General features: G+C 45.0%; 95 protein-coding genes (2 of these 95 only partly in view). 40 read left to right on the top strand and 55 right to left on the bottom strand.

The annotated features are described in order from the left end of the window. Together ACHKAR_RS19675 and ACHKAR_RS19670 are read right to left on the bottom strand one after the other, a co-directional pair. A protein-coding gene (locus tag ACHKAR_RS19675; protein ID WP_395419084.1) for a metallophosphoesterase crosses the window boundary here: on the bottom strand, positions 1 to 1,465 show its beginning. 2,192 nt of this gene lie to the left of the window's left edge; 1,465 of the gene's 3,657 nt are visible here — the first part of the coding sequence; it begins with the start codon at positions 1,463 to 1,465; its stop codon lies off the left edge, out of view. Further along, positions 1,462 to 2,355 (bottom strand): SdiA-regulated domain-containing protein, encoded by an 894-nt coding sequence (locus tag ACHKAR_RS19670; RefSeq protein WP_159581585.1) that lies wholly within the window; start codon positions 2,353 to 2,355, stop codon positions 1,462 to 1,464. Before ACHKAR_RS19670 ends, ACHKAR_RS19675 begins: the two co-directional genes overlap by 4 nt. 115 nt (positions 2,356 to 2,470) lie before the next feature. On the opposite strand from ACHKAR_RS19670, the gene ACHKAR_RS19665 reads away from it, so the two are divergent. After that, on the top strand, positions 2,471 to 3,697 hold the full coding sequence (locus ACHKAR_RS19665; RefSeq protein ID WP_159581583.1) for a Pycsar system effector family protein: 1,227 nt from the start codon (positions 2,471 to 2,473) through the stop codon (positions 3,695 to 3,697). A 3-nt stretch (positions 3,698 to 3,700) separates the two neighbouring features. Here ACHKAR_RS19665 and ACHKAR_RS19660 read toward each other — a convergent pair whose 3' ends face one another. The 5 genes from ACHKAR_RS19660 to nirB form a co-directional block, all read right to left on the bottom strand. After that, the gene (locus ACHKAR_RS19660; protein WP_159581581.1) at positions 3,701 to 4,969 is read right to left on the bottom strand and encodes an adenylate/guanylate cyclase domain-containing protein; all 1,269 of its coding nucleotides are present in this window, start codon (positions 4,967 to 4,969) and stop codon (positions 3,701 to 3,703) included. Positions 4,970 to 4,993: 24 nt separating this feature from the next. Continuing rightward, the gene (locus ACHKAR_RS19655; protein ID WP_395419083.1) at positions 4,994 to 5,665 is read right to left on the bottom strand and encodes a response regulator; all 672 of its coding nucleotides are present in this window, start codon (positions 5,663 to 5,665) and stop codon (positions 4,994 to 4,996) included. Then, positions 5,658 to 7,448, bottom strand: a complete 1,791-nt coding sequence (locus ACHKAR_RS19650) for a sensor histidine kinase (protein ID WP_395419082.1) — start codon at positions 7,446 to 7,448, stop codon at positions 5,658 to 5,660. The genes ACHKAR_RS19655 and ACHKAR_RS19650 overlap by 8 nt, the downstream gene beginning before the upstream one ends. A gap of 72 nt (positions 7,449 to 7,520) precedes the next feature. Beyond that, entirely contained in the window at positions 7,521 to 7,895 is a 375-nt protein-coding gene (nirD, locus tag ACHKAR_RS19645; RefSeq protein ID WP_159581577.1) for a nitrite reductase small subunit NirD, read from the bottom strand. 4 nt (positions 7,896 to 7,899) lie between these two features. Continuing rightward, positions 7,900 to 10,407, bottom strand: coding sequence for a nitrite reductase large subunit NirB (gene nirB, locus ACHKAR_RS19640; RefSeq protein WP_395419081.1), 2,508 nt, complete (start codon positions 10,405 to 10,407; stop codon positions 7,900 to 7,902). Positions 10,408 to 10,494: 87 nt separating this feature from the next. Between nirB and cobA the strand changes: the two genes are divergently transcribed. Continuing rightward, positions 10,495 to 11,247, top strand: a complete 753-nt coding sequence (gene cobA, locus ACHKAR_RS19635) for a uroporphyrinogen-III C-methyltransferase (RefSeq protein ID WP_395419080.1) — start codon at positions 10,495 to 10,497, stop codon at positions 11,245 to 11,247. Here cobA and ACHKAR_RS19630 read toward each other — a convergent pair. Beyond that, positions 11,244 to 13,712 carry a tetratricopeptide repeat protein gene (locus ACHKAR_RS19630; protein ID WP_395419079.1) on the bottom strand — a complete coding sequence of 823 codons (2,469 nt, stop codon included), beginning with the start codon at positions 13,710 to 13,712 and terminating at the stop codon, positions 11,244 to 11,246. The two genes, cobA and ACHKAR_RS19630, sit on opposite strands and share 4 nt — an antisense overlap. 72 nt (positions 13,713 to 13,784) lie before the next feature. Here ACHKAR_RS19630 and ACHKAR_RS19625 point away from each other — a divergent pair, with 72 nt between their 5' ends. Beyond that, complete coding sequence (locus tag ACHKAR_RS19625) at positions 13,785 to 14,918, top strand: aminotransferase class I/II-fold pyridoxal phosphate-dependent enzyme (RefSeq protein WP_159581569.1); 1,134 nt, start codon at positions 13,785 to 13,787, stop codon at positions 14,916 to 14,918. On the opposite strand, the gene ACHKAR_RS19620 is transcribed toward ACHKAR_RS19625, so the two are convergent. The 4 genes from ACHKAR_RS19620 to ACHKAR_RS19605 are packed head-to-tail and all read right to left on the bottom strand — an operon-like array spanning position 14,900 to position 19,003. Further along, complete coding sequence (locus ACHKAR_RS19620) at positions 14,900 to 16,009, bottom strand: nucleotide sugar dehydrogenase (protein ID WP_159581567.1); 1,110 nt, start codon at positions 16,007 to 16,009, stop codon at positions 14,900 to 14,902. The genes ACHKAR_RS19625 and ACHKAR_RS19620 overlap by 19 nt on opposite strands. Before the next feature lie 3 nt (positions 16,010 to 16,012). Next, positions 16,013 to 16,993 (bottom strand): NAD-dependent epimerase/dehydratase family protein, encoded by a 981-nt coding sequence (locus tag ACHKAR_RS19615; protein ID WP_395419078.1) that lies wholly within the window; start codon positions 16,991 to 16,993, stop codon positions 16,013 to 16,015. A 28-nt stretch (positions 16,994 to 17,021) separates the two neighbouring features. Beyond that, positions 17,022 to 18,050 (bottom strand): hypothetical protein, encoded by a 1,029-nt coding sequence (locus ACHKAR_RS19610; RefSeq protein WP_395419077.1) that lies wholly within the window; start codon positions 18,048 to 18,050, stop codon positions 17,022 to 17,024. Beyond that, positions 18,050 to 19,003 carry a hypothetical protein gene (locus tag ACHKAR_RS19605; RefSeq protein ID WP_395419076.1) on the bottom strand — a complete coding sequence of 318 codons (954 nt, stop codon included), beginning with the start codon at positions 19,001 to 19,003 and terminating at the stop codon, positions 18,050 to 18,052. Before ACHKAR_RS19605 ends, ACHKAR_RS19610 begins: the two co-directional genes overlap by 1 nt. Before the next feature lie 164 nt (positions 19,004 to 19,167). Between ACHKAR_RS19605 and ACHKAR_RS19600 the strand changes: the two genes are divergently transcribed. Continuing rightward, positions 19,168 to 20,025, top strand: a complete 858-nt coding sequence (locus tag ACHKAR_RS19600; protein ID WP_395419075.1) for a hypothetical protein — start codon at positions 19,168 to 19,170, stop codon at positions 20,023 to 20,025. Here the strand turns inward: ACHKAR_RS19600 and ACHKAR_RS19595 are convergent. From ACHKAR_RS19595 to ACHKAR_RS19550, 10 genes are read right to left on the bottom strand one after another with little or no spacing between them, the layout of a single operon-like run. Continuing rightward, positions 19,997 to 22,189, bottom strand: coding sequence for a glycosyltransferase (locus ACHKAR_RS19595; protein ID WP_395419074.1), 2,193 nt, complete (start codon positions 22,187 to 22,189; stop codon positions 19,997 to 19,999). The two genes, ACHKAR_RS19600 and ACHKAR_RS19595, sit on opposite strands and share 29 nt — an antisense overlap. Beyond that, the gene (locus tag ACHKAR_RS19590) at positions 22,155 to 22,802 is read right to left on the bottom strand and encodes a hypothetical protein (RefSeq protein ID WP_159581555.1); all 648 of its coding nucleotides are present in this window, start codon (positions 22,800 to 22,802) and stop codon (positions 22,155 to 22,157) included. The genes ACHKAR_RS19595 and ACHKAR_RS19590 overlap by 35 nt, the downstream gene beginning before the upstream one ends. Further along, positions 22,799 to 23,710 (bottom strand): SAM-dependent methyltransferase, encoded by a 912-nt coding sequence (locus ACHKAR_RS19585; RefSeq protein ID WP_159581553.1) that lies wholly within the window; start codon positions 23,708 to 23,710, stop codon positions 22,799 to 22,801. The genes ACHKAR_RS19590 and ACHKAR_RS19585 overlap by 4 nt, the downstream gene beginning before the upstream one ends. A 5-nt stretch (positions 23,711 to 23,715) precedes the next feature. Then, entirely contained in the window at positions 23,716 to 24,582 is an 867-nt protein-coding gene (locus tag ACHKAR_RS19580; protein ID WP_395419073.1) for a phytanoyl-CoA dioxygenase family protein, read from the bottom strand. Further along, complete coding sequence (locus tag ACHKAR_RS19575; RefSeq protein WP_395419072.1) at positions 24,579 to 25,625, bottom strand: phytanoyl-CoA dioxygenase family protein; 1,047 nt, start codon at positions 25,623 to 25,625, stop codon at positions 24,579 to 24,581. Before ACHKAR_RS19575 ends, ACHKAR_RS19580 begins: the two co-directional genes overlap by 4 nt. Then, on the bottom strand, positions 25,622 to 26,551 hold the full coding sequence (locus tag ACHKAR_RS19570) for a phytanoyl-CoA dioxygenase family protein (RefSeq protein WP_395419071.1): 930 nt from the start codon (positions 26,549 to 26,551) through the stop codon (positions 25,622 to 25,624). The genes ACHKAR_RS19575 and ACHKAR_RS19570 overlap by 4 nt, the downstream gene beginning before the upstream one ends. Continuing rightward, on the bottom strand, positions 26,539 to 27,513 hold the full coding sequence (locus tag ACHKAR_RS19565) for a phytanoyl-CoA dioxygenase family protein (protein ID WP_395419070.1): 975 nt from the start codon (positions 27,511 to 27,513) through the stop codon (positions 26,539 to 26,541). The genes ACHKAR_RS19570 and ACHKAR_RS19565 overlap by 13 nt, the downstream gene beginning before the upstream one ends. A gap of 1 nt (position 27,514) precedes the next feature. Next, positions 27,515 to 28,357: a phytanoyl-CoA dioxygenase family protein gene (locus tag ACHKAR_RS19560; RefSeq protein WP_395419069.1), complete on the bottom strand. Its 843-nt coding sequence runs from the start codon at positions 28,355 to 28,357 to the stop codon at positions 27,515 to 27,517. Beyond that, the gene (locus ACHKAR_RS19555) at positions 28,342 to 29,448 is read right to left on the bottom strand and encodes an ABC transporter ATP-binding protein (protein ID WP_395419068.1); all 1,107 of its coding nucleotides are present in this window, start codon (positions 29,446 to 29,448) and stop codon (positions 28,342 to 28,344) included. Before ACHKAR_RS19555 ends, ACHKAR_RS19560 begins: the two co-directional genes overlap by 16 nt. Beyond that, a complete protein-coding gene (locus ACHKAR_RS19550; protein WP_159581539.1) occupies positions 29,448 to 30,260 on the bottom strand; it encodes an ABC transporter permease in 813 nt (270 codons plus the stop codon). Before ACHKAR_RS19550 ends, ACHKAR_RS19555 begins: the two co-directional genes overlap by 1 nt. Before the next feature lie 14 nt (positions 30,261 to 30,274). Here ACHKAR_RS19550 and ACHKAR_RS19545 point away from each other — a divergent pair, with 14 nt between their 5' ends. Then, positions 30,275 to 31,126: a hypothetical protein gene (locus ACHKAR_RS19545; protein WP_159581537.1), complete on the top strand. Its 852-nt coding sequence runs from the start codon at positions 30,275 to 30,277 to the stop codon at positions 31,124 to 31,126. Here the strand turns inward: ACHKAR_RS19545 and ACHKAR_RS19540 are convergent. From ACHKAR_RS19540 to ACHKAR_RS19525, 4 genes are read right to left on the bottom strand one after another with little or no spacing between them, the layout of a single operon-like run. Then, positions 31,123 to 31,731: a GNAT family N-acetyltransferase gene (locus ACHKAR_RS19540; protein ID WP_395419067.1), complete on the bottom strand. Its 609-nt coding sequence runs from the start codon at positions 31,729 to 31,731 to the stop codon at positions 31,123 to 31,125. The two genes, ACHKAR_RS19545 and ACHKAR_RS19540, sit on opposite strands and share 4 nt — an antisense overlap. Further along, positions 31,728 to 32,378, bottom strand: coding sequence for a glycosyltransferase family 2 protein (locus tag ACHKAR_RS19535; protein WP_159581533.1), 651 nt, complete (start codon positions 32,376 to 32,378; stop codon positions 31,728 to 31,730). The genes ACHKAR_RS19540 and ACHKAR_RS19535 overlap by 4 nt, the downstream gene beginning before the upstream one ends. Next, positions 32,368 to 33,339, bottom strand: a complete 972-nt coding sequence (locus ACHKAR_RS19530) for a ketoacyl-ACP synthase III (RefSeq protein ID WP_159581531.1) — start codon at positions 33,337 to 33,339, stop codon at positions 32,368 to 32,370. Before ACHKAR_RS19530 ends, ACHKAR_RS19535 begins: the two co-directional genes overlap by 11 nt. Before the next feature lie 40 nt (positions 33,340 to 33,379). Continuing rightward, complete coding sequence (locus ACHKAR_RS19525) at positions 33,380 to 33,607, bottom strand: hypothetical protein (RefSeq protein ID WP_395419066.1); 228 nt, start codon at positions 33,605 to 33,607, stop codon at positions 33,380 to 33,382. 241 nt (positions 33,608 to 33,848) lie between these two features. Between ACHKAR_RS19525 and ACHKAR_RS19520 the strand changes: the two genes are divergently transcribed. The 4 genes from ACHKAR_RS19520 to ACHKAR_RS19505 are packed head-to-tail and all read left to right on the top strand — an operon-like array spanning position 33,849 to position 49,536. After that, positions 33,849 to 43,226 (top strand): LamG-like jellyroll fold domain-containing protein, encoded by a 9,378-nt coding sequence (locus ACHKAR_RS19520; RefSeq protein ID WP_395419065.1) that lies wholly within the window; start codon positions 33,849 to 33,851, stop codon positions 43,224 to 43,226. 33 nt (positions 43,227 to 43,259) lie between these two features. Beyond that, positions 43,260 to 47,546 (top strand): cadherin domain-containing protein, encoded by a 4,287-nt coding sequence (locus tag ACHKAR_RS19515; RefSeq protein WP_395419064.1) that lies wholly within the window; start codon positions 43,260 to 43,262, stop codon positions 47,544 to 47,546. Positions 47,547 to 47,552: 6 nt separating this feature from the next. After that, positions 47,553 to 48,458, top strand: coding sequence for a type IX secretion system membrane protein PorP/SprF (locus tag ACHKAR_RS19510; protein WP_159581523.1), 906 nt, complete (start codon positions 47,553 to 47,555; stop codon positions 48,456 to 48,458). Positions 48,459 to 48,510: 52 nt separating this feature from the next. Next, the gene (locus ACHKAR_RS19505; RefSeq protein ID WP_395419063.1) at positions 48,511 to 49,536 is read left to right on the top strand and encodes a formylglycine-generating enzyme family protein; all 1,026 of its coding nucleotides are present in this window, start codon (positions 48,511 to 48,513) and stop codon (positions 49,534 to 49,536) included. Between the two features lie 19 nt (positions 49,537 to 49,555). On the opposite strand, the gene ACHKAR_RS19500 is transcribed toward ACHKAR_RS19505, so the two are convergent. After that, on the bottom strand, positions 49,556 to 50,182 hold the full coding sequence (locus ACHKAR_RS19500) for a 2OG-Fe(II) oxygenase (RefSeq protein WP_395419062.1): 627 nt from the start codon (positions 50,180 to 50,182) through the stop codon (positions 49,556 to 49,558). A gap of 275 nt (positions 50,183 to 50,457) precedes the next feature. Here ACHKAR_RS19500 and ACHKAR_RS19495 point away from each other — a divergent pair, with 275 nt between their 5' ends. From ACHKAR_RS19495 to ACHKAR_RS19440, 12 genes are all read left to right on the top strand, one after another. After that, positions 50,458 to 51,027, top strand: coding sequence for a Crp/Fnr family transcriptional regulator (locus ACHKAR_RS19495; RefSeq protein ID WP_395419061.1), 570 nt, complete (start codon positions 50,458 to 50,460; stop codon positions 51,025 to 51,027). A 74-nt stretch (positions 51,028 to 51,101) separates the two neighbouring features. Beyond that, on the top strand, positions 51,102 to 51,671 hold the full coding sequence (locus tag ACHKAR_RS19490) for a hypothetical protein (protein ID WP_395419060.1): 570 nt from the start codon (positions 51,102 to 51,104) through the stop codon (positions 51,669 to 51,671). A gap of 699 nt (positions 51,672 to 52,370) precedes the next feature. Next, complete coding sequence (locus ACHKAR_RS19485; RefSeq protein ID WP_395419059.1) at positions 52,371 to 52,949, top strand: Crp/Fnr family transcriptional regulator; 579 nt, start codon at positions 52,371 to 52,373, stop codon at positions 52,947 to 52,949. 119 nt (positions 52,950 to 53,068) lie between these two features. Beyond that, on the top strand, positions 53,069 to 53,926 hold the full coding sequence (locus ACHKAR_RS19480; protein ID WP_395419058.1) for an SDR family oxidoreductase: 858 nt from the start codon (positions 53,069 to 53,071) through the stop codon (positions 53,924 to 53,926). A gap of 81 nt (positions 53,927 to 54,007) precedes the next feature. Then, positions 54,008 to 54,394 (top strand): nuclear transport factor 2 family protein, encoded by a 387-nt coding sequence (locus ACHKAR_RS19475; RefSeq protein WP_395419057.1) that lies wholly within the window; start codon positions 54,008 to 54,010, stop codon positions 54,392 to 54,394. A 120-nt stretch (positions 54,395 to 54,514) separates the two neighbouring features. Then, positions 54,515 to 55,681: an SDR family NAD(P)-dependent oxidoreductase gene (locus tag ACHKAR_RS19470; RefSeq protein WP_395419056.1), complete on the top strand. Its 1,167-nt coding sequence runs from the start codon at positions 54,515 to 54,517 to the stop codon at positions 55,679 to 55,681. A 19-nt stretch (positions 55,682 to 55,700) separates the two neighbouring features. Continuing rightward, positions 55,701 to 56,471, top strand: a complete 771-nt coding sequence (locus tag ACHKAR_RS19465) for a helix-turn-helix domain-containing protein (protein ID WP_395419613.1) — start codon at positions 55,701 to 55,703, stop codon at positions 56,469 to 56,471. Beyond that, entirely contained in the window at positions 56,468 to 57,280 is an 813-nt protein-coding gene (locus ACHKAR_RS19460) for a helix-turn-helix domain-containing protein (protein ID WP_395419055.1), read from the top strand. The genes ACHKAR_RS19465 and ACHKAR_RS19460 overlap by 4 nt, the downstream gene beginning before the upstream one ends. A 79-nt stretch (positions 57,281 to 57,359) precedes the next feature. Beyond that, positions 57,360 to 57,878, top strand: a complete 519-nt coding sequence (locus ACHKAR_RS19455) for a hypothetical protein (RefSeq protein ID WP_395419054.1) — start codon at positions 57,360 to 57,362, stop codon at positions 57,876 to 57,878. After that, positions 57,871 to 58,683 carry an oxidoreductase gene (locus tag ACHKAR_RS19450; RefSeq protein WP_395419053.1) on the top strand — a complete coding sequence of 271 codons (813 nt, stop codon included), beginning with the start codon at positions 57,871 to 57,873 and terminating at the stop codon, positions 58,681 to 58,683. The genes ACHKAR_RS19455 and ACHKAR_RS19450 overlap by 8 nt, the downstream gene beginning before the upstream one ends. A 207-nt stretch (positions 58,684 to 58,890) precedes the next feature. Continuing rightward, on the top strand, positions 58,891 to 59,457 hold the full coding sequence (locus tag ACHKAR_RS19445) for a Crp/Fnr family transcriptional regulator (RefSeq protein WP_395419052.1): 567 nt from the start codon (positions 58,891 to 58,893) through the stop codon (positions 59,455 to 59,457). Between the two features lie 77 nt (positions 59,458 to 59,534). After that, the gene (locus ACHKAR_RS19440) at positions 59,535 to 60,275 is read left to right on the top strand and encodes an SDR family NAD(P)-dependent oxidoreductase (RefSeq protein WP_395419051.1); all 741 of its coding nucleotides are present in this window, start codon (positions 59,535 to 59,537) and stop codon (positions 60,273 to 60,275) included. Positions 60,276 to 60,519: 244 nt separating this feature from the next. Here the strand turns inward: ACHKAR_RS19440 and ACHKAR_RS19435 are convergent, their stop codons facing one another. Further along, on the bottom strand, positions 60,520 to 61,269 hold the full coding sequence (locus tag ACHKAR_RS19435) for a hypothetical protein (RefSeq protein WP_395419050.1): 750 nt from the start codon (positions 61,267 to 61,269) through the stop codon (positions 60,520 to 60,522). 221 nt (positions 61,270 to 61,490) lie between these two features. On the opposite strand from ACHKAR_RS19435, the gene ACHKAR_RS19430 reads away from it, so the two are divergent. From ACHKAR_RS19430 to ACHKAR_RS19420, 3 genes are all read left to right on the top strand, one after another. Next, entirely contained in the window at positions 61,491 to 62,165 is a 675-nt protein-coding gene (locus ACHKAR_RS19430) for a hypothetical protein (protein WP_395419049.1), read from the top strand. 212 nt (positions 62,166 to 62,377) lie between these two features. Continuing rightward, positions 62,378 to 62,785, top strand: a complete 408-nt coding sequence (locus ACHKAR_RS19425; RefSeq protein WP_395419048.1) for a GNAT family N-acetyltransferase — start codon at positions 62,378 to 62,380, stop codon at positions 62,783 to 62,785. A gap of 166 nt (positions 62,786 to 62,951) precedes the next feature. Then, positions 62,952 to 63,332 (top strand): DUF1428 domain-containing protein, encoded by a 381-nt coding sequence (locus tag ACHKAR_RS19420; RefSeq protein WP_395419046.1) that lies wholly within the window; start codon positions 62,952 to 62,954, stop codon positions 63,330 to 63,332. A 225-nt stretch (positions 63,333 to 63,557) separates the two neighbouring features. Here ACHKAR_RS19420 and ACHKAR_RS19415 read toward each other — a convergent pair whose 3' ends face one another. The 5 genes from ACHKAR_RS19415 to ACHKAR_RS19395 form a co-directional block, all read right to left on the bottom strand. Next, positions 63,558 to 64,094 carry a DinB family protein gene (locus ACHKAR_RS19415; RefSeq protein WP_395419045.1) on the bottom strand — a complete coding sequence of 179 codons (537 nt, stop codon included), beginning with the start codon at positions 64,092 to 64,094 and terminating at the stop codon, positions 63,558 to 63,560. A 94-nt stretch (positions 64,095 to 64,188) separates the two neighbouring features. Then, a complete protein-coding gene (locus tag ACHKAR_RS19410; RefSeq protein ID WP_395419044.1) occupies positions 64,189 to 65,430 on the bottom strand; it encodes a sterol desaturase family protein in 1,242 nt (413 codons plus the stop codon). A 67-nt stretch (positions 65,431 to 65,497) separates the two neighbouring features. Then, positions 65,498 to 66,109 carry an alpha-ketoglutarate-dependent dioxygenase AlkB family protein gene (locus ACHKAR_RS19405; RefSeq protein ID WP_395419043.1) on the bottom strand — a complete coding sequence of 204 codons (612 nt, stop codon included), beginning with the start codon at positions 66,107 to 66,109 and terminating at the stop codon, positions 65,498 to 65,500. Continuing rightward, positions 66,096 to 66,347, bottom strand: coding sequence for an Ada metal-binding domain-containing protein (locus tag ACHKAR_RS19400; RefSeq protein WP_395419042.1), 252 nt, complete (start codon positions 66,345 to 66,347; stop codon positions 66,096 to 66,098). The genes ACHKAR_RS19405 and ACHKAR_RS19400 overlap by 14 nt, the downstream gene beginning before the upstream one ends. Then, positions 66,344 to 67,189 (bottom strand): methylated-DNA--[protein]-cysteine S-methyltransferase, encoded by an 846-nt coding sequence (locus ACHKAR_RS19395; RefSeq protein ID WP_395419041.1) that lies wholly within the window; start codon positions 67,187 to 67,189, stop codon positions 66,344 to 66,346. Before ACHKAR_RS19395 ends, ACHKAR_RS19400 begins: the two co-directional genes overlap by 4 nt. A 10-nt stretch (positions 67,190 to 67,199) precedes the next feature. Here ACHKAR_RS19395 and ACHKAR_RS19390 point away from each other — a divergent pair, with 10 nt between their 5' ends. The 3 genes from ACHKAR_RS19390 to ACHKAR_RS19380 all read left to right on the top strand — a co-directional run bounded on the left by ACHKAR_RS19390 (position 67,200) and on the right by ACHKAR_RS19380 (position 68,344). Further along, positions 67,200 to 67,325, top strand: coding sequence for a hypothetical protein (locus ACHKAR_RS19390; protein ID WP_395419040.1), 126 nt, complete (start codon positions 67,200 to 67,202; stop codon positions 67,323 to 67,325). 88 nt (positions 67,326 to 67,413) lie between these two features. After that, positions 67,414 to 67,632: a hypothetical protein gene (locus tag ACHKAR_RS19385; protein ID WP_395419039.1), complete on the top strand. Its 219-nt coding sequence runs from the start codon at positions 67,414 to 67,416 to the stop codon at positions 67,630 to 67,632. After that, positions 67,616 to 68,344, top strand: coding sequence for a J domain-containing protein (locus tag ACHKAR_RS19380; RefSeq protein WP_395419038.1), 729 nt, complete (start codon positions 67,616 to 67,618; stop codon positions 68,342 to 68,344). The genes ACHKAR_RS19385 and ACHKAR_RS19380 overlap by 17 nt, the downstream gene beginning before the upstream one ends. A gap of 11 nt (positions 68,345 to 68,355) precedes the next feature. Here the strand turns inward: ACHKAR_RS19380 and ACHKAR_RS19375 are convergent, their stop codons facing one another. Further along, positions 68,356 to 68,910: a GrpB family protein gene (locus tag ACHKAR_RS19375; RefSeq protein WP_395419037.1), complete on the bottom strand. Its 555-nt coding sequence runs from the start codon at positions 68,908 to 68,910 to the stop codon at positions 68,356 to 68,358. Between the two features lie 392 nt (positions 68,911 to 69,302). Here ACHKAR_RS19375 and ACHKAR_RS19370 point away from each other — a divergent pair, with 392 nt between their 5' ends. The 3 genes from ACHKAR_RS19370 to ACHKAR_RS19360 all read left to right on the top strand — a co-directional run bounded on the left by ACHKAR_RS19370 (position 69,303) and on the right by ACHKAR_RS19360 (position 73,274). Further along, positions 69,303 to 70,205, top strand: a complete 903-nt coding sequence (locus ACHKAR_RS19370; protein ID WP_395419036.1) for a DUF6268 family outer membrane beta-barrel protein — start codon at positions 69,303 to 69,305, stop codon at positions 70,203 to 70,205. Between the two features lie 140 nt (positions 70,206 to 70,345). Next, positions 70,346 to 71,725, top strand: coding sequence for a M16 family metallopeptidase (locus ACHKAR_RS19365; protein ID WP_395419035.1), 1,380 nt, complete (start codon positions 70,346 to 70,348; stop codon positions 71,723 to 71,725). Between the two features lie 10 nt (positions 71,726 to 71,735). Further along, positions 71,736 to 73,274, top strand: a complete 1,539-nt coding sequence (locus ACHKAR_RS19360; protein WP_395419034.1) for a M16 family metallopeptidase — start codon at positions 71,736 to 71,738, stop codon at positions 73,272 to 73,274. Positions 73,275 to 73,360: 86 nt separating this feature from the next. On the opposite strand, the gene ACHKAR_RS19355 is transcribed toward ACHKAR_RS19360, so the two are convergent. From ACHKAR_RS19355 to ACHKAR_RS19345, 3 genes are all read right to left on the bottom strand, one after another. Further along, on the bottom strand, positions 73,361 to 74,503 hold the full coding sequence (locus tag ACHKAR_RS19355; RefSeq protein WP_159581471.1) for a hypothetical protein: 1,143 nt from the start codon (positions 74,501 to 74,503) through the stop codon (positions 73,361 to 73,363). Between the two features lie 217 nt (positions 74,504 to 74,720). Then, entirely contained in the window at positions 74,721 to 75,722 is a 1,002-nt protein-coding gene (locus tag ACHKAR_RS19350) for a zinc-binding dehydrogenase (RefSeq protein WP_395419033.1), read from the bottom strand. Positions 75,723 to 75,840: 118 nt separating this feature from the next. Beyond that, on the bottom strand, positions 75,841 to 76,233 hold the full coding sequence (locus tag ACHKAR_RS19345) for a hypothetical protein (protein WP_395419032.1): 393 nt from the start codon (positions 76,231 to 76,233) through the stop codon (positions 75,841 to 75,843). Between the two features lie 228 nt (positions 76,234 to 76,461). Here ACHKAR_RS19345 and ACHKAR_RS19340 point away from each other — a divergent pair, with 228 nt between their 5' ends. Next, positions 76,462 to 78,186: a T9SS type A sorting domain-containing protein gene (locus tag ACHKAR_RS19340; RefSeq protein WP_159581465.1), complete on the top strand. Its 1,725-nt coding sequence runs from the start codon at positions 76,462 to 76,464 to the stop codon at positions 78,184 to 78,186. 72 nt (positions 78,187 to 78,258) lie between these two features. Here the strand turns inward: ACHKAR_RS19340 and ACHKAR_RS19335 are convergent, their stop codons facing one another. Both ACHKAR_RS19335 and ACHKAR_RS19330 read right to left on the bottom strand, forming a co-directional pair. Continuing rightward, complete coding sequence (locus ACHKAR_RS19335; RefSeq protein WP_395419031.1) at positions 78,259 to 81,120, bottom strand: M16 family metallopeptidase; 2,862 nt, start codon at positions 81,118 to 81,120, stop codon at positions 78,259 to 78,261. 287 nt (positions 81,121 to 81,407) lie between these two features. Then, positions 81,408 to 84,908, bottom strand: a complete 3,501-nt coding sequence (locus ACHKAR_RS19330; RefSeq protein ID WP_395419030.1) for a CotH kinase family protein — start codon at positions 84,906 to 84,908, stop codon at positions 81,408 to 81,410. 326 nt (positions 84,909 to 85,234) lie between these two features. On the opposite strand from ACHKAR_RS19330, the gene ACHKAR_RS19325 reads away from it, so the two are divergent. Further along, positions 85,235 to 86,431 (top strand): T9SS type A sorting domain-containing protein, encoded by a 1,197-nt coding sequence (locus ACHKAR_RS19325; protein ID WP_395419029.1) that lies wholly within the window; start codon positions 85,235 to 85,237, stop codon positions 86,429 to 86,431. A 5-nt stretch (positions 86,432 to 86,436) separates the two neighbouring features. Here the strand turns inward: ACHKAR_RS19325 and ACHKAR_RS19320 are convergent, their stop codons facing one another. The 5 genes from ACHKAR_RS19320 to ACHKAR_RS19300 all read right to left on the bottom strand — a co-directional run bounded on the left by ACHKAR_RS19320 (position 86,437) and on the right by ACHKAR_RS19300 (position 90,928). Beyond that, positions 86,437 to 87,186: a TylF/MycF/NovP-related O-methyltransferase gene (locus ACHKAR_RS19320; RefSeq protein WP_395419028.1), complete on the bottom strand. Its 750-nt coding sequence runs from the start codon at positions 87,184 to 87,186 to the stop codon at positions 86,437 to 86,439. Positions 87,187 to 87,809: 623 nt separating this feature from the next. Further along, entirely contained in the window at positions 87,810 to 88,394 is a 585-nt protein-coding gene (locus ACHKAR_RS19315; protein WP_395419027.1) for a hypothetical protein, read from the bottom strand. A 128-nt stretch (positions 88,395 to 88,522) separates the two neighbouring features. Next, a complete protein-coding gene (locus ACHKAR_RS19310; protein ID WP_395419026.1) occupies positions 88,523 to 88,975 on the bottom strand; it encodes a DUF1801 domain-containing protein in 453 nt (150 codons plus the stop codon). Further along, entirely contained in the window at positions 88,959 to 90,254 is a 1,296-nt protein-coding gene (locus tag ACHKAR_RS19305) for a PorY family sensor histidine kinase (RefSeq protein ID WP_395419025.1), read from the bottom strand. Before ACHKAR_RS19305 ends, ACHKAR_RS19310 begins: the two co-directional genes overlap by 17 nt. Further along, complete coding sequence (locus tag ACHKAR_RS19300; RefSeq protein WP_395419024.1) at positions 90,251 to 90,928, bottom strand: response regulator transcription factor; 678 nt, start codon at positions 90,926 to 90,928, stop codon at positions 90,251 to 90,253. The genes ACHKAR_RS19305 and ACHKAR_RS19300 overlap by 4 nt, the downstream gene beginning before the upstream one ends. Before the next feature lie 295 nt (positions 90,929 to 91,223). Between ACHKAR_RS19300 and ACHKAR_RS19295 the strand changes: the two genes are divergently transcribed. The 3 genes from ACHKAR_RS19295 (at position 91,224) to ACHKAR_RS19285 (ending at position 100,137) form a co-directional block, all read left to right on the top strand. Next, a complete protein-coding gene (locus ACHKAR_RS19295; RefSeq protein WP_395419023.1) occupies positions 91,224 to 93,131 on the top strand; it encodes a tetratricopeptide repeat-containing sensor histidine kinase in 1,908 nt (635 codons plus the stop codon). Between the two features lie 3 nt (positions 93,132 to 93,134). After that, positions 93,135 to 93,866 (top strand): LytR/AlgR family response regulator transcription factor, encoded by a 732-nt coding sequence (locus tag ACHKAR_RS19290; protein ID WP_395419022.1) that lies wholly within the window; start codon positions 93,135 to 93,137, stop codon positions 93,864 to 93,866. Positions 93,867 to 94,008: 142 nt separating this feature from the next. Then, positions 94,009 to 100,137, top strand: coding sequence for a cadherin domain-containing protein (locus ACHKAR_RS19285; protein ID WP_395419021.1), 6,129 nt, complete (start codon positions 94,009 to 94,011; stop codon positions 100,135 to 100,137). A 118-nt stretch (positions 100,138 to 100,255) separates the two neighbouring features. On the opposite strand, the gene ACHKAR_RS19280 is transcribed toward ACHKAR_RS19285, so the two are convergent. The 11 genes from ACHKAR_RS19280 to ACHKAR_RS19230 all read right to left on the bottom strand — a co-directional run bounded on the left by ACHKAR_RS19280 (position 100,256) and on the right by ACHKAR_RS19230 (position 108,996). Next, positions 100,256 to 100,690: a SiaC family regulatory phosphoprotein gene (locus tag ACHKAR_RS19280; RefSeq protein ID WP_395419020.1), complete on the bottom strand. Its 435-nt coding sequence runs from the start codon at positions 100,688 to 100,690 to the stop codon at positions 100,256 to 100,258. A 35-nt stretch (positions 100,691 to 100,725) separates the two neighbouring features. After that, positions 100,726 to 101,178, bottom strand: coding sequence for a hypothetical protein (locus tag ACHKAR_RS19275; RefSeq protein WP_159581433.1), 453 nt, complete (start codon positions 101,176 to 101,178; stop codon positions 100,726 to 100,728). Positions 101,179 to 101,499: 321 nt separating this feature from the next. Then, entirely contained in the window at positions 101,500 to 101,925 is a 426-nt protein-coding gene (locus tag ACHKAR_RS19270; protein ID WP_395419019.1) for a SiaC family regulatory phosphoprotein, read from the bottom strand. A gap of 334 nt (positions 101,926 to 102,259) precedes the next feature. Beyond that, positions 102,260 to 102,691 carry a SiaC family regulatory phosphoprotein gene (locus ACHKAR_RS19265; protein ID WP_159581429.1) on the bottom strand — a complete coding sequence of 144 codons (432 nt, stop codon included), beginning with the start codon at positions 102,689 to 102,691 and terminating at the stop codon, positions 102,260 to 102,262. Positions 102,692 to 102,726: 35 nt separating this feature from the next. Next, complete coding sequence (locus ACHKAR_RS19260; RefSeq protein ID WP_159581427.1) at positions 102,727 to 103,179, bottom strand: hypothetical protein; 453 nt, start codon at positions 103,177 to 103,179, stop codon at positions 102,727 to 102,729. A 275-nt stretch (positions 103,180 to 103,454) separates the two neighbouring features. Beyond that, complete coding sequence (locus tag ACHKAR_RS19255) at positions 103,455 to 103,865, bottom strand: SiaC family regulatory phosphoprotein (RefSeq protein WP_395419018.1); 411 nt, start codon at positions 103,863 to 103,865, stop codon at positions 103,455 to 103,457. 57 nt (positions 103,866 to 103,922) lie between these two features. After that, the gene (locus ACHKAR_RS19250) at positions 103,923 to 104,375 is read right to left on the bottom strand and encodes a hypothetical protein (protein ID WP_395419017.1); all 453 of its coding nucleotides are present in this window, start codon (positions 104,373 to 104,375) and stop codon (positions 103,923 to 103,925) included. Positions 104,376 to 104,564: 189 nt separating this feature from the next. Further along, entirely contained in the window at positions 104,565 to 105,206 is a 642-nt protein-coding gene (locus ACHKAR_RS19245; RefSeq protein WP_395419016.1) for a response regulator transcription factor, read from the bottom strand. Positions 105,207 to 105,213: 7 nt separating this feature from the next. After that, on the bottom strand, positions 105,214 to 106,959 hold the full coding sequence (locus ACHKAR_RS19240) for a hybrid sensor histidine kinase/response regulator (protein WP_395419015.1): 1,746 nt from the start codon (positions 106,957 to 106,959) through the stop codon (positions 105,214 to 105,216). Between the two features lie 28 nt (positions 106,960 to 106,987). After that, positions 106,988 to 107,437: a response regulator gene (locus ACHKAR_RS19235; RefSeq protein ID WP_395419014.1), complete on the bottom strand. Its 450-nt coding sequence runs from the start codon at positions 107,435 to 107,437 to the stop codon at positions 106,988 to 106,990. 14 nt (positions 107,438 to 107,451) lie between these two features. After that, positions 107,452 to 108,996, bottom strand: coding sequence for a PAS domain-containing sensor histidine kinase (locus ACHKAR_RS19230; protein WP_395419013.1), 1,545 nt, complete (start codon positions 108,994 to 108,996; stop codon positions 107,452 to 107,454). An 807-nt stretch (positions 108,997 to 109,803) separates the two neighbouring features. Here ACHKAR_RS19230 and chrA point away from each other — a divergent pair. The 5 genes from chrA to ACHKAR_RS19205 form a co-directional block, all read left to right on the top strand. Continuing rightward, positions 109,804 to 111,129: a chromate efflux transporter gene (gene chrA / locus ACHKAR_RS19225; RefSeq protein WP_395419012.1), complete on the top strand. Its 1,326-nt coding sequence runs from the start codon at positions 109,804 to 109,806 to the stop codon at positions 111,127 to 111,129. A 106-nt stretch (positions 111,130 to 111,235) separates the two neighbouring features. Further along, the gene (locus ACHKAR_RS19220) at positions 111,236 to 111,823 is read left to right on the top strand and encodes an AraC family transcriptional regulator (protein ID WP_395419011.1); all 588 of its coding nucleotides are present in this window, start codon (positions 111,236 to 111,238) and stop codon (positions 111,821 to 111,823) included. A 75-nt stretch (positions 111,824 to 111,898) separates the two neighbouring features. After that, the gene (locus tag ACHKAR_RS19215) at positions 111,899 to 112,486 is read left to right on the top strand and encodes a helix-turn-helix domain-containing protein (RefSeq protein WP_395419010.1); all 588 of its coding nucleotides are present in this window, start codon (positions 111,899 to 111,901) and stop codon (positions 112,484 to 112,486) included. Between the two features lie 71 nt (positions 112,487 to 112,557). Beyond that, a complete protein-coding gene (locus ACHKAR_RS19210; RefSeq protein ID WP_395419009.1) occupies positions 112,558 to 114,807 on the top strand; it encodes a heavy metal translocating P-type ATPase in 2,250 nt (749 codons plus the stop codon). A gap of 11 nt (positions 114,808 to 114,818) precedes the next feature. Further along, positions 114,819 to 115,343 carry the 5' portion of a 2Fe-2S iron-sulfur cluster-binding protein gene (locus tag ACHKAR_RS19205; protein WP_395419008.1) on the top strand. The gene runs 516 nt beyond the window's last position, so 525 of the gene's 1,041 nt are visible here — the first part of the coding sequence; the start codon lies at positions 114,819 to 114,821; its stop codon lies beyond the right edge, outside the window.

Raw genomic sequence — 115,343 nt, 5'->3', positions numbered from 1 at the left:
GTGGAGGTATGGCAAAGACGCCATAGGGATTAGCAGCAGAGATCTGATCCTGCACTATGTCTGCTGCCAATGTCTCATAGAGCGGAGCAGGGAGGAGTTTGGTTGTGTACTTATCAAGTGATCGGAGTACGTACTGGCGGCCGTTCTTTGCTTCCAGCCTCAAGGATTTGGTTTGGTTGCCACCTCCCAGTTTAAGAATTTCCAGCCCTCCATGTTCCTGATCAATGTTGAAAACCGGCATGGAGACTGGTGTGGACCAGAGTTGTCTGTAGTTTTCTCCCAGCCAAAATTCATGTGTATTGGATTTGATGGCATACCTGAGACTAATCGGGCGCACTACGGTGCTGTCGCTGTAATTTGCCTTAAGCATCTCATTTGATTTATGGTTTACTTTCTTTGTGTAGATAGGACTGTCATAAATCTTTTCCTGCAAATCGCCATTAAAAAACTTCAGATCAACCGACCCTCCCGCATGATAGGTGAGCTGAGCAAAGCCGCGCTTTGCACTACTAAAGAGGGAATTAGCTCCGTCAGATACATTGGAAGATTTGGATCCTGATCCGCTGGTGATGTAATGGGCAGAGTCCTTGCGGATGTACTGAAGCGAATGCTCATGGCCATTGACATATACCAGATCCTTCACCTGGGCAAATGACTTGACCATGGTATTTCGCACCAATTTGTACCGTGGGTTGGTGATATCTTGCCTGCTTCCAAATACGGATCGAAAGATGGGGTAAATGCTGCCCAAGATTGGCAGCGGAATCCATAGTTTCCGGTTTACATCTGTCAAAGGAAAAATATGCTGTTTCAATGTGTACTGGCCACCATGAGGGCCATAGCTATGCATGGGATGATGTCCGGCTACTATCACATGTTTATCCGCATTTCTTTTCAGAAGATCATCGAGCTCCTCAAGTGCCTCTGCCGTAGATTTTGACTCACAGCCATCTTCACGACCAGGCTTATCCCATGGATGAAGAAAGTACTGAGTATCCACAATCAAAAGTGTGAGGGCATTGGTAAGTGGGATCTCCACAGGCCCGGGGCAGGCATCTCTGGGGAGGAAGACGGTTGACGTGCCCATATATTCATCCACATAGCGCTGCATGTTGAGCACTTTTTTCCATCCATCTTTTCCGCCACGAGACCAGTCGTGGTTGCCAGGGAGAATGATTGAGCGACCTTTGAATGCCTTCATGATGTTGAGGGAGGCGTTGAGTTTGTTTTCCATGGTGCCACGGGCAGGGTCCTCTTTGGAAGGGAGGCCATCAGGATAAAGATTGTCACCCAGAAAGATGAGGACGTCTGTGGCTTTTGCCTCTTTGGTGATTTTTTGTAAGAAATCCAGGTTGCGATCTGGAGATGTCGGAGCCCCAGCGTCTCCGATGAGGTAGACAGAAACCTCCTGTCCCGAGGCCAGGGTACTTACCGCAATAAGCAACAGGGAGAAAAGTAATCTCATTTTTTATGTGGACTAAACTTCAGAATGTATCCTTTGTCACCTTCACCTTCAGAGCTGATGTACAAAACTCCCTGGGAAGAAAAGGAAATGCCCTCTGGCTGACTGAGCACTCTGGGTGCAATGGGATATGTGGCTTTGATGGTGCCATTTCGATCCAAAACCACCAGTAGTTTTCCGACTGAAGCGAGCAAGTAGAAGTGACCGTCCAGCGGATTATACGCAATTCCTGAGGGTTCAAATTTGATTCGATTCTTGTCATATTCAAAATCCCTATGTGCTTCAAAAAAATCATCCATTTTTTCTCTACTAATCTCGAAAAGTGGTGGTGTAACCAGTCTTTTTGTGTGAAGGTCAAATTCGTAGACCGCTTTTCCTTTGGCGTTTGTCCCTTCTATGTCCTCATCCTCTTTGCAGGCAATCATGAGTCTGCCGGTGTATGGGTTATAGCCTAACCCCTCCGTATCATTTTTTCGGCTGAGTTGGTTTTCGTGTTTTGTAGCTCTGGTGGTGCTGTGTTTGGTGTAAGTAAACTCATAAATGTCTCCATCACTTTCCAGCACGTAGATGGTGTCTCCTACAAGCTCAATCCCTTCAAAATCTCCGGGATTACTGAAAGCGATGGTGTTAGTAATCTTTCTTTTGAGAAGGTTATACTCATAAACTTTTCCGCCCTCATCCTCTACGCAAAGGAGGTGAGTGTCGTTGAGATGAGTGATTCCTGAAATCTCTGAGAGTGAATAAGGTAGGAAATATTTATCATCGGGTATCTTTAGGTTATAATAAACATTTACATCGTCCGTAATAAGAAAAAGGCTGTCTGCTTGCTCTCGAAAAGAAGCGGTGGAGCAGCTGGATTGGGCAAGTGTCAGAAATAGGAAGAGATTAATCACTAAGAATAGAATAAATAACCCCCGGGAATTGTTATTTATGGACATCTGATAAAATGCTTTAAATTAATCTGAATTTAGAAAATGTGGTATTTTGAACCCCTTAGATAAACTTGAAATGGCCGGAGAAAGATCCGAACTACTAAAGGAAGCCCAGCAATTTGCCGAAAACATTCTCAACAATGAGCTGGCACCTGAGATCAAATACCACTCAGTGGACCACACACGCGAGGTGGTGCGTGCGGCGCTGGAGATTGCCCGGAAGACTGGAGTAAGTTCTGAAGAGCTGGAGATAGTAGAACTGGCTGCTTGGTTTCATGATCTTGGCTACAAGCGAACCATTGAGAACCATGAAGAAGTAAGTGCTGAAATTGCATTGGATTTTTTATCTGAAAAAGGATACGATGATGAACGGGCGGCGAAGGTGGTGGGTTGTATCATGGCAACTAAAATGCCGCAGAATCCAAAAAATGATCTTCAGGCTATATTGTGTGATGCGGATCTGGCCCATCTGGCTGAGGAAAACTACTGTGACAAAGCAGATCTGCTGCAAGAGGAGCTTCGGCGACTGAATGGTAAGAATATTTCGGACATCGACTGGTATAGGTCCAACCAGCGATTCATTACTGAGCATGAGTTTTTTACTGGCTATGCCAAAGAGAAATTTACAGCAAGGGTGAAGAAGAACTTGAAAAAGGTGAATGAGAAATTAATGGAGATGAAAAACACAGAAGATGAAGTTTCAGCCCTGAAGGCTCAGGTGGAAAAACTGAAAGTTAAGATAAAGAAGGTAAAAGAGGTCACACCTACCCGTGGGGTGGAGACAATGTTTAGGCTTACTTCCAAAAATCACCTGGAGCTCAGTGCTATGGCAGATACCAAAGCCAACATTATGATTTCAGTGAATTCCATTATCCTGTCGGTACTGGTGTCTGTTCTTTTTAGGAAGCTTGAAGAATATCCGCACCTGATCATACCCGCTATGCTCATGACTGTGGTCTGTCTTTCTACTATCGTCTTTGCCATTCTGGCTACTTTGCCCAATGTGTCAAAGGGGACTTTCACAGAGGAGGACATACAGAATAAGCGAACAAACCTTTTGTTTTTTGGTAATTTTCATCGAATGGAGATGGGAAAGTACGAGTGGGGGATGAAGGAAATGATGAAAGATGCTGATTACCTCTACACCAGCCTGATACGGGATATCTATTTTCTGGGGGTAGTGCTTGGTAAAAAATACAGGCTTCTGAGGATCTCTTACACCATTTTCATGTTTGGGTTTGTGGTGGCAGTATTGGCATTTGGGGTGGCAGAAGTTTTCTTTAAAGCACCGTATCCCTATTAGGATTTAAAAGACTTTCACGATTTCCACTTCTTTGTCCAACCCCTTCATTTTGATCATTCCTTTGGTTTCATGCTGGTCTATGTGGTCTGAGAGCATATCAAAAAGGGCTTTGGATATCAGCACTGTACTTTCCATTTCTTTATTGAGCTGCTCTATGCGCGAGGCTATGATCACCGGAGTACCGGATATGGAGAGTTGCTTTCGCGATTCCGTACCTATGTTGCCCACCAATACTTCGCCGCAGTGCATTCCCATCCCAATGTCCAGTGTGCGGTGTTCTGGGTTTGTCTCTCGAAAAGATTTGAGGAAATCCAAAATCTTGAGGGTGGCATTCCAGGCACTTTTGTAGTGGGTGGTGTCTTTTATCGGAGCTCCAAATGTGGCCATTAGCCCATCACCCATAATCTGATTTACAATGCCATTGTTTGCATTGATTATCTCTATGACCGGCGAAAAGAATTTATTTTGGAAAGCATTGACTTCTTGAGCGGTGAGGTGCTGTACTTTTTGAGTGAAATCTCGTATGTCTAGAAACATAATGGTCACATCCAATCGGGCGGTAAAGTCTTGCTTTTCCTTGAGCACTTCCACCATCTCTTTTGATACTTGTTGGTTAAACAGTCCTTCTATCTGCTCTTTGGCTTGTATTTCCTGAAAGGTGAGTGTAAGCCTTTTTCTTAATTCACTTGCTACCAGTCCTGCGCATATACCACTCATCAGAAACATGAAGGACCGGATATAATAGATGGCCAACGGGAGGTGAAGTTTGATAGGGTAGGTTTCTGTGACCCAATAGGTATATGAGGCAATGAAAATGGATACAAGCATTCCCATACAGGCACTGAGCCAAAAATCGAGGTGGAGGGAAGAGACTATGATCAGAATAAAGAAGACAAAGACAATGGGTGAGTCTAGCAATGAAGATGTTTCTTCAATCAAAGAGGTCACGACGAGCCATAGTGAAGGGATAGAGACTTCCATAAGCACGGTATACCAAAAATAGGTTCTTGGTAATCTGCGGCCCTTTCGTTGGAGTCTCAGTACCCACTTCCTTCCGGCTGTGAACAAAGCGATCATCAGCGCGGCGGTGAGTAAGATGAACGGAAAGGAAAATGGATTGCGAAAGGTATCCCGCATCAGGTTGAAGTGGCGGATCTGCATAAAGAGCGACAAGGCTACTCCAGTCAATAAAAATCCAATAAAGACCTCTAATCGCTTGATTTCAGATTTAACAATTTCTGTATTGAGGTAACCTGGTAGTAGTTTTTTCATAAATGAATCTCATAGAACACCGGACTACAACATCTTATCCAGCCCTTCGCGTTCTACTTTTTTCAACAATTCAGTGATATTATTGACCTCCAGCTTTTTCATGATGTTGAAGCGGTGTGTCTCTATGGTGCGGACACTTTTCCCAAGGGTTTCAGCCACGTCCTTGTTGGATACTCCTTCATAAATCAATTTTAGGATTTGCTTTTCACGCTTGGTGAGCTGATAATCCTCGGAGTTTGATCCACTTGGTTCTGATCCGGTACCGGGACGAGGGCCCCCATTTCTGTAAAAATCCACAATGGTGGTGGAGATGTCTCCGCTGAAATATTTTTGTCCATTATTCACCATGTGCACGGCTTTGTTAAACTCTGCCTTGTTGGTGTCTTTCAGAAGATAGCCGTCTGCCCCGTATTCGAGCGCTTTGACGATGTACTCTGAGTCATCATGCATGGTGAGCACGATGATTTTTACCTCTTTATTGCTTTTTTTGAGCTGATGCGTCACTTCCAGTCCGGTCATGAGCGGCATGCGAATGTCCACTACGAGCACATCAGGGGCGTCAGAGTCCATTTTTTCCACGGCTTCCTGCCCGTCTGAGGCTTCCCATATTACCTGGATCTCCGGGTCGTCTTCCAATACCATTTTGATGCCGTGACGCACTATTTCGTGATCATCGGCCAGGGCTACTTTAATCATTTTTATCTAGGGATAATGTGATAAATATTTTGGTTCCTTTTCCGAGCTCGGTAGTCAGGTTAAAACTACCGCCAATATAAGAAGTTCGCTCTTTCATATTAAAAATTCCATGACCGGCTTTTTCAAAATGGCCACTGCTTCCCAGTCGGTCATAGTCAAATCCTTTGCCATCATCCTCTATGAGGATATTCAGCGAGTTGATGTTATGCGAAAAGCGCACAGTGATGTGTGTGGCTTTGGCATATTTGAGCGCATTATTCACGCTCTCCTGTATGATGCGGTACAGGTTGGTTTCAATGGTGCTTTCCAGACGGTTGATAAATCTGGTTTCATTCACAAATTCCACCTTCGCTTTGGTCACCGAGTTGATCTCATCACAAAATTTCTTGATGGCCGGCACCAACCCAAAATCGTCGAGGCTGCTTGGAGTGAGGTTAAAGGAAACACGACGCACTTCCTGAATGATGCTCTTCATCAGGCTCTTGGCGTCTTCCAGTCGCATTTTCATTGGGTTGGAGGAGGGCGCGAAAGATTCCAGCAGGAGCTTCATGGCAGAGAGCATTTGGCCCACGCCATCGTGTAGTTCTCTGGAGAGCCGCTTTCGTTCTTCTTCCTGACCTTCCAGGATCAGTACCGAGCGGTACTGCTGCTCTTTCACGGACTTTTCGATGCGTTCTCTGTTCAGCTCCCGGGAGCGGATCTTGGCTTCCTTGAACTCTGTGATGTCATGTGAGATCATTTTGATCTCTCCGGTGATGACGATGGGTATTAGAAAAGTCTCCACCCAGCAGAAGTCTCCGGGCTCAGTGATGAGCCTGATTTCTCCGGTCCAGTTTTTACTTTCCTGAAGCAGTTGCATCAGTCCTTTGATGAAATCATCTTTATATCCACTGCTTTTGAGCAATTGTTGGAAAGTTTTGGGTGGCTCGGTCTCTTCGTATTCCATCATGTGAAGAAAACGCGGAGCGAGGTAGGTAAACTCCCCCTGAGCGCTCATGCTGGCATAAAGTGAGGGGGATTCCGGTTCCAGGTTGACCGCCTCCAGGTCCTGATAGGACTTGCCCAACTCCTCGTAGAGTTTGGAGAGTTCGCGGGTCATCTTTCTCGAGGATTCCTCAGACGCCATGAGATCCTGCACAGTGGCGCGCACACTTCTGGCCAGCGGCCGGAAGATGAAAATCAATTCAATGATGATGATCAGTAGAGAAATGACGAGGAGGAAATATTCGGTTTCTTTCAGTTCCCGTACTTTTTTCTGAGCTTCCTCATCGTACTGGAAGACGATCTTGTCCATGCCTTCCAGAAAGGTAGATTCATGGGCCAGAATGGTGCTTACATAGTCCGCTCTGAGTAGGGCAGTGCTGTCGTCATGATCAGGGGGCAAGGAGAGGAGGTCTTGTGCGTTTTGGTAGATGGCTTCATAGTGTGGGGAAATGGTCTCGAACATCTCCATGATGATGCTGGAATTAGCCCCGGAGAGCCCCAGCTCCGCATCTCCAAACTGGAGGCCTTCGTGAGATTGCTTCCACAGGGCCAGGGCTTCCCGCAGTGCCATGGTATTTTGGAGCTGTTCACCTTTTTGGTGCTCTATTTTGAGGGCCAGCTTGCTGATTTTTTGACTCAGCATCCGTTGACGACCCGCCACATTGATCACATGAGCGTCATCCTGCTGACGGTTGATGGAGGTCTGTATCAGAATTTGGCTAACAACGATGCTCAGCGCGATGCAGCCAAGTGCTATGAGGTAAAAAAGTCCTAAACGTTTAAATCTGAGTTTTGCCATGTGTCAACCTGAGCCAGGTCAAGGCATAAAAGTAAGTAATTGCCCTGATTAAACGTGCCTGGATACGTAAGATTACGCAAATCCCACCAGGACTGTGCCATTTTCCACTTTTACCGGATAGGTGGCCAGCTCACACTCATTGCCATTCAGGTTGGCCCCCGTTTTCAGCGAAAAGGTCTTTTTGTGAAAGGGACAGGCCACTTTTGGTTCATCCCCTTCTGAGCCGATCATGCCCCGACTCAGGATCATCTGGTGCTTATGAGGACACAGGTTTTGTGTGGCATACCATTCCTGCCTGCGGGTAAAATTGAAAACGGCGATTTGCAGGCCTCTATAGGAGATACAAAGGCCCCCGTCTTTAGGGAAATCCTCTACCCTGCATGCCGGGTACCAGGTGGTTACCTGGGCTGGGAGTACGGTTCTGTATTCGAGTATATCTTCTGTCATGGTCTTAGTCTTTGGTTACGGTTTGCCAGTCTGCGGGCTTTTTCATTTCGCGCATGGGTACAAATTGCTGAGTAGGATCATGCTCGTCTGAATTGGAGAAATGTCTGAATTTTGCCTTCATGCCTTCATCTTCAATAGCTTCCTTCCATTCGCAATGGTAGGAGGCGATGAGCGCCTGCATGTCTTTTTCCAGCTCCTCACCAAGTCCCAGGCTGTCGTTGACTACCACTTCGCGCAGGTAGTCAATTCCCCCTTCCAGCTTATTGAGCCATACCGCCGTGCGGTTGAGTGGCTCAGCTGTACGGATGTAAAACATCAGGAACCTGTCGAGGTATTTGATGGCTGTCTTTTCATCAATATCTCCTGCCAGGAGTTTGGCGTGCTGGGGATTGGCACCACCGTTGCCACAGACGTACAGGTTGTACCCGATTTCAGTGGCTATGAGTCCGAAATCCTTGCTTTGAGCCTCAGCGCATTCTCTCCTGCAACCGGACACTCCACCTTTGAGCTTGTGAGGAGAACGCATGCCTTTGTATCGGTTTTCTACCTCTATGGCAAAAGAGACCGAGTCATGCAGTCCGTAGCGACACCAGGTAGAGCCCACGCAGCTCTTGACGGTGCGCAGTGATTTACCGTACGCATGCCCGCTTTCAAATCCGGCATCTATCAGCTCGCGCCAGATGGCCGGGAGGTCATTGAGTCGGGCACCGAACATGTCGATGCGCTGACCACCGGTGATCTTGGTGTATAGATCGTATTTTTTGGCTACCTGCCCCATGGCGATGAGCTTGTCAGGGGTAATCTCTCCACCTGCTACGCGAGGCACCACAGAGTAGCTACCTCCCTTTTGGATATTGGCCAAAAAGCGATCGTTGGTGTCTTGAATGGTGTCCTGCTTCAGGATGAGGTCATTCCAGATACTGGCCATCAGGGAAGCCACGGCCGGTTTGCAGGTCTCGCAACCATCGCCACTGCCATACTGATCCAGCAGCTCATCAAAACTTTGGATACCTTTTACTTTGATCAGGCTAAAGAGCTCCTGACGGGTATAGTCAAAGTGGGCACAGATCGTTTTTCTGACTACCTGCCCCATGGACTTGAGTGTGGCGGTAAAGATATCGCCCACCATGGGTGAGCAGGCTCCGCATCCCGTTCCGGCTTTGGTACAGGTACGTACCTGCTGCAGGTCTGTGAGCTCCTGGTCTTTGATGGCCCCCACAATGTCGCCTTTGGTGACATTTTCGCAGGAGCATATCTGAGCAGTATCTGGCAGGTCCATCATGCTGTTGCCTCCGGATTCTCCACCTCTTGCGCCAAGTATCAGGTCTTCAGGGTTAGGGGGGAGGGCCATGCCATTTTGGGTGATCTGGAGCAGCATGCCATAGGCACTGGTGTCGCCCACCATGATGCCACCCAATAATTTTTTACGATCCGGTGAGAGGTTGATTCGCTTGTAGATACCCGTGTTTTTGTCTTCGAAAACGATGGGGACACTCCCAGCGATATCACCCAGCGCGTCTCCAAAACTTCCCACTTCTACCCCGATCAGCTTGAGTTTGGTGGACATATCCGCTCCGGTAAATTGCTTTTGACCGCTTCCCAAAATCTGATCCACTGCCGTATCGGCCATGTCGTAGCCCGGGGCCACCAGTCCGTAGACCATGTCATTGAATGAAGCAGCCTCTCCGATGGCATAGATGTGCGGATCGTTGGTTTGCAGCTGATTATTTACCTTAAAACCCCCACGTTTTCCGGTTTCCAGTCCGGCCTGATCGGCCAGTTCGTCTCGGGAAACGATCCCACAGGAAATGACCAGCATATCGGTATCCAGTTGGCTGCCGTCCGCAAAGAGCAGGCCATCCAGCTTTCCATTTCCCTGGATCTCACTCGTGCTTTTGTTGAGGAGAATTTCGATACCCAGCGATTCGATTTTGCTTTTGAGCATATTCGATCCTGCCTCATCTAGCTGTCTGGGCATCAGTCGGGAGGCAAACTCTACCACCTGAGCATCCAGCTTCAGGTCCATCAACGCTTTGGCAGCTTCCAGTCCCAGCAGACCGCCACCCAGCACTGCGCCGCGTTTTACATTTTTGGCATAGGCGATGATCTGATCCAGGTCCTCGATGGTCCGGTAGACAAACACCCCTTTTTTGTCCACTCCTTTGATGGGTGGTACCATAGGTCGTGAGCCTGTGGCCAGGATGAGATAGTCATAGGCTTCTGTTTCGCCGGTGTGGGTGCGAACGATTTTTTGATCCCGGTCTATTTCCGTCACCAGCTGGCTTGTTTTCAGGCTGATGTCATTTTCTGCGTACCACCCTGCCGGAGCCATGAGTAGCTTTTCTTCGGACTGGTTGGTGAAGTATTCGCTCAGATGCACCCTGTCGTAAGCCGGGACAGATTCTTCACCATAAACAAGGAGTGAGACCTCCTGATGGCCGGCTTTGGCACGCAGCTTTTCGCAAAACTTATAACCAACCATTCCATTACCGATGACGATGACCTTTTTCATAATCGCTATTTATTTTTACGTAAAACTACGTAATATTACTTGATTTATAAAAAATAAATTACGTATTTTTACGAAAAGAATTTAAGTATGTCAAAGCTATTATTAATAGGAGCAGGGCCCGGAGATCCCGAACTAATCACCCTGAAAGCCATCAGAGGGCTTCAGGAGGCTGATGTGGTGCTATATGATGCCCTGGTGAATAAGGAACTACTGAAGCATTGTCGTCCAGACTGTGAGTTGGTTTACGTAGGAAAGAAGCCTGGCATTCATCAGTACCAGCAGATCTATATCAATGACATGATTGTAGATAATGCGAAGCGCTACGAGACAGTCGTGAGGCTGAAGGGGGGAGATCCTTTCGTGTTTGGACGTGGGCACGAAGAGCTGGAGCATGCCCGGGCGCATGGGATTGCAGTGGAAGTGATCCCGGGGATCAGCAGTGCACTGTCTGTGCCTGCACTGAGTGAAATTCCCCTGACCAAGCGGGGGGTCAATGAGAGCTTTTGGGTGATTACCGGCACTACTTCCAATCTGGAGTTATCCAGAGATGTTCATCTTGCCGCTCAGTCTTCTGCCACCATTGTCATCCTGATGGGAATGAAGCAACTGGATCAGATCATTGATATTTTTCGGGTCACCAGAGGGCCAGGGGAGGCGATTGGGATCATACAGAATGGTAGCCGACCCGACGAACGGTCAGTTTTTGGCACCATAGAGACCATCAGTCAGAAAGTGGCTGATTCGGGCATCAGTTCACCGGCCATCATTGTGATCGGGGAGGTAGTGAAGTTGGGACGGGCAACGGAAATTAAGCAGGTGCTGGAAAATATGGCCCATTAGAGTTGAAGGCTTTTTAGAAATTCTAAATTCCTTTCATTGTCATTTCCATAGTAGATGGCATTTTCCAGATACTTGATGGTATTCAGGGTGTCGCCCATGTTGAAATAGATTCGCGCGTGGTTTTCATTGAGGCTTGGGTTTTCGGGATAGTCATCAAGAGCTTTTTGGTTAGTACTTAGAGCCAGAGAGAGCTGATCTGTTCGCAGGTAGATGTACACAAGATTGAGGTAGGCCTTGAGTTTGGTTTCAGGGTGGTTAACAGCTCGTAAGTAATACATCTCAGCTGTTTCCAGATCATTAAGGAATGAAGCACAAATAGCCATTTGTAGGTAGATACTTTGATCAACGTAAGGTGAGTTTTCGGCTCGCTTAAATGCCTCCATTGCCACCTTGTATTCGGTCAATTGTAGCTGTATAACACCTATCATATACCAGTTTAAATAGTATGGTTCATGTACCGATGCTCCTTTCGTATAGAAAGAGAGGGCGGACTTCAGTAGGTTTTTACGTTTGATCTCGGGTGCGTTGACGGCCTGTCCATATAGTAGGTCTCCCGCCAACTGGTTTACTTTTACAGATAGCTGATTTTCACTGGCATCATGCAAGTAAAGTGTTTCCTTGTTTTTCCATAGAGCTGCCCTTTCAAATGATAGATATCCCATAGCTGCACAAATGAAGACTATCGGGATCGCAAGACTGTATTTTGATAGGAACTGTGTCAGAATAGAGGTAATGAACAGAAGAAAAAGAAGCGAGGGCAGGAAGACCAGACGATCACCCACAATACCTGCTACCGGAACCAGCAAATTAGAAAACGGGAATAGTGCGACCAGGAAAAGAATAAAGAATAAAGAGGAACGCCATTGTGCGCATTTCATGAAAAGGGTGATGATCCCTGTGATGATTCCTAGCCATAAGAGCACAATAGGAGGATTGAATAAATCGATGGCATTATATCCATAGTAGAATTTGAGGTTATGAGGGTAAATCATTTGCGAAATGTAATGTCCATACGTGCTGGCCATGGCCATGAACTTGTCTGAAATCTGTGTATGGTTTACCAGTGGGTTCTCAATAAAATCCAGGGATCTACCTGAGTAGGTGGTGGAAGTTTGGGGAGGTGTGCCTCCCAGATTTTGAGTTTGCTGAAGCCACCCACTTAGAATAGTCACCGATGAGTCAATATAAAAAGACAGGGCTATGAAGCAGATGAGAATGCCTAGGTAAGAGCTTTTCCATTTTTGATTGATGAGAAGCCAAAAGAGTATCACGAAGCATATAAGTAGGACAATATATGTAAGACTCGTACCAGCGTATGAATTGATGAGGACGGCCAGAAACGCACTGAATAGTAAGGATAGAAGTATCCATTTTTTTCTGAGGCGATCGAAGATCAGCGGAGTTATGTAGATCAGGGTGAAGAGGATAGCAAAAGGCTTGGTACTGGTAATCACAAGGAAAACGGAGAAGAAAAGCAGAAGAGTACCGGGTATCCAAATCCATTTTGTCCTTGTGTCGTAATCATTGAACACGAGCACGTAGCACATGGGGATAAAATACCAAGCCGAGGTGAATAAACTGGTCATCATCAGGCTGAAAAAGAGCACCCATTTGATGAGCTGCCCTGAGGTGAAAAAAAAGTAGCTGGCGAGCAGGATAATGTGCAGAGCCAGGATAAGCGAGACAAAACTTTCAAAAATGCCGAAGGCCACGACCAGTATACCTAAAGATGCCACACCAGCCTGAAGCGTGTTTTTGTTGAATTTAAAATCATTAAAATGTGCCCAATAAAAGAAGAGGGTCATGCCTGTCAGATAAATGATGACCAAAAAAAGTGATCCTGAGACATTCGCCGTAGGGGCCATAGCGAATAGGGATACGGACATGGCTGCCACCAAACTGCAAAAGAATGCGCTGCTTTTGGAGTGAAAACTGTAAAGGAGAATTGGAGTGAGCAGATAAATCCCCAATCCTGTTTTTTTGGCTAACAATGAGCATATCATACAAGCAATGGTGGCGGGTATTGACCAGTTACCTTTTAATCTCAATGACAAGAATGCCAAAAGCCCGAACAATAGGGCCAGTAGTTCGTCTCTGTTTTTGATGCTGGCCACTACTTCGGTGTGGGTGGGGTGCACAGCGAATAGCAATGCCAGAATGAAAGCGTATTGCGGATTTTTGAATAGGTGGAGGCCTAGGAGAAAGATCAACCCAACAACAAGGAGATATAGAATCAGATTGATGGAATGAGAAATGGTAGGATTGTTGCCAAGCAGGGTGGACTCCAGGTAGAATGTGAGCGATGTTAAGGGGCGATAGCCGTAGGAAATCCGCTGATCAAGTGAATAGTAGGGCGACGAAATGGACTCATATAGCCCTGATATTGAGAATTTGTCTTCCTGACTCACCACGATTTCATCATCAAGATTGTAATCAAAATGGATTGTCTGGGTATAGATGATCATTACTGCTATTAGAAGCAGAAATTGGAAAGCCCGAGAGTTTTCTTTTAGATTACGAAGCTTTATCAATGGTATATGATTTTCGAGGTTCCTTTCGTATCCGGTCCGCCGACCGATCTGCAAAATAAGTATATAAATGAAGTAGTAAGTGCGTCTGATAGTTTTTGGAAGAAAAGTCTTACAAGGAGGTGCGAAGGTTGGTTTTTCAATCACCTTGGAGGTGAGCGCTACTTTGTGGACTCCTGTACCACAGCGCTTGGGGCCTGTGCCATTCTTCTCAATCTCAGACCAGGGGACGAGATCATATTCCCCTCATTTACACACGTGTCCACAGTGGTGCCTTTTGTAATACAGGGAGCGGCTCCAGTTTTTGTAGATGTGGAGGGCAGCCATTTTTGCATTGATGCGGATAAAGTATCAGAGGCCATTACGGATCGTACGAGAGCCGTGGTGGCTGTCAATTATGGGGGATGGGCCCCCGACTATGTAAAACTGCGCGAACTTTGTAGGCAACACCAACTGAAGCTCATAGAAGACAATGCCCATGGAATGGGCGCAGTTCATCAGGGTTGTAGGCTGGGTACATTCGGCGATTATGCTGCATTTAGTTTTGAGAAACAAAAAAACATTACCTGTCATGAAGGAGGTCTACTGCTTATCAACGGAGAGGATTCGTTAGAGCAGGTAGAAAAGCTCATGAATTTGGGCACCAATAGACTGGATTTTGATCGGAACAAAACTTCTCACTACGAGTGGGTTGGACTGGGATTGAAAGCAAGCTTCACTGAGCTACAGGCCGCCATTTTACTTCCTCAACTGGAAGATCTCGAGCGAATTACTTCAGACCGAAGATCCGCTTGGCGGAGGTATCATGATCAATTGGTGCCTTATGCGGATAAGGGATTTTTTTCGGTACCTCCTGTTTTGAAAGAAGGAGACAACGCGCATTTATTTTACCTGATACTAGATGATCAATCCATCAGAGATCAGCTGCGTGCCTATCTGAACGCACAGAGTATAGAAGCACAATTCCATTACTTCCCGTTGCATCGATCTGTATTTGGTAGTAAGGTTGGCCGGTTTGTTGGTGATGATCATCACACCTCTATCGCCGGGATGCATCTCCTGAGACTACCTCTATTTACTGGAATATCGCCTGATCAGCTGGATAGGGTGGTGGCTGCTGTGATTCAGTTTTTCACCTCATAACGAAACACATTCCCGTAGGTACTCTTGAGGGTCTGAACCACTTTAGATGAACCACATACCTTGATTAATCTCCCTTCTTTGGCCAAAGCCAAGGCGATTTTGAGCTGCTGTGATTCCTGAAGAATATCTGTGCCTGGTTTGTAGGTGACGTGATCAAAGTATATTTCTTCCTGCTGACTGGTGGTTTGAAGTAACTGAGCGATTTGAAAGTCTGTATGCTGTTCATTGGCGCGTTCCGTGGCTTCACTGATCTGCAGCGTATATCCAGCCTCTCGTGCAAAATAATTAAGTGCCCGATTGTCTCTGGGGAAACATGGCCCGCCAAATCCATACCCGTAGCTGAGGTATTTATGACCCACTCGGGAGTCAGAGCCTATGGCTCCCAGTATGGCTTTTTGATCAGCACCTGATTGGCTGGCCAGGTCACCTATGGCATTGGCAAAGGCAATTTTGGCTGTTAGGAAGCAGTTGGTTGCGAGCTTGGTGATCTCAGCACTAATAAGGCTCATATGATGTGCTTGCGGATGATTTAGCGCTATCTGACTCATTATGACTTCTGTTTTCAGTGCATAGGTCATATCTGATGCTCCAAAAAGCAACATATCCGGGTGTTGGAGGTTTTTTACTATGGTGCCCTGTGCGATAAATGCCGGACTATATACGAGATGATAATTGAGTGCCTTGAGTCGCTCCTCTATGGTTTGATTAAAGCCAGGTAAAGTGGTACACCCCACCACAAGGGTCACAGGATGCTTGCGTTCACCCTGGTTCATGATAGCCTCCAGTACCCCCTTTAGAATGGAATGATCATATCCCTGGTCATTTTCAGGAGTGGGTACATAAATAAAGATCAATTCATGATCCTCTGTGAGACACTCCTTGAGGTCTGAAGAAAACCGGAGGTGTTTACTGGTTCTCAAGAGTTCGTTTACTTCAGGCTCAGGGCTGTCAAACGATTTGGTCTGAAGAGCTTCCAGGTAGCGCTGATTCTGCTCTATGGCCGTTACGGAGTAGCCTTTTTGTTCTAAAAGTAATGCCACGCACAGCCCTAGTCTCCCGGGACCTATTAATCCTATACTATTATTAGCCATTCTTTATTTTGTTTGCAAGGCCTCTTGTACCTGGTGGTTGATCCAGTGAAAGGTTTTTTCGAGGCCTTCCTGAAGAGAGGTTTCAGGTTGCCATCCCAGGTCGCTGCGTACTTTGAGGTTGTGCGAGGATCTTCCCCTTACACCCATGGGGCCTTCTATATGTTCAAATTTCAAATCCTTTCCTGAAATCTCCATGGCCATTTTGGCCAGGTTATTGATGGAAATCAACTCTTCGGAACCAATGTTGTATGGGCCATGAAAGTTCGAATCCATAAGCTTTTGGACACCATCCAGGCAGTCATCAATATACAAAAATGTACGAGTCTGGTTTCCATCACCCCAGATTTCGATGGTACCCGGGTTGGTAGCTTCGGCTACTTTTCTGCAGATGGCTGATGGCGCTTTCTCTTTACCATTATTCCAGGCACCAAACGGGCCATATACATTATGAAACCTGGCCACTTTTACATCGATACCGTAATTTTTCTGATAAGAAAAATACAAGCGTTCGCTGAATAATTTTTCCCACCCGTACTCACTATCAGGATCGGCTGGATAGGCCGAAGATTCTTCACAGTATGGATTTAAAGCATCTAGCTGATTATGTTGAGGATAGATGCAGGCAGAGGATGAATAGAAGATTTTCTTACAGTCAAAGGTTACACAGCATTTGAGAATGTTGATGTTGATCAGAGCGCTGTTGGTGATGATGTCAGCATCAGAGTCACCAGTGAATATGTACCCGGCACCCCCCATGTCTGCTGCCAGTTGATAGATTTCATCAAATGGGCCGTTTTTCATTATTTCTATGCATTTGGAGTAGTCCCTCAAGTCACCCTGAATAAACTCAAAGTTGATGCTCTCCTGATGCATGGGATTTGAAATGTCTACTGAAAGTACCTTGTGTCCCTCGTTTACCAGCTTTTTGATCAGGTGTGTCCCGATAAAACCACTTCCTCCACAAACAAGTATGTATTTACGCATGTTCAAATATCTATTTTACAACTCCTGGTTATCCAGTTATTGTGGTGTCATTCAGCGTCCTGCCCAGCAGACCCCAGTCTGGCCCATTGATTGGTAATACCACTTGCTCTCTAAGCATATGTTCGCAAGCGGCTTTGGCAGTATTCCAGTCCAGCATGGGCATTTGAATGTCAAACTTTATTTTTTGCATGGGATCCTGTAGTTCCCAGCCAGCTCGGTGGCTAATGTGAAAAATACACAGTTCAGGTGCAAGTATTTTTTGATGAATACCCTGTCCCAGGGCGGCAAAAAGGGCCAGGCTGTCGATATGAATTGAATAGGCATCCAATTCGAAATAGCCATTGATCTTTTCCCAGTCTTCGCGATGCATGAGGGTAAAGTCTCCGCAAGCCCAGGTGTCTGCACTTTCGATGGTGGTTTTTAGTCTGGACTCGGAGAACCTTTTAATGAGCGCAATACCCCACACCATTCCCAGTGTTAAAATATTGTGGTACCACCACTTACTCTGGCCATTGAAATTGGGGTAGAGCCGATTTTTCCCGAGTCTTTGTATGATGTTTTTTCTGGCAAACTTCAGCAGAACCGGGATCTCAGCACTGTAGTCAATCTCTTTCGGAATGTCACACCGGTTGCACCGATAGTAGGTACCTTTTTTTAACTTTTTTGAAGCCAAAAAATGAACCAGTTTGCTGGAAAAAAGCAGGTCCACATTGGTGCATAAAATGAATGGGGCTTTGGCACGTCTTATCCCAACGTTTTTGGCAATCATCTGAAAGAGGGGGAGATGACTGGAGGTTTTATACTGAGCGTGTATTTCGTAGGGTACGGTAATGATTCGTAGTATGATGTTACCATTGGAAGGTGGCTTTGGCAATATAGCCGAGAGTCCGGGTCGGTCGGAGGGTGGGTTCCACTCCACAATGATGATTTCAGTTGGTAAATGATACTGACTCAGCTGGTGATATAAACCGCGTAAAAACACCTCCATGCGATTGGTAAGATCCCCTCCATGATTGTCATTACGGCTGGCTGCAACAATAGATAAATACGGATTCATTAGATACTATCTTCTGGGTAGCTGATCTTCGGGTTTCCCCATTGATCGGTGGTGTCTACTATTGGAGTGCGGGTAGCGAGGTACTCGCTGATTTGGTTCTGCAAAATAGACCACATTTGATTCATTTCCTGACTGGGAGATGAAAAATTATGCCGCCTTTCATGGCTTTGGTGCAGGACGGCTATTGGTAGTTCTTGTAAGTTTATTTGGTGACTCAGTGCCTTGACCAGCCATAGGGAATCAACATGAGTACTGATGGGAGTGTGTTCTCTAAACCCCTGAATGCGATGCCAGACATCCCGATGTGCCAATGTGAAGTCACCAGATGCTGTAAAATGGTGTTTGAGCAAGAATTGCTCACTAGGTGTCAGGAGAAATGGGAGGTACGAATAGACCGCTCTCCTGGCACCAAGATAGGTAGGGAGGAGTGCAGAATATAGCCCATGAGGAATCATAAGGGGGCGATAAAAAATCCCACCTTTCACGCAGTATTCATCTGCCGTGTTTATCAGTGCAGCTTCGGTGTTGTATCTCCTGGAGACGTTGAGCCTGTCGGCTCGATAAATAGTATTGCTTTGCTTAATCCATTGATGAAAAGAGTAGAAAAACAGTTCCGGAAGTAAAATATCTGCATTGGTTATCAGAAAGTATTGTCCACGTGCCCGCCTGATCCCAATGTTTTTTGCAGGGAATTCAAGAAAGGCATCGGATGCTGACCGTACCGTAATGACCCTGGAGTTCCAATAATCGGAAGTGGGCCAGATGTCCAGTGATGAGATGCATTTTTGATTTTCTTCAGGGTGATAATTGATAAAAACCAATTCAGTCTGGATGTGATGTTTTGCTGCAAGTTGGGCATTCCATAAAAGGCTTCGCTTCAGTCGGTCAATGAAGTCATCGCCGTATCGGTCATTTCTGCCGCAAAGTATAATGCTAAGTGTAGGTTGTTTCACAAATGGTAAATAAGAAATGCTTGCATGACCAATGGAGGTATGCGGACGGATAAAGATACTTATGATTTGGGGTATCCTGTCAAACCGGAATACAGTTTTGAGTCCAGCCGGATGAATAAAATCAGGGCATGCAGTTTTTGATTTTCCTTCATTAGTTTAGCGATATGTGGAGGGGTAGCCTGTTTTTTATAGTGTTGTTGACTTGTCAGTGGGCATGTGAACCTGGTGAAAATGAACGCAAGGGAACGATCTCCGCACTTCATCTCGATCCACTGTTATTTGATCGGATGAAGGAGTCTGATCAGGTCAATGTGGTGAGAAGGCACTTATCACTTTATGCTCACAGAGCACTGGATCCTACGGCTGAGATTGCCTTTGATGAGCGATTTCCTGACTGGAGACAGCGTTTACCATCGGATCTTCTGTTGCAAATGGATACGACCATCTATCATATTTCATGCGGCCGGTTAAGCTACCTTCTCCGGGATGTTTATCGGGAGCTGGGCTTCCAATCTGCCACCTATAATTTTGGAATTGAGCATACGCCATTCACTCACGAACTTACGCTGGTGGAACTCTCCGATGGGCTTGTTTCAGTTCAGGATGCACATTATAATTCGGCACTTTTTGAAGGAGATTCTCTCGGTGATTTTTTTCAGTTTCTTCAGGCCATGGCAGGTGGGAGAACCCATGATTTTTATTTTATAAATGACACATCCTGGGCTAACTTATATTTACCTGAAGCCTACCTGGATTCAGGGTATGAATTTTGCAATCCTGCTTATGTATCCGGCCCACTTCAGCCCACTCTGAATGCTTCATGGTACAGGCGTGATTACATGGTGAACCTCCAGGTGAATCTTCAGGATAGCTGCTATGGTTTTATGACCAACCTGAACATGCAGCGGACTGATGGGTTTGATTTTGAGGATTTGTTTCTTACCAGAATCTCGAGTATTTCAGGGTACCCGGAATGGGAACAGCGGGTGGATACTATCCTTGCTTCAGCCCAAAGTGATTGATCATTTCAGTGATTATCCGCATGTGATCGGTAATCAAAGGATTACTGCGAATGCTTTCTGAGGCATTTTTCCCAAGCTTTTTACTTAATTCTACAGATTTCAAACATCTGATGGTTTGTTCGGCCATCCGAGCGATTTCCAGTTCTGGTATTAAAAGCCCGTTTTGCTCATGGCTGATGAGTTCGGCTATTCCCGCATGGGCTGTGCTGATAACCGGGAGACCGCAAGCCATGGCTTCCATGATGGCTACCGGTGTGCCTTCTTTGTCGTGGTTCAGAGGAGTGGTGATGCTGTGCTGTAGAAATACCCGGCTGTTTTTCATTTCCTCATAAACTTCCATTGGAGATCTTGCGCCCGGGAAACTCACCCTATGATCGATCTGTAGGGCCTTGGTCAGTGATATGGAGGCTTCCAGCAGCTCACCGTCACCGATCATGGTCAGATGTGCATTGGGAACCTCCTCCAACACTTGCTTAAAGGCTAATATGGTCAGATGCGGAGCCTTGGTATCTGCAAACCTTCCTACACTTAGGAGGTTAGGTTGGTTCGAAGAATGATCTACATAGGTGAAGCGGGTGAGATCGACATATGCGGGCAGGTACTTTAACTTTTGCACCGGAGCACCCATTTCATCGAGTTTTTTGATCACCTCCTGACTGCTACCTATGAGCAAATGGGCATGATTGAAGACATCTAAATAACCCGTTAGGTGCGCTTCTAATTGGTCTTTGTGGTGAACGTCGTATGCATGAAAATAGGCAGCCATGGGAACTCCAGCAGCTCTGCAAATCGGGAGCATGCTGACTGCCATGGGGCCAAAATGAGCCAGTACCAGTCTCGATCTGGTCTTGTTTAGTCTTTGCACGATGGCATCCTGTAACTGCCGCTTGCTGTTGATGGAGCTTTTGGATTTAATTAATGGTTGACCAAATTCATCAAAAACAGGTGGGTAGCCACCGTAGAGGAAGTCTACCCCATATGGCAACTGATTCTTGTATTCATGGATGTATGTTTCAGAATACTTGTTAAGATTCAAATTAGCAATAGTGATGCTACCCAGTTGGTCAGACTTCATTTGGTTGGTTTTATTGATTAGGTCTTGCTCATAATATTCACGGCGGGCTTGTTTTTCTGATTGACGTAAAACGAATCTTCTAAAGTAATAGATACCGTAATTGACGATGACGGAACCTATTTGATACAGCTTGCTTAGTCCTTTTCGGAGTTCGTGGCTCTGACCCACAGGGAAAAGGATCATATGGATCATCAGCAAGAGCACATAGGCTGAGCCATGAGTAAAGATAAGCACGACAGTCAGTCCTCCTCCTAATAGCTTGCGGTAAAATGAATCAGGTACATTTTCCACAAAACAATACCGTGATTTCTGTTTGAGCGTAAAGGCCAGCAGTACCAAGCCGGTCGATATACTAATGAACAAGTTGGAAGCGAAGAATAGTACCGATGTGAACAGAAGTAATTCTATCAACATCGTGTACCAAAGGAATCTACGAATCCGGTGGGCACTGTACTGAGTAGCCAGTGTGTGATAATTCAAAAGATCATGTGGTCGGTCTTCTACCAGATGGTTGATGAGCAAACGAATGCCCAGTGTCAGCTGCCATGATACAAGGGCAGCCATATGGAGGAAGGAAAATTCAGCATGAGTAATGAGCAGAAAGGTATGGGTGGCCAGGATTACGGGCAATACATGGGCATATAGAGCGTCCAGAATAGGAGCCACCCAGATGTTTTTTTTGAGCCTGAATGGGGGCAAGGAGTAGATAATAAAGCAGACCAGTTCGCCAGTAAACAGAACCCAGCTAAGCCTGTCCATTGGAAAGAAATACCAAGGACCGATGGCGCAGCAAGTGAGGACAGTGATTGACAGAGCCACCTTCAGTTGGCTTGTATCAATAAAGAAGTTGGGTTTTCCGGCTTTTCCGTCTGACTGTCTGTCGGAAAAATCATTGATAAGATAGCCTATGCCCGCAATACCTACAATAGTGACCAATGACAAACCCAACCAGGGTGCCATTTCTGATAAGGGGGTCTGTTTTTTGATAAATACCATATACACACAGGCCAGAAGCACGGGTGCTTTGTATCTCCACGGGTGCGAGAGCCGGAGTTTATACCAAAAGTGACCCATATACCTTTTGCTCATAAGTGGACCAGAGCGGGCAGTTATGATAGAGTTCTTCTAATTGCCTCTGTGAGAAGCGTTTACCGAGGTTTCGGTCATATTCATTTGAATTTTCATGTGAACAGCTCATCTGTTTGATTTGGAGGGGTGTGAGGGTGTAAAATCTTCCGAGAAAACAGACCACATCTTCATTCAGCGATTCCTGTTTCCACCAGTGATCGATGGTTTCTGGTCGGTAGTATGCCAGTGCTTCGTCTGCATGATGAGTGTCGTATGATCCGGGATCAGATAAGCCACCGGAGACCATGTCCCGTTTTTCATGTTTGAAATATCCCTTAGAGAGCTCCTGAAGGTCGAATTCAAATCCTTCTTCTCGCTTCTTGAATTCACCAAAGCTCAAAATCCAGGCGGGCAGCCGGCGTATGGTCAGCACTTTAATCTTATTCGCGGTGATGTCATATCCACATTTTTCGGACCTCATCCAAAAAGGTTCATGCCGGCGGTAGTCTGACCACTCTCCACCCAGAGGATCTAACTGGATGTTTTCATCCCCTACCAGCGAAATCATCCGGTGCACGGAGTAGCCTCCGGTCTTGGCCATGTGGGTCCATACAAAGTCCGGTGTGATGATCATGAACGAATGTTTTTGTAAAAAAGGTTTTGTAGAAAGTAGCGATCCTTAGCTTCCTCCATATTGAAAGCCGGCTTGTAAAGTTTTACTTCCAGAAAGTCTACTGGAAAAATGTACCCATCAAAACTTTCAATCTTATAAATGCCTGTGAGTTCCTGGAATTTGTTGGAAATTGCCAGGTTTTCGAAGGCTTCAAGTTTTATGTCTATGGTTTTCACTAGCTTCAAAACGAACCCCATTTTTCTTGCCATGTCCAGAAACTGTGTAAGGTTTGATATCTCGTAGTGGTATTGTTGATTGATTTTAGCAATCTCCCTATTGATGACCTTCTGATCTTTTCGGCTGTCTGTCACCCGGCAAAAAAGATCCTTGATGTATACTTCCCCACCTGGCTTGAGTGCATCCCAAACACTTTTGAGAAGTTCCTTCTTTTTGGTGGAGTGTCCGAATGATTCCAGAAAGTAGATCCGGTCAAATTGGCTATTACCAAAGTACTCCTGAATCCTGTGATAGTCCAGTTTGGTGAAGGTTACATTTCCGGTATTGAATTTACCTTTCAGGTTATTTGCATAGTCGATTTGTCGCTGTGAGATGCTGATGGCTTCTATCTGGGCACCACTTTTTTGAGCAAAATGAAGTGCTGGGCGGCCCACACCACATCCGGCATCCAGTACTTTCATTTCTGGAGATATTTGCATTGCTTCTAGCTCGTAGTCCAGAATCTCATCAATATCGCTTGTTCTAAACGCCTGAATAAGCTCTCCGTAAACTTCCAGAAAATCCTGATGGTGTTTGTTGTAAAACTCACCAACTCCTGCTGCATGATCTTTTGACCGGAGGTATGAATAGTATACCTCCCGAGCAATGTTTGCCGGAGAGTAGGTTTTGATGAGTTGGAAGAGATTGCTCATAGAGATTAATCAAACCAGGCCGCCAGTCTGTTCAGGACTGTAGGAGAGGGTAGGTGTTTTTTTATGTTTTGAATAAAGTTAGCCTCATTTATTTCTTCGTTTCTGAAGTCTTCGAGGTATTCAGGCTGTAGCCCATCGGGTATTTTGCCTTGCACCAGCTGGGTGATTCCGTTTAGGTAGGTGTCCTTGCTAAAATAAAACACACCTACTTTTTCATTGCTCAAACGATGGTAGTAGGTGAGACGGGCACCTTGTTCTACGAGGCGAGCTGTAGCCACTATTCGTGGCGTCCGACGGGTATTGGGGTGTGAACCGTGGAATACCTTATCTGAATAGATAATAACTTGACCTTCACTTACTTTCAGGTGTTTTACATAGGGCTTTATCGTTCGGTTCGGGATAATTCTCGGACAGGGCAAACTTCCAGATCGTCGGTTTTGGTAGAAATGATGACTTCCCGGCACCACAAAAAGACCCCCGTTCGTCTGATCTGTAGTTTGGAGCGGACACCAAATGAATGCTGTCTCGAACTGATCTTCCTCCACGATACTCCAATCCTGGTGTAAGGGCAGATAGTCTTCGCTACCCATAGGTTTTACCATATAAGTGCCTCCATAGACCGTAGCGTTTCGGATGTGACCCAGTGTTTTATGGAGGAAAACCTGCTGGAGGTGATTGTTGATGAGATCATTGGTTTGGTCGCTGTTGTTCCTGCTACTTTCGTACAGAGGCTCTTTGTCAAAGTCATGTACATGTTGGTAAAAAAAGTCTCGCTCTGCTTTGATTTCCAAAGGACTCAGGAGGTCAAGGATCACGTATCCATCTTTCTGATATTTTTGGGTCACCTGGGGGTCTTTGAAAAGGCTTTTCATTTCCACAAATTGGTCAATCGGTAACGCGCTTCACGGTAGATATTCAATGGGGTGTACATCTGAAAAAAGGTGCGAGTGTCCACGTACTGCTCCTCCGTTTCGGGTTCCTGAGAAGGCTCCTCAGCAGGCTCGTTTTGGCCAAAGTGATTTTGTAGATCCATGATATGGCCATTCGGAAGATTGCCATATTGCAGAATATCCTGCTCTACAGTTGATTGGTCTGGATATAGATGCTGGCTAACAGGCGAACTGCCCACCACTTTGCAGAGCTCAGGCAAGAGGCCGGCCCGGTACAATTCCATGAGGTCGTCATTGTTATACCGGAGAAAGAATGATTCCTCTACTTCCAGTTTAAGGAATTCCTTTGGGTTATCAGGGTTGAGGTAATAATGGTAAAGACCGGCTGATTTAGGGGTAATACCAATACCTACAGCTACCCGATGGAGATCGCTCTTATTGGGCATGGCCGCATGAATGGTTTTATTATTGAAAATAAGTGCCTCTCCTGCAGACACATTTTCAAAAGTTAAATGGGAAAAGATCAACAACTCCTTGTTCATGGATGGGGTAGGTACTGCCGGGGATGGCGATCCAATGATGTGATTTAGAAAACGATGACTCCCCTTAAGAAAGCCAAGTGTCCCGTTGGATTGGTCTATGTCATATAGGCTGATCCAGACAGTAGCTGAAGTATGATCGGTTTCATGATCTACAAAAGTCCAGTCCTGATGAGGAAGGGTGTACTTTACCTGATCGGGGGCTTTGATGAGGTATCCGCCAAGGTGAATTTTAAAATCTGTTAAATGGGCATCAAGCTGAGGGGCTACCTTCTCCCTTACAAAAGCCGTGATTAGCGCCTTCTTTTCTTCCTGCTCTTCCAACGACACGTACATGCCATAGTCACTATTGGCGATGATCTCTGATAATATGTGTTTATCAGCAAAGTGGCGAAGTTCCTCTACGAGTTCACCGTTCAATATTTGCACTTTGCAGTAGCCATTCCGGGCAAAATGATCCTCTATATCCTGATCAATAAATCTCATGATTGCTTATTTAAAAACTGTCTCAATCTTTCCTGTAGTATTTCAGAGCGGTATATTCCTCGTTCATGAAGCATGCTTTCTAAAGACTCCCAGTTGAGTTCAGGAAGATAGTAAGGTTCCGATTTTTTCAAGGTCCCATCTTTCAGGTTTCCATGCTGGTGGAGGAGCGTCTTCGTGAGAGTTTCGTTGTTGTGTACCACAAAAAAGTCATTTCCCACTTCATATTCGGTGATCTGATGCAGGTTTTGAGGATCTGAAAATTGGAAATGTAATATTGGCTCATTGGTTACCGAAAAGCTCATGCAAAAAGCATATCTCCGCTTGGGTTGATTATTTGGGAATGATCCGTGTATGGTCTTGTTGTTAAAAAAAACCACTTGTCCAGCTTTCATGGGTTCTATTTTGAGGTAAGACATTAGCTCAAGTTTGAACCGTTCTACGGGGGTTTTGGCATATGGAAAGGGGAACACTCTTTTATAGTCAAAAAGCTGGTGGCTACCCGGGATAAATGCCATGGCACCATTCTCTAGATCCACATCGTCCAGGGCTACCCAGCACATGATGGAGGCGTGTTGCTCTTCATGGGTGTAGCTCCAATCCTGATGCGCCGGTACCAGGCCACTATTGGCCTCTTTGATCATATACGAGGTGGAGTAGGGTTCCCGGTCGATTAAAATCTTGGCAGAGATTGGATGCATAAAGTCGATCAGGAAATGATGAATCTCTTTTCTGAGGCTAAGACTCTCGCTGTCCATGGCCACATTGAATCCATAACCTTTGGTGTCCGGCAGAGGGGTGCTTTCCACATGCCGTCTGATGTGGTTCAATTGTGCGTCTGACAATAAGTCAAATATGACATAACCATCCTGTTCGAATTTGGCTTGATATACAGGGTTCCTGAAAGGTTGTCTAACTACTTTTTCCATGAGATCCACTGCTTTATCCGTGCTGTGAGTGATGTTTTTTCTGTTGTTGGGTTGGTATGATGGTGTGATATGCACAATCCATTCCTTTGGAGTTGATTTTCCGCCAGATAAGTTTCTAAGGCACTGGATGGCATTGGGCTCCAGGTCGGTTTTTCACGGCTCAATACTCTATATCCTTTAGGGAGTTCATTTCTTTCGTACAGATCGTCGGCATGTTCAATGGTGTAGTCGTGGAAGAAGGCCTTGTCCACCGCCAACTTTATCAGGTCGTCCTCACCGGCTTCATTTCTCGCATAGAGATAATGCAATAGCGGAGCTGATGGGGGTGATAGTGTGAGTGCATAAGCTATGCGCGAATGCTGACTGGTGTTTGGAGTGGCCGCGTGTACGATTCTGTTGTCAAAAACAAAGGCTTCACCAGGCTGTATGTCTATGAAATCCAAATACTCGTATACCGTAAATTCATGTCCGGTGGTACCCGATTTCATGATGGTCACCGGGGTGCCTACAGGATGGGTGAATGTGGTCATACTGTTCCTGGCAAAGCCCAGGGTACTATTTTTTTGAGTAATAGGCATTAATGCTATCCAGACGGTGACAGATCGGTAATGATTGTGATCTACAAATGTCCAGTCCTGATGTGGGTATGTATAACCATTGGGGTCAGGATTTTTAATCAGGTACCCGCCCAGATGGGTTTTGTAGGGTTCAAAATACCGATCCAGTTGGTCCGAGATCAGTTGTTCTACCTGGTTTTCGATCTCCAGGCTTTTTTCAGTATCAAATTCTTCCAAAGTAACATAAAGGCCATATTGGGAGTTTTTCACCTCTTCACCTCGGATACTACTGTGATAAAGATCAAGTAGGCTTTGGGTCAGCGCTGGAGTAAGCAGGGGGATTTTCAGATAACCATGAGTGGTTAATCGCTCATCTAGTTTTTTGTCTTTGAAAATTGGATTCATTTTAGCCTCGTATTAGTGCTTGTACATCATCCTGAAGTTGAGGGTTGGCGTAGGGTCGGGTATGCAGCGTAGGTAATTCGGCGGTCTTTTCAGACCAAAATCCGGATTCAATTGTGAACTGGGTTGTGATCTTCTTAGCAATAGCCTGTTCACGGTGGGAGTCATACAGGTAGAGTAATGATTCGGCCTCCATAGGCTTTAGCACGGACTGTATGGCATAGCGTATTTGGTTACTTTGATTGGGCGTGGAAAAATGGATAGTCTTATGGTCAAAAATCACGCATTCACCTGCCTTTACCGGGAGTGGAATTCCTTTTTTGATCAGCTGATCATTATAGGTAGTGAATGAAAAGGGCATGTTGGGGCCCCTGTAGAGGTTGGTGATTTTGTGACTTCCCGGAATGAATGAAAGGCCACCATTTTGCTCATGGGTATCAATGAGTGGACACCATAGATTGAAAGCTGTGTAGATCGATTCATCTACCAGATTGAAATCCTGATGGCATTCCAGAAAACCATTGTTGGGGTATTTGATCATGAAGTTGCTGTAGAAGGTCTCATAGTCCACCAGAATATTACTCAATTTAGATTGTACCAACTGACCGATCAGGTTATTGACGGTTAGCTTGTGGTCAGCGTTATTATCAAAAATGGAAATGTAATAGCTCAGCTTTTCGGCAAATCCGATCACTGGTCTTGGCTGATGAAGTACTTCATCAGCAAATTTGACCAGGTGCTGCACCTCCTGATCCTCCAATAGTGGAAGCTTCACAAAGCCTGATTCCTCAAAGGAGTGTTGGATGTCTGCATTTAAAAATACTGGCGGTTTTATAGCTGCTTCCATTGAAAATTCGTTCTGATTTTCCCACTGAATAGATGTGATTGCGTATCTGATTCTGATTGAGACACACCCAGAAAAAAGAGATTTCTGAGCTGAAATACACGGCTTTCTATTTGGATGTAGAAAGATACGGTATATGTACCGGCATTAAGGAAACCTGATTCGACGAATGTGCTCAATTTTACGTTCTGTGGTTTTTTTTCGTGTATCCAACCTGCGGATGTGCTTGTGGATATAGAAAAAATAGGCAAGCCCGAATGGTCCTGTATGTGCATGGTCACGTTGAAAACTGAGAGGGGTTTCAGTATTTGAAATTCTGCTGCGAACCAGATCTCATTGGTGTTTGTAAGCCTTTGCTCCCCTTGTTCATTGGTGATGCTCAGCTGGCTAAAGGCCAGACTTGCGTGCTGCCATGGCAGTATCTTGTTTGGGTCGCTCCCCATGAGTTGATCTCTGAGGTACCTGTCCAAAACCTGAGGGCTATCAGACTGTTCTCTCACTTCCCCTTTCTTGAGCCAAATGAATCTGTTACAGTATCGTTCCAGCTCTGTGATGTTGTGGCTCACCAGCACGATGATTTTTCCTTTCTGGGAGAGGTTGATGATTGTTTCGAAGCATTTCTGCTGAAATTTGGTATCGCCTACGGCCAGGATCTCATCAAAGAGGTAGATATCTGCTTCCAGGGTGAGGGCTATCCCGAATGCCAGTCGCATATACATACCATCGCTATAGTGTTTTACCGGGTGGTTCATCCAGGGAGCGAGCTCCGTAAATTGGTTGAGCTCACCGATTCTGTTCTTTAGGTCTGGGCGACTGAGTCCAAGAAGTTCTCCTTTGAGGTAGTAATTTTCCTCCCCGGTGAGGTCTGGTTGTATGCCACTGCCTATTTCCAGTAGGCTGGAAAGCTGACCCACGTAGCGGACATCTCCAGCAGTAGGTGCCACAATACCTGATATGATTTTTAATAAAGTTGACTTACCGGAACCATTTTCACCAAGGATGCCCACAATATCTCCTGACAGTAGCTTGAAGCTGATGTTATTCAATACTTCCGAACGGTTGTAAGACTTAGATAAATGGTTTACCTCCAACATTAGATGTGATCTACTATTTTTTTATCAAAATTCTTAAACAAAACAATCCCGGGGAGCAACAGTACACCAATACATAAGGTGGGCGAAATAAGAGCCTCCAGAGGGAAAGGATCTCCGAATAGTACCCACCGATAGGTCATGGTTATGCCAGTCATAGGATTGGCATAGATGATTGTGGAGAGCAATTTGGGCGTGTTTTCGATGGTGTAGAAAATAGGAGTTAGCCAAATTCCAAAATTAACCAGATATGGGACGAGGTGCAGCAGATCCCTTTTTTTTACCGAAAGCTGACTAATCCAAATTGGGATAATCATGCTGATCAGTAGGTTTATGAGTACGATACAAGGAAGTAAAAGGATGTTCCAGGTGATTCCTGATTGGATGGCCAGGTAAGTAAGTAGAAGGACCAGGCCAAAGCCTAATTCTATGAGGCTCACGAAGCTTTTCGCTAGCAATAAAATGAACTTAGGGAAGGCGATTTTTCTAATTAACTCTTGCTCACTGAGTAGTACTCCGGAGGATTGGTGCAGGTTTTGGCTAAACATGTGCCAGGGAAGAATACCGGAGAGTACATAAAGTGCGTAAGGGTATTTGTCAAACTGAAAGTCGAAGACATATCTGAAGAAAATGGAATAGATGATCAGTGCTGTTAAGGGCTGTATGAATGCCCAAGTCCAGCCAAGTACGGATTGGGAATATTTGATTTTCAGGTCACGTCTTACCAGCGACCTTATGATATGTCGGTGTTTATAAATTTGTTTGAAGTATTCACGCGTTGTGTAATTTAGGGCAGTGATGCGTGTGGTATTCATATCATTTGTTCTTAATGTCTCTTAGCCTTATCCATATACTCAATCCCTTCGACAGCCAAAGCACTGATCAACAGCGCATTCAGGAGGTGACATTTCAGAGTATTGCCAATGCCCTGACTCACGGTACAGGGCATCTGAAAGTGAGGGTTTGTGCGACCCGATATTCTGAAGATGTGAGCCCTCTCCCCAAATATATGACCGAACTCCCCAATCTATCCCGATCGGTGTTGGATTTTGGCGATTTTAATCCAAAGAGGCGTTATCCGTTGATAGCAGATATCCTGGCTGAGGCTGTAAAACTCAATGGGGACTACTACATTTATACCAATATGGATATTGCACTACAGCCTTCGTTTTATGATTTCGTGAGCGAGCAGATTCGTAAGGGGAATGATGCGGTGATTATCAACAGGCGGAGAATACCGTGGGGATATGCCAATAAGGAGGTGTCGGAAATGTATTTATTAAAGGGTAAAAAGCATCCGGGATTCGACTGCTTTGTGTTCTCCAAGGCCATTGCTGAACAACTCATTCTAGGGCATATTTGTGTCGGAATTCCCTTTATTGGGGTAGCTCTTGCGCACAACCTTTTCGCTTTTGCAAATCGCCTGGCATTTTATGACCATGCACGGCTTACCTTTCACCTGGGTATGGAGGTGATGCCGCCTCGTCAGCCAGATTATTATTGGCATAACAGGAGGGAGTTTTTTAACAATGTAAAGCCCGCACTCTGGCCACATTTTGATGTGAGCAGTTTCCCCTATGGCAGGGACTGGCTCCCTATCAGGCTCGTTCGCTGGGGACTCAATCCATCACTCTTTATTTGGATGAATACTAAATTGCTTTTGCGCAAAATTTTGCTCTAGACAGATGGCGAGAGAGATTGTCGGATAAAGATACCCTGGGAAACCCCAGGTTGATCAAATCCCAAGAGGGTATAGGCGTTTTTGAAACGATCAAAGGCCTTTTGATTGTGAATGGCCTTGTCAAAACGGCTTTTGGAGATGCTCATTTTCAAAAAACCTCCACCTAAGGAATGATCTATCGTAAAGCCGAGGTGCTTGTTATAATCAATGGCCTGCTGATTCACGGCAGACACTTTAGCTGAAATCTCACGGATGCCCATCAGATTGATCCCAAAATCTAGCAAAGGTAATGAGGCGGCAAAGGGAGCAGGTGAGCCCCAGAAAGAAGGTTCGCCTATGAAGAGTCCACTTTCAGCTACCGAATCTTCGAAATTTATATTTTGAAGCTGAATAAGCCCAATGGCTTGATCGTGGACATGTATGATGAAGAAATAGTTGACACTATTGTTTATCGTACTGAACCAGTTATGTTGCATTTCGGGAGTGATTTCTCCCTGATACTCCATTCGTGACCGGATAGCATCACTCGTTCTCCAACGGCGGACCATCTCCAGGTCATTTATGCGCAATCTCCTTAATTCGACCATTTCCCCTGATATCTTCATCTGTTTTGCAGCATCTGGTTGAAAAGTGCAATTCTTTGGGTAAATGAATAGCGAGATGGGTGTTGGCTTTTTTGATGTACCAACGGTACAAACTCACAGATGGAGGCGTGAGCAAGTAAATCATGGTCCAGAAAATGTGAGAAACCAGCTTCGAAGCACCGATTCAAAGTGCGCCTGTGAATGAGTCTTGTAGAAGAGCCGGTGACCTTGGTGCGGTATTTCAAGGACATGATCTTACTCACGACCCATGATCCGATTTTGGGAACCAGACCACCCCCTCTGTAGCTTGCATAAATCAGGTCTGCCTCCTCCCTGATAGCATGCTGCAATAAGTAGGGTAAATCCACAAGACGCACCGGTAAATCATCGTCCAGGGTAAATACATAGGGCGATGAGGTCACCTTCAATCCTTCTATCGTGGCGTGGTGCTGTCCCTGATTAGTTGGGGTGCTGATAATTTCAATATTTGGTTTAAAAGACTCCAAAGCGCTGAGTGTGGCATCGGTGCTGGCATCATTTACCACAATGATTTTTGAGAAAATTTCTCTATGCTTCAATACCTGACGTAGGCTGTGGGCAATAAATTCAGTTGAATTGTAGGTGGGGATCACCAGGTCTGGTCGCTGTATATGTAGGTCAGATTTCACAGATACTAAAATAATCAATCGAGGGGAGGTTGACCACTGCAGTGCCCCATGATAGTCCGGTACCAAAACCACAGAGCATGATCCGGTTTTCTTTCTCCTGCAGACAGGAGATAGTACTCATGGTGATGGGGATGGTGGCAGAACTCATATTACCAAATCGATCCAAAGTCATGGGACATTTATCTGATGGGATGTTGAGTTTGTTTCGAATGGAATCGTTGATGATTTTGCTGGCCTGATGGAAGAAATAATAATCAATGGAGGTACTTGCCTCATTCTGAAATAGTTGAATTCCAGGAACCACTGATTTCAGACCGAAATTCAGGATTTGATGGCCATCTAACTTTAAATAACCCGAACCTTCAAAGGCTCTAACTGAATTGTCTATGGGTCGCATTGAGATTGCCTCTCGATTGCTTCCATTATTCCCAATTTTAAAATCCCACTCCACGTTGTGCTGTTTAGTCACCAAAGTAGCAGATACGCCATCTGAAAACAGAGGAACCGTACCGGAATCTTTGTCATGAATCAGTCTTGATGACAGATCTCCACAAATAAGCAGGCCATGATTCCGGGAATCCCTACTTAGGAGCCTTTCCATAATATGCAGGCCATGGACAAATCCTGAGCAGCCCATGTTCAGTTCCAATGAAAGGGTGTCATTTGTCAGTCCTAGTTTTGTCTGGACATCTATAACGGTATTAGGTACTTGTTGATCGCCGGTTTGGGTGATGAGTAAGATGATTCCGACATCCTGGCGATTGACTCCAGAACCTGAGAGGACGTCTTCAGCCGCCATCACTGCAAAGTCGGAAAGCTTATGGTGCGCTGATGCAATATGTCGTTTGTCTATTCCGATTACCTCGATGAGGCGTTGTCTCAGTGAAGGGGGAATCCAGTCAATATCGTGATTGTAGGCTACTAAACGGGGTATTTGTGTGCTTATTCCGGTGATTTTCATCTTGTTGTATTACCAGAGTGAAGACGACCAGAGGCTGTCATTATTTTGTCAGTGGCATGCATTGCTCATACAGGTCGGATAAGGTTGTATTGTTCCGAAGGTGCTCCACTTCTATCAGGACTCCAAAAGATTTTTCAACCTCGGTGATGATGATCAGCGAGACCAAAGATGACCAGGAGCTGTGATTTTTGTAATCGGTATTCTCATCGATTTTATCATCAATTAGCTCTCTCTGAAATACCTGAACAAACTCTTTTAATTGACTCATAGACCGGGCAAATATATGGAAGTGATTGGACAATCTTAGTGTTGTTGAACTTGCTCCCGGAGTTGTCAGCACGAGTAAATAGTATTATCCATGAGCAGGAGGGGAATCGATTGCTTGGTTTTTGACTTTTTCGTCGGCAATTAGGTGGGCTTCAACGAAAATAATGGCTCTTAGGTCTAAAATAGGATTACTTTACTCTGTCAATGATTCGACTAATGCTAACCAATCAATGCTATATAAAGTGAATAAAATTTACTTGTTTCTCGCCTCAATGGGCTGCGTGCTTTTTTCTCATGCTCAGATCTGCCCTCAGAATAATGCCAATGTTGATTTGGGTACTCCAAGCCTCACTACCAGCGCTCACACCATTAACACTGGTGATGTAGAGTCGATTACGGTGGTGAAGGGAGCCGTCTACCTTTTTGATAAATCCAGCACATCATTTAGTTCGCATATGGCGCTCTATTCTTCGCTTGGTGGTTCTATTTATCAGGAGAAGTGGAAACAAACTGGTAATACCAAGTCATGGCAGTCTGATTATGATGGAGAGCTTTGGTTTACCATCACTGATCAGAATGTTGGCAATTCACCTACAGGGTATGCTTACAGTTGTGGATACAATGCTACCAGTGCGGTCTTGAATGTACGACAGACAACTAATAATATTAACATCACCGAGCATCCTACGAATGTCAAGGCCAACTGCGGTGATCCGGCGATATTTTCTACCAATGCGAACATCAGCGGGACTTCCAATGCCACTTTCCAGTACCAGTGGCAAGTAAGCACCAATAATGGTAGCTCTTTTTCCAATATGGCTGGTGCCACAAGTGCCACCCTGAATATAGCTGAGGTCGAGAGCACAATGTTTGGCAACCAATATCGTTGCGTGATTAAAGTAGGTGCCGAGTCAGCCAACACAAATGCTGGGATTTTATTGGAACGAGGCATTGATCCTCCTTCGGGCATAGAAGCCACTCAGGATCGTTGCGATGCCCAAATAGACATCACTTGGGAATGGTATCAGGTGAATCCATCCAAGTTTAAGATTCAGGTGAGTACCAATAATTCAACATTTACTGATCTGGTGGAGCTGGCGGGAGCCAAGAGGAAATATCAGCATACTGGCATCACCAAAGGCACTCGATATTACTATAAAATCAGCTCATACAATGAGGATTGTGGAACCTACGGTTCTTCATCAGACTCGGAATACGGTCTGTCACCTGTAGATCCGGCAGCACCAACAGGTTCTTCTGTGCAGGAAGTGAGTGTAGATGGAGGTAAGGGTGTAAGGGTCACGTGGACTGATAACTCTGCTGATGAAACGGGCTTCATCATTACCCGAACCAATTCAGATGGGACCAATTTGGTAGAATACAAATACGTCTCCAACGAGACGGAAATGAACCAGACGGGAGCTGTCAGAACCTATACAGACAAACGTATAGATAACTGTCAGCCTTATACTTATAGGGTATACGCTTATAATCCATGTAATGCCACAGGGGTAATTGCCGTAGACGGATCAGGAAGCGCTGCTTCGCATGACATAGTGGTTGAAACCACGATTTATGATATTCTATATCCTAGTGCGCTCGTTACTTCCAAAGGGTATTACTCAGATCGAATTTCTCTGAAATGGGGGATCAATATGAACTCCAACCATTCATTTGCTGATAGATTTAAGATTTACTCAAGAGAGTTGGGAGATGCAGTAGTTCCTGAGTTGGTATCTATAGTGGATAGTGATTTGCGCCAGTTCAATGATGACAGGGCGGATGCCGGGGTGCTTTATGAGTATTTCATTGTGGCTACGGGTGATTGCGGAGATGGTGAAATCAAAAGCTTTGATATTACCACGATCAATAGTTACCCTAACCTTCCAGCGGATTTGTCTGGACGAGGAGTGGGATACTCTATTGGCTTCAGAAGTCCGAGTGGGGTAGTAAATGGTAATATTTCTTACCAAGGTGGTGTTGCTGTTCCGAATGTGAAGGTAGTAGTAGAGCGGGAGGAGGGAAACTCAGGGTCAGCCCTCGATTTTGATGGTGTGAACGATTATATGGAGGTTCCATACACCACATTTTTGAATTTTGAGGGAGCCATTACTGTCTCTATGTGGTTAAAGCCTGATCAGGTGGCTGTTTCGGACAGAACAATCCTTCATAAGAATGGGACCATCAAGTTGACCCAAAGTGGTGAAGCTCTCAAAGTGGACATAGGGACTGTGAATGTTACAGTGGACACGGTCTTCGAGGCTAACCAGTTCAAGAATGTTACGGTGACTTTTGATGAAGCCGAGCTTATCGTCTATGTCAATGGTAAAGAATATTACAAAGGAAGTCATTCATATGACCTCACTGCAAATACCAATAATGTATTCATCGGAACGAACGCCTCAAAAACCAATTATTTCTCTGGTATTATTGACGAGACCCGGTTACATACGGTTTCTCAGGATAGCCTGACCATATTAAAAGATTACGGAAGGTTGATCAAGCCTAATAAAGCAGGACTGGCCGCTTATTGGCGATTCAATGAAGGCGTAGGTCCCTATGCTTTTGATTTGTCAAACACAGGGGGAGTGTATCACGTGAACGATGGAAATATATCTGGAGCCACATGGTCTGTGGATGTGCCCGATGGCCGACAGCTCGGCATGGCGGGATTCACGGACGCCAATGGTAACTACACTGTCACGGGTATTTCCTATTCAGGAACAGGGGAGAATTTTACAGTCACCCCTAAAATAACGCTTGGAGGCGCGGTACACGAATTTACCCCTTCCCAAAAGGTGTTGTTCATTGGCGAAGGTGTTTCTGTGCAAAATCAGATTGACTTTAAAGACATTAGTTCCTTTCAGGTTACCGGATATGTTCGTTATCAATTTGGTGATAACACTGTGGGGGCCGAAGGGGTGCGCTTTCTGATAGATGGTGAGACATACGTCCAGAATGGAAGTGGATTTGTAGAAAGTGATGCCAATGGATACTTTAATATTCAGGTGCCTATTGGTCTACATAGCATCCAGGCCCAGAAAGCCTTTCATACCTTCAATAATGAAGGAAACTGGCCCACCTCTACGGCCAAATATGATTTTCAGGCTCCCGTATCGAATGTGCTGATTTATGACCTCACTACCAGAAAAGTGAGAGGTCGTGTAGTGGGAGGTAAAGTGGAAGGAGAAAAGCCAGTTGGCTTTGGAAAATCTGTTAATAACATCGGGGCTTCGCTCTTCAAACTAGAAGAAGCTACAGGCAAACCTATAGAGGCGACCGTCACCCCAGATGCTAACACAGGAGAATATGAGGTAGATGTGCCTCCATTGAAGTACACAGTATATAACCCTAATAAATCAGATGGTTCTGGTTTGCAAAGAGGTATTCACATTGCATCCAATAACAGTGCAACCTTATATTTTGAGCAGGCCATCCTGGCGGAGGATTTGACCATTGATCTTAGAGCGGCCGACACAGAAAAGTATGTCATTGACTCTACACTCAATGGTTCAGATGAGTGGGTAGTAGATTCTGCAGCCTACCACTCCATCAATAATTTCATCTACCGTTCAGAGCCTCAGGTGGGTGTTTACGATGGTTCAGAAGAGGTAGATCAGGAATTTGAAGGTGAGGAGTTTTACGTTCATACCAATAAGGATAATACCAAAGACACTATAGATGTAAGGGCAGGTATGCCTTATCCGGTGCTTATTCAATCTAAGGATTATAGCTTGCGCATTGAAGTCAGTGAAATATACGAGCGGAATGATCTTGGCCCTGTGGTGAAAGATACTGTGCCGGTTTCAGATGCAGCGCTCGAATTGTTCAACTATTGGGGAAAAGGATATTATAGAGATAGCGATGATGATGTAGCTTACTATAGCCCGGTCAGCGCATCGCCTGGTACTTTGGAGGCAATCACTTTATCTGATGCAGATGGTGATACCACTTATACTTTCAAAACGGCTAACCCAGAGTTTAATAACAATGCTTCTTTCGATTCGCAGAGTTTCACCAAGTCCATTCAGGTGACCGTGAAAACCAAAGGAAATGAACCGGTGTATTGGCCAGGAGGCTCAGATGTTAACATTGTTCAGAATGGATACATTCTTGGATCTGCACCTATTGCTGGTACCAGTTTTGTTACCCAGGGACCAGATGTAGTAGATTTTGTGTTAAGAGACCCACCTGGGGACGGCAGTTTTACCATGCTTGAGCAGGGTAAGTCGGTAAGCAAAACTTCTTCATTCACTTCCTCTGCGGGGCAGTCGGTGAACCTTGAGTTGGGGATTGGGGTATCTGTGACGACCTGGGTAGGTTTTGGCGCAGGAACCATCAATGAATCTGAAGCAGATGCTACCACTGGTTTGGATGTAAGCTACAAGTTGAGCAACACAGGAGAGCGTGTGACCACCTATACGGCCACAGAGGCTTTTCAAACCTCTGAAGATTATACCGGCCCTGATTTTGATTTATTTGTCGGTAAGTCCGAGAACGTAAGATTTGGAGTTTCGCAAACCTTGTCACTTGTTCCGGTTTCGGACTGCGGCACACCAAATGTGAGCTGTACGGGATCAGTAATTACGGCAAAAGATGGCACAGAGTATAAACTCGGATCTTATTTGGCGACATTCATGAACCCAACAGGAGAGGCCACCTTGTTTGCCTATACCGCCCTCCACATCGAAGGTACTTTAGTACCTAACCTCAAAATGCTCCGTAACAATGTGCTTTTAAATAACAGTAAATATGTGAGTGCGTTGGATGGTGCAGATCCTAATTTCGGGAAGAATAATGACGACCCTGTATTTCCGAACCCAAGTACAGCAACGCCTTCTATCACTGAGCCAGAGGATCTTTCAGGTCCTAGCTATACATTCACCAGGGTAGATGATGAGGAACTGGATTCTGTGAGATGGCTGAATCAGCAAATTAAGCTTTGGGAGAAACAACTCGAGCTTAATGAGAAGGAAAAGGTTGAGCTTGTTCAGGCCAATCGTCCGGTGAGAAATATTAGTTACAGTGGAGGTTCTGCATTGACATTTGAACAGACCTCATCTGAGACTTCCACTACTTCATTCGAATATGAGTTTGCTGAATCCATCAGCGCCGGTACTTCGCTGGACTTCTCACTATTTGGGGTGAGTATGGAACTGGATATGAAAACTTCAGTAAACCTGGAACAGGGTGGAGTAGAGTCTGATAGTGAGGAGAACAGTACTACATTTTCCTATACGATTTCAGATGAGAGCCCCACGGATTACTTTAATGTGAAAGTGCATGAATCTACCCTTAAAAATGGCCCCGTATTTCAGATTGCAGATGGTGGTGTGACTACCTGCCCTCATGAAGACGAGGTGAAAACGAAATATTATCAGCCTGGTACTCAGATCAGTGCCCGCACGTTTCAGCAGGACAAGCCTCGAATAGAAGTGGATGTGCCTATCATGTATAATGTTCCGGCTGATGAGAAGGCCAATTATACCCTGACATTGTTTAACGATAGCGAGAACACCCAGACTATGTATTACTCCTTGTCGGTGGTGGAGTCTTCAAACCCTAATGGGTTGAAAATAACTATGGATGGAACCAACCTGAGTAAGGGCCGTGAGATACTTGTTCCGGGTGGATCAGCCATTCAGAAGATTCTTGAAATAGAGAAAGGGCCATTTGAATACGATTATCCCAATGTACAGGTCATACTGTCCAGTAGTTGTCAATACGACCCTACCGGTGTTTACAAGTTGATAGGGGATACTGTATCTATTTCTGCATATTTCTTACCCCAGTGTACCACTCCGGAGATACTTACTCCTAAGGATAACTGGGTGGTGAATTCCAACCTTATGGATACCCTTACGGTAATGATTGGTGGGTTTAATATCAACTACAGTGGATTCCGTAGTGTCAACTTGGAGTACAAGCAGTCTGCACAGTCCACATGGTCTGTTTTGGAGACATTCTATCGCGATACCACAGGTCTTAATGATCCCAATGCTATTCAGATTCCAAGAAACAATCCTGTGATTGAATACGATTGGTTTCTTAAAGACATCAACGACGGATCCTACGATTTACGCGCTGTAACTAAATGTGATGTGGCAGCTTCCGGGTCTGTGGTCTTTGGTGAATCTGAGATATTCAGTGGTTTGATCGATAGGGTAAACCCTCATCCTTTTGGAGCTCCACAGCCGAGTGACGGAATTTTGTCTCCTGGTGAGCAGATCATGATTCAGTTCAATGAGCCTATTAATAGTGGGTTGCTTCGGCCTACTAACTTTGAAATCAAAGGCGTGCTGAATGGAGGAGAAGTCAGGCATAGTGCCAGTATGCACTTTGCCGGTGATGCCAATCATTATATGGAAATCCCGGCAGGTATAGACCTTAAGAGAAAGTCGTTTACAGTGGATTTCTATTTGGCTCGTAAATCCCTTGGTGAGCAGATCATCCTGTCCCAGGGTAACGCTTCAAGTGATGCCCTGGAAATTGGTTTTACGGCGAATGACAAGGTTTATTTTAAACTAGCCAATAAGATTGAAGTATCTACGGCTTCTATCACCGATCAAAACTGGAGACACTACGCATTGGTCTACGACCATAAGAACGGTACAGCCTCCATTACACTGAATGGAGATACTGACGGTGATGACATAAATAATGACTTTGGTGCAGACTATACCGATGAAGGCAAGGTCTATGTGGCTCAAGCGAAATATGACAAAACCAAACCTTTGGATGCCAAAGTGCATGAACTGCGCATCTGGAACAGAGCTCTGTCAGAAAGTAAGGTGAGTATCATCGCTACCAAGCGTCTTGAGCGAAATGAGTTTGGATTGATTGGTAACTGGAGGATGGAAGAAGCCGAAGGTAGTCAGGCCAATGATCACATTAGGTTTAAGAATGCACTCATCTCTGGTAATTGGTCCATAGAACCAATAGGATTTGCTTATGACCTGGGTGCTGACAGCTACCTTACCAGTAAATCCCTTGCCTTTACGGCAGAGAATGATTTCACCATAGAGTTCTGGTTTAAGCGTGCTGCTACTACTGATAGTGTGACGCTTTTGAGCACGGGTATAGGAGATGCAAGAGATGCCAACAGAGTGGGCTGGGCGATTGGTACTGATGCCTCAGGTAAACTCCTCATTTCAAACAATGGAGAGAAACATCAGGTAGGCTCTGTGAGCTATATGGACAACACCTGGCACCATTTTGCGCTTTCAGTCAATCGCATCACGAGCCCCAATGTATACATTGATGGCGCTCAGATCGCCTCTATTGATGATCAAAACTGGATAGGTTTTGGTGGTTCAAAAGTATGGATAGGAGCACGTGGGTGGTTCGATGGAGCAGTGGAGCAGACCGATCAGTATTTTGAAGGCGCTTTTGATGACATCAGAGTATGGTCTAAGGCCAAGACAGCTGAGCAAGTGGAGCTGCAGCGGATGTATAAATTGTCAGGTGCGGAAGGTTCTCTGGTCACTTATTTCCCTTTTGAGACTTTCGTAGATGACTCGGGAGTTCTTGTGAAGAGTGTCTCTCTAGACAACGAAGTAGCGGGTGCCAAGGTAGATGATGTGATTGCCCTGCAGGGTACTGGTGGGGAAGTTGAAAATACGCCAACCATCAACCTGCCAAGGCCTGTTAGTTATGTGAACTTCTCTTATTCCGCCAATGGTGATAAGATTATACTTTCTCCTACCGATCCTGATAGTCTGCTGGAAGGTGTTATTCTGGATATCACAGTTAAAAACATTCGTGATCTCAATGGTAACGTCATGAACAGCCCAGCCAGTTGGACGGCTTACTACAATAAGAACAGTGTGCTTTGGGTGGACAATGACAAGTCTTTTGATTTGGAATTAGGCTCCACACTCACCTTTAAAGCTTCAGTTTCTAATATCGGTGGGTCAGTAGAGAACTTCAGAATTACGAATGTGCCTGATTGGCTCACTGTTTCTCCTTCATCAGGGACTCTGAGTCCGTTGACGACCAAAGAGATTACTTTATCGGTAGATGAAGGAATTAACCTGGGTGATTATTCTCAGGATATCTACCTCACTACGGACTATGGATACGATGAACGATTAATGGTTAATTTGAATGTCTACCAACCGGCACCGGATACTTGGGAAGTAGACCCCGCTGAGTACGAATACTCTATGAGTTTGGTGGGTAAGGTGAAGGTAAATGGTAAATTCTCACAGGATGGAGATGATCAGGTAGCTGCTTTTGTTGACAATGTATGTAGGGGAGTGGCCACACTCAGGTATGTAGAAGCTTATGATCAGTATTTTGTCTTCCTCAATATTTACTCAAACCGAGTAAGCAATGAGAATGTGGAACTGAGAATATGGGATGCTTCAGATGGAATAGTTTACACCAAGGTTGATCCTGCCGTAGCATTTATCTCGGAGACACGCTTGGGAAGTGCATCATCTCCCGTAGTGATAGAAACCACAGGCCTTGTACAGGTGAGACAGGATTTGGTAAGGGGTTGGCAGTGGCTTTCGTTTAATACAAATTCTGCCCAAATGGCCAATGTGAATAATTTCCTCGCCAATATCACTGCTTCCACCGGTGACATGGTGAAGACTCAGGGGGCTTTTGATCAGTATGATGAGGCCAATGGATGGATCGGTACCATTAGCAACAGTGGCGGGATTCGAAACAATACCATGTACAAGTTCAAACTGGCCAATGCAAGTGTACTTGAATTTAGTGGAGCAGAAATAAACCCTGAGTCTGAGGTCATTCAGGTGAAGGAGGGTTGGAACTGGATCAGCTATATCTCTCAAAGAACTCTTGAGATCAATACCGCATTGTCGAATTATACGGCTAGTGTAGGTGATGAGATCAAAAGCCAGCGTGGGTTTGCAGTTTATGAGGGGCCTATGATAGGATGGATCGGGTCACTCACTCACCTGACTAAGGGCAACGGATTCATGCTGAAGTCTTCCACTCAGACCACATTCACTTATCCGAGTGTGCCATTAACTGCACGATTGGCGGCAGAGCCCGTTTCGGAAAGTGATATGCATTCAGTAGGCATGAGCTTTGATCAGTACCCAAGCAATATGTCAATCGTGGCCACGGCCAATATGAATTTTGACGAAGGCAACCAGATGATGGTATATGATGAGACCGAACTCGTAGGGTATGCCTATCCGAAGTATATAGAGCAGCAGCAACTGTTATTCATCACGGTGTTTGGAGAGCAGCCGAGCGGAGCCTTGAGTTTCGAAGATTCGTTTGGGCGCCTTTATACTCCTGAGGATGGACGCACACTGGAATTTAGAGCGGATGCTTCCCACGGTACAGTTGGGTCACCATTAAGGTTGATGACCAATACTACAGAAGTATTGGAGGTCATTAATTCCACGGTCAGACTTTATCCAAACCCATTTCGGGAATCTATTTTATTGGAGATTACTTCCGATATGAAAGACCTGAGCTATGAGTTGGTAGATCTGTCAGGTAGACTACTACAGAAAGGCAATATACCTACCCACCAAAAGTCCATTCGGTTTGGAGAGACTCTTGAAAGTGGCGCTTACTTCCTCAAAATCTATCGGGCTGAGGAGCTTGTCAAGACCGAGAAAATAGTTAAATATTAAAAATCACTGCCCTTTAGGGAAATCTCTAGAATAATGAAGAATATTATATTAATGATTTTGGTCTTGTCCGGAGCCATGAGCTACGGACAGGCACCAGGCTCCTGGACAGTGGATCCAAATGACTTCACCTATGACATGGCCATCACGGCCAGACTAGAGGTGAATGGCAGGGTTTCCACCAGCAGTAATGACGTGGTGGCTGCATTTATAGACGGTGTAGTCGTCGGTGTGGGTAGCCCGGATGTGAATGTTCCATCCACAGGTGAGGTAGTCATTTTCCTTACAGTTTATAGCAATTCTGCATCAGGGAAGACCGTCACTTTTCAGATCTACGATGATCAGAATAATGAAGTGCTGAATGCGGTGAATAGTCTGGCTTTTGAAAACAATGCGCAAACGGGCTCCAATACTGTACCATATGTGATCTCCGACAACTACGCACCCACGGCTATTTCGCTTTCGGCTTCATCGATCAGTGAAAATCTCACAGCCGGATCAGTAGTGGGCGTGCTGAGTACCACAGATGCCAATCACAGTACCGGGTTTACCTACCAATTGGTGACAGGTGAGGGAGATACGGGCAATTCATTTTTTACCATTACCGGCAATGAGTTGAAGACCGCAGAGATACTGAATTTTGAAGTAAAAAATGAGTATTCTGTTCGAGTCCAAACCACCGATCCCAAGGGTGCTACCTTTGAAAGAGCTTTTGTCATTACAGTATTGGACGTAAACGACGGGCCTACGGACATCATTCTTTCTGCGAGTACCCTGGCAGAAAATAATGAAACTTTTGCTCAGGTGGGCCTCTTGACGACTACAGATGAAGACGCAGGGGATTCATTTGTATATACCCTTACGGGATCTGCCGACGACAGCAATTTCGAAATTCGGGATGGAAACAGATTGGTACTGGGTGTTGTCGCCAATTTTGAAGTAAAAGCGAGCTATTCTTTGACCATTACAGTTACCGATCAGGCCGGTGCGGGGTTGACCTATCAGGAGAGTTTTGTGGTGAATATTTCCGATGTGAATGAAGCACCCACTGATATTACCCTCTCCAATAATGAGCTGGATGAAAACAGTCCGACAGGAACGATACTAGGTACTCTGACTACTACAGACCAGGATTTGTCTGCGGGGGATACGCATACCTATACTTTCATCAACGGAACAGACTCCAATGGGGACTTTCTATTGGATGGTAACACCCTGAAGGCAATAGTTGTCCCGGACTTTGAAGAGAAAAGTACATACTTCCTTACACTTGTAGTGAAAGATGCTGCCAACAACACTTTCACAAAACAATTTCAGATCAACATCCTGGATGTGAATGAAGCACCCAATGATATTTATCTGAGCAAGAATACGCTTGCAGAGGATGCTGCCATAGGTACTTTCATCGGCAGGCTCTCAGTTAACGATGTGGATGATGTGGATACATATGAATATGCCTTTGTCTCAGGGGATGGAGATACAGGCAATGCGCTGTTTCAGATTACTGATGATGAAATTACCTCCAATGGCAATTTTGATTTTGAAGTAAAAAGCGAATACGAAGTGAGGATACAGGCTACTGATGCGGGAAGTAATACTTTTCAGAAAGTGTTCACAATTGTTTTGTTAGACGCTAATGATCCCCCTACGAATCTCAAAATGTCAAAGTCGGACTTTTATGAAAATAACACCATCGGGCAGGAAGTAGCTGTGATTTCAGTCACTGATCAGGATGCCACAGATGAGTACGTTTATAGTCTTATTGGGACCGACCATGATGACTATTTCGAGATTAATGATAATAAACTGTACGTTCAGCAGGTCATCGATTATGAGACCAATACTACTTTGACTGTTACCATCCAGGTGACGGACGATGGCGGAGCAGGGTTTTCCTATCAAAAACAGTTCGTGTTGACCATCAATAATCGAAATGAAGCACCTACAGAAATCTTTGTAACCAATCTCTCCATACCGGAGGACATGGCGGTAGGTCAAAAGGTGGCGGATCTCTCTGCAGAGGATTCTGATAATGTATTTGGCGAGGTGCATACCTTTAGTTTCTCGAGCGGTGAGGACACTGATGGCCCCTTCTTCATAGATGGCTCTAGCATCAAACTGGCTCAGAAGGTGGATTTCGAGTCGGTATCATCTTATTTCATTTCATTGATGGTGACTGACAAAGCTGCGAATACCTTTGTTCAGCAATTCCAAGTCACTATAGAAGATGTAAATGAGCCGCCGAATGACGTCTATCTAAGTAAAAATACATTAAAAGAGGATGCTACTCCAGGCACTTTTATTGGCCGACTGTCCGTCAATGATGTGGATAATCCGGACGTATTTACATACGCGTTTGTGTCTGGTGATGGGGATACCAATAACGATTTGTTTCTATTGGAAGATGATGTGTTTTTATCCAATGGAACCTTCGATTATGAAGTGAAAAGCGAATACGAAGTGAGGGTACAGGCTACTGACAACGGTAGCAATACATTCCAAAAGGCTTTTAAAATTAACCTTACGGATGCCAATGATCCTCCTACAAATCTCAAGTTGTCTAAGTCTGATTTTTATGAAAATAACACCATCGGGCAGGAAATAGCAGTGATTTCAGTCACAGATCAGGATGCCACAGATGAGTATGTTTTCAGCCTGGTGGGTAGTGATCACGATGATTTCTTTGAAATCAACGACAATAAGCTATATGCGCAGCAGGTGGTGGATTATGAGACCAATACCACGCTCACCATTACCATTGAGGTGACAGATGCTGGTGGAGAGGGTTTTTCTTTTGAGAAGGAGTTTACCCTGACGATCAACAATAGAAATGAGGCGCCTACGGCGATCATGGTTTCGAATCTGATAGTTCCCGAACACACCGGAGTAGGACAAAAAATTGCAGATCTTTCTGCGGAGGATACTGATAATGCTTTCGGTGAGCTTCATACTTTCAGCTTTTCAAACGGGAATGATACCAGTGGTCCGTTTTTCATAGATGGAAACACCATTACCATGGCTGAAAAGGTGAACTATGAGGAGAAGTCTTCATACTTCATTGCTCTGAAGGTGAGTGATAAGGAAGCCAATACGTTTGTGCAGCAGTTTACCATTACCATTTCGGATGAAAATGATGTGCCGACAGCAGTTGCCTTATCGGGGAATACGTTTGACGAAAATCTGCCTGTTGGTACTGAAGTGGGAGAGTTCACCACAACAGATGAGGATGCCGGCGAGACCTTTACCTATGCCCTCAAGGCGGGTGCCGGTGGTGGCAGCAATGCGCTGTTTAGTATAGAGGACAATGTGCTGAAAACGGCACAGGTTTTTGATTTTGAGCAGACGGGCAGTCTTAGCGTGAGGGTGGCAGCTACAGATGGAGATGGAGCGGTGATAGAAAAAGCCTTTACCCTTACGGTGAATGATACCAATGATGCACCAACAGGGCTCCTACTGTCCAACGATGTGGTAGACGAAAATCAACCTTCAGGGACTTTAATCGGAGTCCTCAGTACAGACGATACAGATGCTTCTGATTCATTCAGCTACACCATCACCGGAGCGGATGCTGAGCAGCTGAAGAAGTTTTTTAAAATAAGCGGAGATCAGCTGCAGACAAAGGTGCCGCTGGATGCGGAAGGGCAGGGCCAATTTGCCCTGGAAATCACGGTGACTGATAAAGGCCAAAGTACATTTTCTGAGAATTTTGTCGTGTTGGTAGAATCAGTCAATGAAGCTCCTGTACTGGCTGATACCACCCTGTATATTACTGAGAATTCTGAGAGTGAATCCTCATTGGGTTTTCTGAACGTGACTGACGTGGATGGGGATGATTTTACCTTTGAGATCATAAGAAGTGATCCATTCTTTGATGAGAGTAAAGGAGCATTCAGGATTGATGCATCCGGTCAGGTATTGGTGAATAATAAGGATTCCCTGGACTATGAAGAACTGAAGGAGGTGATCTACAGGGTGCGTGTGACAGATAGTGGCAGTCCGCAACTGACTGTGGAAGCACTGTTGAGAATAGAGATTCAGGATGCTGTTGAATCTGATCTGTTGCCTGTGAATGAAGTAATTACACCTAATTCAGACGGATACAACGACTATTTCTTTATCCAGAATATCAGTTTGTATGAAGGCTACACCTTGGTGATTTACAAAGGATCTGGGATAGAGGTATACCGAAGTACACCATACGCCAATGAATGGGACGGTGTAAGCCAAAACGGCAAGGAGCTCGATCCTGGTGTCTATTATTATAAGTTTTACAGTAGTCTTGGAAACCTTTACCGCGGTACTGTCACCATCATTAGAAATTAATTAGCCATGAAGATTTTTACTTTTTGTTCGATTTTACTTGTCAGTGGATTTTCACTATCCGCTCAGGATTTTCTGGGGTCTTCCAGCTATTTTATGAACCCCTTTTCACTGAATACAGCTTACAGTGCACCGGGTGGTGATTTGTTTGCAGCTTTTCAGGCCAATAAATACACCGGCTCACAGTCTGAAAAGGGAGCAGAATACATCAGTTTTGGTACATATTACGGGCTCGGGAGAGGCCTTTCATCGGGCTTGCGAATGAACTCACAAAGCCTGGGGATGATCAATTATCAGGGCTTGGATGTATCACTTGCCTACATGGCTGGAATCACCGAGGATCATTATCTTTCCTTTTCGCTGGCCGCAGGACTTCTTCGCGAAAAGCTTGAATCTTCTGATGTAAAGTATAGCCCTTATGTGGATCAGGATGATCCTCTGTTGAATAGCGATAATGTATATGACCACACACAGCTCACTCTTGGGGGTGGGTTTGTGTACAATGTGTATAAATTTCAGCTGAGCTATTATATGCCTTATCTTGTCAAGGGTAATGAGTCTTTGAAATTCGATTTCAATACCCTTGCAAAGTTTACATACACTCACTACAAGAGCATAGTATCTGTAGAAAACTATGTGATGTACAGATACTTTCACGATGGCTCAGGTTTTTATGACGGAGGGTTACTGGTAGGGTGGTCTAAAACACTTTGGCTCAACCTGGCTTACCGATCCACTAAGAGCGTGAATGCCGGAGTAGCTTTCGAAAACTCAGGGTTTAAAGTGGGATACAGCTACAATCATCCATTTGGTGAGTTTAATGAGCTCATTACCGGGAAACATGAACTCACTGTGACTTACTCGGTTGAAGATCTGGGCAGAAGGAGGCCGTATTTCTTCAGGAAGTCCAGGTAATAAGATATTCTTTAGATTTCATGATTTACCCATTTTTGATAACCTTTGACCTATGAGGTTATTGAAGTTTGGTATGGTTTGCCTGCTGGCCGCAGGTTGTTCACAGGCCGATACAAATCGTGGTAGCATTGAGGCTCCCGAGGGGATGGTTTATATCCCGGAAGGAAGCTTTCACATGGGTGCAAAATCCACCGAGGCCTACGAAGATGAGTTTCCCACTCATGAGGTCTCTGTCTCTCCTTTTTTCATGGATGCCACGGAGGTCACCAATGCACAGTTTGCTGAATTTGTGGAGGCCACAGGCTATGTGACTATTGCCGAGCGCGACATTGACTGGGAAGAGATGAAAACTCAGGTGCCCGAGGGTACCCCCAAGCCTCCGGACTCTGTGCTGCAGGCGGGAGCTCTGGTTTTTCGCCCAACGAGCAGCGAGGTGAATCTGGCGGACTATACGCAGTGGTGGGTCTGGACCATAGGGGCCAACTGGCGCCATCCGGAAGGGCCTGAGAGCACCATTGCCGACCGTATGAACCATCCTGTGGTGCACGTGGCCTGGGACGATGCTGTGGCTTATGCCCAATGGGCCGGAAAGCGACTGCCCACAGAAGCAGAGTGGGAGTGGGCCTCCATGGGCGGCCGCAAAGACATCAAATATCCATGGGGCAATGAGTCGGCGGAGAATGCTTCAGACAAGGCCAATTTCTGGCAAGGAAAATTCCCGTATCAAAATTATGTACTAGACGGTTTTGAAACCACGGCTCCGGTGAAGTCTTTCCCGGCGAATGGCTTTGGGTTATATGACATGGCGGGCAATGTGTGGGAGTGGTGCCAGGACAAATACGATGCCCGTGCTTATGAGAGCTATCAGCGCAAAGGTGCCGTGGAAGATCCCAAAGGCTCCGCTCAATACTACGATCCCCGAGATCCATATACTCCCAAACACCTGATTCGTGGCGGATCATTCCTCTGCAACGACAGCTACTGCAGTGGCTACCGGGTGTCCAGAAGGATGAGCTCCAGCAAAGACTCAGGTTTCAATCATACTGGCTTTAGATGTGTGCAGGATGTGAAATCGTGATGGGAGTGTCCCCGACCCGTTATACCTGCTTGAGCCAGCCTGCGATGCTCAGCCGGTAGCGGTTGAGGGAGGGGTGAACCTCATGCTCTACCTTGTCGCTCTCAAAGAATACCGCCCGGCCACTGACTGGGAGAACGTTTTTCTGAGTGCCATCCGGATGATGGAGTGACAGCTGACCCCCATCGCTCTCCAGCCAGTCTTCGTTGAGGTACATCACCAGAGAGTATTTCCGGCCTTTGTCACTCTTAAACTGGTCTAAATGCCGCTTGTAGAAGCTACCCTGCTCATAGTAGGCATAGTGAAATTCAAAATCATTGATGGCTGTATAGCAGGTTCTGTTGAGGTAGGTGATAAAGGCCTGAATCCTGGAAAGCACCAGTAATTCAAATACGTCCGAGGTGTCATTTTCGATCCACCTGATCACATCACCACGCACTTCGGCGTTTCGCTGATAATCAAACTGGCGGGAGATGCCCGCCGGACGCATGTCGCCACTTTGTTTGTGGCCCAGGAGATTGCTTCGGAGGCCGTTGGCGGTGAGGGGGTCTATGAAATCAGGGCATGTGCCATGACCTTCAGAGAGTAAACCTTGGATAAGTGCTTCAAATCGGGCTTCCTCTTCGGTAAGCACCAGGTCGTTGGTCATGTGCGCTATGTAAACTGCCGCGAAGCTAGATGAAAGGAAGGAGAGTTGAGAAAGTATTTTTCCGGGCAGATGAGGCTTGCTGCGGGGGTGAAATAATCCGGGAAGTGGGAGGAAAGAAGGTGCCGCCCTTCCTATAGCCGATAATGGTTTGTTTGGGTGTGAAAGTCCTTACATTTGGTTGAATTTACAAGGGAGTAACAACCATTGGTGGTTGTTGTGGGTAATGACAAAAAAGACTCTACAGACATTAGTTAAAAGAAAGATTTGATAAATAAATGCTTGCAGAAATTCTAAAAAAGTCGTTTGAAGCATATTTTGATGCCCCTATTGAAGCATGGAAAGAGTTTTCAAGCCTTTGTGAAGCAATCTCTTTCAACAAAGACGAAATCATAAAACCTCAAAATACAACTGAGAAATATTTTTACTTTATACTCAAAGGTAGTGCTGGAATTTTTTTATGGAAAGGAAACAATTTCGTTTGCCTTGATTTTGCTTTTGATAATAACTTTTGTGGAGACTATATGTCTCTCTTAACTCAAAAACCGACAGCATTGGAAGTCGTAGCGCTTGAAAAGTCCGAAATGGTGAGAGTTTCAAGGGATGATTTTTACAAGTTAAGTCAGAAATCGGTTGGGCAGGTCATCATGCAGAAGTCGGCAGAGTCTTCTTTTGTAGAAAAACAGCAACAGCAAATTGAGCTGTTAACCAAAACAGCTGAAGAGCGATATCGTATTTTACAAACCAAATTTCCAAACATTCATCAACGAATTGCACAAAAGCACATTGCATCATATCTTGGAATTACACCACAAAGTTTGAGTAGAATAAGAAACCCAGCAAGTTGATTTCTTACCATATGGTAACGGCTTTCAAACATACAAATTTGACCTTTGCATCTTAATAATTTAAAAAGTAAAAGATGCGTGAAATTTTGATTTTTGCCTTAACAATTATGGTGAATTACACATTTGCACAAACCAATTTAGACAAGAGACCAGTTGAACGAAAAGGCTTTGTAATTGGCATAGGGCTTGGTGCAGGTGCATTATCACTACGTACGAATGACACTACCGAAGTAGCGTTTTCTACCACTTTACCAAACATAAAAGTTGGATATATGCTCAATCATCGACTTGCCTTACTTGCTCTGCTGCCAGGGGCCAACTACGAATACAATGGTAAAGACAGGGGATTTGAAGGGGTCACAATAGCAGGGCAATATTGGCTAAAGGAAAATTGGTGGGTATTGGGTGGTGCAGGTTTGACATTTGATGCTCCTGCATTTTACTCAGTTAAAGATCCTAAAACAGCAGGTTTTTATACTGGATTTCCAGCATTTACGTTTGCAACAGGTTATGAAATTTGGCACAAGGGACGTTTTGCATTGGACTTGCAATACAGAATATTTCTTGGGAAATCTAATCTTCCTAATAATGGACAAAGAGAAGGAGTTTCAAATATGTGCATAGTTGGATTCAATTGGTATTAATATGATAGCTTTTTCTCAATACGGTCTAATAGTTATTCTGTCATTTTTTTTAGTGCTACATATCTGCATTTTAACTAAAATAATTCCGTATAAAAATGTTTGGGGTGGACGACTGAATTCCGATAAAGAAATGTATCAGTTTGAAGTTGTATCTATTTTAGTAAATCTATTTTTTCTGTTTATTGTATTAGTTCAATCCGAATTCTTGTCCATTCACTTTCCAAAAAGTATGATGTCCATCTTGTTATGGGCTATGACGGTTCTATTTCTTTTAAATACTTATGGTAATATTATTTCAAAAAGCAAAATAGAGCAAAAAGTGTTTACTCCTATCACCATTATTCTCGCTCTATTTTCACTAATTCTAGCTTTGACAATTTGATGGAAAATTCAATCTATCTGATGAAAAGCGGATTCAGTTTCTAACTGAACTTTTCAACCGAAACTAAGCGAGAGGTAACAGACCGATACAGTGAATGCGCCTCCTGATGGCTATCGGGAGCCACTTTACACATCTTTGCTCGAACATCACCATGAATCAGCCGCTGGGTTCTTTGCCCACATTTCCTATCTTTAAGTTAATCAATCAGTTTCTTGGAATAGTAATATGAAGGGAAGCTAAAGGTTAGCGGCAAGTAAACTAAACGGCAAGACGCTAAACAACTATATAAATTTAAACTTGGAAAGAATTTACATTCAATGTTCGATTTTTTTATAAAATACTTAAAGGATAAAATCACACTTTATGAGAGTGAAATTGAAATGATTCATTTGGTGTCGATAGAAAAAAAACTACGGAGAAGACAATATCTCCTGCAAGCAGGTGACGTGTGGAAATATAATGCCTTCGTCTGTAGTGGGCTTCTAAAATCCTTTTCTATTGACGACAATGGGAATGAGCATATTATGAACTTCTCACCTGAAAATCATTGGACAGGAGATCGAGCAAGTTTAATGACCGGAACACGCTCAAAATTTCACATTGATGCTATTGAAAATTCAGAAGTCATATTGATTGAAAAAACAAACTTTGATAACCTTTGCAAAAACATTCCGCAACTCAATGATTTGGTAAATACTATCCTGCAAAGGAGTTTTAACGTATCCCAAAGCCGTATTCATTCTCAAATAAGTCTTTCTGCCGAAGAAAAGTATCAGGATTTCTTGAAGAAGTATCCCTCTATTGCCAACCGAATTCCACAACACATGATTGCCTCCTACATTGGAATTACTCCTGAAACACTGACCCGCATAAGAAGAAACGCAACCAAAAAGTAAAGCACTATTTTCCTAACCCATTGACATTTGTTTGCTTTTTTTTCGAGCATTTGTCAATGGAAAACAGCTTTCTGTAATCGCATCTTTGCTTCATCAATTAACAATTAAATTTTACAAAGATGAACAAGACAATTTTTATTACAGGAACAAGCACAGGGTTTGGTAAACTTACCACGATAACCCTTGCAAATGCGGGCTACACAGTTATAGCCGGAATGCGTGGCACAACAGGCAAGAACCAAGTAGTTGCCAAAGAACTTGCTGCATTACCCAATGTAGAAGTAGTAGAAATAGACGTGACCGATGATACATCTGTTACGAAGGCATTTGAAAAAACATTGGCAAAACACGGAAAAATCGATGTGTTGATAAACAACGCAGGCGTAACAGGTTTTGGGCTTTTAGAGGCTACTTCAATAGAGCAAATTCGTAAAATGTTTGAAGTAAACTTTTATGGAGTTATCAGAACCTACCAAGCCGTTTTGCCAAGCATGCGAAAAGAGAAATCAGGTTTGATCGTTAACATTACCTCTGGTGCAAGCGGGCATACACTACCTTTTATGATTCCGTATCTGGCTTCTAAATTCGGTGTGGAAAGCATTGCCGAAGGCTTGCAAGCAGAATTGGCTCAATTTAATATTGAAAACGTTACCATTCAGCCTGGAGTTTATCCAACAGAAATGAACAATGGAAGCAAGGCAGGAATAGGTGCGGACAAAGCCGAAATTGCAGCAGCATATGACCCTGTTGCAACAGACATGTTCAATGCGATAGGCGCAGGATTATTTGGTAAAATGCAGGAGTTCGACATGAACCCTCAAACCATTGCCGATGGAATTTTAGAATTGGTAAACATGCAAAACGGAACAAGACCACTGCGTTTTCCTTTGGATGCCATTGCACAAGGCACAGACGTTGAATTCATCAATGCAAGGGCCGAAATAAAAGAAAAGTGGCTGGCTACCTACAGCAATTAAATCATCAATCAAGGGTGTTTGTATTTACAAAATCCAAACACCCTTGAAATTATTCAAACAATAAGTTCAAAATTCTAGAATATGAAAAATGCAGAAGAACTCTTCAATGAGTATATAAACAATATCGGTAATCCTGAGTATTTGGCTTCCATTTTTACAGAAGATGGTGCTATTGAACTACCCTACATGGCATCTATGGGCAAAGGTTGGAGAACCGTAGGTAAAGAAAACATCCAAAAAATGTTGACTGGTCTTCGGGAAAGGTCTCCCGAGTTTAGGTTCCTCAATGTAAAAACACATATCATCACTCCAAATCAAGTTTTTGCGGAATATGAAGTAGATACAATGATGATTGGAAAACCCTATAAACAATTGTATATGGGTAGATTAGTCGCAGAAAATGGTAAAATAAAATTGGTTAGGGAAGGCATGGACTTGGTTGCCGTACAAAAAGTGTTTGGCAATTAATGGTAATGTAGGGTTAAAGATCTGAAAATTTCAACAGGGCAATTTTGGACTTTTCAACAAAGTTGCCCTGTTGTTTTTAGCAGACATTTGTATTGTAATTTAAAATTAATCCTTACAAAAATGTCGTTAAAAAAGATGCTGTATATTTTAATTGGAATCCCTTTTTTGCTCTATGTCCTTTTCTATGGCTCTATCATTTTTATGTTCGTGAAAAATGATACATCCGCAGGAAAACCTGTCTATTCTGGTCAAATCATATCAGACACATTACAACAACCGCTTGTGAATAATTTTGGTCATAGCACCACCGCTATGGAAGTGGTCCAAGGAACGGACTTATCTGGTAAAATTATGGTGATGACTGGCGGCCATACGGGCACAGGGCTACAAGCCACAAAAGCATTTGTAAGCAAAGGAGCTACGGTAATTGCCCTTACGCCTGATGTGAAATGGGCAAAGAAAAACCTTAATGGTTTACCAAATGTCGAAATCGAATACCTCGATTTATTAAAACCAAAATCCATTGATGCCTTTGTAGAAAAATTCATGCAATCGAATAGACAGGTTGATGTTTTGGTCAATAGTGCCGGCATTCACAATACACCTCTGCAAAGGGACGAGAGGGGTTATGAACGTCAGTTTGCCGTAAACGTATTGGGACACTTTCAATTGAGCCTCAAACTGCTCCCTGCTTTAAAAAAGGCCAATGGGGCAAGAATTGTAAATTTATCATCTCGTGGACACAGAACGAGCGATGTAAATTTGGAAGATATTAATTACGAGCATACGCCTTATGATGGATTCCAAGCCTACTGCCAAAGTAAGACAGCAGTAGCACTAATGGCTGTAAAACAGAACGAGTTGTTCAGTAAATACAATATTCAATCGTTTTCCGTACATCCAGGGCCAGTTCCTTCCTCCGACCTTTTTGCAGGCTCGTTGGTTGGTTATGCCCCCAAATTCAAGGTTTGGATGACAAAATTTGCAGGACAAAGTCTAAGGGCATTCTACGGCACAGAGCTATTGAACTACTTCAGAAAACCAAAAAATGAAGGAGATATATATAAGACAGTCCAACAAGGTGGAGCTACCACGGTTTGGGCGGCTGTCAGTGCGCAGCTAAATGGTAAAGGCGGACAATATTTAGAAGATTGCAACATTGCCCTAATGGTGCCAAATGGCAGTGATGCTCCCTTTGGCGTAAGGCCTTGGGCTTTGGATAAGAATAGGGCAGACAGTCTTTGGATAATTTGTGAAAAGATGACAGGCATTTATTTTGAACAATAATCTATCATACCCTGTGGAAATGAACTCCTGCTATTTAGGCCCTGAAATATCGCCCGAACAATTTATACCCGAACACCTCTTTTTGTTTTTGATAAAGGGTACAATGAACGGGTATGACGGGAATAAACATTATACCCTAAAAGCAGGAGAATATTGCCTTGTTCGAAAAAACCGATTGGCTCGATATAACAAAGTGAAGGATAGCGATGGCTTTGAAAAGGTCGCTATTCTATTTGATGAGGATTTTCTTAAAAGTTATCTGAAAAATTGCTCCTTCAATAGTCAGGGTTTCAACTCATCAGAAACCTTCCTGTCCCTCCATCCGACAGAAAAAGTATCGCATTTCATCCAATCATTAAAACCGCATTATAAAGGAGAAGGCAGAATTGACCCTAAAATGGTAGATGTAAAACGGCAAGAACTACTGAACATATTGCTACAACTCCAACCAGAATTGGCCAATGTATTCTTTGACTTTGGAAAACCAGGAAAATTGAACCTGGAAGAATATATGAACCGCCATTACAAATTCAATGTAAGTATTGAGCGATTTGCATTGCTAACAGGAAGAAGCCTATCAGCATTTAAACGAGATTTTAAAGCTATTTTTAACGAAACTCCGAGTAGGTGGTTGATAAAAAAACGCTTGAATGAAGCTCATTTCCTTATCCACAACAATAAAAAGAAACCGACAGATATTTATTTTGATTTGGGCTTTGAAGATCTATCTCACTTTTCCTTTGCTTTCAAAAAACAATTTGGCCGTACACCGACAGAACTGGGCAGATGAATAGCACAAATTACATATCGCAAGCAGGTATATTTTTCTCCTGTAATGAAAAGAGAGAATTTGTAACCGAACAGATGGTCCCCGAGCATTTGCTCACGTACGTTTATTCGGGAAAAATTTCGGTTACTACCGCGAATAATACATATTCCCTTTCTGCTGGGCAAGCCGCTTTATTCGGTCGAAACCAATTGGCAAAGTTTTCCAAAGAACCTATGAACAATGAAGCATGTAGATCGGTCACTATATTTTTCACACAGCAGTCCTTGCAAAAATTCTATGCTGCACAAACACCCATAGCACGCACGGCCAATCGTCCCAAACTGCTATTTCTAAAAGCGAATGAGGAGTTAGACAGTTTATTCCAATCTATTGATAACCAGTTGGACTCGAAAACCATTCTTGTTACAGATGAACAAGCACAACAAAAAACAAAAGATGCTTTAATCCTAATCAGGAAACTCGATGTTCGAGCAGATGATTTGCTCTCAGATTTCTCTGAACCGCATAAAATTGACCTTGCAGGATTTATGCAAACCCACTTTATGTTCAACATCCCCATTTCGAAATTTGCATACCTAACAGGCAGAAGCTTAGCGACTTTTAAACGGGATTTCAATAAAGTATTTGGCACTTCGCCACAAAGATGGCTTACCGAGAAACGTTTGGAACAAGCCCATTTCTTAATCGCTGAAAAACATCAAAAGCCCTCGCAAGCCTTTTTAGATGCCGGGTTTGAGAATTTATCCCACTTCAGTAAAACCTTTAAACAGTTTTTTGGCTACAACCCGTCCTCTATTTTGCCTCAGTGAACACACAAAGTTGAGCTCCTGAGCAAAGAAAGGTGTTTTTAATCGCTCTACTTTTGCATTGTATATAACCTCATAGACAATGGAAATGATAGCGCACATGCATCAGTATTACCAGAGCGAACGGAATACTGCCTATATCGCTGCTGCAATAGGAATAGCCTTTCTCGTCTTTACTATTATTCTCTTTCAGTATTTCAGAAACGATGAGTTGATTAAGGGATTGGCTTACGCTTTTTGTGTCGCGGGTCTATTTTTTCTTATAGCAGGATTTACTGTTGCGATTCACAACCATCGTAAAATGTCGGAAGTAAAACTTTCGCATCAAACCAATATGGAACTTCATAAATCCGAAGTTGCAAGAATGAAATTAGTTGTAAAAACAGGTTATCGTTCTGCTTTGGTTTTGTTTTCAACGGTAGTTGTCTGCGGATTGGCTGTTGTGCTTTTTACCTCAAATGATTTTTGGAAGGGAGTTGGATTAGCGCTTTTGATTATCGGGACAACAGGACATTTAACAGAAGCTTTTTCTATGCAGAAAAACAAAGCCTATCAGCAAGAAATTGGATCTATCGACTTAAAAAAAATATATAATGAGTAAAGTAATATTAATTACAGGAGCTTCTTCCGGAATGGGAAAAGCGACAGCAGAACTATTGCTAAAAAAGGGATACATAGTTTACGGAGCAGCCCGCAGAACCGAGAAAATGAAAGACCTGAAACAGGCCGGGGCGAAAATTCTTGAAATAGATGTAACGAATGACCAATCAATGGTTTTGGGTATTCAACAAATTATCGAGAATGAAAAACAGATTGATATCCTTATTAACAATGCAGGATTTGGTTTATATGGAGCCATTGAAGATGTAACAATGGAAAGTGCCAAATATCAAATGGAAGTCAATCTGTTTGGATTGGCACGCCTAACCCAATTGGTTTTGCCACATATGCGAGAACAAAGCAATGGAATGATTGTAAATATCAGTTCCATTGGCGGAAAAATAGCCAACCCACTTGGCGGTTGGTATCACGCCAGCAAATTTGCCTTAGAAGCTTTGAGCGATAGTTTAAGAATGGAAGTCAAACAATTCGGTATAAAAGTGGTGGTTATTGAACCAGGCGGAGTAAAATCTGAATGGAGCGATATTGCTATGGAAAATGCTCAAAAAACCTCGGCAAACGGACTGTATGGAAAAATGATACAGAAAATGATAGAAACAGGAAAAAAGTTTAAAGACAGAAATGCCGAACCGGAGATTATTGCAAATCTGATTCTCAAGGTGATTGCATCCAGAAAACCTAAAACTAGATATAGTGGCGGATTCATGGCAAAGCCATTGCTCTTGTTAAGGAAAATACTGTCCGACAGCCAAATGGATAAAATGATTTTAGGACAGTTTAAATAAAAAACCAACTGCTAACATTGTGTATAAGCAATAGCGGCTGAAGTGCCTACCAAAAACTTTGTGCTTTTCAAGTCACTTTGTGCTTAACCGAAAAAGGCACTGCAAGAACCAGCAACTGTTTCATACAAGAGCAGTTAGCCGATTACCGAGTCGAACTTTTTACCATATGTTAAATCATCAAAATTGAATTTTGATCAACTTGCCATTATGGAAGAACTGATGGAATATATCTTGCAAATTGGTAACCTGAATCAACAACAATTAAACCTTGTAACACGAGATGCAATTGAAATTGATCTTCAAAAAGACAAGTATTTCTCAGAGGCAGGAAAAATCCCAAGACAAGTTGGTTTTGTAGTAGAGGGTGTAATAAGAGGTTGTTATTACAACAAAGATGGAGAGGAAATCACGCGATGTTTTATGAGCGAGAATAGCCTGGTGGTAGATTATGTCAATTTTGAAGCAAACACTGTCTCTTCTGAATATTTGCAAGCATGTACCGACTGTAAGCTCATTGTTTTTTCTAAGCAACACTGGGATGAACTGTCACAGATTATTGTGGGGTGGGATAACATTAAAAACAAAATGGTACAATTATGTATGTACCAAAAATCCAGAAAAGGCCCGGTGGTGTCACAAGATGCGACTACTCGCTATTTAGCATTTATGGAGAACTATCCTTCACTCATTAATCGCATTCCATTGACTTACGTCGCTTCTTACTTAGGCGTCACGCAGCAGTCCTTAAGCAGGATAAGAAAAAACATCCGCTGATTGCTTTTTACCATATGGTAAAGCAGTTCATTTCTCATCCAGCGAATTTTGTTTCAGAAATTTAAAATCGAAACAAAATGAAAAAAGCACTCATTACAGGAGCGAACAAAGGAATAGGTTTTGGAACAGCAAGACTTTTATTACAAAACGGGTTTTACGTCTACATTGGGAGCAGAAATGTACAAAATGGAGTCAATGCTGTTGAAAAATTAAAAGCTGAAGGATTGAACAATGTCGAAGTGATACAGATGGATGTAACCGATGAATCTTCAGTGCAAAAAGGCCGTGAACATGTCGGGAAAAGGACGGATGTTTTGGATGTCTTAATAAACAATGCTGGCATCAACGGAGGAAACAGCCCATATACGGCCCTTGAAGCTAAATCTGGTGAGTTTCAGGCGGCATTTGATACCAATGTGATCGGCACAGCAAGAGTGACAAATGCCCTTATTGATTTGCTAAGAAAATCGGACGAACCAAGGATTGTGAACCTGAGTACGAGTGTAGGATCTCTTACCTTGCAAAGTGATCCCAAGTGGCAAGCTTACGATTATGCCAAATATGCAGTCTATGCGGCCTCAAAAGCAGCACTGAATATGTATACCATTCATTTAGCGTATGAACTTCGTGATACCAAGTTCAAAGTCAATGCTGTTTGCCCAGGATTAACTGCAACTGATTTTACTTTTGGCCATGGTGGTGATGTGGAAACTGCTGCCAAAAGAGTCGTTAAGTATGCAACCATAGGCGAAGACGGCCCAACTGGTAAATTTTTTAGTGAAGAAACCAACCCTGAAACAGGGATAGTTTCCTGGTAAAAGAAATTACAAACCGCGAACAAGCACTATCATCCGTAAGCCTGGCCGGCCGCACTAACTGAGCTATTTGCAAAGGCCTGTGCCATAAGGTACTTTTATAGTCCCGATAGCTCTCAGGTGAACAGTCCAGCTTACGGATGATAGTTGGGTTAAAATCTGTTACATTTGGTTGGTTTACTAGGCCGCTAACAACCATTGGTGGTTGTTGGGCGGATGTTTGATGCAATATTTGTAGCCCAGATTATTAATCTTCTGGAATCAAGTTTTTCCTCAAATCTTTTGATGCGGTTGATTCTATTTGCTTATAGAATTGAGAAGCTTCACAAGGAAGGTTGAGATATCTTAAGTTGCCGTAATAATCTAAAACCTCCAGAACAATTTTACAATCTGATTTAAGAAATTCTTGATAATCAAAAAAAGGTTCTACAAACTCATTTTGTTCAACAAAGTCTAATCTAGAGTAATACTCTTCTATGTTACCAAAAAAATATACCTCACCATAATAGAATTCAATTTGCTGAGAAGTGCTTGGGTTTACTGTGATTGGATAATTCTCATACCAAACACGTCCATCGTTTTGAATAAAGCTGTACAATAGAACAATCTTCTTTGTCCCTTTTATATCAACTCTAACAGAATTGATGAGTCCAGGCCTGTCGCCATAATTAGAAACAAACAGAGAAAAATATGGTTTACCTTCTGGATTATAGTTTTGATCCAAATTCGGCGGTGGAAATCTCGAGTAAAGTTCCTCATCCTGAATTTTGTTAATTAGCGCCGATAAATCTGAATTGTGGTTTGAATCCCTGTAGAATGTATAAAAAATCGACATAACCGATATTAAAGCCACAAACAAGGCCATAACGGTAGAACTTAAGTTTATTATTCTCAATAAAGGGTGTTGCCATGAGCCACATTTTGAACACTTTCGTGCAGTTAGTGGTATTGACTCTTTGCAAACTTTGCATGTGTTATTTTCCTCTGAACTTGCCATAGATAAATGTAGAAAAATAAAGCTAAAAAGCATCTAACAGTGGCTCATTCCGTCATGTGTCTCCTGATGGCTATCGGGAGCCACTTTACAGATTTTTGTGAGAACATCATCATGAACCAGTCGCTGGGTTCTTTACCCACATTTCCTATCTTTAAGTGTATCCATAAGTTTACTGGAATATCATATGAAGGGAAGCTTATGGTTATTAGCAATATTCTCCCATGACTCACGAAGATATCTTAGCAAAACTCAACTCCACTAAATCAGCAGATAGAAAAAGAGGTGCCAGGGAAATAGGCAAGTTGAAAAGTACTGCACTAGGTTCAGACCTGTATGAGGCTTACCTCAAAGAGAAGTGGGATAAACGAACCTGGGAAACCCAGGTGGAGATGATCAGATCTCTGGGGATTATCCAACACAAGGAAGCCATATCTGAAATGGAAGAAATCGTAATGAAGAATAAACCGCATGATATGGTTACTTCTGTGGCATCAACGACTTTCATACAACTTGCCAGAGAATCAGTAAATGATGCCCGTAAGGTGATAGAACTGCTAAAGTTTGGCAGTGTTTCCGTCATTTCAGGTTCTTTGCTAAGTCTGCCAACAGACAGGATGATTCCGCCAAGGGAAGAAATAAAAGAAGTCATTGAAAGAAGTTGGGATATTAACAAACATCCTGATAGAATAGGACATGAATTTGGTCTCATCGACTCCCGAATCTATTTGGCTCTGCAATGTGCTGATTGGGACATTGAATTCACTTCGGATTTTCTCAATCACTGTATTGAAACAGCGTTTGATATCAGCAGATTTGGGAAACCTGTTGCCAACCAAAACTTGATTGCAGTTTGCGAGAACTCCCTGAAAGGAAAATTCAGCAAAGGCTACATTTAAGAAGCTGGTAACCCGCGACGTGTGAATGGTCTACTCGAACCAAACGGCGATAATGGTGGAGACAGGCAGGAAAACCTATGCGATTTTAGGCGATATGACCATGAATAATATCTTAACTCTTTTGGCCAGCCTACTATATAACCCGTACCAATAATTTACCGTTAGGTTTTGTTAAAATCCAATTGATCATACCTTCTTTAAGAAGCTGAGCCATGATAACATATCAAATTGAAAAGGACCTGTCACAAGAAGAGTTTATTTCCGTACTGAATCAATCCACTTTAGCAGAACGGAGACCAGTGAATGAACCTGATAGAATTCAGAAAATGTTGGATCACGGTAATTTGATTGTCACAGCACGTGAAAACAATGTCCTCATTGGTGTTGCAAGGTCTTTGACAGACTTTTTGTATTGTACGTACTTGTCGGATTTAGCCGTGGACCAGGCCTACCAAAAACAAGGAATTGGGAAGGAATTAATCAGGCAAACAAAATTGCAAACGCCCAAAGCAAAATTGATATTATTAGCGGCCCCCAAAGCTGTGGCATACTACCCAAAGATTGGAATGAAACAGTGGGAACAGTGTTTTTACATTGACGATATCAATGAACTCATTTAAACCGGCCCATTGAAATGGATTTCAAATTCGGCTGAATATTATCACGACAAAAAGAACGAACATGGAAACTAAATCCTGGAAAACCATTAAGGATAACGTCTACGGAAAGAAAGGAATTCTAAGACGTGACCAACTGGAGCGTGGCAGAACCCTAAAGTGAATTATTATGAAGCACTACATTGATGGCTTTGTTCTTCCAATTCCCCGAATTTATTTGGACGAATATAAAGAGGTGGCTAAAAAAGTGGCCGAAATTTGGAAAGAGTATGGGGCACTTGCTTACTTCGAATTCATTGGTGATGATATGACTCTAGAAGGCACAAGATCTTTTATAGAAGCCGTAGTTGCCAGGGAGGATGAGGAGATTATATTTGGGTGGGTTGTTTTTCCTTCAAAAGAGGTACGTGACTTAGCTAACAAAAAAGTGCCCACAGACCCAAGAATGACCGAGCTAGTCGGGCCATTGACCAACCCTGAAAAATTGATTTTTGACGCCAGTAGAATGGTCTATGGAGGATTCAAACCTCTTGTACAATTGAACGAATAGGTAAGAAGGGTAAATAAGGTGCGAAACATGGTACAAGAGCGGATTAGGCTTCATCATTCGAAACTCTCAAATGCTTTGGAGCCGGTCGGAAGAGCGTTTCTACCCACATCTACTCTCCTTTATCATGATATGCTCTGCAAAAGATGTAAGCAACCGCCCTCACACAGGTATTTCTAAAACTGAGAATAAAGCAAAGGAAAGGGGGCAGAGCCCCCTTTGAGAATATCAGTCCTGACCACCTTCGTCGGTCACACTCCACGGCGGGGTGATGCCATTGGTGCGGCAGTAGGCGATCAACTGGCCCATGTGCTCACTGGAATGCGAGACAGCGATCAGCGCCGCTGACATAGAGGTAAACTCTCCCGGAAAGGGGAACTCTACCTTCTCCTCCAGATCAGCCTTGGAGCTGTTTTTCACCACGTCGATCACCACTTTGTAGGAATCCTGCAGGGCGGTTTTTAGTTGCTCTTTGGTTTTGAGGTTTTTTTCGATACCCATCATATCCACTGTCTCCGGTATCACGGCACCCATTTTCATGGCAAAGAAATAATTGGCAGAAACAACATGCGCCAGCACTTCGCCAAACGTGCGAACGCCTTCTTCTGGTGACCAGCTGTATTTGTCGGCAGGCACTGCGTCTGCCAGCTGCATGATCCGGTCAGAGTAAAAGGCCAGCGTACCCGAAGCTTCATTTTGGAATTGGTTCTGAGCCTGTAAGGATAGGCAGGCCACCATAGCGGACAATAGGAGTAGGGTTTTCATGGGGTCAATAGGTTTAGTGATTAAAAAGTCTCTAATGAATTTAAGCTTTTTGATCCACTTTTCTGAGTGATAGAAACAAATACATGAAGGGCGCTTACTCAGCTGGTACGGGTTCCAGTTGCCCTTTTTTGATTTTAAAAGAAAAGTAAAGGATGCTCACCCCTGTGATACCCAGGATGACAATGGTGGTCCAGCTGGTCCAGTTGGCCATTTCGTTCTGATTGAGCACCAGTATGAGGGCTATGGCCATAAAGGCACTTCTGAACACTTCCAAAGGAATGGACCATGTTCGTGCCTGCAGGAGTCCGCCCCAGCTAATGATGGCCATAAATACTCCGCTGGATAAAATGAGCCGGTCCAGGGCAGAAAGGGGTGAAGACAAATTGATGACCACCATCAGATAAGCCAGTGTGATGGCTACATGCGCCATCAGGTACGGTTTGAGGTTTTTATATTGGGCGCTGCGGTATTTTACCTGTTCGGCTTTGGTGTAGCCTATGCGGTCCTTTTTCTCTGTTTCCAGTCCCCGGGGCCGCCAGCCCAGCGGCATAAACCACAGCCTGATCTTGTCCCACCAGTAGGGGGCCGCTACTGCATCGTCCCAGAGCTGTTTCCAATACTGAAAGTTGACGAAAATAGGATCCCAGGTGCGTGGTGGGTGGGTCACCCCATAGCAAATCTCTTCATCCTCTTCCTCAAAGGTGCCAAAGAGTTTGTCCCAGATGATGAGGAATTCGGAGTAGTTCTTATCGATGTACTGCGGGTTCACCCCATGGTGTACCCTGTGGTGTGAGGGGGTTACAAAGTACTTTTCGAACCAACCCAGCCGCTTGATGACCTGGGTATGGTGCCAGTAGGCCAGCAGCAGGTGCACGGCTGCCATCGCGTAGACGGCTTCAGGAGAAAACCCAATGAGTACCAGTATCCAGTCGAAAAAGACAAACTGGAAGAGGCGCTGGGTAAAGCTGGCACGAATGCCCACCGAAAGGTTGAGCTCCTCAGAGGAGTGGTGTGGCATATGGGCAGCCCAGAAGACGTTGATGGTATGCCCGGTGCGGTGAAACCAGTAGAAGATAAAATCCTGTAGCAAAAGCAGGAGCAGCAGGAAGTACCAGGTGTTGGGGATCTGCCATGGTGCAAACTGATAGAGCCAGCCGTACCATTTGAAGACAAAAAAGGCCACGGCCAGGTTGACACATTGGTTGCCTATGCCGGTGGCCAGATTGGTGATGGTATCCTGAAAGTTGTAATAGGGCTTTTTAGTCCTTACGCTGTAGATGATTTCGGCCAGGAGCAATACCAGCACAATAGGGGTGATGAAGGTATAAACATTCATAGCGGTTTTAGGAGTGTTTGACCAAAACAAAATCCGCTGAAAATCTGTTCACCACTGCGGAACTTTTTTAGGTGAGTTGATTCACAATCGTTCGGAAGGTGAGATTCACCCTGGGGGTGCTTACTTTTTTGGTGGGTGGCAGTCGGTGCAGCCAGTGTGTTTGTGTGGTGCCGGTCATCACCAGCAGGCTGCCATGCTCCAGGTACACGTCCACCCGCTGTTTGGTCACTTTATGTTTGAAGGAGAATTTGCGCTCAGCGCCAAGACTTATGGAACCGATGGCCCCGTTTCTTTTCAGGTCTTTTTCTCCGTCACTGTGCCAGGCCATGCCTTCCTCACCACTGTGGTAGAGGTTGAGCAGGCAGGAGTTGAAGGTCTCGTGCGTAGCGTTTTCGATGATTTGCTTCAGCGCCAGCAGCTCTTCTGTCCATGGCAGGGCCTGTTTGGTGGTATTGGAGTAGGTGTAATCAAATGGGCGGTCTCCGTACCAGGCCACCTTTCTTTTGGTGGTGATGTGCTTGCCAAAAATGACGGCCTCATCGGGTCGCCACTCGATGTGGTGCAGGAGCTGATGCAGGTAATGATCGGGTTCCGGGATCACCTTTCCGTAGTAGTTCACCGTGCCGTCGTGGGGCAGCAGGTTGCGTTTGGGATCAATCAAATCTTTAAATAGCTCCATGTTTCCATTTTTTGAAGGCAGCAGGCATACAGTGACCGCATGGGCGATAGCCGAGGGTCAAAGCTTCGGGTTCATGTTCAAAAAAGATCCGGGTTTCACGTTTCATTCGCTTGCCAGAGGCACAGCGCAGCTTCCCGTAGATCTTCAATTTACGATTGCCTGCGAGTCCAATCTTCCCGTTTCTGATCATCAGTTTCAGCTGCCTGTCTGTAATGCTGGTATGCAATTCTGGTGTCATCTTTCCGTCATTTGTGCTGCCTCCCAGCCGATCATGGCCATTTTTCGACTGCTACCCCAGTGATATTGCCCAAATCTGCCAGTAGACTGGATCACACGATGGCAGGGAATCAGGTAGGCCACGGGGTTGTCACCAATGGCTGTGCCTACCGCTCGTGAAGCCGTGGGCTTGTCGATTGCACTGGCTATCTGTCCGTATGTGGATAATCTTCCGGAGGGGATCCTGATCAGGGACTCCCAAACCTTCAGCTGAAAATCCGTGCCCTTGAGGTGGAGCTTGATTTCATCCAGTTGGGTCCAGTCGTGCGTGAAGATGAAGAGGGCATTTTGCTGAATCAAATCCAGACGTTGCTCATAGGAAGCATTGGGAAATTTGCTTTTTAGCTCAGAGAAGGCCAGGCTGGGATCATCGGCAAAGGCCAGGTAACAAATGCCTTTGGCGGTACTGGCCACCAGGATATTTCCAAACAGGCTGTGTGCATAGCTGTAATTGATCTTCAGGTTTTTGCCGCCGTTTTTGTATTCAGCGGGGGTCATGCCTTCGATGTTAATGAAGAGGTCGTGCAGTCTGCCGGTGCCAGATAGCCCCGTTTGGTGGGTAGCTTCCGAGAGGGTGGCCTGACCATCTTTGAGAAGCGATCGAGCATGCGCAATGCTGATGTATTGCAGAAATTTCTTGGGGCTTACGCCGGCCCATTCGGTAAAGAGACGCTGAAAATGAAAAGGACTGAGGTGTACTTGCTCCGCTACCGCATCCAGGTTGGGTTGGTCGCGGAAGTTGGCCTGTATGTAATCGATCGCCTCGGCGATGCGCTGAAAGTTGATGTGATCCTGAGTGTTCATCTTTCTTTGGTTGAGTAAATATGAGGTAAAAGTAGGAGAGTGTAGTGGGCAGTACCACCCGAAAATTGCGGAGTTGATCCCGGCATTGTCTGCTGATCCTGGCATTGTCACGCTGATCCTGGCATTGTCATCCTGAGTTCATCGAAGGATAAGACATGCCATAAAAGGACAAAATGAAGCGGAACCTTAATGCTTTTTTTGTCATTGGTTTCAAATTTTGATTGTTGAGATTGATGAAAATGTCTGTGCTTCGACAAGCTCAGCATGACATTTTCAATGCCAATTTGCCCACCTGTCAATGGTTCGACCGGCTTACCATGATAGATGGGGAAGCAATTTCTGCCGCTATTTTAAGAGCGTGGAAGACATCAGCAAGGCATTTCAAAACCATTAAATTTGCTTCTAAATCTGAACATACCCTGACCAATGACGAAGAAGTCTGAGCTGTTTGTCTCCAATCATGTTTCCAACGAGCGACTGTCTGAGTTGAAAGCTCAGATTGATGCCCTCCGGGCAGAACTGGAGCAGATCCGGCAAAGCACTCACGCTTTTGAGGCCCAGCTGCGGGCTCACCTGATCAACGAGCTCATAGAAGAGCAGGAGCTCGCCGTGCTTTACAAGCAGCAAAAACTGGCCAAAAAGGAGCAGCGTCTAGCGCAAAAGAGGAGGGGCAAAAACTACGTGGCTCCTGAAGGGCTGAAACCTGTGGTCAGGAACAACAAGCGTGTCCATAATGAATCTGATCAAAAGGAGATGAAGCGGATCTACCGGGAAGCGATGATGCATGTACACCCGGATAAGTTTTCTATGGATGATCAGAAAATGGAGGTGGCTACCGACGTGACCGCACGTTTGATCAGCATTTACCAATCAGGAGACCTGGCAGCACTTCGGGCGTATCATGCGCATATCTTCAGTGATCAGGAGTTGGTGTCTATGATGGCGCCAGCAGCTGCATCGGTGCAGCCCACCGCCCCGGCATATGATTACCTGGAGCAGGAAAAGTTGAATGTGGAACAAGAGCTGGCTCGAGCCAAAAACAGACAGACCTATCGGGTGCTCACCACATATGATGACCCAATGACTTTTCTGGAGGAGTTGAAAGCCTATTATGACGATCGAATAGCCAAACTCAGGAGACGAACCAGGAGTTAAACTGGCCCCGTTTATGCTTCTTCGATCTCCATAGTCCAAACGTTTTGTCGGGGTAGTCCACACGCCTTACGGGCCTTGTCTACCACCTGCTGAATGAAGCCTGTCTTGGCGCGGGTGTAATCTTCCAGACTAGCCAGCGGCATGGAAGACAGGTGCTTTTTGAGGCGGTTGTATTCCTGTATCAGATCAGGGCTCTTTCTGAGGTAATTCCGAAAAAGAATTTCATTACGAAGTAGAAAATCCGGACTGTATGGGAGAATATGCAAATTATGTGTCCACACTCCTTCGGGAGTATGCCTCGCCAGCAGATACCGTTCGGTCATTCCGGTAGGCACATAGTGATAACCCTCAGATTGAAGCAATTCTTCGTAAAATTCTACCTTTCTGAAGGGGGATACCGCCATGAAAATATCAATGACCGGTTTGGCAATAAGTCCCGGTACAGCGGTGCTCCCAACGTGCTCAATCGCCCGTACATCTTCAGGGAAAAGCTGCAAGAGCGCTTCCTTCATGGTTTCGAAATGGGCCGGCCAGGCTTCTGAATAGGCTGAAAGATGAAGAGTCATTTGTTCTAAAAAAATAGACTTTCCATTATTCGAAATTTCAGGTGTTTTGGTTGTGCTTTTGGCCCAACGAGAAAAGGGCATTGTTCACCGAGTATTCTCAAACAGGCCTGTTATTGCCACTAATTTAGAGGTCTAAACACTAAGCGCATGATCGGTAAATTATTCGGAAGAAGAAGTAACAACGGTTTCAAAATGAGATATAGCAGTTCGGAAAGACAGTGGCAGGTTTATTCACATGCTGATTTGATCTTTGTGGGAAGTAAGTCCAGTTGTGAAAATTTTATACTCAATTCGAATATGGCTTTCCAGAAAGTCTAAGTAGTTGGGTTCCTATTAAGAAGTTAAGTAAGATTCCAATTTCTTAAGTACTTCCTTTTCACTAATTTCATCGGGTGAAAAGACAGTTCTATTTTGCACTATGGATGATCTCCTGCTTTGCGTATGGGCAGAGTAGCATTGATCTATTCACCCTTTCCTACAAACATGGCTTTAGCCAACCCGTCTCAGGGCAGCAGGCGAATGCTGCAGAAAATGTGGCGCTCCTCAATCTCAAAATACCCATTGTCTTTTCTGAATCCACTATTTGGTATAACGACCTCACCTATCAGGGGTTTGTCGTGGACTATGACGGAGCCTCCAGTGTCATTGACCCTACCCGCCTTCATGGTTTGATTTTACAAGCAGGTCTGGTGCGAAAGCTCAGCGAAACTACAGGGTTTCAGTTGCTGCTGGCACCACGGTTAATGTCCGATTTCCAGCAGCTGGATTGGCAGCATGGTCAGCTGGGCGGAATTGGCTTGTTTGAGAAAAAATACAGCGATCGGTTGCTCATGCGCTATGGGCTCATGTATAATCGGGAGCTCTTTGGTCACATGTTCGTGCCGCTGGTTTTTGTGGATTGGAAGATTTCGGAGCGGTGGTCAATCAACGGTCTACTCCCTGTTTTCGGTAAACTCAATTATCAGGCTCATCCCCGGTTGGGTATGGGGCTGAGCTTGTTTGGTCTGATCACCTCTTTTCAGCTGGGAGATCCGGTATATAATGGGGATTATATTGAGCGAAAGAGTGTGGATTTGAGCCTGTATGGTCGCTATCGACTAGCTGGAAACCTGCACTTTGAGGCGCGCTTCGGCTATGCACTGGGCAGGAGCTACAGACAGTTTAATGAGGGCGATGAGGTTGACTTTCGCATCACTATTGCGACCTTTGGTGATGATCGGACTCAGCAAAATGTGGATTTTTCTGCCGGACCTATCTTAGATATCCGGCTGGTTTATAATTTACCGTTGGATTAAAAGAGGTACCCTCTCCTGATTGAAATGAAATTATAGTCTCCATGCGGTTCTACCCGTTCAGAAGACTTATTGCCCATTCAAAACAGACCTTAGGCTACCTCCAATTATTTCTGTTAATTTTAGAAAAAAAACCATTAACCATGAGAAATTATCTAGTAGCCTCTATGGCTGTATTACTGCTGGCTATGGGGTGTACACCTCAGCCAGACACCCCAAAGGAGGAGGGTATATTCCCTTATCCCATCCAGCAAACCAAACTGGACAACGGCTTGAATGTGGTCACAGTACCCTACAATAGCCCCGGACTTGCTTCATTTTTTATTGTAGTGAGAGTGGGTAGCCGTGATGAAGTAGAAGAAGGAAAAACAGGTTTTGCCCATTTCTTCGAGCACATGATGTTTCGTGGCACCGATAAGTACTCGAAAGCAGAGTACAGCGAAGCGCTGAAAGCCATAGGTGCAGCAGCCAACGCCAACACCTGGTGGGATCGCACGGTCTATCACATGACAGGAAATGCGGAGATGCTTGACAAGATGTTTGAATTGGAATCGGATCGATTTATGAACCTCAAATATTCCGAGGAAGATTTCAAAGTAGAAGCGGGTGCTGTGAAGGGAGAGTATACCAAGAGCTATACCAGCCCGTACATGAAGTTGTACGAAAAGACGTATAATACGGCCTTTACTACCCACACCTATTCTCACACCACCATTGGGTACTGGGAGGATGTAGTGGACATGCCCAATCAGTATGACTACTCGCTGGAGTTTTTTGATCGCTACTACCGACCCGAATATTGCACGGTGCTGGTAGTGGGAGATGTCACCAGCGACAAGGTGAATGACCTGGCGCGTAAGTACTTCGGTGAGTGGGAGCGAGGCACCTTTACTCAGGAGATCACTCAGGAACCCGAACAGACCGAAACCAGATTTGCACACGTACAGGAAGCCAATTTTCCTCCGATTCTTAATCTGAATTACAAAGGCCCCGGATTTTCTGTTGAGAATAAAGACATGGCCATTCTGGACGTCATCAGCAGCCTGGCCTTTTCACAAAAGTCTGACATCTACAAGAAGCTGGTAGTAGAAGAGCAAAAGGTTCGGGAGCTTTCTGCCGGAGGGTTGAACACCGTGGATCCAGGCTTGTGGTCAGTAGATGCCATGCTCGTGGACAAATCGGATATGGCTTATGTAAAAGCAGAAATTGATAAAGTGCTGACAGACCTGAAGACCAATCCGGTTGATTCCATAGCGCTCACCCAAACCAAGAGTTTCATTAAGTACAGCTATGCCATGGGTATAGACAACCCCAGCGATATCGCCAATTCGCTATCATGGTATATATGGCTTACCGGTAATCCTGCAGATGTAAATAAGGCATTTGCCAACTACGATGCAGTGACCGCAGAGGATATCATGCGAGTAGCCAACAAGTACTTTGTGGATGAGCACCTTACTGTGGCTACCATTTCTCCGGATGAGGAATTGCAGGTGTCAGAAGAATTGAACATCAAACTTTAACCCGATCAAAATGAAGAATCTAGTATATATGTTTTTGAGCCTGTTGAGTTTGACTGCTACAGCTCAGAAGGTGGTGGAGTTGCCTATGGCTTCTACCAAGATTGTTGTGAAAATTGCCTTTGAGAATGGGTCGATGAGTGACCCGGTGGGTAAAGAAGGACTCACCAACCTGACAGCTACTGTCCTCACTGAGACAGGGAGTGATCAGTATACCAAATCAGAAATTGATGACCTGCTGTATCCTATGGCCGCTCAATACAGGGCCTTCACTGACAAGGAGATGACCACATTTACCTTCGAAGTACATAAAGACTTTCTGAATGAGTTTTACACCATTTTCAGGAGCCTGCTCCTGAACCCCAGTTTTGCCGAGCGTGATTTTAGTCGTGTAAAGTCCAATACGGAGGTGTACGTGAAGGAAGTGATCAAAGCCAGCTCTGATGAGGACTTTAGTAAAATGGCCCTGGAAGCGAGACTTTTTGCCGGTACACGATACGCACATATGAAGCGGGGCTCCATCAACGGGCTTGCCAACATCACTCGAGAAGATGTGGTGAATCACTACAAGGCTTTCTTTACCAGAAATAACGTGACCATCGGGATTGCCGGGGACTATCCAGCTTCTTTTTTGGAAACCCTCAAAGCGGACATCAACAGCCTGCCAGATACTCAGCCTACGGTTCCCGAGTTGGGAGAAGTAGCCATGCCTGATGGCATTCAGGTGCAGTTGGTGACCAAACCAGACAATCTGGGTACGGCTATTTTCACGGGCTATCCCATCAGTATCAACAGAGCTTCCGCTGACTGGCCAGCCATGTTGGTGGTGAACTCTTATCTCGGCGAGCATCGCAAGTCTTATTCCAAACTGTATCAGCTGATCAGGGAAACCAGATCTATGAACTATGGTGACTATACCTACATAGAGTGGTATGAGGCCGGGGGGAGCAATCAGCTTCCGCTTACGGGCTTTCCCAGAAGTCAGAATTACCTGGCCATCTGGATCCGACCTGTACAAACAGCCTATAGCCTGAAAAGCCAGTATCCTGAGCTCGGCGATATCAAAATCGGTCATGCACACTTTGCCATGCGCATGGCACTGAACGAAATAGACCGGGTGAAAAATGAAGGGCTGACAGCCGATGAGTTTGAATTGACCAGACAGTTTCTCAGAAGCTACATGAAGCTATACATTCAGTCACCTGAGCGGCAGCTGGGTTTCCTGATGGATTCACAGTTTTACGGTATGGAAAACTACATAGCAGAGATGGATGCCAAACTGGCTAAACTGACGCTGGAGGAAGTGAATGCCGCGGCTGCCAAGTACCTGCAGACCGAAAATATGTACATCACCATGATCACCGATAGCAATGAAGCTGAGCCACTCAAAAAGAGCCTGATGACCAACGCTCCCTCTCCTATGTCTTATTCAAACATTATCAGAGAGAGTTTGCCTGAGCGTGTGTTTGAAGCTGATAAAAAGGTGGAAGCCTACCCTATGAATGTGAAGAAGGTCACCATAGAGTCACCTGCTTCGCTTTTCGTGGACTGATAACCTCATTTCTTAAAACGTATATGAAAAACGCGGGCCATGCCCGCGTTTTTTTGTTTTGAGGTACAGTATGAGGTGAAACTGATTTATTTAATTAAGACCTTCTTTTTGGTATTCCCAATGGAGAGTACATACAATCCTGCCGGCAGGTCTCTGAGCATCTCTGGCTCATCAGCCGGAGCGGCAGTGCCTTTTCGTTCCAGTTTATTGGTTAGCAGATTATGCACCTGATATTCCATTGGTTCATTGTCATCATATTGCATGGTATACCCACCATAAGCACAGAAAGTCAAGGTGAGGTTACAAGATGAGTTGTATGCATTGAAGGTGGCGCATCCACTGGAGAGCGAGAAATACATGTATTTTCCACCCGATCCGGTGTACCAGTAGCTGGGACTTCCGGAGGTTTTTACCCAGGTCCAGCTGGACAAATTCATCGCTACTGTATTGGAGGCTCCACTGCTCACATTGTTGAAGGTATAGAGTGCACCTCCGTTGAGTGTGCCTGTACAGTCCGCCACCACACTAACGGTCTTTTGTTTGCTGGGCTTAAATTCACCCGAACTCATACAAGACGTTCGTAAATACACTTTCACATACCCTGACCCGGCAGAGGACTTAGCCTTTACCGTGACCGAAGAGCTATTGGACGAAAGGATGTCAAAATAGGTAGTGTTCACCCCCCAATGATCTGCAGATATATTGGAAGGAGCAGAGAGTGTGTAGGTGGCAGTAGCTCCTGTGGGTACAGAAGATGGTCCGGATATGCTCACATCCGAGGTGGTAGAGTAAAACTTGTGACTACAGGCATTGGTAAATGACCGGGCATGACCATGGGTGTAAACTTGTGATCCGAACCCCGGTGTGCTGGCCAAATTGCCATAATCATATGAGTACATCCCACCATTGAGTACCACCGCCGAGTGATCCGCATTGTTTTGAGCGTGATTCATGGAAATGGCTTTCGCCTCATAGTTGTTGCATACCCGAATGAAATCATTGTCGGTCTCTATTGTGGCCGAGCTAAGGTTTGGAATGCTGCTTTGGTTACTTGGATAACCATTGCTCATGTTCACCCAGCCTTTGACCAGGGCTGCTTTTACGTATTGATGACAATTGTAATTGGTATTAGTACCACTAATCACCGAACCTGTCGGGTTGGTACAACTCTGAGAATACCCCGAGAGGGTATAAAACAGGAGTGAAAAAATCATAGTATACTTCTTCATTTTTCTAACATTTTGGTTGTTTACATAGGTATTGCTCATACTGTATTGATAACCAAAATGGTAAAAAAATCTGGTAAAAGGAAATACGAAGGACTCACTTAAGGCTGAGCCGTAGGTTCTTGCAGTGATAGCTCTACTTGTATGAGCTTGTGTGAGGGTTTGGGTTTGAATGGATGATTAGGTGAAAAAGGGTGGATAGTCCACCCTTTTTGCGGTTTTACGCCCAGATTTGAATCACTATTTTACCAAACTGATCGCTGGCGTCCATCCTGTTGAATGCTTCATTGATTTGTTTTAATGGATAAACGGCATCTATCACGGGGTGAATCTTTCGATCGGAAAACAGCTTCAGCATTTGTTCAAATTCCTGACTGGTACCCATGGAGGTACCATGGATGGATAGTTGTTTCCAGAAGATTACCCGCGGGCTGAGGTGTTCAATGTTTCCGGCAGTTCTTCCAAACAGCACAATTCGGGCACCAGGGTTGGCCAGCTCTGTCAGGTATTTGAAGCCCGGCCCACCGGCACTGTCTATGATCACATCAAAGCCACCCGACAAGTCCTGCAATTGGGCCGGCCAGTGGGTTTCTTTATAGTTGGCTCCACCTTTCGCTCCCAGTTTTACGGCTTTCTGGATTTTGGACGGATCACCTGAAGTCACATAAACACTGGCTTCGGCCGCCACGGCGAAACTGAGCGCCATAAGCGCGGCACCCCCACCAACACCGGTTATGAGCACGGACTGTCCAGGCTCAAATTCGCCCCGGGAGAAGAGTGCTCTATAGGCGGTGAGTCCTGCCAGGGGTATGGCAGCGGCTTCTTCAAACGATAAATGGGGAGGTTTGGTAAAGACATACGCTTCCGGGATACTGATGTATTCTGCAAAAGTGCCATCCGTGGGAAATCCGAGGATCTGATAGTCGGCACCCTGAACCCTTGGGTTCAGTCCCCAATCCATTGAGGAATTAATGATCACTTCATCACCTTTTGAAAAACGGGTAACTCCTGAGCCAACACTTTCTACTACTCCGGCTCCATCTGATCCCATGATGATGGGAGCGTCCTTTTGTAAGTTCTTTTCTTTCAGAGACCAAAGTTCGTGATGATTGAGGGAGGCGGCCTTTAGCCGGATGAGTACATCTGACTCGGAGACTACAGGGTTTGGCACCTTCTGATATTCCAGACGGTTGGTTTGCTGGTTGAGGACTATTGCTTTCATATAGATTAAAAAATAAGGGGTTGTTGTAAATAAGCGATTAAACCCCGTGGACATCTTAGTTAGTTCCCGGAAAGCAATAGCGGGAGGTCAAACGTTCCTGATTTTTCTGTGTGCTTGTTTAGTCCTGGGATTTTACAGGGCTCCAGAAGAGCAAGGCTCCAAAAGCCGTAGCGAATACAGCATAAACGATGGCTACCACCCAAATAATAGCGGGTAAGTCGGAGTTGCCAGTAAGAGATTTCATGAGGGCCAGTGCGGCTATGGCATAATGGCTGGAATTGGCCACAGCCACCGGTCTGTTATAGATTCCTCCGATTCTGGCCGTTTTAGTCATCCAGTTGAGCATACCAAACCCAAAATAAAGTGCACCCAATAGTTGTAAGACAAGGGTGAGGGCGGGAGTTCCCTCAGCGCTAATGGACAAGAGGATTTCCTCTGGAGCGAATGTAAGTGCGATGCCTGCTAGGGCTAAGGTGACGGCACTAAGGGTCATGAGTATTTTTGTTTTCATCTGTCTGGGTTTATCACCAAACATACAGAAGGAGGATCAATTTCAATGTAGTTGGTGCTGTTTTTAGCTAGTAAATAGGTTTTTCATGAAAGCTCTTATCTTCTATATGAGGGGATTCAACTATTTATAGGCCCCATTCAAAGAATATATCCATTTAAACCATAAAGAAGTGCGATTTTGCATATCACAACCAAGCTTAAATTAGTGAAAAAATCTTTTCTAGTCTTAATGATATCTTTTATTACCATTGGCCAGGGTGCAGCGCAGTGCTTTGGTACAGGTAACGAAACGGACTATGGTGCCGGCAGCTGGATAGGTTATATCTATGAAGGCGCAAATAATTACACGACCAATTACAGAGGGAGGGTCAGTGCTACTGAAAATTTTGATACCGATTTTTGTGGAGGTCCTGCGTGTACCATTACCACCAACACATGTACTCTCACTGCGGAGAATTTTTCTGCAAGGTTCAGAATGACACAGACTTATGCCGAAGGAATCTATGGAATCACCATTGGTGGAGATGACGGGGTGCGACTTAGCATCGATGGAGGAGCTACGTATGTTTTGCAGGATTTTGGATATCATGCTTATCAGACAGTTTATACAGAGGTTAGATTATCAGGTACTTATAATTTGGTATTTGATTATTTTGAAGGAGGGGGAGACAATCGCGCGTCTATCCAAATCACCTATATCGGTACGGAAACTGGTGGACAGATAGGATCCGATCAGGATATTTGTGTGTCAGGTACCGGGGATCCTGATGCTTTCACCAGCAACATTGCGGCCCTATACGCCTCAGGGGCCACGCCCAACTATCAGTGGGAGGTATCTCCTGATGGAGGTAGCTGGTCTGATGTAGCTGGAGCTACTGCCGAAACCTATGACATTCCTGCCGGCTACACAGGACTGAACTACTACCGCAGGAGTGCAGAATCGGGTGGTGTGACTGTCTATTCCAATACCCTTACAGTTCAGCTTACCTCCAGGTCTGGAGACGATACAGCTGTGGGATCAGGTAGTTGGATAGGTCATGTCTATGATGGAGTGAACAATTTTGGGAACAACTACAAAGGAGATATCTATGAGTCGGAGATATTCGACGAGAGCTTTGGGGGCGATAATGTAACCTCCAGTACGTCAGGTTGTGACTACCAAACGGAGACATTCACGGTACGTTTTGAAATGCTTCAGACCTTTGAACATGGGCTGTATGATTTCCAGATTGGAGGCGATGATGGAGTTCGTTTGAGTGTGGATGGAGGAAGTACCTGGGTGATTGACGATTATTCTAATCACGGTTATCGGACTGCTGATGCCTTCAATGTGGAAATGAATGGATCTCACCATTTGGTATTGGACTATTATGAAGCTGGCGGAGGCAACAGGGTTACTTTTAGCTACACACAACAAACATTGTTACCAGTGACCTATTTGTTTTTGAAAGCAGAAAATGAGGGCTTTTCAAATGTAATCAGATGGGCTACAGCCACGGAGATTGATAATGATTTTTTTGAAGTACAAAAGACCGCAGATGGTGAAAGCTGGGAGGTGATAGGCGAGGTGTCCGGTCATGGTACTTGTAAGGAAGTGACTAATTATGAGTTTACAGACTCGAATGTTTCACCTGGTGTGAGTGTGTACTACCGATTAAAGCAAGTGGATTTTGATGGTCAGGAAGAATACTCAAGCCTGGTACGTGTGGGTTTGGCGTATACAGAAATATCCAGTCTGTCTATCTATCCGAATCCGGCTGTTGATCAGGTGAATATTCACTGGCCTGGTTTCATACTGAAGGAAGTAAAGATTTTCAACCTGGCAGGCGTGCTGGTCAGATCATCCAATGAGATGCAAATAGGATTGGATGGTCTGGAACCGGGGTATTACCTGATTAGAGTCACAGACCCTGAACATGAAGAAACCTCGGGCAGGCTGATCATTCGCCAGTGAGGCAAAGGGTTCAATCAAAAAAGGGCTGCCGCGAAAATCGCGACAGCCCTTTTTTGATAAATGATAGGGAGTCTATTTCTGAGTGTCTATTTTACCATCCTCTATTACATCACCCTTCTCATTGAGGTCAATGATGTCGTATCCCAGTTTAGCAAGTTTCGGCCTGTTAGTAGCAGCATCACCCACCACCAGGATATAAAAATTATCATCTTTCAGGTATTTCTTAGCCAGAGTGTTCAGCTCCTTTTTGGAAACGTTTCGGATGATTTTATTTTGCTCATCCACAAAGGTTTTATCGAGATCATAATGGTTGATCCTTCTCAGGAATCGAGCTTTCTGACCAGGGGTTTCATAGTCAAGTGCATCACGCTGACCAATAGCACTTCGCATAAAGGCAAGTTCACTGTCTGTCATCCCGTTGATGCGGTAGTTGGAGATTTCCTTCATGAATTCAACCACTGCACTGTCGGTGGTATTGGCCTTCACCCCAGCTGAGGCCGTGTACGGTCCCGGATCATCGTCAGAGGAGAAATATCCGCGGGCGCCATAAGTCCAGCCCTTGTCTTCTCTCAGATTCAGGTTGATTCGGCTATTGAAAGCACCTCCCAGTGGGAAGTTCATCAGGTAGGACTTGAAGTAGTCTCCAGTGGCATCATAAGACATATCTGTCACATAGCCGATCCTGATTTCGGACTGAGGCGCATCCACTTTGTCCACCATATAAATGGTGGTTTTACCGGAAGGCTTGGCTTTCGGAAGCTCAGGTATTTTCACTTCTTTGGCCTCCCAGGTTTTCAGAAATTCCATTTTGGCCAGCACGGTTTTACGGTCTATGTCACCTATGATGGCCAGCTCAGAAACAGACGGAGAGTAGTAGTTGTCGTAGAAGTTTTTGACATCCTCAAGGGTAATGGCGGCTACTGTCTCTTCTATTCCGCTATTGGGTACAGAGTAGATGTGTTCATCACCATAGAGCAGTCGGTCAAAAACGAGGTTGGCGATCGCTCCGGGGTTTTTCTGCCCGGCTTTGATTCCTTCCAGCTGCTGGTTCTTCAGTCTGTCAAAGTCTTCCTGATTGAATGCAGGTCTTTTCAATACTTCATCCATGAGCTCCAGTGTACGATCCAGATTTTTCACCAGTGTACTGGCCGAAATGGTGGTCTGCGAAGTGCCGGCGTAGACACTGATGTCACTACCTATTTTTCTAAGCTCTTCCTGAATCTGCTCCGAAGTATAGTTTTGGGTAGCTTCATTCATGAGTCCGGCAGTAAGTGAGGCCAGCCCGGACTTCTTAGGGTCATAGGCGTCCATTTTGTGACCTCCGTTGATGGTCAGCTGGATCTCTACAACAGGGATCTCATCTGTCTGGGTGCCAATTACCTTAATGCCATTGGCCAATTCTTCTTTCCAGAAGTCAGGCACTTTGATAGTAGGATTGGGGCCGAGTTCTGGTCGCTTGCTTCGGTCAAATTTGTCTCCCTTAGGTCTGGAATAGCTGAGGCCAGAGTAGTCTGTGGTAGGAAATGCACTTTCACCGGAAGTTGGTATTTCGTAATTATCCGGTTGGGCCGGAGCAGTTTCAGCATCGGGGATTACACTTTGGATCACTCCTTTTTTATTGTAGATGTACTGGTTGAAAACCCGCATCACATCTTCCTTGGTAATGTTGAGGTATCTATCCAGATCATATTTGATGGCATTGGCATCTCCATAGATGGTTTGATAGTTGGCCAACTGGGAGACTTTGCCACTCACACTGGCCAGGCCATTGATAAGGTCTGACTCGCGGCTGGCCTTGAACTTGGTGATGTCATCATCACTCACTCCGTTTTTGGCAAATTCGTCCAGAATAGCGCGCATTTCCTGCTCAAAAGCTGACAGTGTTTGCCCGGGAAAAGGAAGGACAAACATGGTGAACTCACCGGAGAGTTCACTAGCCGGATGAAATGTAGAGGCCTGAATGGCCTTTTGTGTCAATACAAATTTCTTATAGAAGTAAGAGCTCTTGCCAGTACCCAGGATTTCAGCCAGACAGTCGAGGGGTGCCTCGTCAGGGTGGAAGGCCGGTACCGTAGGGAAGGTGAACATGATCGCTGGAAAGCGAATGTTCGAGTCTACATAAGACACATATCGGTCAGATTTTAATACAGGTGGCTCCAGTTTCATAGGCTCTACCGCAGGACCGGCGGGGATCACCCCGAAGTACTTTTCTACCATGGCCACTACCTGGGTAGGATTCACATCTCCACCCACCGTGAGGGTGGCATTGTTGGGTCCATACCAGCGCATAAAAAACTTCTTAAGGTCATTTACATCTACTCTGTCCAGGTCTTCCAGCTTGCCTATGGTGAGCCAGGAGTAGGGGTGTCCGTAAGGATAGAGTGCTCCGGCAGTCACTTCGCTCCATCTGCCATAAGGCCGGTTGTCGTAGTTCTGACCTTTTTCATTTTTCACGGTAGCACGCTGTACCTCAAACTTCTTCTGGGTCACAGAATCCAGAAAGAACCCCATGCGGTCAGCCTCCAACCACAGCATCGTGGCCAGCTGATTACTAGGCACGGTTTCGTAATAGTTGGTACGATCCCGGTTGGTTGACCCATTGAGGCGGCCACCGGATTCCGTCACTATTTTGAAGTGTTCTTCATCAGCTACATTTTCAGAGCCCTGAAACATCATGTGCTCGAAGAAATGGGCAAAACCTGATTTTTGGAGCTCCTCTCTGGCTGAGCCCACATGGTAGGTTACATCCACATGTACCAATGGGTCTGAGTGGTCTTCGTGGATGATCAGGGTGAGGCCGTTATCGAGCTGATATTTTTTATAAGGGATGACAATCTCATCGCCTGTTTTGGTGACTTCCTCTATGAGCTTCGTCTGGGCAAGAACCGACCAGGAGGCTAAGGAAATGAGTATTAAAAGCAGTGATTTTTTCATAATGTGGTTCTGTTTCAATGGTTTCATCATGTAGCATTTGGGGTTAAAATGCGTTATTTAAAAATTTATCTGGGTTTCAAATGGGTCTCTTGTAGTTCGTTCAGAATTACCGGAGACATTGTTGATTGGTTAATATTAGAGAAAATTGGCTTGTATCCAATCCTAAAAGTGAGGTTTGGGGGATATATGAGGATGAATGGACAAATGACGGATCAATGGCCTTCGTATGCCTGAAGAACAGGCTTTTTCGAAGGCTTACATGAGGACTTTTGACCGTCTCTTATCTGTTATTTTTGTATAAGGAGTTTCCCGTGTTGTACACCCTGCTGTGTGGTGATCTCAATCAGGTATACTCCGCTCTGAAAGGTATTCGGAACTTGCCATTCGAAAGTTACCAATCCGGTTTGCCGAAGGTGGATGGACTCACTGGTTAGCATTTTTCCGGATAAATCGAGTATGCTGAGTGTGACCATTTGATGGTGGGCCTGAAAGCTAAAAGAGACATGGTCACTCGCCGGATTGGGATAGCAAATGACTGTGGTTGATGGTGAGGGTACACTCAGGGTTACTTCCCTGTTGGCATAGCCGGGAGTGCCCCCGTTGGGATGTGCGTACCAGCTTTCGGGCTTGCTATTGTCCAGTAGTGGGTTATCTAGTGCCAAAGAGAAGCCATCACCTGCCGGCGAAGTAGGCCAGGGTGCTGAGGAAAGGTAACATACTTCATCAACGCTTTTTCCTGCGGCATCAAACAAGCGGAGGCATTCACCATCGGATGAAAAACCAAATTCCAGTTCGCCCAGAACATTACTGGCGGTACTGTGAAAGCTGCCATATGCACCCAGGTCTTTGGCGATCACGAGGTATCCTCCGGCCCCAATGACGGTGCCATCAGGGATTTTAAAGCTGTTTTCATCATCACCGTCCCGGAACACCCAGCCTGTGAGATCCATTGCGGCATTGTTCGGATTGTGCAGCTCCACCCAATCCTCGGTATCCAGGTTTTCTCCCGATTTATAGTTGATTTCGTTAATGACAATGTTATTTCTTGAGCCTGATTCAAAAATGGCTGTAACGTTCATGTCCTGAGTGAGATCAAGGAAGATTTCAGGCTGTCTGCCGGTCACATCACCTTCCCATCTGACAAATTTTCCTCCATTGGAAAACGCTGACAGGCACACGGGAACTCCCTGAAAGTAGATCCCTTTCCAATCTTGCTCATCAATCACCAGTGCATTGACCTGTACAGCACCATGGTTGAGGTTGCTGCTGTTCACAGTGAGGGTATGCTCACCGGATAGTCCGAACTGACTCCTGATGTGCTGCCGCATATATTGCGGTCGTTTTTCGGCGAAGGTCTTCATCACGGAAACCTGATACAGCCAGTTATTGTAGTTGCCACCCCAGCGACTCATGTGGTCGGCTATTTCTGTCGCTATTTCATCGCTTAGGGCATTTATTTTGGCGAGCGTCTCTCTTGAAGAGAGGGCAGTGTTCAGCTGGTCAGCAAAGGAATTGATGAACAGGGTTTTGAAATTTTCGTTTTTCAGGAGGTTTCTGAGGAGAAATGTGGACCATGCCGGATTTGGCCAGCCGGGGCCATTGGGATCCATGGCAAAGCTGAGGGTATTATTGTAGTAATTCTCTGCGCCATATACTCCGAACCCAAAATCAGTGTCGTAGGTAATCCACCGCCATTTGGCACCGGGTTTATTTTCCTTCCAGAACTTGATGTTGTTGCCGGGCCAGTCGGTATTGTCAATAAATATGTTGCCGATCTGGTATTGGGCAAAGTTGAATACATCCATATGATTTTGCACGTATTCGTAATGCTCGTCTTTGGTAAGATCGTTATTTTCAATGTAATTGATGAGTTCCCAATAGCTAGCCGGATCACCTTCTACCGATGCTCCGTTGGCTTCCAGGATGATGATGTCGTCAGGATCCAGGTGATGGTGATTGGCCAGAAAGTCTTCATTCACCTTCTCCCTGATGTTCTGTATGCCCCAATATTCACCGTTCAGGTAGAGCACAGCCGGCCGAAATGCCTGATGGTCTACCGTTTCGTGAAACAAGGAGGTCATGAATCCGTCTCGAAACATAGAGGAGTTCCAGTCGTTGCCTGAATTGCGCAGGACGAGGCTGTTGAAGTGATCCATAGAGTGGTCAGGAAATACCTGATAGTCAATGGATGCTGCCCCGTATGACTTTCTCGCAAAGATGGCCAGCGACTTCTGGGCGCTTGCCCGGGACCAGGCCCCAAAAATTTTAACCCCTGCTGCCATACTAAAGGCCTGGGTTCCATTGGGTTCATAGAGTTCGATGTGAATAGGTTTTTCCCAGTCCTGCCAGAAGTTAGCTCCGTAGTGTGGATTGTTTGGGTCGGCGTTTGGCCCCATTACATAGATGCCTTCCTGCTCATCCCAGAGGTGGTACGGATCGGTGGATACAGAGATTACTGGTAACGAATGGTTTGCATTGAAGAGGTAGGTATTGGCCGAAACATTCACCGGGATACTGTTTTCTTTGATCACCACAGCTTTCACCACGGTAGTTTGTTCAATGGTGATGGGGCTGGAGTATAGTATGGCATTATCAAGGGTCGGGTCAGCTCCGGTGGTGGTGTAATAGATGTTTTCAGAGCTCCCCGCAGAGGAGAGGGTCAGCTGAAAGCCATTGGAGAAGACTCCCCCTTTTTTGGAGAAGCTCACCTCTTCTGAGAAGTATTGATAGCCCTGCGTACTGTTGGGGGTTCCCGGTGTTGGTTCTGTAAAATAGCTCAGGGTTTCCAGGTCGCCTGCAGGGTGTCCTATTGAAATATTGGATCGCATAGGGCCGGTGACCAGGGAGTCTACAACAGTTCCATCTGCCCCAAATAAGTAAATGGTTTCACCATCCGCAGAGATTTTAAAGTCCGTGTGAAGACTATTGGAGGGAGCCGTGAGAAACGCAGATAATCCAACCTCTGAGGGACTTTTTTTACCCACTGATAAGAAAGGGATGGCTGTAAGGTCGGAGGACGTGGCGTTAACATTGTGCACCTGTACGCAGAGTACATTTTCTCCGGCCGTTAGAATTGAGCTAAAATCCGATAGGTCAAAGGCTTCGGGACTGCCACCTGAATACAACTGAGCTTCATGATCAGGAGAGGCAAAGGCATCAAAATCCGAGGAAGCGAGATTGCTCCTGGCGATTTCCGTCCCGTTGAGGTAAGCGATAAACCCATCATCATAATCCATGTGTAGAATAACCTGCTCTAGATCTGCCAGATTGCTTATCTGAAAAGTTTTTCGCAAAAAGACCGAACAAGCCTGAGAAAGTACAGTGTTGTCATCATTGTCACCATATCCAAATCCGCTTGGGCCACTCAGCCAGTTGCTGTCATCAAATGATGCAGCGGTCCAATCAGCAATGGGAGCCTGCGGAACGATGTATTTCCAGGTGTCACCCTGGTCAATAAGTGTTTCCCAGTAGAGTGGTGGGGTTTTTCGGTCTTTGTCCGAAGCGAAAATCAATTGATATCCACCCGCCGCGATGGTGACATTGTCAAAAATCCAGGCCTTTTCTTTTTGGTCTGATAAGCCGAAACCCAACAGGTCAACGGCTGTTGTTCCGGCATTGAAGAGCTCCAGCCAGTCAGGAGTGTCACCGTCTTCATCTCTGAGTGTGGTGTTGGAGGCCATGACTTCATTGATGACGATTTGCTGAGCATGGAGTATTTCCGGAAAAACGAGTGCGATGAACAGAGAAAAAACGACGGTTTTTGTACCAGCAGAGAAGTGTGAAATCATTGAGGGTTGAAATATGAATTTCGAAATTTTAAGAAGATAATTTTATAAATCTAGTGAAATACGCGAATCTTTTATGTGTACATTATACACATTAGTGGAAAAATAGTGATTGCTGGTATCTTCTTTTGACCAACTAATTGACTGGTAAAATGAGATAAATCCGAAGAAAGTTTCATTAAAGACTGGCTCCTTTGCGCAGAATAGGCCAAAAGTCAGTTTTGCCGTTTTCTGAAGATAGTTCATCACCGGTATGAGGTACTTTATCGAAATCCTCTTTCAGTTGTATATAAGGTGAATTATATTGATCTCTCCTTACCAACCAAATTATGAGGTCAATACTTACCATATTCATTACGTTATTCTGCTGGGGTGCCTTTGCTGCTTGTCCCAGCCCAACCACTACAGGTAATTTTCTGAACCCATCTGGCCGAATAGATGATCATACTGATCTCGTTTCTGACGACTGTACACTGGATCCTGATGATTATTCCAGTTTAAGAATTAACAACAACCGAACCCTGACGGTGAATGGCAACCTGCTGATAACGGGTAACTTTACCATATATGGGACTTTGGTGGTTAATGGAACGGTGACCATCGAGGGAGATCTCACCATAGATGGAGATGGACAGTTGATATTGAATGGTGGGTCTAGTATGGAGGTGCAGGGAGATATTGACAATGGCGGATTTTTCTCGGCGCTCTTCGCTCCGGCAGGCCAGGGAGGATCAGTAGCGGGAGCGCTTACCGTAGGCAATGACTTTAACAACAACAATGGGGGTGTCATGAATGTAGGAGATGGTGGAGTGATGGATATTGGGGGTGCATTGAATGCCAATCCGGGAAGCTCCATGACGGTGGCTGATGGAGGAACCATGTCTGCCACTACGGTAAATGATCCGGGAGCAACGGTGAGCGGGCCGGATGACTGTAGCGATGGATGCTGTGGGGTGGGATGTGGTGCCTTACCGGTGACTCTTTTATCCTTTAGTGGGGCATATGAGGGTTCTACGGTAGTACTTTCATGGTCCACGGCATCCGAAACGAACAATAATTTTTTCCAAATCGAAAGATCTGAAGATGGCACTGAGTTTGACATAGTGGCCAGAGTGCCTGGCCATGGTAACTCCAAGAGTCTTATTGAATATGAATACAGAGATGAGCATGCGTCGGCCACTGCTTATTACTACCGATTGCTGCAGGTAGATTTTGATGGGGGATACGAATATTTTCCGGCGATTGCGGTTGCCGCCGCCGCAATTCCGGGTGAGCGCTTTTCGGTATTTCCCAACCCCATTACCAGGGGTGATTTGACCATAGTTTGCCCGGAAATATCTCAAAATGAGGTACCCAAAGTCTATCTCTATGATGCCAACGGATCTGTGGTTCTTCACAAATCTCTGGATGCTGAAGGAAGCCGAATGGTACTTGCTCAAGCAGATGAGTCACTCATTCCAGGAGTATACCTGCTCAGGTTGGTTACAGATTCTCAGGCTTATACCAGACGTTTAGTGGTGAAGTGACGGCCTTAGCTGTTTTTCAGGATCATCGCACTTCCCTGCCAGTCCGGCAGCTCCAGTAAAGTTTCAGGAATGGTAGGCATAAACTCATCGAGCGCTTTTCGGATGCCGTCCCAGTTGTGATTGTAATCGTGAATGATGATCACCCCGCCCGGAGATAGTCTGGGATAGAAGTACGCCAAAGCAGCCAGGGTGGGTTTGTAAAGGTCAGCATCGAGGTGTACAAAGGCGTATTGCGATTCCTTCAGGCCTGCAGCTGACTCAGGGAAGTACCCCGGATGAAACTCCACATTATCATTACCATTGATATAGTCTTTGACCATTTCCAGTGAGGTATTTGAAAAGGTGGTGGTGCTGTATTTTTCTTCATCATTTTCAGAGTGAAGATCCGCTTTATGAAAGCCTTCAAAAGTGTCGAAAAGATGCAGCTTCCTTTCGGGATCCATTTCGTGCAATATGTTGGCAGTTTCCCCTTGATAAACCCCAAGTTCTGCAAAAGCACCCGGCACCCCCTGTTTGCGCAGGCGCTCCACCTGAAACCAGAACGTATAGAACCTTACTTTGTCCCGGTAGGTTCTTTCCAGTGTCCGTAGGTTGGCTGAGACCTGGCGCTGGCGGATGGCTTCCTCCCATTGGTAAGGCTTACTGATCTTGTAAGACCACTTGAGGGAGAGTAGGTTATAGCCAAGAAACAGGAGGATCAGGATAAGTAAAATACTAATCAGGTCTATGAGCTCCAGGGTAATGGCAGTGTGCATATGTCCGGCTTTGGTACCCTGCGAAACTAAGGGTTTTAATGGGAATTTTAAGGTAAAAAATGGATCTGCCTGAACCGTATGATTGAGCCTCTGACGTAATTGTCCTTAGCTACAGCTGGCAAAAAGTAGAACCTGCAGAAGACTCATAGTTGGCCCGGTGGATGATGGAATTCTGAGTAATTGTCGCCAAATATAATTATCAGGAGGTAGCAGTACTAATCGGAGATCAATCAATGGTAACAAATATGCTACTCACGAATGCGGGTCGGAGCGTGAGTTGATACAAAAAAACCCACCTCAGGGAAGTGGGCCTTTTTACCGCTCATTTACTGCTTTTATATGATTATTTTCTTGCGTCTTAAGTTCGTAAGTTATGACCAGCGAAGCCCCCGAAGATCCCAAACTCAATGAGCAGGGCTCCTGACCGGCCATAACAAATCTGCTAATGGTAAATGCTCACCGCTGGTTGTGAATAATGCATTTGTTTAGCTTAGGCTAAGCTAGTCGCCGAATCTGGAGACAATCTGTAGAAAATATACAGTCAGCGACTAGGCTATGTTTACAGGTAGTTACAGCCCCGCTCTGCGGGACCGCAACTAACCTGAAGAGCGGATTTTGAACACTTATGAAACAACCTTTTGAGTAGCGGCAATACAATTTCTGAGCTGCTCTTTGCTGATATTGGAGATACTCAGCTTTTCAAACTCATATTCCAATTCTTTCTGATGACTGAGCGATGAGGTCTTAGAAAAAATGAGCGCATCGTGAAGGTAATGCTTGGCTTCTCGCACAGATTTCTTCACACCATATGCCTGATGCTGTGCCTCAAAGCCTATGGCATCTTCCAGTTCTACCTGGGCCAGCTCCACCAGTATCCTGGCAAACTTCCTGTGGTACATGTCCACGTCTATGGTGCGAAACTCTGCTTCATTTTGCAAGGCTCTCAGCTCCATCACGGCCCTGGCTACAGTCTCATTGCTGTTGTCTGCATACTGGTGTATGTGCACCGAAATGAGTTCAATCAGCTTATTGAAATCATCCTGGGCTCTTAGGGTTTCGCTAGATGCTACTTCATTACACAAATCTCTCATCAGGCGGGCTTCTTTGGTTTGTTCGTAATGGCCCGGAGGGTTCCAAAAGAGGAGTATGACGGCCGGGGCCAGTATGATTCCTAGTGAGATCAGGATGAATTTGTTCTTTATTTCCATAATCTAAGTGACGTTAAATTCTAAGTGAACTTACAAGTAGATTCTGGATGAATTCTGTAAAAATGACTATCGCCAGTGAAAAAAAAATGGTTTTTATTCTGAAGAATGCTCAGAACAATACGGAGCTTTTACCTCAGGCGGGTTTCATAGCACTGTATCCATTCTTCTGCTGTCACCTTGCTCACAAGCTGGCCGATCAGCTCAAAGGGGATATCATTGACTTTCTTGAAACGGATGCAGCTTTTCCCTATGTCCAGTCGGGTTTTGCAATGGAGCGGATAGGCTGTCGTAAACCACTCCATGAGATCAGGGTCTGCGTAGATGCCCATGTGGTAGAGGGCGATGAAATTCTTCTGGGACGCAATATTAATAAAGGGGAGGGGCAGTTTGGGGTCGCAATGATAGCCCGCCGGGTAGCGCTCATGTGGTACCACATACCCGATCATTCCGTAGCTCATCCTCTCTTCAAACCCTTCAGGGAGATGGTCCAAAATGGTCTGTCGGAGTTTTTGGAAAGCTTCCTGCCTTTCATCTGGCAGCTGACTGATGTACTCCCCGGGGTTGTTAGCGTTGATCTTCATGATTTTGATGTTTTTGGGAATTGAAGCTGGTTATTATTCGGTGCCAACCATCCTCGTACGTATAGAGGATGGTCATGTCGTAAAGATCGGCAATTCTCTTGATGATGGACAGCCCCAGTCCGGTAGATTCATGCCCGTCGCCAGACCTTTTGAACCGATCAAAAAGGGATGATGTGGGGATACCCGGGTCTCTGCCTGTATTTTCAATGACCAGCTGATTTTGAGTCAGGATAATCCTGATGGTACCATTTTGAATGTTGTGTTTGATGGAGTTGCTCAGGAGGTTGGTGACCATCATGTACATGAGATCATTGCTAAAGTTGAGTATCGGGTTGGCTTCAAATCGGACGTCCACTTTCAGGCCTTTGAGGTCAACCAGCTCATCAAAACCGGACAGCCGACTCATGATGAAAGCTTTCAGTTCGATCGGCTCTGACTCTACAAACTGGTTGTTGTCGATCTTTGTAAGGGTGGATAGCCCTTCCTTGAGTCGGGAGAGCCTCCCGGCTGCTTCGTAGATTTTACTTACCTCATTCAGCTGGGCCTCAGACAGAGGTTCCTGCAAGAGCATCTCAGCCTTGTTTTTGATAATGGCCAGAGGCGTTTGGATTTCGTGAGAGGTGTTTTCGGTATATTCTTTCAGGGTTTTGTAGTCATAGATACTCTTAGAGATCATTTTGTCCAGCACCTGTCTCAGGTCATTAAACTCTTCCACATGAGAAGGCTCTATGGCCAGCTGCTCAGGATGGGTGATCTGAAATTTGTGAAGTTGATCGATGATCTGGTGAAAAGGATGCCAAAGCTTTTTGAAAATGAATCGGTTGAGAAGCCCCAAAGACACCATCAGCATGAGTGCGATGCCCAGCATGATTTCGCTCACACCTTCCATGAGGTCCTGATTGGGAAGGAGTGATTTGGAAATGGTAATAACATAAAACCTGGATTTGATCTCACTGGAGAAGGTCAGTAGTCTGAAGGGCAACTCTTTCTTTTCATAGGGATCATACATCACCGTATCGATCAGTGTAGGTGGAATGTTGGGATTTTCGGCCACTTCATTGATCTCAATAAGGTCTCCTATATTCAGGTAATAGGTTTTTTCCAGGTTCTCATAGTTGCGGAGCTCATACAGGAGCTGATCTTGCTCAGCAAACAGTTTTTCATTGAACTCCTGGTTGATGATTGATTTCAGAATCAGGTAGGCCGCCAGGCTACCTGCCACAAAAACGATAATCAGTGTGGCCAGGTAATACCGGTTGGCTATGACGAGGAGTCTCAATGGTTAGTGAATTTATAGCCAATACCATAGACGGTTTCGATGTAATCATTTCCTCCATGTTCCTGTATTTTCTTCCTGAGGTTTTTCAGGTGAGAATAGATAAAATCGTAGGAGTCAGCCATGTCCATGTCGTCTCCCCATAGGTGCTCGGCAATGGATTCTTTGGTAATCACCCGATTTTGATTGGAGATAAAGAATACCAACAGGTCAAATTCCTTTTTGGTAAGGCTTACGAATTGTTCGTGGATACTCACAGAGCGGTCGTAGGGCTTTACGGTGATCTCTTTGAACACGATTTCGTTTTGGGCATCGAAGTTCCTTCTTCTGATGACAGCCTTCACACGAGCATTGAGTTCGGACAGATCAAAAGGTTTGGTGATGTAGTCGTCTGCGCCTATGTCCAGGCCCTTGATGCGGTCTTCTATGGAATTCCGGGCAGAGATGATGATGATCCCGGAGAGGGACTTGAGTTTTTTGAGTCCTTCGATGACATCCAGACCGTTGCCATCCGGAAGGGTGATGTCTACAATCACACAGTCGTAGGAATAAGCCCAGGTTTTTTCACTGGCTTTGGAGAAGTTTTCTGCCCATTCGCAGTGGTAGCCTTCCTTGCTGAGGTAAGTGATGATGGATTCTCCAAGGGAGCGTTCATCTTCAACTAAAAGTATATTCATGTGCTAGAGTTCGGACTAAAGTTAATGATCTCATGTGGAGAGCGCCAATTTCGGTGTTTTCAAATCACATTCTAAATGTATAAACAATAGGAATGAATTGGTATTGGCCAGATGCAAAGTTGGATCGAAGGGAGATAAAAATGAATAGGGGTAGGGCGGTATAAGGGAATTTCGTGCGACGTACTTCCCAGATAAATGGGCAGAGTTGGTAAGAAAATGCTTATGTTTCACTTATTGTTGCACAGGAGGTGCAGATTCCTGTAATTCACGTTTTCTACAGTACTAATCCGCAGTTTTGAGATTTTATCTTACATGTATTTGCCTACTCATTGGCAGCCTGGCCCTCACCTCACAGGAGCTCAGCGACGAGGTGAAGTCTGTTTACAACTTCAACAGTACAGACCGCTTTATACATGTGTGGGATAGCCTGGAGCAATCAGGTCACGGTGTCTTTCAAAATCCGGTAGGAGAGTGGCTGGCGCCAGCCGAATACTTCTACGAGCAGGCTAAACTCAATCAGGATACACTGACACTTCAAAAGCTAGATTATCCATTGGCCATAGTCTATCATACCCTGGCTTTATACGAAAAGTGTATCCCGCTTCTGGTGAAATTGCTGGAGCAAAGGGAGTTGCTATCTGAAAAACGTTATCAATATGCAATACTCAAGCTGGAGGAGGCCTACAGACGAACCGGAAATCTGAAGGAGGCCATCCCCTTGAGAAAGCAAAGAATAGAAGCCGGATTTGACCATAGTTTTTGGGAAATCTACGCGGAAGCAGACCTGTTTACGGAAGCCATTAAGGATTTTAAGCATTCTGTAGAATTCCCAGCTCAGGGGTGGAACAGAATGGTGTATTTCATGGACCTGGCCTCCCTTTATAAAGAAAATGGCGACTATGACAGTGCCATCTACTATTACGATAAAGCCTATGAAGATGGACAGTACATCATGGCACGAGTGGAGTACGATGGCAAATCGCCGTACACAGAATCCAATAAACATTACTGGACAGCCTACTCCAGAGGCATGATTGGCCAGGTGTTGGTGGCGCAAGGTAACTATGAGCCTGCCATACCACTTCTGATCAAGGACATAGAAGTGAGCAAAACCATTCATGAAGTGGATAACACTCTCAACAAGCGTCTGGATTTGGCCGAATGTTTCATTCACCTGGGGGATTTGCCTCGGGCCGCCAGCTATATTGATACCGTCAAAAACCTGCTGGGAAACAGAGGCTGGCTGACTACCAAATTGAGACTTTTGGAAGTGGAGGCTGAGTATTTTTATGAGACCGAGCAGTACGGAAATGCCGCCAAATACCTCAAGGAATTCAATAAACTCAACGATTCACTGAATGAACTCAGCAATAGGAACAACCTCATTGCCATGACCACCCTTCTGGATTCAGATCAGCAAAGGGCGATACTGGCAGAACAGAAACTGGAAATTGAGAAATCCAATTCGATTAAAAAAGTCCAAAATAATCAACTCAACCTATTGATCTCCGGAATAGTGATCCTGGTTCTGGTCATTGTGGTTTTGTTTCTCAACTATAAGCAAAAGCTAAATAGCAAATTGGAAGCCGAGCGCAAGTTGGAGCAGAAAGAAATTTTCCTGAGAGAATTGCACCATCGGATCAAAAACAACCTTCAGATCACTTCTGGTTTATTGCAACTCCAGGCAGATAAGTCCAAGGATGATTTTGTGAATTCTGCTCTCCGGGAAAGTAAGGGCAGAATAAGGTCCATGGCACTGATTCATAATTTACTGATTGGTGACAATAGTATTTCTTCAGTTTCTTTGAAGAAGTACATTGAGGAATTAGTTGAGCTTGTCGAAGCAGGACTTGGCCAGCCGAAGGATACCCGAGTGACCACTTCCATAGAGGACCTTGAGGTGAGTGGGGAGCTGGCGGTTCCCCTGGGATTAATTATCAATGAGATATTGACAAATAGCTATAAATATGCCTTTGATTCCTCGCCGGGTGAGATTTCCATTCGGTTTTATAAGGGTGAACATGGGGGTGAAACTTTAGAGATTCGTGACAATGGAAAAGGGTTTCCGGAACATTTTTCAATTGAAAAATCCAATTCACTAGGCATGCAACTAATCACAATGCTCTGTGGTCAGATCAGGGCCAAACTGAATATCTTTTCTGATCATGGAGCTGTCTATGTGATTCAACTTAATGAAGGTTAAAGAATGAGTGAGAAAATCAACATATACATAGTGGAGGATGAGGCCATCACCGTGGCCACCATCAAGAGTTATTTGCATCAGGTGGGATATGAGGTATGTGGAGTGGCCGATGAGGCTACTGCCGCCTGGAAGGATATTCAGTCCATGGAAGTGGACCTGGCCATTTTAGACATCAACCTGATCGGCGAGAAGGACGGCATTTGGTTGGCTCAGAAAATCCACGAACTGGGGACCATTCCCTTTGTTTTCCTTACGGCCTATGGCGACCGAAAAACCGTAGAGAGTGCACTCACTTTTAAACCTGACGGCTATCTGATCAAACCCTTTGAGGAGATGGAACTGTACACAGCCATTAAAATTGCCCTGGAGGCATTTGCCAATAGATTTACCTCACCGCCGCCTGCCGAGACGGACAATATGATGGTCAATGAAAGTCTTTTTATCAAGGACGAGCATATTTTGGTCAAATTGACCGTTGATGAGATTCAGTTTGTGAAGTCAGACGGTAATTACCTGGAGTTACACCTGTCAGGGAAAAGGCACCTGATCCGAAGCAAGCTTGTGGATTTTGCTCAGAGGCTGCCCGCAAATTTTATTCAGGTGCATCAGCGCTACCTGGTCAATTTATCGAAAGTAGAAGTGATCGGCAATGGCTATCTGACAGTTGTAGGGAAAGAAATCCCGATTTCAAAAACATTCAAAGACAACCTCTTTCGTAGCATTAAGACCATTTAAGGGCATTTATTTGAGTTGGTCGGCACTCGCTGACCATACTTCACAGCATTGGTGCCATACTTCACTTTTTTTCAGCGATCATGTCTTTTGAACATTAACTATGGTGATTGATAACCTTAGTTCATATTCAAAATTCACCGACATGAGAAAACTTTTCGCCTTAGTATTATTCTTTTTACTGACCCACTGGTCGTGGGCTCAGACAACTTACACAGTGACCAATACCAACGATGATGGTGCCGGGTCTCTTCGCGAGGCAATGACCCTTGCCGAAGGCTCATCCGGGGCAGATATCATTGACATGACAGGGATTACTGGGACAATTACTTTGGCCAGTGCACTTCCTGATATCACACAAGACCTGACGATTAATGGATCAGGATCATCTGATCTGGCCATAGACGGAGCAGGTACTTATCGCATTTTTTTTATTGTGAATGAAACTGCTCCAACGGTTGTGATCAACGATCTGACCCTTCAAAATGGATTAGCCAAAGGCCAGGACAAAAATTATGCTGGAGCCGGGGCTGGCATGGGAGGAGCTATCTATGCAGATAATGCCACCCTAAGTTTAGAGAATGTCATCTTTGATGGCAATACGGCCCAAGGTGGAAATGGTGGTGTGGCAGGAGGAACCCATAGTGGTGGTGCAGGACCGTTTGATACTGGCGGGGCTCCAGGTTCTTCAGGACCCAATGGAAACCCTGGAGGCACTGGAGGATTTGGTTCTGGTGGTGGTGTTGGTGGTGCGGCCACTGTCTATGGTGGTGGAGCCAATGGCAGAGGCGGAACAGGTGGATATGGTGCCGGAGCAGGAGCTCCGGGGGTCGCGAACTTTCAAGCACCAGGTACATCACCAGGAGGCACAGGCGGGATGTTCGGTGGAAGCACAAATTCATTCAACGGAAGCTCAAGCTCTAGTGCAAGATCCGGTGGTGGAGGCGGAGGGCTCGGGGGAGCACTGTTCGTCAGAGCTGGATCTGCGGAATTTACAAATGTGACGTTCTCCAATAACCAAGCTTCAAAAGGTCTGGGTGGAGCCTATTCCGGTGATGGCCAGGGCAAGGGCGGAGCGCTCTTCCTAATGGATGGCGTGACGGCAGAGGGAGTAGGAGTTTCTTTTAGTAACAACACTGCTTCAAATGCTGGAGAGACTGATTCCGATAACAATAACAACTACGGCACACTGAGTATTATTACCAATATTGTGATTGAATCCAATCCGGAAGATGATGAAATATCGGAAGGTGAAGATGTCATCTTTTCGGTGGCCGTGACTGGAAGCGGCGCCACCTATCAGTGGCAGGTAAATGACGGCAGTACATGGAGCGATCTGGAAGACGATGATCAAATAAGCGGGTCAGATACTGAGGAGTTAAGCCTTACTTGCCTCGACATTAACTGGGACCAGTACCAATTTCGATGCGTAGTGGAGGGAACACTGAATACGGAGACTTCCGAGGTAGCTACCCTTACAGTGAATCCTACAGCTGCACTTGAGGTCACCATTACCGGACAGGATTTCATCTTATGCGGAGCACAGGAGATTACGTTTACTGCGGTTGCTGAAAATGTGGAAACTACCCCGGAATACCAATGGGTGGTCAATGGTGAGGAAGTTCCCGATGAAACCGGTGAAGACTTTTCGTATGAAGTTTCTGCTGGAGACGAAATAAGTGTCATTTTGAGCGAGTCAGGAACTTGTTATACAAGAGCTGCTGCGACCTCTGAGATCATCACGATAGTAGAAAGCGACACCATAGCGGTCACTACCGATGCTTCTTCAGGGCAAGGCAGTTTCGCATGGGCAGTTGCATTGGCTAACACCGCAGCTTGCGATCAAACGATTACAGTAGACCTGACTGGCTTGCCGGACAATTCCACCATCAACATCAGTGGGATATTGATAACTGCCAGCCGATTGAAGATCGTGGGGCCAGGACGGGATTTACTTAGATTTGAAGACACGACTCCTTCAAGTTATTCCTTAAGTTCTCAAGGCATGGAATATCTTGAAATGTCAGGATTTGAACTCTACCATGATCAGGGAAATACCAGTGACGGGTTGAGGCTTGAGTCAAGTATGACCATTCTTTCAGAGATAGCAGTGTCAGGTTATACACAGAACGGGATAAGCACCGTATCCATGGACAATGATTTCGATCAATTATTCTTATCTGATAACAGCAAGGGCATTTTATTCTATAGTTCTCAGTTAGGCGCCCAGACTTCCTCGGAAGTACCTGCAAGTGTTTCGCTGACAAACTCTGAGTTTGATAACAATGAAACCTCTGTATTCATTAATGATTTTCAGTCCTTCACAACCTCAACCATTGAGAATGTAGTGATTAAAAACAACCAGGATCAATACGACGGAGGATTGCAAATCAATCTTTACAACTCATCAGGAAGCTTCACTACCACGCATTACATCACCAATGTGTCTTTTATCAATGCGTATGCCAGTGGAGTTAACCTAAAAGCATCGGACGGGAATGATCAAATCATCGCTCATTTTACTAATTGTACCTTCTCTGGAAATGGTATTCGATCGTATGACGACAACCTGGATAGTGAAACCACCTATATCTCAGCACTGGCCAATAAGAATTCTGAAGTGATTCTTACCAATTGTACTTTCGCGCAAAATGCCATTGCCATTAGCTATGATGAAGTTTCGGGAGGAAGTGCCCTGGCAACTATCAAGAACTCCATTTTTGTGGGGAACACGATTAGCAACGTTTATACATCGACTGGTGAGGCCACAGTCACAGAATCCAACAATATTGGCTATCCTACCTTTTCAGGAGTAGCCTCTGATGTGATCAATACGACCCTGACCGATCCAAGCGGGACCGGACTTTTGGTGCATGAATTGGTTGTTTGCACGTCTTCAGCCCTCGATGCGGGAGATGACTCAGTGGCCCCTGAGACGGATCAGCTGGGAAATACCAGATCGGGTATTTCAGATCTTGGAGCGGTCGAATCACAGGGGTTTATCAACACACAACCACAAGACCTGAAAGACTTCCTGGGAAATGAAGCTTCTTTCTCAGTGGTGGCTAGTGCTGATACACCTACCTATCAATGGCAGGTCAGCTCTGGTGGTGAATATACCGACCTGGCCGATGATGCGACTTATTCAGGTACTCAGACCAGTGAGCTTACCATTGCAGAGCTATCAGATGACCTGGATGGAAACAGCTATCGCGTGGTGATTAATGGGCTCTGCGAAAATATTTCGAGCGGCGCGCTGTTGGATGTTATTCACTATCCAACGTCCGAGGATGGTTCGATTATCACGCAGGAAGATGCTACTTACTCCTTTCAGGAGTCAGATATTGCATTTGCTGATAGTGATGAAGACCTCTTTGCAGGGATACAAATCATCTCGGATGTCTCTTTGGGATATCTGCTATATGACGGTGATGCTGTGAGTACGGATGTTACCTATTCTGACCTTACGCTCCTGACTTTTACGCCAGAGGCCAATGCCAATGGGGAGGGTTATGCTACTTTCACTTTCAAAGTCGCTGATGATTCTGGAGAGGATGTGCTCAGCACACTCACCTATACCATGACCATCGATGTGTCGCCGGTAGGTGATGCTCCCACGGATATATCACTTTCCAAAAGTGACATAGATGAAGACGCAGCAGTGGGTTCGGCCATCGGTACGCTGACTACCACCGATGTGGATGCAGATGATACCTTTAGCTACGAAGTGCTGACTTCCATTGAGATCGGAGGACAAACCATTTTCCCGATTGTGGCTAATGGTGATCAGTTGGTCACTACCGTGCCATTGGATTTTGAGCAGGTTCCTCAGTATTTGATCGAGGTGGAAGTTACCGACGGTTACGATTTGACTTTTACGAAATCATTTTTGCTTTCGACCAATGATGTGAACGAAGCACCCACTAACCTGGCACTGAGTGTCAGCACAGTTGATGAAAACACGACAGTGGGGGACAAGGTAGGAGACTTTAGCTCCGATGACCAGGATACTGGCGCTGCTGAGGCCACTTTTAGTTTGAAAGATGGTGCTACGGATAATGCTGCTTTCACCATTACAGACAATGCCCTGTATGTGGCTGAGGTATTTGATTTTGAGACCAGGTCTAGTTATGAAGTGACCGTACTGGCCAATGATGGCAACGGAGGAGAAACAGAAGGAGTATTTACCATCACAGTAAACGACCTCAATGAGGCACCAACTGCCATTACACTTTCTGTGGCAGCCATCGATGAAAATGAAGCTTCGGGCACGTTGATCGGGGTACTCAGTGCAGCTGATGCAGATGCAGGTGATTCCCATACTTTTTCACTGGCCTCAGGGGTGGATGATAATGATTCATTTACCGTGTCAGGAAGTGATCTTTCTGCTGCCGAGTCATTTGATTTTGAAACAAAGGATACTTACACCATTACTGTCACAGCCACAGATGCGGGCGGGCTGACTTATGATGAATCCCTGATGATTTCTATCTCAGATGTGTTTGAGAAATTGGATCAGGTCATCACCTTTGACGTTTTACCAGCCAAGGCCTTCGGGGATGCTGATTTTACACTCACAGGTTCATCCAGCAGTGGTTTGGCTCTGACTTATGCATCATCGGATCCAGCAATCGCCAAAGTGAGTGGCACCACAGTGAGTATTCTCAAGGTGGGATCAGTGACCATTACCGCCTCTCAGGCTGGGGATGATACTTATAATCCTGCTACAGACGTCTCTCAGACCTTGACCATCGGCAAAGCCAGTCAGAGCATCACTTTTGGAGCTTTGGAGGATAAAGCTTTTGGAGATGCCGACTTTGACCTCACGGCCACCGCCAGCAGCGGATTGTCGGTAAGCTACGCATCGTCAGATGAGTCCATTGCTACCATTGCAGGGGCTACAGTGACCATTCATGCTGCGGGCACTGTGGAGATCACAGCCAGTCATGGGGGAGACGACAATTATGCAGCGGCCGGTTCGGTTACTCAGACTTTGACTATCGGCAAAGCCAGTCAGAGCATCACCTTTAGCACTTTGGAGGATAAGACTTTTGGAGATGCTGCCTTCGACCTTACGGCCACTGCCAGTAGCGGATTGTCGGTAACCTACGTATCCTCAGATGAGTCCATTGCCACCATTGCAGGGGCTACAGTGACCATTCATGCTGCTGGCACTGTGGAGATCACAGCTAGCCAGGCAGGAGATGACAATTACACAGCAGCGGGTTCAGTTGCGCAGAGTTTGACCATCGGCAAAGCCAGTCAGAGCATTACTTTTGGAGCTTTGGAGGATAAGACTTTTGGAGATGCTGCCTTTGACCTTACGGCCACTGCGAGTAGTGGTTTGTCGGTAAGCTATGTATCGTCAGATGAGTCCATTGCCACCATTGCAGGAGCTACAGTGACGATTCATGCTACTGGCACCGTGGAGATCACGGCCAGCCAGACAGGGGATGACAATTACGCAGCAGCGGGTTCGGTTGCCCAGAGTTTGACCATCGGCAAAGCCAGTCAGAGCATCACTTTTGGAGCATTGGAGGATAAGACCTTTGGAGATGCTGCCTTTGACCTTACGGCCACTGCCAGTAGTGGATTGTCGATTAGTTACGTATCGTCAGATCCGGCTGTTGCCAGTGTGAGCGGAAGTACCATTACCATTCATGCCGCCGGTTCAGCGACCATCTCAGCTACACAGTCTGGAGACGGCAACTTTTTAGCAGCCACAGATGTGCAGCAGGTCCTCACGGTTAACAAGGCCAGCCAGTCTATTGCTTTTGAGGATGTGGATGATATTCCAGTAGGCAGCGCACCTGTAGCACTCAGGGCCACTGCATCATCCGGTCTGGAAGTTACCTATACGGTCACCGGACCTGTTACCCTCTCGGGTAATTCAATTACAGCGACAGGTGCCGGTTTAGTCACTGTGACGGCCAATCAGGATGGGAATGAAAACTATCTGGCGGCGACTCCAGTGGTGGTTTCCTTCGAGGTATTAGCAGGTCAGTCTGTGGTGCTCAGTGTACTTCAGGAGGAGTTGACGATTTATCCTAACCCATTTACTGATCGGTTTACCCTGGATGTAACCAGTCCTTATCAAGGGGAAGTACACCTGAGTTTGTCTGATCTGAGTGGAAGAGTGGTGTTTTCCGCCAGGTATGAGAAATCTGCCGGGCGATTGGTGATGGAAGAAAATGTGGTGCTGGCTCCGGGTATTTACACGATGATCCTCACGGTGGGCAATGAGCGGGTGCTCAGAAGGGTGATCAAAGAATAGAAATATAAGTACTAAGGCGGATAGACTTTCAGGTCTATCAAGGCAGCTCCAAGGGAGCTGCCTTTTCAAGAATTCACCGCTGATTGGAGCTCACTTCTTTAGAAGTGGGCTCTTTTTTTTAGTTCATGGAAGGAGAAATGGTGAGGCTGGCGAGGTTTATCCGAAAGTCAAAGTCGCACAATCCCTGAAGGTCCATCCCCATTTCATAGATTTCTGTGTTGTATTTCTCAGTAATCCAGTTGATGGTAATGTGCTTACCCTGAGCTACAGCCGCATTGAGAGTCTTGATGGTTTGGAAGAGAAACCGTGTGGTAAACGCATTGAAGATTTTATATTCAAAGTTGATGGTGATGCCTTCGTTTGCAGCCAGGTGATCCTGGATTTCTTCCAGTATCACGCTGTAGCAGATTCTCAGTTCTGGTTTGAGTGACCACCCTTTGATGATCAGCAGACTTTGTTTCTCCAGGAAGTTGATGCTGAGTGGTCCGTCAACTTTAAGGTTTCTGTTTTCTGATTCCTGGAGCAGCGGATAGTGTAGTGAGTATGCGTTCATGGTTCTTTGTTTAGCTGTGTGAGTAGTAAAGGTTCTTATTGAAATTTGCTGATTTTAATGCTGATAGAGGCCTGTAGTGTAGGCTGGAACATTCTGGTCCCCAGGCCAAGCCCTAATTTGACCGCCGGAATAGGGTTGACATATCCCTGCAGTGTAGGTGTGATGGCAAAATTTTGTCCGTTGGTAACACCTGTTCGGATGTTCAGGTCAAAGCCTATGAAATCATAATGCTTCAAGGGCAGGTTAAGGTACATGCCAGTGAATTTCTTTTCGTAAAATCTATAAGGCAATTCCTGGTTGTCAATGAATTTGGCAGGCTCTTGGTGAAATCCACCTATTTCCACATTGCAGGGGAAAATATATCCGATGGCAGTACCTAGTTTGATGCCCACCTGAGTTTGTTCAATGTAGGATTTGGCTGTGATTCCCTGAGCATAGATTCCCTGGGCCAAAAAAATCGTAAAAGCGAGTGTAAATAGTTTTTTCATGTGAGTACGTTTTGAGTTCTTTATGATGATGTAAAGTTGAACTTATCGTGCCTCTCATGTTAGAGTGTCCCACGTAATGTGATATTTCGGTTATTCACACAACGGGATGCGTGTTTCGCGCAGTACGATTTACCTATAGTGGTATGAGGTAGGCGAAATGCATGATTTTTGGAAGGTAATAGCCCTGAGGGGAGGGTATGAAGGTGGATTGTTTTTGGGAAGCGTGATCAAAGCGATGGAGCTTTACGAAAAAAGGCAGCTCGAGAGCTGCCTTTTCAAATCACCGCTGATTAAGGCCCATTTCGAGGGCGCTATTTTGAATTAGTTGAGGGAAGGAGAAATGGTGTGATGTTTCAGGTTCACATTGAAATCGAACTCACAAAGTTCTTTAAGGTCCATTCCCATTTCGTAGATCTCTGTGTTGTATTTTTCCGCAATCCAATTGACGTTGACTTGCTTGCCCTGAGCTTTGGCTTGATTCAATGTTTTGATGGCTTTGAATAGAAACTGCACTGTGAAGGGGTTAAATATTTTATAGCCAAAGTTGATGGTGATGCTTTCATTGGAGGCCAGGTGATCCTGGATTTCTTCGAGGAGTACAGCATAGACTACTTTGAGTTCAGGTGTAACTGACCATCCTTTGATGCTTAGAAAATTTTTCTTTTCAATAAAGCTGATCTTCAATAGCTTCTTATCTTCAATGGCTGGGGTTCGGGTGGCTGGGAGGATTTGTGCTAGAGTGTTCATGGTGATTGCAATTGTTAATGAGTAAAAGCTTCTTAATGATGATGTAAAGTTGACGCTTTCATAGCTCTATAGTTAGAGTGTCCCACGTAATGTGATAATTGAGTTATTCACACAACGGGATGCGTGTTTCGCGCAGTACGATTTACCTATAGTGGTATGAGGTAGGCGAAATGCATGTTTTTTGAAGATAATAGTGCTAGAGAGGAGCGATAGGGGGCAGACCACACTTGCTAGTGTGACCCCAAGCGATGGGCTTTACGCAAAAAGGCAGCCCGAGAGCTGCCTTTCCAAATCACCGCTGATTAGGGCCCTGTTTCGAGGACACTTTTTTAAATTAGTTGAGAGAGGGGGAAATGGTGTGATGTTTCAGATTCACATTGAAATCGAACTCACAAAGTTCCTTAAGGTCCATTCCCATTTCGTAGATCTCTGTGTTGTATTTTTCCGCAATCCAGTTGACGTTGACTTGCTTGCTCTGAGCTTTGGCTTGATTCAATGTTTTGATGGCTTTGAATAGAAACTGTGCCGTGAAGGCATTAAAGATTTTATATTCAAAGTTGATAGTGATGCCTTCGTTTACAGCCAGGTGGTCTTGGATTTCCTCGAGGATCACTGAATAGACCGTTCTGAGTTCAGGTGTCAATGACCACCCTTTGATGATGAGCAGACTTTTGTTTTCAAGGAAGTTAATACTGAGCAGTTTTCGGTTGCTATTTGTGGTGGGGGATACTTCGTTGATTGATGGAGAGAGTGAGTAAGCGTTCATGATTCTTTGTTTTAGCAGTGTGAGTACTGAGGTTCTTATTGAAATTTGCTGATTTTGATGCTAATAGAGGCTTGTAGTGTAGGCCGAAACATTCTGGTGCCAAGCCCCAGGCCTAATTTGATGGCTTTGACGGGACTGTAAGATCCCAGTATCGATGGTGTGATGGCAAAGTTTTGTCCATTGACCGCCCCAGTCCGGATGTTCAGGTCAAAATTGAGTTTACCATAGTGCTTCAGGGGCAGGTTGACATACATGCCGGTGAATTCTTTTTCGTAGAATCTTTCAGTGATTTCCTGAGCATTCATGAAGTCGGCGGTTTTCTGATAGAAGCCACCTATTTCCACTTTGCATGGAAAGGTGTAACCTATTGCGGTTCCCAATTTGTTTCCAACCTGAGTTTGCTCAATGTAGGACTTGGTAGTGATGTCTTGTGAATAAATAGCCTGGGCTAATAATAGGGCGATTGAGAATGTAATTAGTTTTTTCATTTGTTCAGCGGTTAAATATTTAATGATGAAGCAAAGTTGGGGCAAGGGGGGCTCCTGTGTTAGAGTGAGTCACTGAATTGGAATATTGGGTTATACACATAATGAGATGTGTGTTTCGCGCAGGATAATTTACCTACACTGTTTTGATTGGGAGCCTTGGAATGGGCAGGGAAGGTCTTAGAGATATTGTACATATGATGTCCCTCAAAGGGAGATCATTACGCTAAAGAGGTGAGGCGTTAATAATAGCGCCAATGAGAAGAGATGTGCTGAAGTTAGTCCAGCAGAGAAGAGAGGGTGGTGCTTGGAAGAGACAGGTCAAAGCTGAAATGACTAAGTGCTTTCAGTTCGGTTCCTAGTTCGATCAGTTGCTCATTATATTGATCAATAACCCAATAGATTTTTACACGCTTTCCAAGAACGTGAAATTGGTTGAGGATTTGGACGATGTTATAAAGAAACCTTGTGGTTACAGAATGCAATAGTTCGTAGGAGAAATAAATGGTCAGCCCTTTATTGATAGTCAGGTGTTGTATGATGCCCTCCCGGGTAGCCTGATAGTAGGTGTTGAGTTCAGGTGTAATGGACCATCCCTTAATAATGAGTAGGTTGTGGTTTTCTACAAATTTGATGCTGAATAAATTTTCATCCTTTTTGTACTTAGGACTGGTGGTGATGAGGTTCATAATTTGTCTGCTGGTTAGGTTGATGTAAATTTTGGGCGGTGTAGGATGAGGTGTGACTCAATGGAGCTTACTAAGCCTTATGGATAAAGCGGCTTGTAAGGTGGGGCGAAACATCCTGGTGCCCAATCCAACCCCCATTTTGATGGCTTTTACGGGCCTATAGGATCCTAGGAGTGATGGAGTGATGGCAAAGTTTTTTCCATTCACAGCTCCGGTACGAATATTCAGATCAAAGTTGATTTTTCGGTAGTGTTTCAGCGGCAGGTTGAGGTACATTCCAGCAAATTCCTTTTCATAAAACCTTTTGGTAATTTCATGGCCATTCATGAATTCGGCATTTTTTTGGTAGAATCCTCCCACCTCTACATTACATGGGAAGATGTAACCTATGGCAGTTCCCAATTTGCTGGCAACTACCGTTTTTTCTATGTATGTCCGGGCAGTGATGTCCTGGGCACTTAAGGTGTGGATGAAAAGAATGGTGAGTGCGATTACGGCTAGCTTTTTCATTTTCTGTTGGGGTTAGTTCCAAATGATAAAACAAAGCTCAGAAAACCGAGAGTCTTAGATTAGAGCATCTCACGCAAAGAAATAATTGGGTTATTTACGCAAAATCCTGCGTGATTCACACAGGATTTTTAAAGTATATAATAGCCCTTAAATATGAAGTATTGTCCCCACACATTGGAGGAAAACGCTCTAAACGATGTTTCGCTCTACGGCGTACATCACCAAACCAGCCACATTCTTGCAACCTGTCTTTTCCAATAGGTTTCGCTTGTGTGACTCTACGGTACGGGTGCTGATGAAAAGCTTGTCGGCAATTTCCTGATTGGTATATTCATTGACGATCAGCAGGAGGATCTCACGCTCTCTTTCCGAAAGAGGCACATCGATGGTGAGCCTTTGTTTGGGGGCTTTACGGGCTATGCTATTAACAATGGTTTTGTACACCGCATCTGCATAGTAGTCCTCACCTTTCATGATCTTATTCAGGGCATCGCGCATTTCTGACTTAGAGGTGTTTTTCAGGACATATCCGGAGGCTCCCAACGCAATCATTTTATTGATATAACTAGCCTCGTTAATCATAGAGAGCACCAGTACTTTCAGGTCTTTGTGATTTTGTCGTACACTCTCCATCAGCTCTATGCCGTTCATTTCGGGCATATTGATGTCAGTGAGCAGGATGTCTATTTTCTTTGTTTTGAGTATCTCCAGAGCCTCAAGTCCATTTTGTGCTTCTTCACATATTTCATAGTCAGGATCATCCTTAAAGTAGAACTTTATGGCGTCACGGATCATATCATGGTCATCTACTAGAAGTATGGTAGTTTTCATTTTGGCGTTATTTAATTGGGAGTTTAATGTCAATAAAGGTTCCTTCATTGATTTTTGAATCTATATGGATCAGTCCATTGCATTTTTTTACTCTTTGCTCCATGTTTCGAATGCCATTACCCCTCACTCCGGCATTGATGTCAAAGCCTTTGCCATTGTCTCTGATTTTGAGCGTAATCACACTTTGGGCCTGGGCAATGTCTATTTCTATCCTTTTGGCTTCACTGTGTTTTTGAATATTATTGATGGCTTCCTGAATGATGCGAAACGTCTGGGTACTGATAAACTCAGAGATAGAACTCTCGTCTACAGAGTAATGAAGCTCAAACTCTATGGAGAGAGGAATCTGATCCTGAAGCTGTCTCAGTGAATCCTCCAACCCCATCTCCTTGATGCTGCTCAGCGAAAGCGTATTGGAGAGGGATCTGATTTGCGTGAGGGAGGTATTGATCATATTAGCCACTTTGGTGAGCTCAGTGTCTTCGGGATATTTAGACACCAGGCCATCCAGAAAAAGTGCTGAAGCGCTCATTTTCTGACCAAGGTTGTCATGGAGCTCATTGGCAATGTTGCTTCTTTCCAGCTCCTGAATGTTGAGCAGCGCCATGTCATTTTCATAGTCAGAGGTGGTATCCACAATGGTGCCGTAGAAGATGCTGGCATTGCCGGTACTGTAGTCTGGGCTAATGGTAGTCCGGCCATATCTTATCTGTTTGGAGCCATTAGGGATGTATCGGTGATCAATGGTGACAGTGACTTTTTTATCCAGCACTTTGTCTATTTCGTCATTGAAAATCTTGTGGTCATCCTTATAGACCAGCCCCAAAAATTTCATCAGAGAGATTTTGTTGATATTTCCTGATATACCCATCATCTTCACAAAATGAGGGGAGCAGCTAAGTATATCCACTTCCGAATCGTACTGAAAGCTTCCTGAATAGGTGAGCTGCTCGGCCTGGTTGAGGATGTACTGGCTTTTGGCATTTTTTTCTTCCAGCATTTTTCGTTCGGTAATGTCTCTGGAGGAGCCTACCACTCCCGTGACCACATCGCCATCCAGCACCGGGTATTTCACCACTTCCAGTATTCTGTTGGTGCCATCTGTGCCCGTAAATAGTATTTCGTAGGTGATGGAGAGTTTGTTGTTCCGGACGTGCTGGTCAGTTTCCTGTGCCTTATCAGCAATGTTTTTGTCGAATAGGTTTCCATCTGTCATTCCCAGGATGGCCTTCTCGGTAAATCCGAAAAATCGTGAAAAAGCGGTGTTGACTTTCAGGTAAGTGCCATTGGTATCTTTCAGGAATACCATGTCCTCGAAACTATTAAAAAGTGAATCAAGGATGAGGTTTTTATTAATAAGCTCCTTTTGGAAGTTTCGGCGCTCGTCATCAATCATCTTATTTCTGAGTACTCTTTCGATAATGATGGGTAGTTTTTTTACATTCTTCTTCAGTAAAAAATCGCTGGCGCCGTAGTGAAGCAGAGAGACGGCCTGCTCTTCCCCAACAGTGCCCGAAATCACCACGAATGGAATGGATTGGTCTTTTTCTCGAAGCATTTTGAGCGCATCAGTACCTGTGAAACCCTGCAGGTTATAATCCGAAATGATAATATCATAAGGGGTTTCCAGGGCTTTCTGGTATTGTGCTTTGTTTTCAGCACGATCTAGGGTAAACTCCAGATTACTTTTCTGTAGAGACAGGTCCAGTAGCTCATAGTCACTGGTGTTGTCTTCTAAATAAAGGATCTTCATAACAGATTTACTTAAGAAGTAATAACGCTTAATTAGGCACCTGATTGACCAGTAGCCAGTATAAGCCAATATTTTTGGTGGCTTCTATAAATTCTTGATAATTGATAGGCTTGGTGACGAAGCTGTTCACACCGAGCTCATAGCAAGTCTTTAGGTCCACAGATTCATTAGATGAAGTCATTACCACCACGGGTACAGTTTTCATCTGATCATCTGACTTTATTCTTTTCAAAACCTCAATACCATTTACTTTTGGGAGCTTGAGATCCAGTAGGATGAGTTTAGGTCGGTTAGATACTCTACGTGATTGGCCTGGCTGTTGGTCAAAAAGATAGTTAATGGCTTCTGTTCCATCTTTCAGCCAAATGATCTGATTGCCGAGTTGCAATGAGTTGAGAGACCTCATGGTCAGCTCTGCATCGTCAGGGTTATCTTCTACCAGAACCACTGTATCGCATTGATTTTCTCTTATATCCATGGCAATGGCTTTATCTAATATAATTGATTATCAATACTTTTCTTGGGTAGCGACACACAAAAAGTGCTGCCTTCTCCGACTTTACTTTCAGCCCATATCTTACCATGGTGTTTCAATATGATTTTTTGGCACAGTGCGAGACCTACTCCTGATCCTTCAAATTCCGTTTCGGTATGGAGTCTTTGAAAAATACTAAATAGTTGGTCGTAGTATGCCATATCAAATCCTACTCCATTATCGGAAATGATGATTTCATCCGAATCTTGATGAGAGATCTGCTTAATGTGAACTTTGGGGGCACTTTCCCGGGATGAATATTTGATGGCATTGGAAAGTAGGTTTTGAAAAACATGGTCAAGGAGCATGCGGTCTCCATAGACATCACCCAGATTTTCCTTTGTGATTTTACAATGTATGGGTGGGTCAATGCTGTGGATAATTGAATCGATTCTTTCCTCCAGTCCGAAACTTTGAAATGATGTCTGGGACCGGGAGAGCCTGCTGAAGCTGAGTAGCGAATCAATGAGTTTACCCATTCGGGTACTGTTGTCAGAAATTCGGGTCAGGTAGCGTTGGGCTGTATCTGGAAGAATATCCAGGTAGTCCTCAGTCAGGGCATTGGAGAACCCGTCAATGGCTCTGAGTGGCGCCCTCAGATCGTGTGATACGGAGTAGGCAAAGGCCTCCAGCTCTTTATTGACATTCTCAAGTTGTCTGGTACGTTCGCTGACTGTTTCTTCGAGTGTTGAATTATAAAGCGCCAACTTAATGTTGGCTTCTTTCACCTCCGTGATGTCCTGGAGGATCCCTCTTAGCCCTAGCATTATATCATTGTGGAAAACAGGTTGGCCAATCGTTTTTACCCATTTTCCAGCACCGTCCCTGGCGATTATTTTGAGATCAATATTCCAGGCTTCTTTTGCTTCTATACATTTGGCGATGATTTCCTGGGCTACGGCTCTATAGTCCGGGTGAAAAAAACCAAATGCCTTATCCATATCTATAGCTTCTCCGAGGGGTACACCATGGATTTTATAGACGGGCTTACTCCAAATAACTTCTTTGGTCTCCAGATTCGCCTCCCAGGAGCCAATTTTGGCGATTTCCCAGGTTTCCTCCATGAGGTTGTTCAGGTCTTTTGCCCGCTGATCCGCAGCCTTTATTTTCTGGGTTGCTTTTTTTTGTCGGGAAATATCTTCTATCAGTGCAATGGCATGCCATGGGTCTTCTTTGGTACTTTTCACAGGTGTCACGTGTATTTTCACAGGTGTCACATGGCCTGCTTTCGAGATGTACCTTTTCTCAATTGAGTAATGATCTATTTCATTTTTTCTGAGTTGTTCAAAAAGTTTAAGGTCTCTGTCCACGTCCTCAGGATGAGTGAATTGGCCAAAGCTCATAGAGGTAAGCTCGGTTTCTGAATAACCTATAATTTGACAAAGTCTGGCATTGACAAGAAATGGTACGCCAGAATCATCCACCATGGCGATACCATGGAGGGAGTGATCAAAGATTCCCTGGAGATAATTAATGAGGTTATGTTTAGCGAGGCGTTTCAATTCCGATTATGCAGAATTTAAAGATTAAAACAAGAGCGGTTCAAAATGGATGTTGGGTGTGCGGTTTGGGAAACATGATTTAGTAAATGCGTTTTTTGTAATAAATTAAAGAAAATGAAGGTGACTTATGGTCAATTGGAATATTTATTTTATTGAGATGCTGATTAATGTTCTTTGGCGCTTTAGAGTAGCCGGACGTCAACATATGTCAGGAAGGACCTTTCTCCAGGAAGGTGATCACAATGGTGAGAATAATCATAGTGCCGATCAGGATGTCTATCACCCTGATGGCAGCCGTTTTGTTGAATCTATTCATTGGCGAATGAATTTTTGGATGATAAGTAAATTTAGAGGTTCGGATTGTTTGAGAACACAGGGAAATACCCATTCTGAAGATTAAGTGTTTCACTTAGTCCCACTAACATTTCTGAGGACTTACGAGATTTAACATATTGCAAATAAATAGAGTGGTGTACCGAGATTGGGGAATAATCGGTGAGTGGATCATTATTCAAGTTGAGTTTGATTTAATTGACTTTGAGAATCGATATTTGAAAATCAGTATGAGCCCAGAAAGGAGTTGTTTGAGGGATAGAGCACCGATGACGGCAGCCGTGCGGAACGCACCCTGAAAACCGGCAGTTAATGACTCAGTAGTTACTTCTTCGTCCGGTGCCAGTCCATTTTCTTTTTTCCATTGTGAAATGCTCCATATCTAACCCCCGATTCAACACTGTTTATTAACATTGGCCAGATAAAACAATAAGGACGTGGTTATAGAGGGTAAATAGCCATAATCAATTATCAATGGATCATCTAAAAAAACCGTCATTTAAAGAAGCATGCTGGTTCTGGTTGAAGCTTGGATTTATCAGCTTTGGTGGCCCGGCAGGTCAGATTGCCATCATGCACGAATTTCTGGTTGAAAAGAAGAAATGGATTTCAGAAAGTCGTTTTCTCCATGCGCTAAATTATACCATGATATTGCCTGGACCTGAAGCTCAGCAGCTTGCTACCTACACAGGCTGGCTGCTGCACGGTACTAAAGGGGGGCTCGTAGCGGGTGTGTTTTTTGTGCTTCCTTCCATGTTTATCTTATGTGGACTATCGGCTTTATATGCTACTTATGGCAATATCCCCTGGGTATATGCCATGTTTAGTGGATTGAAGCCGGCGGTAATGGCCATTGTCATTCTGGCGCTGATAAAAATCGGCACTAAGTCATTGCATACCACCTTTCACTTTCTACTGGCAGGAATGGCCTTTGTGCTAATGTTCTTTTTTAATACCCCGTTTCCATATATCATCATTGGAGCTTTGCTGTTGTCTTTTGTGGTACGCAGAATGCTTCCATCGCTGTTTAAGCAGACCACTTCTGCACAAGAGCAACTGGCAAAGGATGAGGAGCAGTACTTTATCAACCGCAATCATTTCTTGCCTGATGCCGGTTTTAAAATTGGAAGGTTGGTTAGGCAGGTGTTCGCGGCGGCTTTGCTATGGGTGATTCCCATCGGACTATTTTACCTGTTCAGTAGTGATTTTTCCTTTTGGAAGCAGCTTTCACTCTTTTTTACACAGGCTGCATTCGTCACATTTGGTGGAGCTTATGCAGTGTTGCCCTATGTAGCACAGGTAAGTGTGGAGCAACTCAATTGGCTGACCGAACTCCAAATGATTGATGGCCTGGCACTTGGTGAAACCACGCCGGGCCCGTTGGTTATGGTGTTGGTATTTGTTGGTTTTATGGCAGGATACAACCACTATGACGGCTCTGTGTTGATGGGGGCATTAGGGCTGGTGGCCACGACTTTTTACACATTTGTTCCATGTTTCCTTTTCGTCTTTGCCGGGGCGCCCATTATAGAAAAAACACGCGAAAATGAGAAGATCAAACAAGCCTTGACACTGGTGACAGCAGCAGTGGTAGGAGTGATTCTTAACCTGACCATCTATCTGGGTAAGGCCATAGTGTTTCCCGAAGAAATGACTTTAGGAGGAATTGACTACCCGATTTTAGGATGGGTGGTGGTTTCATTTGTGGCGATGTACCGATTTAAACTGAACATGATCACCTGGATAGTGATCAGCTCAGTATTCGGACTGGTAAATCACTTCATCACTCAACTGCTTTAATCCATAGATTTGTGAAAATGATGGAAGGTTTTAGTTGCTACGATGAAGTTAGCAGTCTTCATAGCATTCCTCCATCTATTTTCTTACCTTAACTATGCAATTTGGAATGACCTTGGAAATCCCTCAGCTACATATCAAAAACATGGTTTGCCCCCGCTGCGTCATGGTGGTCAGACAGGCTTTTGAACAAATCGGGGTAGAGCCTTTATCTGTTGATTTGGGGGAGGTGAAACTCAAAAAAGAGCTATCCGGAGATGAGTTGAAGCAATTGGATGACCTGCTGGCCAAAAATGGTTTTGAGCGAATCGACGATCGTAAAGTACAGTTACTGGAGAAGATCAAGACCCTGGTGATTGACACCATTCATCATCGTGATCCCTACGATACCAACATTCAGTGGTCGGCTTACCTGTCGGATCAGCTCCATTACGACTACAACTATCTCAGTAGCCTGTTTTCAGGCATGGCAGGGATCACGCTGGAGCAGTACATCATTCGCCAAAAGATGGAAAAAGTGAAGGAGTTTCTGTTTTACGACGAGCTGTCAGTGAAGGAAATTGCTTACAAGATGGGCTTCAGTAGTGTGGCTCACCTGTCCAATCAATTCAAAAAGATCATCGGGTTATCACCCACCGAATTCAAGAAAAGTATTCAACATACCCAATCCAGAAAATCACTGGATCAGATCATATAATCATGTAAGCCTTCCGGGTGATTGTGTAATGCATCCAATCCCGATCGTCCCCAATTTTGATTAAAAATTGGAACGATGGAAAGCTCTCAGGTCAATATCAAAGGGATGGTTTGCAGTCGCTGCATTTACACCATCCGGGAAAGCCTGCAAAAGGCAGGAATGTTTATCAGGGATATTTCCCTGGGGAAGGTCACCTTCTGCAAGCCTATAGACGATCCGCAGAAAACAACAGTTCGGTCCATCCTCTCAGGGCTGGGGTTTGAGCTGGTTTCTGATAAGAGGGAGACCAGATTTCTTGAAATCCGCGAATTCATTCACCAGTGGATAGCAGCAGGAAGTGGCCGTGAGCAGGGTGTTACCCTCTCCGAAAGTCTGTCCCGGCACTTCATGCAGAACTACGACACGCTCAGTGAGCTGTTCTCACAAATGGAAGGGAAGTCCATTGAAAAGTATCACATCGAAAAGCGGATAGAGGTAGTCAAGGAATCCCTGGTGTACACCGGCAAGTCTCTCTCACAGATCGCTTACGAAAGAGGATACAGCAGTGCTCATCACCTTTCTGCCCAATTCAAAAAGGTGACCGGCCTCAATCCTTCTCATTTCAAGCAGATTCAGAGGAGTAAGGGCCTGATAGTGCCGGATCACTCCAATGAAAAGGTGTAACCCATAGCCGGAATTCTATAACAATCGCACCACCCCGGCTGAATAATTTTGCAGAGTAAAAACAATATAAAATGGAAACGGTAATAGAAAAATCATCCGCGACATCTCATCAGGTCATCAAGGAAAGCTTTCCGGTGACCGGGATGACCTGTGCAGCATGTGCCTCCAGTGTGGAGTCCATGATCAGTCACACTCCGGGTGTGAAAAAAGCGAGTGTCAACTTCGCTACTAATTCGGTTTTGGTGGAGTATGAAGATTCAATCACTCAGGAAACCCTGCGTCAGGCGGTCCAATCCATCGGTTATGACCTCATTGTGGGGGAGGACGATCCTTCAGCAAAGCAGCAGGAGCTTCAGCAGAGGCATTATCAGGACGTGAAAAAGCGAACCATCTGGTCTGCCTTGCTCACACTTCCTGTGTTCATCATTGGGATGTTCTTTATGGAATGGACCGAGGGAAGGTGGATATCACTGGCGCTCACCATACCCATCCTTTTTTGGTTTGGGAGAACCTTCTTCATCAATGCATTTAAGCAAGCCAGGCATGGAAAAGCCAACATGGATACTTTGGTGGCTCTGAGTACAGGAATAGCCTTTATTTACAGCTTGTTCAATACCCTGTTTCCAGAGTTTTGGCACAGTAGGGGCATCCATCCGCATGTGTACTATGAAGCGGCGGTGGTGATCATCACTTTTATTTCGTTGGGAAAACTGCTCGAAGAAAAAGCAAAATCCAATACTTCATCAGCCATCAAAAAGCTCATGGGACTTCAGCCGAAAACCCTGAAGGCTTTGATTGATGGAGAGGAAGTAGAGATCCCCATTTCATCAGTTCAGGTGGGCTATACCATCATAGTCAGGCCAGGTGAGAAAATCCCGGTAGATGGCGAAGTGATCGGGGGTGAATCTTTTGTGGATGAGAGTATGATCACAGGTGAACCCATCGCCGTTTCCAAGGCGAAGGGCGACAAGGTGTTTGCCGGCACCATCAACCAAAAAAGCTCATTTCAGTTCAGAGCTGAGAAAGTAGGCGGTGAGACCCTGCTCTCGCAAATCATCAAGATGGTACAGGAAGCCCAGGGCAGCAAAGCTCCTGTACAGAAGCTGGTCGATAAAATCGCCGGCATTTTTGTGCCCATTGTGATGGGTATTTCCATCATCACCTTCATTACCTGGATGATAGTGGGTGGAGATGACGCTTTTACACATGCACTGCTGACGTCTGTGGCCGTGTTGGTCATTGCCTGTCCTTGTGCGCTTGGCCTGGCTACTCCCACGGCCATCATGGTAGGTGTGGGAAAGGGTGCAGAGCATAATATCCTCATCAAGGATGCCGAAAGCCTGGAACTCGCTCACAAAGTAAACGCCGTGATCCTGGACAAAACAGGGACCATCACAGAAGGCAGGCCAGTAGTCACCGACATGATCTGGGGAACCAGCGAAAGCAACGTGGATCGATCCATGCAAATTTTGCTAGGTCTGGAGGCTGTCTCTGAACATCCATTGGCGGAAGCCGTGGTAAGTAAACTGAAGGCCGATAACATACAGCCAGCGGAGGTAAAGGCCTTTGAAAGCATCACCGGCCGGGGTGCCAGCGCGGTGTCCGGAGAGGTCTTGTACCTTGTAGGAAACCGAAAACTAATAGATGAACATAACATCAGCATCAGCCTTCCGCTCAGTCAGGCCGCTGGCCGACTACAGCAAGACGCCAAAACGGTCATTTATTTTGCCAATGAAGAGCAGGTGCTGGCAGTACTGGCCATTGCAGACCAGGTGAAGGTCAGCTCCAGACAAGCTATCCAGACACTGCAGGATAGAGGAGTGGAGGTCTATATGCTTACCGGCGACAACCATCAAACCGCTGCAGCCGTGGCGGAGCAGGTTGGACTGCAGCATTTCAAAGCGGAAGTGATGCCTTCGGACAAAGCAGATTTCGTGAAAGCACTTCAGGCCCGGGGCAAAGTGGTGGCCATGGTGGGTGATGGAATCAACGACTCCCATGCCCTTGCGCAGGCGGATGTCAGTATTGCCATGGGCAAAGGCTCCGACATTGCTATGGATGTGGCCAAAATGACTCTGATCACTTCCGATCTGATGTCCATTCCCAAAGCACTCAACCTCTCCAGTAAGACTGTCATGGGTATTCGCCAGAACCTTTTCTGGGCGTTTATTTACAACCTGATAGGTATTCCGGTTGCGGCTGGGGTCTTGTATCCATTCAATGGTTTCTTGTTGGATCCCATGATTGCGGGGGCCGCCATGGCCTTTAGCTCGGTGTCCGTAGTGGCCAATAGCCTTAGACTGAAAGCATCCAAAATTTAAATTCAAAGGTGATGAAAACACGAGTCAAAATTGAAAGGATCATTCAGGAAACCAGGGAGGCATATACCCTGGTGCTGGAAAATGCCCCTTCGATCGCGCAGTATCTCCCTGGTCAGTTTTTGAATTTTTTCCTGCAGATCAATGGTCAGGAAGTAGTAAGACAATATTCATTTTCCTCTTCTTCGTTTATTGGCGAGCCGCCATCCGTTACCATCAAAAAGGTAGCGGGTGGACTGGCTTCCAATTTCATTGGGGAGCAACTCCGCGCAGGCGATGAGGTATCGGTGAGCTCGCCCAATGGCCGGTTTACCACCACCTTTGGAGTGGCAAGAAGGGTGCTGATGGTGGCCGGAGGCAGTGGTGTCACGCCCCTGTATGCCATGATGAAATCCATATTGGCGCAGGAACCCGAAAGTCAGGTCACCCTGCTCTATGCCAACCGAAGCTCAGAATCGATCATATTTAAGAAAGAGCTCGATCATCTGGAACGAAAGTACACCGGAAGACTGGAGGTGAGACACTTCCTGTCTGCAGAG

The sequence above is a fragment of the Marinoscillum luteum genome (genome assembly GCF_044005705.1).
GTDB classification, from domain to species: Bacteria; Bacteroidota; Bacteroidia; order Cytophagales; family Cyclobacteriaceae; genus Marinoscillum; species Marinoscillum luteum.
This window is presented reverse-complemented; position numbering and strand designations above follow the sequence as displayed.

Excerpts from the sequence above, each read along its gene's own strand:
- ACHKAR_RS19665 (WP_159581583.1), top strand. The coding sequence starts at position 2,471 with ATGGCCGGAGAAAGATCCGAACTACTAAAGGAAGCCCAGCAATTTGCC.
- ACHKAR_RS19660 (WP_159581581.1), bottom strand. The coding sequence starts at position 4,969 with ATGAAAAAACTACTACCAGGTTACCTCAATACAGAAATTGTTAAATCT.
- ACHKAR_RS19655 (WP_395419083.1), bottom strand. The coding sequence starts at position 5,665 with ATGATTAAAGTAGCCCTGGCCGATGATCACGAAATAGTGCGTCACGGC.
- ACHKAR_RS19650 (WP_395419082.1), bottom strand. The coding sequence starts at position 7,448 with ATGGCAAAACTCAGATTTAAACGTTTAGGACTTTTTTACCTCATAGCA.
- nirD (WP_159581577.1), bottom strand. The coding sequence starts at position 7,895 with ATGACAGAAGATATACTCGAATACAGAACCGTACTCCCAGCCCAGGTA.
- nirB (WP_395419081.1), bottom strand. The coding sequence starts at position 10,407 with ATGAAAAAGGTCATCGTCATCGGTAATGGAATGGTTGGTTATAAGTTT.
- cobA (WP_395419080.1), top strand. The coding sequence starts at position 10,495 with ATGTCAAAGCTATTATTAATAGGAGCAGGGCCCGGAGATCCCGAACTA.
- ACHKAR_RS19630 (WP_395419079.1), bottom strand. The coding sequence starts at position 13,712 with ATGATCATCTATACCCAGACAATCCATTTTGATTACAATCTTGATGAT.
- ACHKAR_RS19625 (WP_159581569.1), top strand. The coding sequence starts at position 13,785 with ATGATTTTCGAGGTTCCTTTCGTATCCGGTCCGCCGACCGATCTGCAA.
- ACHKAR_RS19620 (WP_159581567.1), bottom strand. The coding sequence starts at position 16,009 with ATGGCTAATAATAGTATAGGATTAATAGGTCCCGGGAGACTAGGGCTG.
- ACHKAR_RS19615 (WP_395419078.1), bottom strand. The coding sequence starts at position 16,993 with ATGCGTAAATACATACTTGTTTGTGGAGGAAGTGGTTTTATCGGGACA.
- ACHKAR_RS19610 (WP_395419077.1), bottom strand. The coding sequence starts at position 18,050 with ATGAATCCGTATTTATCTATTGTTGCAGCCAGCCGTAATGACAATCAT.
- ACHKAR_RS19600 (WP_395419075.1), top strand. The coding sequence starts at position 19,168 with ATGTGGAGGGGTAGCCTGTTTTTTATAGTGTTGTTGACTTGTCAGTGG.
- ACHKAR_RS19595 (WP_395419074.1), bottom strand. The coding sequence starts at position 22,189 with ATGAGCAAAAGGTATATGGGTCACTTTTGGTATAAACTCCGGCTCTCG.
- ACHKAR_RS19590 (WP_159581555.1), bottom strand. The coding sequence starts at position 22,802 with ATGATCATCACACCGGACTTTGTATGGACCCACATGGCCAAGACCGGA.
- ACHKAR_RS19585 (WP_159581553.1), bottom strand. The coding sequence starts at position 23,710 with ATGAGCAATCTCTTCCAACTCATCAAAACCTACTCTCCGGCAAACATT.
- ACHKAR_RS19580 (WP_395419073.1), bottom strand. The coding sequence starts at position 24,582 with ATGAAAAGCCTTTTCAAAGACCCCCAGGTGACCCAAAAATATCAGAAA.
- ACHKAR_RS19575 (WP_395419072.1), bottom strand. The coding sequence starts at position 25,625 with ATGAGATTTATTGATCAGGATATAGAGGATCATTTTGCCCGGAATGGC.
- ACHKAR_RS19570 (WP_395419071.1), bottom strand. The coding sequence starts at position 26,551 with ATGGAAAAAGTAGTTAGACAACCTTTCAGGAACCCTGTATATCAAGCC.
- ACHKAR_RS19565 (WP_395419070.1), bottom strand. The coding sequence starts at position 27,513 with ATGAATCCAATTTTCAAAGACAAAAAACTAGATGAGCGATTAACCACT.
- ACHKAR_RS19560 (WP_395419069.1), bottom strand. The coding sequence starts at position 28,357 with ATGGAAGCAGCTATAAAACCGCCAGTATTTTTAAATGCAGACATCCAA.
- ACHKAR_RS19555 (WP_395419068.1), bottom strand. The coding sequence starts at position 29,448 with ATGTTGGAGGTAAACCATTTATCTAAGTCTTACAACCGTTCGGAAGTA.
- ACHKAR_RS19550 (WP_159581539.1), bottom strand. The coding sequence starts at position 30,260 with ATGAATACCACACGCATCACTGCCCTAAATTACACAACGCGTGAATAC.
- ACHKAR_RS19545 (WP_159581537.1), top strand. The coding sequence starts at position 30,275 with ATGTCTCTTAGCCTTATCCATATACTCAATCCCTTCGACAGCCAAAGC.
- ACHKAR_RS19540 (WP_395419067.1), bottom strand. The coding sequence starts at position 31,731 with ATGAAGATATCAGGGGAAATGGTCGAATTAAGGAGATTGCGCATAAAT.
- ACHKAR_RS19530 (WP_159581531.1), bottom strand. The coding sequence starts at position 33,339 with ATGAAAATCACCGGAATAAGCACACAAATACCCCGTTTAGTAGCCTAC.
- ACHKAR_RS19525 (WP_395419066.1), bottom strand. The coding sequence starts at position 33,607 with ATGAGTCAATTAAAAGAGTTTGTTCAGGTATTTCAGAGAGAGCTAATT.
- ACHKAR_RS19515 (WP_395419064.1), top strand. The coding sequence starts at position 43,260 with ATGAAGAATATTATATTAATGATTTTGGTCTTGTCCGGAGCCATGAGC.
- ACHKAR_RS19510 (WP_159581523.1), top strand. The coding sequence starts at position 47,553 with ATGAAGATTTTTACTTTTTGTTCGATTTTACTTGTCAGTGGATTTTCA.
- ACHKAR_RS19505 (WP_395419063.1), top strand. The coding sequence starts at position 48,511 with ATGAGGTTATTGAAGTTTGGTATGGTTTGCCTGCTGGCCGCAGGTTGT.
- ACHKAR_RS19500 (WP_395419062.1), bottom strand. The coding sequence starts at position 50,182 with ATGACCAACGACCTGGTGCTTACCGAAGAGGAAGCCCGATTTGAAGCA.
- ACHKAR_RS19495 (WP_395419061.1), top strand. The coding sequence starts at position 50,458 with ATGCTTGCAGAAATTCTAAAAAAGTCGTTTGAAGCATATTTTGATGCC.
- ACHKAR_RS19490 (WP_395419060.1), top strand. The coding sequence starts at position 51,102 with ATGCGTGAAATTTTGATTTTTGCCTTAACAATTATGGTGAATTACACA.
- ACHKAR_RS19485 (WP_395419059.1), top strand. The coding sequence starts at position 52,371 with ATGTTCGATTTTTTTATAAAATACTTAAAGGATAAAATCACACTTTAT.
- ACHKAR_RS19480 (WP_395419058.1), top strand. The coding sequence starts at position 53,069 with ATGAACAAGACAATTTTTATTACAGGAACAAGCACAGGGTTTGGTAAA.
- ACHKAR_RS19475 (WP_395419057.1), top strand. The coding sequence starts at position 54,008 with ATGAAAAATGCAGAAGAACTCTTCAATGAGTATATAAACAATATCGGT.
- ACHKAR_RS19470 (WP_395419056.1), top strand. The coding sequence starts at position 54,515 with ATGTCGTTAAAAAAGATGCTGTATATTTTAATTGGAATCCCTTTTTTG.
- ACHKAR_RS19465 (WP_395419613.1), top strand. The coding sequence starts at position 55,701 with ATGAACTCCTGCTATTTAGGCCCTGAAATATCGCCCGAACAATTTATA.
- ACHKAR_RS19460 (WP_395419055.1), top strand. The coding sequence starts at position 56,468 with ATGAATAGCACAAATTACATATCGCAAGCAGGTATATTTTTCTCCTGT.
- ACHKAR_RS19455 (WP_395419054.1), top strand. The coding sequence starts at position 57,360 with ATGGAAATGATAGCGCACATGCATCAGTATTACCAGAGCGAACGGAAT.
- ACHKAR_RS19450 (WP_395419053.1), top strand. The coding sequence starts at position 57,871 with ATGAGTAAAGTAATATTAATTACAGGAGCTTCTTCCGGAATGGGAAAA.
- ACHKAR_RS19445 (WP_395419052.1), top strand. The coding sequence starts at position 58,891 with ATGGAAGAACTGATGGAATATATCTTGCAAATTGGTAACCTGAATCAA.
- ACHKAR_RS19440 (WP_395419051.1), top strand. The coding sequence starts at position 59,535 with ATGAAAAAAGCACTCATTACAGGAGCGAACAAAGGAATAGGTTTTGGA.
- ACHKAR_RS19435 (WP_395419050.1), bottom strand. The coding sequence starts at position 61,269 with ATGGCAAGTTCAGAGGAAAATAACACATGCAAAGTTTGCAAAGAGTCA.
- ACHKAR_RS19430 (WP_395419049.1), top strand. The coding sequence starts at position 61,491 with ATGACTCACGAAGATATCTTAGCAAAACTCAACTCCACTAAATCAGCA.
- ACHKAR_RS19425 (WP_395419048.1), top strand. The coding sequence starts at position 62,378 with ATGATAACATATCAAATTGAAAAGGACCTGTCACAAGAAGAGTTTATT.
- ACHKAR_RS19420 (WP_395419046.1), top strand. The coding sequence starts at position 62,952 with ATGAAGCACTACATTGATGGCTTTGTTCTTCCAATTCCCCGAATTTAT.
- ACHKAR_RS19415 (WP_395419045.1), bottom strand. The coding sequence starts at position 64,094 with ATGAAAACCCTACTCCTATTGTCCGCTATGGTGGCCTGCCTATCCTTA.
- ACHKAR_RS19410 (WP_395419044.1), bottom strand. The coding sequence starts at position 65,430 with ATGAATGTTTATACCTTCATCACCCCTATTGTGCTGGTATTGCTCCTG.
- ACHKAR_RS19405 (WP_395419043.1), bottom strand. The coding sequence starts at position 66,109 with ATGGAGCTATTTAAAGATTTGATTGATCCCAAACGCAACCTGCTGCCC.
- ACHKAR_RS19400 (WP_395419042.1), bottom strand. The coding sequence starts at position 66,347 with ATGACACCAGAATTGCATACCAGCATTACAGACAGGCAGCTGAAACTG.
- ACHKAR_RS19395 (WP_395419041.1), bottom strand. The coding sequence starts at position 67,189 with ATGAACACTCAGGATCACATCAACTTTCAGCGCATCGCCGAGGCGATC.
- ACHKAR_RS19380 (WP_395419038.1), top strand. The coding sequence starts at position 67,616 with ATGACGAAGAAGTCTGAGCTGTTTGTCTCCAATCATGTTTCCAACGAG.
- ACHKAR_RS19375 (WP_395419037.1), bottom strand. The coding sequence starts at position 68,910 with ATGACTCTTCATCTTTCAGCCTATTCAGAAGCCTGGCCGGCCCATTTC.
- ACHKAR_RS19365 (WP_395419035.1), top strand. The coding sequence starts at position 70,346 with ATGAGAAATTATCTAGTAGCCTCTATGGCTGTATTACTGCTGGCTATG.
- ACHKAR_RS19360 (WP_395419034.1), top strand. The coding sequence starts at position 71,736 with ATGAAGAATCTAGTATATATGTTTTTGAGCCTGTTGAGTTTGACTGCT.
- ACHKAR_RS19355 (WP_159581471.1), bottom strand. The coding sequence starts at position 74,503 with ATGAAGAAGTATACTATGATTTTTTCACTCCTGTTTTATACCCTCTCG.
- ACHKAR_RS19350 (WP_395419033.1), bottom strand. The coding sequence starts at position 75,722 with ATGAAAGCAATAGTCCTCAACCAGCAAACCAACCGTCTGGAATATCAG.
- ACHKAR_RS19345 (WP_395419032.1), bottom strand. The coding sequence starts at position 76,233 with ATGAAAACAAAAATACTCATGACCCTTAGTGCCGTCACCTTAGCCCTA.
- ACHKAR_RS19340 (WP_159581465.1), top strand. The coding sequence starts at position 76,462 with ATGATATCTTTTATTACCATTGGCCAGGGTGCAGCGCAGTGCTTTGGT.
- ACHKAR_RS19335 (WP_395419031.1), bottom strand. The coding sequence starts at position 81,120 with ATGAAAAAATCACTGCTTTTAATACTCATTTCCTTAGCCTCCTGGTCG.
- ACHKAR_RS19330 (WP_395419030.1), bottom strand. The coding sequence starts at position 84,908 with ATGATTTCACACTTCTCTGCTGGTACAAAAACCGTCGTTTTTTCTCTG.
- ACHKAR_RS19325 (WP_395419029.1), top strand. The coding sequence starts at position 85,235 with ATGAGGTCAATACTTACCATATTCATTACGTTATTCTGCTGGGGTGCC.
- ACHKAR_RS19320 (WP_395419028.1), bottom strand. The coding sequence starts at position 87,186 with ATGCACACTGCCATTACCCTGGAGCTCATAGACCTGATTAGTATTTTA.
- ACHKAR_RS19315 (WP_395419027.1), bottom strand. The coding sequence starts at position 88,394 with ATGGAAATAAAGAACAAATTCATCCTGATCTCACTAGGAATCATACTG.
- ACHKAR_RS19310 (WP_395419026.1), bottom strand. The coding sequence starts at position 88,975 with ATGAAGATCAACGCTAACAACCCCGGGGAGTACATCAGTCAGCTGCCA.
- ACHKAR_RS19300 (WP_395419024.1), bottom strand. The coding sequence starts at position 90,928 with ATGAATATACTTTTAGTTGAAGATGAACGCTCCCTTGGAGAATCCATC.
- ACHKAR_RS19290 (WP_395419022.1), top strand. The coding sequence starts at position 93,135 with ATGAGTGAGAAAATCAACATATACATAGTGGAGGATGAGGCCATCACC.
- ACHKAR_RS19285 (WP_395419021.1), top strand. The coding sequence starts at position 94,009 with ATGAGAAAACTTTTCGCCTTAGTATTATTCTTTTTACTGACCCACTGG.
- ACHKAR_RS19280 (WP_395419020.1), bottom strand. The coding sequence starts at position 100,690 with ATGAACGCATACTCACTACACTATCCGCTGCTCCAGGAATCAGAAAAC.
- ACHKAR_RS19275 (WP_159581433.1), bottom strand. The coding sequence starts at position 101,178 with ATGAAAAAACTATTTACACTCGCTTTTACGATTTTTTTGGCCCAGGGA.
- ACHKAR_RS19270 (WP_395419019.1), bottom strand. The coding sequence starts at position 101,925 with ATGAACACTCTAGCACAAATCCTCCCAGCCACCCGAACCCCAGCCATT.
- ACHKAR_RS19265 (WP_159581429.1), bottom strand. The coding sequence starts at position 102,691 with ATGAACGCTTACTCACTCTCTCCATCAATCAACGAAGTATCCCCCACC.
- ACHKAR_RS19260 (WP_159581427.1), bottom strand. The coding sequence starts at position 103,179 with ATGAAAAAACTAATTACATTCTCAATCGCCCTATTATTAGCCCAGGCT.
- ACHKAR_RS19255 (WP_395419018.1), bottom strand. The coding sequence starts at position 103,865 with ATGAACCTCATCACCACCAGTCCTAAGTACAAAAAGGATGAAAATTTA.
- ACHKAR_RS19250 (WP_395419017.1), bottom strand. The coding sequence starts at position 104,375 with ATGAAAAAGCTAGCCGTAATCGCACTCACCATTCTTTTCATCCACACC.
- ACHKAR_RS19245 (WP_395419016.1), bottom strand. The coding sequence starts at position 105,206 with ATGAAAACTACCATACTTCTAGTAGATGACCATGATATGATCCGTGAC.
- ACHKAR_RS19240 (WP_395419015.1), bottom strand. The coding sequence starts at position 106,959 with ATGAAGATCCTTTATTTAGAAGACAACACCAGTGACTATGAGCTACTG.
- ACHKAR_RS19235 (WP_395419014.1), bottom strand. The coding sequence starts at position 107,437 with ATGGATATAAGAGAAAATCAATGCGATACAGTGGTTCTGGTAGAAGAT.
- chrA (WP_395419012.1), top strand. The coding sequence starts at position 109,804 with ATGGATCATCTAAAAAAACCGTCATTTAAAGAAGCATGCTGGTTCTGG.
- ACHKAR_RS19220 (WP_395419011.1), top strand. The coding sequence starts at position 111,236 with ATGACCTTGGAAATCCCTCAGCTACATATCAAAAACATGGTTTGCCCC.
- ACHKAR_RS19215 (WP_395419010.1), top strand. The coding sequence starts at position 111,899 with ATGGAAAGCTCTCAGGTCAATATCAAAGGGATGGTTTGCAGTCGCTGC.
- ACHKAR_RS19210 (WP_395419009.1), top strand. The coding sequence starts at position 112,558 with ATGGAAACGGTAATAGAAAAATCATCCGCGACATCTCATCAGGTCATC.